Source organism: Streptomyces sp. NPDC059224 (assembly GCF_042754285.1).
GTDB lineage: Bacteria > Actinomycetota > Actinomycetes > Streptomycetales > Streptomycetaceae > Streptomyces.
Genome location: NZ_JBHZAN010000027.1, coordinates 1 through 112,499, shown reverse-complemented (window position 1 = coordinate 112,499; position 112,499 = coordinate 1). Strand labels below are relative to the sequence as shown.

General features: G+C 71.9%; 99 protein-coding genes and 2 pseudogenes. 45 read left to right on the top strand and 56 right to left on the bottom strand.

Features of this window, described 5'->3' with window-relative positions; genetic code table 11:
• Positions 1 to 416: 416 nt before the first annotated feature.
• The gene (locus ACFXI4_RS29140; RefSeq protein ID WP_384996491.1) at positions 417 to 1,571 is read right to left on the bottom strand and encodes a PP2C family protein-serine/threonine phosphatase; all 1,155 of its coding nucleotides are present in this window, start codon (positions 1,569 to 1,571) and stop codon (positions 417 to 419) included.
• 189 nt (positions 1,572 to 1,760) lie between these two features.
• Entirely contained in the window at positions 1,761 to 1,913 is a 153-nt protein-coding gene (locus ACFXI4_RS29135; protein WP_384996488.1) for a hypothetical protein, read from the bottom strand.
• Between the two features lie 265 nt (positions 1,914 to 2,178).
• Between ACFXI4_RS29135 and ACFXI4_RS29130 the strand changes: the two genes are divergently transcribed.
• The 5 genes from ACFXI4_RS29130 to ACFXI4_RS29110 all read left to right on the top strand — a co-directional run bounded on the left by ACFXI4_RS29130 (position 2,179) and on the right by ACFXI4_RS29110 (position 5,878).
• Entirely contained in the window at positions 2,179 to 3,039 is an 861-nt protein-coding gene (locus tag ACFXI4_RS29130; protein ID WP_384996485.1) for a class II fructose-bisphosphate aldolase, read from the top strand.
• Positions 3,040 to 3,041: 2 nt separating this feature from the next.
• Entirely contained in the window at positions 3,042 to 3,872 is an 831-nt protein-coding gene (locus ACFXI4_RS29125) for an HAD-IA family hydrolase (protein ID WP_384996482.1), read from the top strand.
• Between the two features lie 22 nt (positions 3,873 to 3,894).
• Positions 3,895 to 4,575 carry a dihydroxyacetone kinase subunit DhaL gene (dhaL, locus tag ACFXI4_RS29120; protein WP_384996479.1) on the top strand — a complete coding sequence of 227 codons (681 nt, stop codon included), beginning with the start codon at positions 3,895 to 3,897 and terminating at the stop codon, positions 4,573 to 4,575.
• A gap of 31 nt (positions 4,576 to 4,606) precedes the next feature.
• A complete protein-coding gene (gene dhaK / locus ACFXI4_RS29115; protein ID WP_362730649.1) occupies positions 4,607 to 5,602 on the top strand; it encodes a dihydroxyacetone kinase subunit DhaK in 996 nt (331 codons plus the stop codon).
• A gap of 102 nt (positions 5,603 to 5,704) precedes the next feature.
• Entirely contained in the window at positions 5,705 to 5,878 is a 174-nt protein-coding gene (locus ACFXI4_RS29110) for a hypothetical protein (protein ID WP_362730647.1), read from the top strand.
• 89 nt (positions 5,879 to 5,967) lie between these two features.
• Here ACFXI4_RS29110 and ACFXI4_RS29105 read toward each other — a convergent pair whose 3' ends face one another.
• On the bottom strand, positions 5,968 to 6,471 hold the full coding sequence (locus ACFXI4_RS29105) for a lamin tail domain-containing protein (protein WP_384996620.1): 504 nt from the start codon (positions 6,469 to 6,471) through the stop codon (positions 5,968 to 5,970).
• Positions 6,472 to 6,860: 389 nt separating this feature from the next.
• Between ACFXI4_RS29105 and ACFXI4_RS29100 the strand changes: the two genes are divergently transcribed.
• The gene (locus ACFXI4_RS29100; protein WP_384996474.1) at positions 6,861 to 8,081 is read left to right on the top strand and encodes a metallophosphoesterase; all 1,221 of its coding nucleotides are present in this window, start codon (positions 6,861 to 6,863) and stop codon (positions 8,079 to 8,081) included.
• 18 nt (positions 8,082 to 8,099) lie between these two features.
• Here ACFXI4_RS29100 and ACFXI4_RS29095 read toward each other — a convergent pair.
• Positions 8,100 to 8,417: pseudogene (locus ACFXI4_RS29095) on the bottom strand (AbfB domain-containing protein); the annotation flags it as partial.
• 219 nt (positions 8,418 to 8,636) lie between these two features.
• On the opposite strand from ACFXI4_RS29095, the gene ACFXI4_RS29090 reads away from it, so the two are divergent.
• From ACFXI4_RS29090 to ACFXI4_RS29080, 3 genes are all read left to right on the top strand, one after another.
• Entirely contained in the window at positions 8,637 to 10,064 is a 1,428-nt protein-coding gene (locus ACFXI4_RS29090; RefSeq protein ID WP_384996471.1) for an amidase, read from the top strand.
• A 61-nt stretch (positions 10,065 to 10,125) separates the two neighbouring features.
• Positions 10,126 to 10,344, top strand: a complete 219-nt coding sequence (locus ACFXI4_RS29085) for a hypothetical protein (RefSeq protein ID WP_362720590.1) — start codon at positions 10,126 to 10,128, stop codon at positions 10,342 to 10,344.
• A gap of 133 nt (positions 10,345 to 10,477) precedes the next feature.
• Entirely contained in the window at positions 10,478 to 11,968 is a 1,491-nt protein-coding gene (locus tag ACFXI4_RS29080; RefSeq protein WP_384996467.1) for a flotillin family protein, read from the top strand.
• Positions 11,969 to 12,025: 57 nt separating this feature from the next.
• Here ACFXI4_RS29080 and ACFXI4_RS29075 read toward each other — a convergent pair whose 3' ends face one another.
• A complete protein-coding gene (locus ACFXI4_RS29075) occupies positions 12,026 to 12,439 on the bottom strand; it encodes a MarR family winged helix-turn-helix transcriptional regulator (protein WP_384996464.1) in 414 nt (137 codons plus the stop codon).
• A gap of 62 nt (positions 12,440 to 12,501) precedes the next feature.
• Here ACFXI4_RS29075 and ACFXI4_RS29070 point away from each other — a divergent pair, with 62 nt between their 5' ends.
• Both ACFXI4_RS29070 and ACFXI4_RS29065 read left to right on the top strand, forming a co-directional pair.
• Positions 12,502 to 13,302, top strand: coding sequence for an alpha/beta hydrolase (locus ACFXI4_RS29070; RefSeq protein ID WP_362720580.1), 801 nt, complete (start codon positions 12,502 to 12,504; stop codon positions 13,300 to 13,302).
• Between the two features lie 19 nt (positions 13,303 to 13,321).
• The gene (locus tag ACFXI4_RS29065) at positions 13,322 to 13,771 is read left to right on the top strand and encodes a type II toxin-antitoxin system PemK/MazF family toxin (RefSeq protein WP_362720577.1); all 450 of its coding nucleotides are present in this window, start codon (positions 13,322 to 13,324) and stop codon (positions 13,769 to 13,771) included.
• Here the strand turns inward: ACFXI4_RS29065 and ACFXI4_RS29060 are convergent.
• Complete coding sequence (locus ACFXI4_RS29060) at positions 13,725 to 14,606, bottom strand: TIGR02452 family protein (protein ID WP_384996461.1); 882 nt, start codon at positions 14,604 to 14,606, stop codon at positions 13,725 to 13,727. The genes ACFXI4_RS29065 and ACFXI4_RS29060 overlap by 47 nt on opposite strands.
• A 279-nt stretch (positions 14,607 to 14,885) precedes the next feature.
• Here ACFXI4_RS29060 and egtA point away from each other — a divergent pair, with 279 nt between their 5' ends.
• From egtA to egtD, 4 genes are read left to right on the top strand one after another with little or no spacing between them, the layout of a single operon-like run.
• Positions 14,886 to 16,214: an ergothioneine biosynthesis glutamate--cysteine ligase EgtA gene (gene egtA / locus ACFXI4_RS29055; protein WP_384996458.1), complete on the top strand. Its 1,329-nt coding sequence runs from the start codon at positions 14,886 to 14,888 to the stop codon at positions 16,212 to 16,214.
• The gene (gene egtB / locus ACFXI4_RS29050; protein ID WP_384996455.1) at positions 16,211 to 17,539 is read left to right on the top strand and encodes an ergothioneine biosynthesis protein EgtB; all 1,329 of its coding nucleotides are present in this window, start codon (positions 16,211 to 16,213) and stop codon (positions 17,537 to 17,539) included. The genes egtA and egtB overlap by 4 nt, the downstream gene beginning before the upstream one ends.
• Positions 17,539 to 18,342 (top strand): ergothioneine biosynthesis protein EgtC, encoded by an 804-nt coding sequence (egtC, locus tag ACFXI4_RS29045; protein WP_384996452.1) that lies wholly within the window; start codon positions 17,539 to 17,541, stop codon positions 18,340 to 18,342. The genes egtB and egtC overlap by 1 nt, the downstream gene beginning before the upstream one ends.
• Positions 18,339 to 19,301, top strand: a complete 963-nt coding sequence (gene egtD, locus ACFXI4_RS29040) for an L-histidine N(alpha)-methyltransferase (protein ID WP_384996449.1) — start codon at positions 18,339 to 18,341, stop codon at positions 19,299 to 19,301. Before egtC ends, egtD begins: the two co-directional genes overlap by 4 nt.
• A 9-nt stretch (positions 19,302 to 19,310) precedes the next feature.
• Here the strand turns inward: egtD and ACFXI4_RS29035 are convergent, their stop codons facing one another.
• Positions 19,311 to 20,573: an extracellular solute-binding protein gene (locus tag ACFXI4_RS29035; protein ID WP_384996446.1), complete on the bottom strand. Its 1,263-nt coding sequence runs from the start codon at positions 20,571 to 20,573 to the stop codon at positions 19,311 to 19,313.
• A 134-nt stretch (positions 20,574 to 20,707) separates the two neighbouring features.
• Positions 20,708 to 21,199: an FBP domain-containing protein gene (locus ACFXI4_RS29030; protein ID WP_384996444.1), complete on the bottom strand. Its 492-nt coding sequence runs from the start codon at positions 21,197 to 21,199 to the stop codon at positions 20,708 to 20,710.
• A 71-nt stretch (positions 21,200 to 21,270) separates the two neighbouring features.
• Between ACFXI4_RS29030 and ACFXI4_RS29025 the strand changes: the two genes are divergently transcribed.
• From ACFXI4_RS29025 to ACFXI4_RS29015, 3 genes are read left to right on the top strand one after another with little or no spacing between them, the layout of a single operon-like run.
• Entirely contained in the window at positions 21,271 to 21,858 is a 588-nt protein-coding gene (locus ACFXI4_RS29025; RefSeq protein WP_384996441.1) for a TetR/AcrR family transcriptional regulator, read from the top strand.
• Between the two features lie 4 nt (positions 21,859 to 21,862).
• The gene (locus ACFXI4_RS29020) at positions 21,863 to 23,086 is read left to right on the top strand and encodes a GDSL-type esterase/lipase family protein (protein WP_384996439.1); all 1,224 of its coding nucleotides are present in this window, start codon (positions 21,863 to 21,865) and stop codon (positions 23,084 to 23,086) included.
• Between the two features lie 19 nt (positions 23,087 to 23,105).
• On the top strand, positions 23,106 to 23,321 hold the full coding sequence (locus ACFXI4_RS29015; protein WP_362722408.1) for a dodecin: 216 nt from the start codon (positions 23,106 to 23,108) through the stop codon (positions 23,319 to 23,321).
• A gap of 47 nt (positions 23,322 to 23,368) precedes the next feature.
• Here ACFXI4_RS29015 and ACFXI4_RS29010 read toward each other — a convergent pair whose 3' ends face one another.
• Positions 23,369 to 23,860, bottom strand: coding sequence for a hypothetical protein (locus ACFXI4_RS29010; protein WP_384996437.1), 492 nt, complete (start codon positions 23,858 to 23,860; stop codon positions 23,369 to 23,371).
• 76 nt (positions 23,861 to 23,936) lie between these two features.
• Here ACFXI4_RS29010 and ACFXI4_RS29005 point away from each other — a divergent pair, with 76 nt between their 5' ends.
• Positions 23,937 to 24,935 carry an LLM class flavin-dependent oxidoreductase gene (locus tag ACFXI4_RS29005; protein WP_384996434.1) on the top strand — a complete coding sequence of 333 codons (999 nt, stop codon included), beginning with the start codon at positions 23,937 to 23,939 and terminating at the stop codon, positions 24,933 to 24,935.
• Here the strand turns inward: ACFXI4_RS29005 and ACFXI4_RS29000 are convergent, their stop codons facing one another.
• Positions 24,936 to 27,407, bottom strand: coding sequence for an ATP-dependent Clp protease ATP-binding subunit (locus ACFXI4_RS29000; RefSeq protein WP_384996431.1), 2,472 nt, complete (start codon positions 27,405 to 27,407; stop codon positions 24,936 to 24,938).
• Positions 27,408 to 27,570: 163 nt separating this feature from the next.
• Between ACFXI4_RS29000 and ACFXI4_RS28995 the strand changes: the two genes are divergently transcribed.
• Positions 27,571 to 27,765 carry an antitoxin gene (locus tag ACFXI4_RS28995; protein WP_384996429.1) on the top strand — a complete coding sequence of 65 codons (195 nt, stop codon included), beginning with the start codon at positions 27,571 to 27,573 and terminating at the stop codon, positions 27,763 to 27,765.
• A 74-nt stretch (positions 27,766 to 27,839) separates the two neighbouring features.
• Complete coding sequence (locus ACFXI4_RS28990) at positions 27,840 to 30,173, top strand: ATP-binding cassette domain-containing protein (protein ID WP_384996426.1); 2,334 nt, start codon at positions 27,840 to 27,842, stop codon at positions 30,171 to 30,173.
• A 21-nt stretch (positions 30,174 to 30,194) separates the two neighbouring features.
• Here ACFXI4_RS28990 and ACFXI4_RS28985 read toward each other — a convergent pair.
• The 6 genes and pseudogenes from ACFXI4_RS28985 to ACFXI4_RS28960 all read right to left on the bottom strand — a co-directional run.
• Positions 30,195 to 30,311: pseudogene (locus ACFXI4_RS28985) on the bottom strand (IS481 family transposase); the annotation flags it as partial.
• Positions 30,312 to 30,402: 91 nt separating this feature from the next.
• A complete protein-coding gene (locus ACFXI4_RS28980; RefSeq protein ID WP_384996424.1) occupies positions 30,403 to 31,275 on the bottom strand; it encodes a lysophospholipid acyltransferase family protein in 873 nt (290 codons plus the stop codon).
• Positions 31,275 to 32,048 carry a GNAT family N-acetyltransferase gene (locus tag ACFXI4_RS28975; protein ID WP_384996421.1) on the bottom strand — a complete coding sequence of 258 codons (774 nt, stop codon included), beginning with the start codon at positions 32,046 to 32,048 and terminating at the stop codon, positions 31,275 to 31,277. The genes ACFXI4_RS28980 and ACFXI4_RS28975 overlap by 1 nt, the downstream gene beginning before the upstream one ends.
• 309 nt (positions 32,049 to 32,357) lie before the next feature.
• Positions 32,358 to 33,107, bottom strand: coding sequence for a succinate dehydrogenase/fumarate reductase iron-sulfur subunit (locus tag ACFXI4_RS28970; protein WP_384996419.1), 750 nt, complete (start codon positions 33,105 to 33,107; stop codon positions 32,358 to 32,360).
• Positions 33,104 to 35,053 carry a fumarate reductase/succinate dehydrogenase flavoprotein subunit gene (locus ACFXI4_RS28965; RefSeq protein ID WP_384996417.1) on the bottom strand — a complete coding sequence of 650 codons (1,950 nt, stop codon included), beginning with the start codon at positions 35,051 to 35,053 and terminating at the stop codon, positions 33,104 to 33,106. The genes ACFXI4_RS28970 and ACFXI4_RS28965 overlap by 4 nt, the downstream gene beginning before the upstream one ends.
• 2 nt (positions 35,054 to 35,055) lie before the next feature.
• Positions 35,056 to 35,727: a succinate dehydrogenase gene (locus ACFXI4_RS28960; RefSeq protein WP_362723194.1), complete on the bottom strand. Its 672-nt coding sequence runs from the start codon at positions 35,725 to 35,727 to the stop codon at positions 35,056 to 35,058.
• A gap of 119 nt (positions 35,728 to 35,846) precedes the next feature.
• Here ACFXI4_RS28960 and ACFXI4_RS28955 point away from each other — a divergent pair, with 119 nt between their 5' ends.
• Positions 35,847 to 36,731, top strand: a complete 885-nt coding sequence (locus tag ACFXI4_RS28955; RefSeq protein WP_384996414.1) for a LysR family transcriptional regulator — start codon at positions 35,847 to 35,849, stop codon at positions 36,729 to 36,731.
• A 91-nt stretch (positions 36,732 to 36,822) separates the two neighbouring features.
• Here the strand turns inward: ACFXI4_RS28955 and ACFXI4_RS28950 are convergent, their stop codons facing one another.
• From ACFXI4_RS28950 to ACFXI4_RS28940, 3 genes are all read right to left on the bottom strand, one after another.
• Positions 36,823 to 38,967, bottom strand: a complete 2,145-nt coding sequence (locus ACFXI4_RS28950; RefSeq protein WP_384996411.1) for a putative bifunctional diguanylate cyclase/phosphodiesterase — start codon at positions 38,965 to 38,967, stop codon at positions 36,823 to 36,825.
• The gene (locus tag ACFXI4_RS28945; RefSeq protein WP_384996408.1) at positions 38,964 to 39,776 is read right to left on the bottom strand and encodes an SAM-dependent methyltransferase; all 813 of its coding nucleotides are present in this window, start codon (positions 39,774 to 39,776) and stop codon (positions 38,964 to 38,966) included. The genes ACFXI4_RS28950 and ACFXI4_RS28945 overlap by 4 nt, the downstream gene beginning before the upstream one ends.
• A 369-nt stretch (positions 39,777 to 40,145) precedes the next feature.
• Positions 40,146 to 41,117 (bottom strand): SCO0930 family lipoprotein, encoded by a 972-nt coding sequence (locus ACFXI4_RS28940; RefSeq protein ID WP_384996406.1) that lies wholly within the window; start codon positions 41,115 to 41,117, stop codon positions 40,146 to 40,148.
• A gap of 742 nt (positions 41,118 to 41,859) precedes the next feature.
• Here ACFXI4_RS28940 and ACFXI4_RS28935 point away from each other — a divergent pair.
• The 3 genes from ACFXI4_RS28935 to ACFXI4_RS28925 all read left to right on the top strand — a co-directional run bounded on the left by ACFXI4_RS28935 (position 41,860) and on the right by ACFXI4_RS28925 (position 43,648).
• Positions 41,860 to 41,988 carry a hypothetical protein gene (locus ACFXI4_RS28935; RefSeq protein WP_362732327.1) on the top strand — a complete coding sequence of 43 codons (129 nt, stop codon included), beginning with the start codon at positions 41,860 to 41,862 and terminating at the stop codon, positions 41,986 to 41,988.
• A 31-nt stretch (positions 41,989 to 42,019) separates the two neighbouring features.
• Positions 42,020 to 42,784: a DUF4239 domain-containing protein gene (locus ACFXI4_RS28930; RefSeq protein ID WP_384996404.1), complete on the top strand. Its 765-nt coding sequence runs from the start codon at positions 42,020 to 42,022 to the stop codon at positions 42,782 to 42,784.
• Positions 42,785 to 42,991: 207 nt separating this feature from the next.
• On the top strand, positions 42,992 to 43,648 hold the full coding sequence (locus ACFXI4_RS28925; RefSeq protein ID WP_384996402.1) for a hypothetical protein: 657 nt from the start codon (positions 42,992 to 42,994) through the stop codon (positions 43,646 to 43,648).
• 82 nt (positions 43,649 to 43,730) lie between these two features.
• Here ACFXI4_RS28925 and ACFXI4_RS28920 read toward each other — a convergent pair whose 3' ends face one another.
• Positions 43,731 to 44,672 (bottom strand): hypothetical protein, encoded by a 942-nt coding sequence (locus ACFXI4_RS28920; RefSeq protein ID WP_384996400.1) that lies wholly within the window; start codon positions 44,670 to 44,672, stop codon positions 43,731 to 43,733.
• A 350-nt stretch (positions 44,673 to 45,022) separates the two neighbouring features.
• On the opposite strand from ACFXI4_RS28920, the gene ACFXI4_RS28915 reads away from it, so the two are divergent.
• Positions 45,023 to 45,697: a class F sortase gene (locus ACFXI4_RS28915; protein WP_384996397.1), complete on the top strand. Its 675-nt coding sequence runs from the start codon at positions 45,023 to 45,025 to the stop codon at positions 45,695 to 45,697.
• A gap of 31 nt (positions 45,698 to 45,728) precedes the next feature.
• Here ACFXI4_RS28915 and ACFXI4_RS28910 read toward each other — a convergent pair whose 3' ends face one another.
• Together ACFXI4_RS28910 and lysX are read right to left on the bottom strand one after the other, a co-directional pair.
• A complete protein-coding gene (locus tag ACFXI4_RS28910; protein ID WP_384996394.1) occupies positions 45,729 to 46,562 on the bottom strand; it encodes a polysaccharide deacetylase family protein in 834 nt (277 codons plus the stop codon).
• Between the two features lie 147 nt (positions 46,563 to 46,709).
• Positions 46,710 to 49,982, bottom strand: coding sequence for a bifunctional lysylphosphatidylglycerol synthetase/lysine--tRNA ligase LysX (lysX, locus tag ACFXI4_RS28905; protein WP_384996390.1), 3,273 nt, complete (start codon positions 49,980 to 49,982; stop codon positions 46,710 to 46,712).
• 176 nt (positions 49,983 to 50,158) lie between these two features.
• Between lysX and ACFXI4_RS28900 the strand changes: the two genes are divergently transcribed.
• Positions 50,159 to 50,614, top strand: coding sequence for a universal stress protein (locus tag ACFXI4_RS28900; RefSeq protein WP_384996388.1), 456 nt, complete (start codon positions 50,159 to 50,161; stop codon positions 50,612 to 50,614).
• Here the strand turns inward: ACFXI4_RS28900 and ACFXI4_RS28895 are convergent.
• Entirely contained in the window at positions 50,550 to 51,803 is a 1,254-nt protein-coding gene (locus tag ACFXI4_RS28895) for an MFS transporter (RefSeq protein ID WP_384996386.1), read from the bottom strand. The genes ACFXI4_RS28900 and ACFXI4_RS28895 overlap by 65 nt on opposite strands.
• Before the next feature lie 103 nt (positions 51,804 to 51,906).
• Here ACFXI4_RS28895 and ACFXI4_RS28890 point away from each other — a divergent pair, with 103 nt between their 5' ends.
• A complete protein-coding gene (locus tag ACFXI4_RS28890; RefSeq protein ID WP_384996384.1) occupies positions 51,907 to 52,857 on the top strand; it encodes a LysR family transcriptional regulator in 951 nt (316 codons plus the stop codon).
• Positions 52,858 to 52,917: 60 nt separating this feature from the next.
• Entirely contained in the window at positions 52,918 to 54,330 is a 1,413-nt protein-coding gene (locus tag ACFXI4_RS28885; RefSeq protein WP_384996382.1) for an amino acid permease, read from the top strand.
• Here the strand turns inward: ACFXI4_RS28885 and ACFXI4_RS28880 are convergent.
• Positions 54,327 to 55,142, bottom strand: coding sequence for an alpha/beta fold hydrolase (locus ACFXI4_RS28880; RefSeq protein WP_384996379.1), 816 nt, complete (start codon positions 55,140 to 55,142; stop codon positions 54,327 to 54,329). The genes ACFXI4_RS28885 and ACFXI4_RS28880 overlap by 4 nt on opposite strands.
• Before the next feature lie 98 nt (positions 55,143 to 55,240).
• On the opposite strand from ACFXI4_RS28880, the gene ACFXI4_RS28875 reads away from it, so the two are divergent.
• On the top strand, positions 55,241 to 55,714 hold the full coding sequence (locus ACFXI4_RS28875) for a MarR family winged helix-turn-helix transcriptional regulator (protein ID WP_362715378.1): 474 nt from the start codon (positions 55,241 to 55,243) through the stop codon (positions 55,712 to 55,714).
• A 42-nt stretch (positions 55,715 to 55,756) separates the two neighbouring features.
• On the opposite strand, the gene ACFXI4_RS28870 is transcribed toward ACFXI4_RS28875, so the two are convergent.
• Complete coding sequence (locus ACFXI4_RS28870) at positions 55,757 to 56,920, bottom strand: CapA family protein (RefSeq protein WP_384996376.1); 1,164 nt, start codon at positions 56,918 to 56,920, stop codon at positions 55,757 to 55,759.
• 221 nt (positions 56,921 to 57,141) lie between these two features.
• On the opposite strand from ACFXI4_RS28870, the gene ACFXI4_RS28865 reads away from it, so the two are divergent.
• The 3 genes from ACFXI4_RS28865 to ACFXI4_RS28855 all read left to right on the top strand — a co-directional run bounded on the left by ACFXI4_RS28865 (position 57,142) and on the right by ACFXI4_RS28855 (position 59,157).
• Positions 57,142 to 57,690 carry a sigma-70 family RNA polymerase sigma factor gene (locus ACFXI4_RS28865; RefSeq protein ID WP_351703654.1) on the top strand — a complete coding sequence of 183 codons (549 nt, stop codon included), beginning with the start codon at positions 57,142 to 57,144 and terminating at the stop codon, positions 57,688 to 57,690.
• A 146-nt stretch (positions 57,691 to 57,836) separates the two neighbouring features.
• Positions 57,837 to 58,352, top strand: a complete 516-nt coding sequence (locus ACFXI4_RS28860) for a hypothetical protein (protein WP_384996373.1) — start codon at positions 57,837 to 57,839, stop codon at positions 58,350 to 58,352.
• Positions 58,353 to 58,500: 148 nt separating this feature from the next.
• Entirely contained in the window at positions 58,501 to 59,157 is a 657-nt protein-coding gene (locus tag ACFXI4_RS28855) for a zf-HC2 domain-containing protein (RefSeq protein ID WP_384996370.1), read from the top strand.
• A gap of 7 nt (positions 59,158 to 59,164) precedes the next feature.
• Here the strand turns inward: ACFXI4_RS28855 and ACFXI4_RS28850 are convergent, their stop codons facing one another.
• Together ACFXI4_RS28850 and ACFXI4_RS28845 are read right to left on the bottom strand one after the other, a co-directional pair.
• Positions 59,165 to 60,028 (bottom strand): Fpg/Nei family DNA glycosylase, encoded by an 864-nt coding sequence (locus ACFXI4_RS28850; protein WP_384996368.1) that lies wholly within the window; start codon positions 60,026 to 60,028, stop codon positions 59,165 to 59,167.
• Between the two features lie 31 nt (positions 60,029 to 60,059).
• On the bottom strand, positions 60,060 to 62,150 hold the full coding sequence (locus ACFXI4_RS28845; RefSeq protein WP_384996365.1) for a SpoIIE family protein phosphatase: 2,091 nt from the start codon (positions 62,148 to 62,150) through the stop codon (positions 60,060 to 60,062).
• Positions 62,151 to 62,308: 158 nt separating this feature from the next.
• Between ACFXI4_RS28845 and ACFXI4_RS28840 the strand changes: the two genes are divergently transcribed.
• Positions 62,309 to 63,730, top strand: a complete 1,422-nt coding sequence (locus ACFXI4_RS28840) for a lipase maturation factor family protein (protein WP_384996362.1) — start codon at positions 62,309 to 62,311, stop codon at positions 63,728 to 63,730.
• On the opposite strand, the gene ACFXI4_RS28835 is transcribed toward ACFXI4_RS28840, so the two are convergent.
• From ACFXI4_RS28835 to ACFXI4_RS28800, 8 genes are read right to left on the bottom strand one after another with little or no spacing between them, the layout of a single operon-like run.
• Complete coding sequence (locus tag ACFXI4_RS28835; RefSeq protein ID WP_384996359.1) at positions 63,718 to 64,542, bottom strand: amidohydrolase family protein; 825 nt, start codon at positions 64,540 to 64,542, stop codon at positions 63,718 to 63,720. The genes ACFXI4_RS28840 and ACFXI4_RS28835 overlap by 13 nt on opposite strands.
• On the bottom strand, positions 64,539 to 64,853 hold the full coding sequence (locus tag ACFXI4_RS28830; RefSeq protein ID WP_384996356.1) for an L-rhamnose mutarotase: 315 nt from the start codon (positions 64,851 to 64,853) through the stop codon (positions 64,539 to 64,541). The genes ACFXI4_RS28835 and ACFXI4_RS28830 overlap by 4 nt, the downstream gene beginning before the upstream one ends.
• Entirely contained in the window at positions 64,850 to 65,836 is a 987-nt protein-coding gene (locus ACFXI4_RS28825; RefSeq protein ID WP_384996354.1) for an aldo/keto reductase, read from the bottom strand. Before ACFXI4_RS28825 ends, ACFXI4_RS28830 begins: the two co-directional genes overlap by 4 nt.
• Entirely contained in the window at positions 65,833 to 66,588 is a 756-nt protein-coding gene (locus tag ACFXI4_RS28820) for an SDR family NAD(P)-dependent oxidoreductase (protein ID WP_384996352.1), read from the bottom strand. Before ACFXI4_RS28820 ends, ACFXI4_RS28825 begins: the two co-directional genes overlap by 4 nt.
• Positions 66,585 to 67,934 carry an L-fuconate dehydratase gene (locus ACFXI4_RS28815; RefSeq protein WP_362717810.1) on the bottom strand — a complete coding sequence of 450 codons (1,350 nt, stop codon included), beginning with the start codon at positions 67,932 to 67,934 and terminating at the stop codon, positions 66,585 to 66,587. The genes ACFXI4_RS28820 and ACFXI4_RS28815 overlap by 4 nt, the downstream gene beginning before the upstream one ends.
• 41 nt (positions 67,935 to 67,975) lie before the next feature.
• Positions 67,976 to 69,010 (bottom strand): ABC transporter permease, encoded by a 1,035-nt coding sequence (locus tag ACFXI4_RS28810; protein WP_362717807.1) that lies wholly within the window; start codon positions 69,008 to 69,010, stop codon positions 67,976 to 67,978.
• Positions 69,003 to 70,535, bottom strand: coding sequence for a sugar ABC transporter ATP-binding protein (locus ACFXI4_RS28805; RefSeq protein WP_384996348.1), 1,533 nt, complete (start codon positions 70,533 to 70,535; stop codon positions 69,003 to 69,005). Before ACFXI4_RS28805 ends, ACFXI4_RS28810 begins: the two co-directional genes overlap by 8 nt.
• Complete coding sequence (locus ACFXI4_RS28800) at positions 70,532 to 71,602, bottom strand: sugar ABC transporter substrate-binding protein (RefSeq protein WP_384996345.1); 1,071 nt, start codon at positions 71,600 to 71,602, stop codon at positions 70,532 to 70,534. The genes ACFXI4_RS28805 and ACFXI4_RS28800 overlap by 4 nt, the downstream gene beginning before the upstream one ends.
• Positions 71,603 to 71,780: 178 nt before the next feature.
• On the opposite strand from ACFXI4_RS28800, the gene ACFXI4_RS28795 reads away from it, so the two are divergent.
• A complete protein-coding gene (locus tag ACFXI4_RS28795; RefSeq protein ID WP_362717825.1) occupies positions 71,781 to 72,482 on the top strand; it encodes a FadR/GntR family transcriptional regulator in 702 nt (233 codons plus the stop codon).
• Positions 72,483 to 72,706: 224 nt separating this feature from the next.
• A complete protein-coding gene (locus ACFXI4_RS28790) occupies positions 72,707 to 72,907 on the top strand; it encodes a hypothetical protein (protein ID WP_384996343.1) in 201 nt (66 codons plus the stop codon).
• A gap of 57 nt (positions 72,908 to 72,964) precedes the next feature.
• Here the strand turns inward: ACFXI4_RS28790 and ACFXI4_RS28785 are convergent, their stop codons facing one another.
• The 6 genes from ACFXI4_RS28785 to ACFXI4_RS28760 are packed head-to-tail and all read right to left on the bottom strand — an operon-like array spanning position 72,965 to position 82,333.
• Positions 72,965 to 75,985 carry an alpha-mannosidase gene (locus tag ACFXI4_RS28785; protein ID WP_384996340.1) on the bottom strand — a complete coding sequence of 1,007 codons (3,021 nt, stop codon included), beginning with the start codon at positions 75,983 to 75,985 and terminating at the stop codon, positions 72,965 to 72,967.
• A 28-nt stretch (positions 75,986 to 76,013) separates the two neighbouring features.
• Positions 76,014 to 78,011 carry an endo-beta-N-acetylglucosaminidase gene (locus ACFXI4_RS28780; protein WP_384996337.1) on the bottom strand — a complete coding sequence of 666 codons (1,998 nt, stop codon included), beginning with the start codon at positions 78,009 to 78,011 and terminating at the stop codon, positions 76,014 to 76,016.
• Complete coding sequence (locus ACFXI4_RS28775; protein WP_384996335.1) at positions 78,008 to 79,255, bottom strand: glycosyl hydrolase; 1,248 nt, start codon at positions 79,253 to 79,255, stop codon at positions 78,008 to 78,010. The genes ACFXI4_RS28780 and ACFXI4_RS28775 overlap by 4 nt, the downstream gene beginning before the upstream one ends.
• 25 nt (positions 79,256 to 79,280) lie before the next feature.
• Positions 79,281 to 80,147: a carbohydrate ABC transporter permease gene (locus tag ACFXI4_RS28770; protein ID WP_384996333.1), complete on the bottom strand. Its 867-nt coding sequence runs from the start codon at positions 80,145 to 80,147 to the stop codon at positions 79,281 to 79,283.
• Positions 80,144 to 81,031 (bottom strand): carbohydrate ABC transporter permease, encoded by an 888-nt coding sequence (locus ACFXI4_RS28765; protein WP_384996331.1) that lies wholly within the window; start codon positions 81,029 to 81,031, stop codon positions 80,144 to 80,146. Before ACFXI4_RS28765 ends, ACFXI4_RS28770 begins: the two co-directional genes overlap by 4 nt.
• 9 nt (positions 81,032 to 81,040) lie before the next feature.
• Positions 81,041 to 82,333: an ABC transporter substrate-binding protein gene (locus ACFXI4_RS28760; protein ID WP_384996329.1), complete on the bottom strand. Its 1,293-nt coding sequence runs from the start codon at positions 82,331 to 82,333 to the stop codon at positions 81,041 to 81,043.
• A 224-nt stretch (positions 82,334 to 82,557) separates the two neighbouring features.
• Between ACFXI4_RS28760 and ACFXI4_RS28755 the strand changes: the two genes are divergently transcribed.
• Complete coding sequence (locus ACFXI4_RS28755; protein WP_384996327.1) at positions 82,558 to 83,601, top strand: LacI family DNA-binding transcriptional regulator; 1,044 nt, start codon at positions 82,558 to 82,560, stop codon at positions 83,599 to 83,601.
• A gap of 246 nt (positions 83,602 to 83,847) precedes the next feature.
• Here the strand turns inward: ACFXI4_RS28755 and ACFXI4_RS28750 are convergent, their stop codons facing one another.
• Positions 83,848 to 86,226, bottom strand: a complete 2,379-nt coding sequence (locus tag ACFXI4_RS28750) for an alpha-L-fucosidase (protein WP_384996617.1) — start codon at positions 86,224 to 86,226, stop codon at positions 83,848 to 83,850.
• Between the two features lie 259 nt (positions 86,227 to 86,485).
• Here ACFXI4_RS28750 and ACFXI4_RS28745 point away from each other — a divergent pair, with 259 nt between their 5' ends.
• Positions 86,486 to 87,829 carry an amidase gene (locus ACFXI4_RS28745; RefSeq protein ID WP_384996325.1) on the top strand — a complete coding sequence of 448 codons (1,344 nt, stop codon included), beginning with the start codon at positions 86,486 to 86,488 and terminating at the stop codon, positions 87,827 to 87,829.
• A gap of 161 nt (positions 87,830 to 87,990) precedes the next feature.
• Here ACFXI4_RS28745 and ACFXI4_RS28740 read toward each other — a convergent pair whose 3' ends face one another.
• Complete coding sequence (locus ACFXI4_RS28740; protein WP_384996323.1) at positions 87,991 to 88,473, bottom strand: GNAT family N-acetyltransferase; 483 nt, start codon at positions 88,471 to 88,473, stop codon at positions 87,991 to 87,993.
• Between the two features lie 54 nt (positions 88,474 to 88,527).
• Complete coding sequence (locus tag ACFXI4_RS28735; protein WP_362732398.1) at positions 88,528 to 88,701, bottom strand: hypothetical protein; 174 nt, start codon at positions 88,699 to 88,701, stop codon at positions 88,528 to 88,530.
• Between the two features lie 484 nt (positions 88,702 to 89,185).
• Here ACFXI4_RS28735 and ACFXI4_RS28730 point away from each other — a divergent pair, with 484 nt between their 5' ends.
• Together ACFXI4_RS28730 and ACFXI4_RS28725 are read left to right on the top strand one after the other, a co-directional pair.
• Entirely contained in the window at positions 89,186 to 89,563 is a 378-nt protein-coding gene (locus ACFXI4_RS28730; RefSeq protein ID WP_384996321.1) for a hypothetical protein, read from the top strand.
• 25 nt (positions 89,564 to 89,588) lie between these two features.
• Complete coding sequence (locus ACFXI4_RS28725; RefSeq protein ID WP_384996318.1) at positions 89,589 to 90,344, top strand: SDR family oxidoreductase; 756 nt, start codon at positions 89,589 to 89,591, stop codon at positions 90,342 to 90,344.
• A 187-nt stretch (positions 90,345 to 90,531) separates the two neighbouring features.
• Here the strand turns inward: ACFXI4_RS28725 and ACFXI4_RS28720 are convergent, their stop codons facing one another.
• The 6 genes from ACFXI4_RS28720 to ACFXI4_RS28695 all read right to left on the bottom strand — a co-directional run bounded on the left by ACFXI4_RS28720 (position 90,532) and on the right by ACFXI4_RS28695 (position 99,400).
• Positions 90,532 to 92,025, bottom strand: coding sequence for an SDR family NAD(P)-dependent oxidoreductase (locus ACFXI4_RS28720; protein WP_384996315.1), 1,494 nt, complete (start codon positions 92,023 to 92,025; stop codon positions 90,532 to 90,534).
• Positions 92,026 to 92,128: 103 nt separating this feature from the next.
• The gene (locus tag ACFXI4_RS28715; protein ID WP_384996313.1) at positions 92,129 to 93,460 is read right to left on the bottom strand and encodes a wax ester/triacylglycerol synthase family O-acyltransferase; all 1,332 of its coding nucleotides are present in this window, start codon (positions 93,458 to 93,460) and stop codon (positions 92,129 to 92,131) included.
• A 149-nt stretch (positions 93,461 to 93,609) separates the two neighbouring features.
• The gene (locus ACFXI4_RS28710; protein WP_384996311.1) at positions 93,610 to 95,931 is read right to left on the bottom strand and encodes a GH92 family glycosyl hydrolase; all 2,322 of its coding nucleotides are present in this window, start codon (positions 95,929 to 95,931) and stop codon (positions 93,610 to 93,612) included.
• Positions 95,932 to 96,111: 180 nt separating this feature from the next.
• Positions 96,112 to 97,332, bottom strand: a complete 1,221-nt coding sequence (glgC, locus tag ACFXI4_RS28705; protein ID WP_362721848.1) for a glucose-1-phosphate adenylyltransferase — start codon at positions 97,330 to 97,332, stop codon at positions 96,112 to 96,114.
• Between the two features lie 92 nt (positions 97,333 to 97,424).
• Complete coding sequence (glgA, locus tag ACFXI4_RS28700) at positions 97,425 to 98,576, bottom strand: glycogen synthase (RefSeq protein WP_384996614.1); 1,152 nt, start codon at positions 98,574 to 98,576, stop codon at positions 97,425 to 97,427.
• Between the two features lie 38 nt (positions 98,577 to 98,614).
• Positions 98,615 to 99,400 (bottom strand): (2Fe-2S)-binding protein, encoded by a 786-nt coding sequence (locus ACFXI4_RS28695; protein ID WP_384996612.1) that lies wholly within the window; start codon positions 99,398 to 99,400, stop codon positions 98,615 to 98,617.
• Positions 99,401 to 99,613: 213 nt separating this feature from the next.
• Here ACFXI4_RS28695 and ACFXI4_RS28690 point away from each other — a divergent pair, with 213 nt between their 5' ends.
• Positions 99,614 to 100,972, top strand: a complete 1,359-nt coding sequence (locus tag ACFXI4_RS28690) for a DMT family transporter (RefSeq protein ID WP_384996309.1) — start codon at positions 99,614 to 99,616, stop codon at positions 100,970 to 100,972.
• On the opposite strand, the gene ACFXI4_RS28685 is transcribed toward ACFXI4_RS28690, so the two are convergent.
• Positions 100,962 to 102,137 carry a transglycosylase family protein gene (locus tag ACFXI4_RS28685; RefSeq protein ID WP_384996306.1) on the bottom strand — a complete coding sequence of 392 codons (1,176 nt, stop codon included), beginning with the start codon at positions 102,135 to 102,137 and terminating at the stop codon, positions 100,962 to 100,964. The genes ACFXI4_RS28690 and ACFXI4_RS28685 overlap by 11 nt on opposite strands.
• Positions 102,138 to 102,488: 351 nt before the next feature.
• Between ACFXI4_RS28685 and gndA the strand changes: the two genes are divergently transcribed.
• Entirely contained in the window at positions 102,489 to 103,928 is a 1,440-nt protein-coding gene (gene gndA / locus ACFXI4_RS28680) for an NADP-dependent phosphogluconate dehydrogenase (protein WP_384996303.1), read from the top strand.
• A gap of 415 nt (positions 103,929 to 104,343) precedes the next feature.
• On the opposite strand, the gene ACFXI4_RS28675 is transcribed toward gndA, so the two are convergent.
• From ACFXI4_RS28675 to panD, 3 genes are read right to left on the bottom strand one after another with little or no spacing between them, the layout of a single operon-like run.
• Positions 104,344 to 104,976 carry an aspartate/glutamate racemase family protein gene (locus ACFXI4_RS28675; protein ID WP_384996300.1) on the bottom strand — a complete coding sequence of 211 codons (633 nt, stop codon included), beginning with the start codon at positions 104,974 to 104,976 and terminating at the stop codon, positions 104,344 to 104,346.
• Positions 104,977 to 104,986: 10 nt separating this feature from the next.
• A complete protein-coding gene (locus tag ACFXI4_RS28670) occupies positions 104,987 to 105,331 on the bottom strand; it encodes a GNAT family N-acetyltransferase (RefSeq protein ID WP_362722711.1) in 345 nt (114 codons plus the stop codon).
• Between the two features lie 21 nt (positions 105,332 to 105,352).
• On the bottom strand, positions 105,353 to 105,772 hold the full coding sequence (gene panD, locus ACFXI4_RS28665; RefSeq protein WP_362722714.1) for an aspartate 1-decarboxylase: 420 nt from the start codon (positions 105,770 to 105,772) through the stop codon (positions 105,353 to 105,355).
• 582 nt (positions 105,773 to 106,354) lie between these two features.
• On the opposite strand from panD, the gene ACFXI4_RS28660 reads away from it, so the two are divergent.
• Positions 106,355 to 106,744, top strand: coding sequence for a hypothetical protein (locus tag ACFXI4_RS28660; protein ID WP_384996296.1), 390 nt, complete (start codon positions 106,355 to 106,357; stop codon positions 106,742 to 106,744).
• Positions 106,745 to 107,026: 282 nt separating this feature from the next.
• On the opposite strand, the gene ACFXI4_RS28655 is transcribed toward ACFXI4_RS28660, so the two are convergent.
• On the bottom strand, positions 107,027 to 108,484 hold the full coding sequence (locus ACFXI4_RS28655) for a PHB depolymerase family esterase (protein WP_384996294.1): 1,458 nt from the start codon (positions 108,482 to 108,484) through the stop codon (positions 107,027 to 107,029).
• Positions 108,485 to 108,923: 439 nt separating this feature from the next.
• Between ACFXI4_RS28655 and ACFXI4_RS28650 the strand changes: the two genes are divergently transcribed.
• Positions 108,924 to 109,751: a 3-hydroxybutyrate dehydrogenase gene (locus ACFXI4_RS28650; protein WP_384996292.1), complete on the top strand. Its 828-nt coding sequence runs from the start codon at positions 108,924 to 108,926 to the stop codon at positions 109,749 to 109,751.
• Between the two features lie 336 nt (positions 109,752 to 110,087).
• Here ACFXI4_RS28650 and ACFXI4_RS28645 read toward each other — a convergent pair whose 3' ends face one another.
• Positions 110,088 to 110,618 (bottom strand): hypothetical protein, encoded by a 531-nt coding sequence (locus tag ACFXI4_RS28645; protein WP_384996609.1) that lies wholly within the window; start codon positions 110,616 to 110,618, stop codon positions 110,088 to 110,090.
• Between the two features lie 36 nt (positions 110,619 to 110,654).
• Between ACFXI4_RS28645 and ACFXI4_RS28640 the strand changes: the two genes are divergently transcribed.
• On the top strand, positions 110,655 to 112,340 hold the full coding sequence (locus ACFXI4_RS28640; RefSeq protein ID WP_384996290.1) for a ribonuclease J: 1,686 nt from the start codon (positions 110,655 to 110,657) through the stop codon (positions 112,338 to 112,340).
• The last annotated feature ends 159 nt before the right edge of the window (positions 112,341 to 112,499 follow it).

The following is a 112,499-nucleotide window of genomic DNA, read 5'->3' as shown; positions in this document are numbered from 1 at the left end:
CGGGAGAGCGGGTCGGCTGGGTCGAGCCGTCCGGCGGCGCGCGGGTGCAGGAGGAAGGGCCGAATGGGCACGGGGCGACGGGGTGACGTCTGCTCGGGGCGTGCCGGTGATGTGGGGAAAGGAGATGAGGATATGGCGTGAGGTGCCTGTGAGTGGGCGGTGAACTTCCGGAGAGCAGATTGGCATCCGCCGCACAGGGCTGTCATGACCGCATCAGAACATCGGCTTGAACTGGTGGTCGCGAGCTAGGGTTTCGAGCTCCGCGACAACGCTTTCCGGTCGCCCCCGACCGGTCCCGCACCTGCCGGAACACCCCGGCGAAAACGGAACGGCCCGCCCGGGGAGGCGGGCCGCGGTGACGCTGTTCAGCGGCAGTGGAGGAGCAGCAGCGCCGGACCGTCAGCCGCGCCGGACGATCAGTCGCGCTGCACGACGATCATGGCCATGTCGTCGTCCCGCCGTCCCCCCGTGTACGCGCCGACGTCCGCGGCGAGCCGCTCGACCATCGATCCCGGCACCTCGTCGGCCCAGACCATGGCGCGCTCCGCGAGCGGATAGAAGTCGCCCTCGGCGTTGCGGGCCTCGCTGATCCCGTCGGTGTACAGCACCAGCCGGTCGCCGTGCTCGAACGGGAAGGTCGCCGGGACGTAGCAGGGGCGGACGCGGTCCGCGCCGTTCGAGTCGACGGCCCACGCACCGAGGCCGAGCGGGGGCGACGGCTCGGGGACCGTCAGCGACCGCACCTTCTTGCCGCGATGGCCCAGCAGGAGGGGCGGCGGATGCCCGCAGCTGATCAGATGTATCACGGGCTCGTCGTCCGGGATGTCGATGACGGCGGCGGTCACGAAGCGCTCGGCGGCGTCCTCCCCCGGCTCCGAGAACTCCGCGAGCCCCCACCGGACGGCGTCCTCGATGTAGGCGACCAGTTCCGGCAGCGGGATCCTGCGGTGCGCGGCGGCACGGAAGGCGCCCAGCACGATCGCCGTGTCGCTGATGGAGGGGAGACCCTTGCCCCGGACGTCCCCGATGAGCAGCCGCGTGACGCCGGGGATCCGGGCGGCGGCGTACAGGTCGCCGCCGATGGTCGCGTCCGCTTCCGCGCTGCGGTACCGCGAGGCCAGTGTGACGGGCCCGGCCCGGTGCGGCAGCGGCCGCAGTACGACGCTCTGTGCCGCGTCGGACACCGAGCGCGCCCGGACCAGCTCGCGCTCGCGCCGGTCCCGCATCCGGGTGAACAGGACGAAGAAGACACAGACGGCGAGGAGAGCGGCGAGCTCCACGAGGACACTCTCGGTGACCAGTGTCCGTCGCTCCAGGCCGGCGAGGACGAGCGCGAGGACCGCCAGCACCCCGATCAGCCCGGTGGCGCGGGGCCCGGTGCCGACCGCGGTGACGGCCACGGCGACGACGAGGAGGTGGGCGAGATGGATGTCCGGCGGCAGGAACACGTCGGCCACCGGAATCGCCACGACCAGCAGCAGAGGGACGACCAGCCACAGACGCCCCGGCGCGGAACGGCGCCGTTCTCGTAGGGTCTCGACCAAAGATGTCGCGATCATCGCAGCGCTCACGTGATACTCCGGTACTCGTCGTCCTGCCCCGCCAACGCGCACGACATGTCTCTCATTCCCGGACACGTCCTTGTGTGATCGCATGACTGCGTTCAGTGCCGTACGCGCACGCTGCCGTCCTCGCACGGGACCACCGCGACGCCGGCGCCGAACCGCGGCGGCGGACGGCGGCCGCCCGCGCGGGTGCCGTCACTGACAGCAGGGACTCCCGCACACCACGGTGGCCGTGGGGGTGTTGCCGGTCTCCCAGGGCATGGTGGCGGCCATGGCCTGCGGGGCGAGAGCGGCGCAGGCCGCGGCGGCCACGAACACGACGGCAACCGAGCACTTGCGCAGACGCATCCGAAGCTCCTCTGTCGACGAAGGACCGGTTCACGACGTAGTCACCGCGGACAGGGTGCCGACGCCCACCACCAGTCTCCGGCGCGGACCGCGGCCGCGCCCGGCTCCCGGTCGGACGGATGTCGGCAGATCTCCACACGGTCACCGCGACCGGCAGACCGCGGTCCGCACGAGGCCGGCCCGCGCCCGCGGTAAAAGTGGCGGCGGGTGAGGCCAGGGCGTGGAATGGAGGAGCGGGGGCGGTCGGTGGAGAGGTGGAGGCGTCGTGGGTGTGACACCGCTGACCGAGATCCTCGCCAGGCCCTTCGAGGAGCGTTACGCCGTACCGGCCATCAACGTGTTCAACGACCTCACGCTGGAGGCCGTGCTGGCGGCCGCGGTGGAGAACGCGTCGCCGCTGATCGTGCAGACCTCGGTGAAGACGGTCAGGTCCGTCGGCAGCGACGTGCTCTACGCCATGTGGACGTCGATGACCGCCGGCATCGACGTCCCCGTCACCCTGCACCTGGACCACTGCCCGGAGCGTGAGGTCATCACCGAGTGCCTGCGGCGGGGATGGAACTCGGTGCTCTTCGACGCCTCCAGGCTGCCGGTCGAGGAGAACATGCGGCAGACCGTCGAGGTCGTCGCCGAGGCCCGCGCCTTCGGCGCCGCGGTAGAGGGCGAGATCGAGTCGATCACCGGCGTGGAGGACGGGATCGGCACCGACGTCGCCGCCGAGCGGCAGGACCTGGCGGTCGCGCTGGAGTTCCTGCGGACCACGCAGGTGGACGTCTTCGCACCGGCGATCGGGAACGCGCACGGATCGTACCGGCAGGCGCCGGTGCTCGACGCGCAGCGCGTCTCCGACATCGTGGCCGCCCATCCGGTACCCATCGCGCTGCACGGCGGCAGCGGGCTCTCCGACGAACAGTTCCGCGACCTGATCTCCCGGGGGTGCGCGAAGGTCAACATCTCCACGGCCCTCAAGGAGACGTACATGAAGTCGAACCTGGCCTTCCTGCGCACTGCCGAGGAGCGGCAGAAGTGGGATCCGCCCTCGCTCTTCCGGGACGTCCGCCGGGACGTCGTCGAGCTGGCCGGTTCGCTGATGAGGCTCTTCGGCAGCGCCGGGCAGGCGAGGTAGCCGTGCCCGCGCTCGTCTTCGACTGCGACGGCGTCCTCGCCGACACCGAACGCGACGGTCATCTGCCCGCCTTCAACAGGACGTTCGAGGAGTTCGGTCTCCCGGTGCGGTGGAGCGACGAGGAGTACGCGCAGAAGGTGCGGGTCGGTGGCGGCAAGGAGCGCATGCGCACGCTGCTGACCCCGGACTTCGTCGCCGCCGCCGGCCTGCCCACCGACCCGGCCGCGCTCGACGAACGGGTGGCGGCCTGGCACCGGCGCAAGACCGAGATCTACACGGCGATCATCGGGGGCGGCAGCATTCCGCCCCGGCCCGGGGTGCGACGGGTCGCCACGGAGGCGCACGAGGCCGGGTGGGCGCTCGCGGTCGCCTCCACCTCCGCGGAGCCGTCCGTCCGCAGCGTGCTCGAACTCGCCATGGGTCCCGAGCTGGCCTCCCGCTTCGCTGTCTTCGCCGGGGACGTGGTCCAGCGGAAGAAGCCGGCCCCGGACATCTACGCCTTCGCCCTGGACCGGCTGGGCCTGCGGCCCGCGGACGCCGTCGTGATCGAGGACAGCCGCAACGGACTGCTGGCCGCGCTCGGCGCCGGGCTCACCTGCGCGGTCACGACCAGCGCCTACACGGGCCAGGAGGACTTCACCGGGGCCGCCCTGGTGGTCACCTCGCTCGGCGATCCGCCGCCGCGGGAGACCGTCGCCCGGGTGCTCAGCGATCCGTTCGGTGTCGCCCCGGGGCCGTACGTCGTGCTCGCGGACCTCGCCCGCCTGCTCACCGCCGCCGGCCCGGGACCCGGTGCCAGGGACCCCGCGCCGGCCGACCCCCGACCGCACTGACGTCACGGCAGTCAGGAGAGACATGTCAGCACCATCGCCATCGTCACCCCCGTCGCCGTCGGCGCCCGGTGGCGACCTCACCTTCGTGGTGCGGACGATCGCCCGGACCGCGGTGGACAACGAGCGGGCCTTCAGCGACCTCGACGCCGTCGCGGGGGACGGGGATTTCGGGTACTCGCTCGCCCGTGGTTTCGAGATCGTGCTCGCCGACTGGGACGACCTCGCCGCGGACGCGCCGGCCGGCTTCCTGAAGAAGGTCGCGATGGTGATCTCCAAACGGGTCGGCGGCACGTCGGGGCCGCTGTGGGGCACCGCCTTCCTGCGAGCCGCCGGCGCCGTGAAGGACCGGCCGGAACTGGACGCCGGGGACGCGGTCGGCATGCTGCGGGCCGCCGCGGAGGGCATCAAGGCGCGAGGCAGGTCGGACGTCGGCGACAAGACCCTGCTGGATGCCCTGATCCCGATGACCGACGCCCTGGAGCGGCGGCTGGCACAGGGCGAACCGGCCGCCGGCGCAGCCGAACTGGCCGCCCTGGCCGCCACGACCGCGCGCGCCGCCGCCGACGCGACGGCATCCATGCAGGCCCGCCGCGGCCGCCAGAGCTACACCGGTGAGCGCAGCATCGGCTCGCCCGACCCGGGCGCGGTGGCGATCGCGGTCATGGCGGAGCGCGTCGCCGCCGAGTGGGACGCACGCGACTGACGCGACCGGCTGGACCAGGAGGAGTCACGGCATGAAGAAGTTCGTCAACGACCCGAAGGACTACGTGGCGCAGATGCTGGAGGGGCTGGCCTTGGCCAACCCCGGCACGCTGAGGTACGTGCCCGAGTACAACCTGATCATGCGTGCCGACGCCCCGCGGGAGAACAAGGTCTCTATCGTGCAGGGCTCCGGATCCGGTCACGAGCCGGCCCACGTGATGACCGTCGGCAAGGGGATGCTCGACGCCGCTTGTCCGGGAGACGTGTTCGCCGCACCGCCCGCCGACTACGTGTACGAGACGGTCAAGCTGGTCGCCTCCCCGAAGGGTGTGCTGCTGCTGGTCAACAACTATACCGGGGACCGCATGGCGTTCGAGATGGCCGAGGAGCTGTCCCGGGCCGACGGGGTGACCGTCCGCACTCTCTTCATCGACGACGACGTGGCCGTACAGGACTCGACGTACACCGTCGGCCGGCGCGGGGTGGCCGGGAACTTCTTCGTGATGAAGGCCGTCGGGGCGGCCGCCGAGCGGGGTGCGGACCTCGACGAGGTGTACCGGATCGGCGAGAAGGTCAACTCGGTCACCCGCACCATGGGCATGGCACTCACCGCCTGCACGCCTCCGGCGAAGGGCGCACCGCTGTTCGAACTGCCGGACGACGCGGTCGAGATGGGCGTGGGCATCCACGGCGAACCGGGCCGCAGGCGGGAGAAGCTGCAGTCGGCGGACGCGATGGTGGCCGAGCTGGTCGGCGCGGTCGTGGACGACCTGCCCTTCTCCTCGGGTGACCGCGTCGCCCTGATGGTCAACGGCCTCGGCGGCACCCCGATCGGTGAGCTGTACCTGGTGTACGGCCTGGCCCACAAGCAGCTGGCCGAGCGCGGCATCGAGGTAGGGCGCAGTTACGTGGGCGAGTACTGCACCTCCCTCGACATGGCCGGCGCCTCCGTCACCCTGGTTCGGCTGGACGACGAGATCTTCGGCCTGCTCACCGACCCGGCCGAGATCCCGATCCGGGTCTTCTGACGGTTCGTCCCTCGGCCCTGACTCCTCATGGTCGGCCGGCAACGGGCTTGTGGAGGTGATGTGCGGGCATACGGGATTCACCCCATCGAGAGGAGCCCGCTCATGGCCGCCATCATCGCCGCGGTGTTGTTCTTCATCGCCTTCCTGATCAACGCGGCGGACATCAGTACCAACGACACCTTCACCTCCACGAACCTGATGCTGCTGGGCCTGACCGCCCTGGCTCTGCACGTGGCGGGAATAGGCACCGGCTGGTCCTACCGGAGGCGCCGCTGACCACGTACTCCACGACGGTGGGCCCGGCGCGCGTGGTGATGCCCGCCGGGCCCTTCCCCGCGCTCCCCGTGGGGAGCGCGGTGGACGGGTCAGTGGCGGTTGGGAGTGCTGTTGCGGTGGCCGCCGTTGCGGTGGCCGTGGCGGTGGCCCCAGCTGACCTGGTCGACGATGCGGGCATGGTCGTTGCGCAGGGTCGCGGTGTCGTTGCGGTCGTCCCAGGCGTAGCCGCGGCGGTCCTGGTAGACGTCGCGGGCGTTGTCGCGGCCCACCCCGGTGTGGACGCGGACGGTGGCCCGTCCTTCCAGACGGACGTGGCGGAAGGTGTAGCGGCGGCCGTCCCCGCCGGTCAGGGTCCAGTGGTCCAGGTTCACCGTCCGACGGGTGGCGTTGGTGATGTCCACCCACTCGTTGTTCAGGGAGCGGTTGGAGCGGTCGTCGCGTCCCGGGGAGTCGTACTGCACCTTGCTGATCACCACGTCGCCGTGCGGGCGGGCGCCCGGACGGCCGTCGGCGGCGGCGGGCAGGGCGAGCGCGCCCACGGCGGCAGCGGCCACGGCGGCGGCGGCGGTCAGACGGCGGGCGGTCACGGACATGGACACGAGGTCCCCCTCCTCGGAGCCGGCACACCCGGGGCGGGCGACGGGAACGTCGCAGGCCACCCGGGGTGCGTGGTGCGGGTCGGCGGCCGGTCGGCCGCACACCCACACCCTGCCCACCGTGCGGAGGGAAGGTGAGGGGTACGCGAAGGTCATGACAGTTCCGTCATGTTCCTATGACTCTCCCCTGCAACCTCCATGTATGCGCCGAATGCACGGTGTTGACGCCCACCCACCGCTCGATCCCCCACGGACTGCGGGCTTGCGCCCCACCCGCCGGCCCACCGCACCGACCCCCACCACCCAGGCCGTCACCCGAAAGTGAGTAACAACGGGAGCGACCGGATACAGTGCGCGAGACGGCAGCCTGGTCAGGGAGGGGAAGCGTGACCGACACCAGCAACACCCGGCCCGCCGATGCGGAAGCGCAGGCGCCGCGGCGGAGCCCGCTGCACCGCCTGATGCGCTACATCCCGCTGATCGCCCCCGTCCTGCTGTGGACCGTGCCCTGCTGGGTGCTCCTGTACGGCGGCCAGCACTGGCCGCTGCCCGTCACGCCGGCCGGCACCGCCCTGTTCGCCCTCGGCCTCATCGGTATGCCGCTCGCCATGGCGCGCGGCCACGGCCGGCGCCAGCAGGACGGGGCGGCGATCATCGGTGACACCCTGCTGGGCGTCGGCTGGGTGCTGTTCACCTGGTCCGTCCTGCTCGGCGTCCTCCTCCGGCTCGCCCTGACCGTGGCCGGTGTCGGCGAGGGCCAGGACCGAGCCCGGATCGTCACCTGGGCGGTCCTCGGCGTCACCGCCGCGCTGCTCGCCTGGGGGTACGCCGAGGCCCGCCGCGTGCCGCGCGTGCGCCGACTCGAGGTGCGGCTCCCACGACTGGGTGCCGGGTTGGACGGCATCCGCGTCGCCCTCATCACCGACACCCACTACGGCCCGCTCGACCGCGCCCGCTGGTCGGCCCGGGTCTGCGAGACGGTGAACGCCCTGGAGGCCGACCTGGTCTGCCACACCGGCGACATCGCGGACGGTACGGCCGAACGCCGCCGCGCCCAGGCCGCCCCGCTCGGTACGGTGCGGGCCACCCGGGCCCGCGTGTACGTCACCGGTAACCACGAGTACTACAGCGAGGCCCAGGGCTGGGTCGACCTGATGGACGAGCTGGGCTGGGAGCCGCTGCGCAACCGCCATCTGCTGGTCGAACGCGGAGGCGACACCCTCGTGGTCGCCGGCGTGGACGACGTCACCGCCGAAGCCTCCGGTCTGGCAGGCCACGGCGCCCATCTCGCCGGAGCCCTGGCCGGCGCCGACCGCGACCTGCCCGTCCTCCTCCTGGCCCACCAGCCGAAGTTCATCGACCGGGCGGCAGCCGAGGGCATCGACCTTCAGCTCTCCGGCCACACCCACGGCGGCCAGATCTGGCCCTTCCACCACCTGGTCCGCATCGACCAGCCCGCTCTCGCCGGCCTCAGTCACCACGGCGCCCGGACCCTGCTCTACACCAGCCGCGGCACCGGCTTCTGGGGCCCGCCGTTCCGCGTCTTCGCCCCCAGCGAGATCACCCTGCTCGTACTCCGCTCCCCGCACCTGGCCACCTCGCCTTAGCGGGGAGCGCGCCGCGGCTCAGGCCCATGCGGTCACCGGCACGAAGGAACTGTTCCGGCGGAACAGGTCCGCGCCGTCCGCGCGGAGTTGGCAGTCGTAGTGGCGGAGGCAGCAGCCGGGGCAGTTGTACGACTCGAAGCGCACCAGGGCGCTGTCCGTGCCCGTCCGGACGATGAACGTGGCGTCCCCCGCGAACAGGGACGTGCCGTCGTCGGCGTCGAATCGGGGTCAGCGGCGGCACCTGGAGCCGGTCACGACCGGGAGGCCGGGAAGGGCGGACTGCTCCTGCCAGTACCGGGCCGGGCAGTTGACGGACCGGAAGGATCGGGCCGTGTTTCCTCGGACTGCGTCTCGCGGACGCGGACACGTCCCGGCGTCCGTCATGTCGAACATGGCTCGAGAAAGCGAGCAGAAAACACGAGGGTCGACAGGCTCACGCCAAGGGGCGGACCGGTCCTGGGACATGACCGGGCGCCGGCTGTGCGAAAACTGTCCGGCGCGGCCCGACTCGACGTTACCCTCCGGTAAGTAGCACGCTACAGAAGGTGGGTTCGCATGCCGTCCGACCGTTCACCGGGTCTGGCCGAGTCCGTACGCGCCCTGGCGGCCGGCGAGATGACCTCCCGTCAGCTCGTCCAGGACTGCCTCGAGAGGATCGGGTCCACCCAGGGCTCCCTCAACGCCTTCCGGATCGTCCGCGCGTCCGCCGCGCTCGCCGAAGCCGACGCCGCCGACCGGGAGCTGGCCGCCGGGGTGCGCCGTCCACTGCTCGGGGTGCCGGTCGCGGTGAAGGACGACACGGACGTGGCCGGCGAGCCGACCGCGTTCGGCTGCCGGGGCGACTTCCCGCCCGTGGCCGAGGACGGTGAAGCGGTACGACGGCTGCGGGCGGCCGGAGCGGTGATCATCGGCAAGACCAACACCTGCGAACTGGGACAGTGGCCGTTCACCGAGGGACCGGCCTTCGGCGCGACCCGTAACCCCTGGCAGCCGGGACACACTCCGGGCGGTTCATCGGGCGGGTCGGCGGCCGCCGTCGCGGCGGGGCTCGTCCCGGCCGCGCTCGGCTCGGACGGCGCCGGGTCGGTGCGCATACCGGCCTCCTGGACCCACCTCGTCGGCATCAAGCCCCAGCGCGGCCGGATCTCGACCTGGCCGCGCGGCGAGTCCTTCCAGGGCATCACCGTCAACGGCACTCTGGCCCGCACGGTCGCCGACGCCGCCCTGCTGCTGGACGCGGCCAGCGGCAACCACCCCCAGGACCCGCACCGCCCACAGGAGTTGACGACCTCCGACGCGGTCGGCCGCGACCCGGGGCGGCTGCGTATCGCGCTGTCCCTGAAGCCGCCGTTCACCGCGCTGCCCGCCCGCCTCCAGCCGGACGTACGCGCCCGGGTCCTGGAACTCGCTGAGAAACTCGCCGCGTTGGGCCACACCGTCGAAGAGGCCGACCCGCCCTACGGCCGGATCGGACTCACCTTCGTCCCGCGCGCCACGGTCGGGATCGCCGAACGCGTCCGCGAGACGGCGCAACCCGCTCTGCTCGACAGGCGCACCCTGGAGGCGGCCCGGCTGGGCCGGCTGCTCGGCGGCGCCCCGCTGCGGGCCGCCCGGCGCGCGGAGACGGCCCTGCGCCACAGGTTCGGCGGCTTCTTCGCGTCCTACGACGCGGTCCTCGCGCCGACCACCGCGACTCCCCCGCCCCGCGTCGGCGCGCTGCTGGAGCTGGGCCAGTTCGCCACCGACCGGGCGATGATCGCCGCCTGCCCCTACGCCTGGCCGTGGAACGTGCTGGGGTGGCCGGGCGTCAATGTGCCCGCCGGATTCGTGGGCGACGGACTCCCGGTGGGCGCCCAGTTGCTCGGCCCGGCCGACAGCGAGCCGCTGCTCGTGTCCGTCGCCGCCCAGCTGGAGGCCGAACTGCGCTGGCACGAGCACTGGCCGCCGGCCCGGGCCGTGGTGACCGGCTCGCCGGCCGCATGACGGCCCCGCGACCGGCGCCCGGCGGCTTTCCCGTCGCCTGCCCCGCCCGTACCCTCTGACCATGGACGATGCGTCGATGGTCGGGCTCATGGGGCGGGTCACCGGAACGGTCGGGCCCGGACTCGTCGGCGAGGTGATCGTCCGGGTGCGCGGAGGCGCCGAGCACTTCCTCGCCTACGCCGCCGACGCCGGCACCCGGATCGAGCCGGGGACGGTGGTGACGGTGGTCGAGCACCTGCCGCCGCGAACGGTCTACGTCATGCCCGCGTACGACAGTTGAGCACGCGTAGCCCCAGGTGAGGGGCGTATGCGTCAAGATGGCAACAAGGATCCGCCAGTGTCTTCACCCCGCGCTCGCGCGAGCGCACACTCCCTTCGTTCGGTGCCGTGAGGGCACCAGGCAAAGGGGGCGAATGCCGATGGTCGTCGGCGTCGTTGCGGGTGCGGCGGTTCTCGCCGCCCTCGTGCTGATCGGTGTGTTCAAGATGATGTGGCGGGTCGCCGAGCCGAACGAGGCGCTCATCATCTCCGGTTCGAACCATCGGACCGAAGGTCTCGAAGCAGGCATGGGTTTCCGCATCGTCACGGGGCGCGGCACGCTGGTACTGCCGGGCGTGCAGGCGGTGCGCAAGCTGTCACTGGACCTGAACGAGACCGAGTTGTCGGTGGACTGCGTGACCCAGCAGGGCATTCCGCTGAAGGTACGGGGGGTGGTCATCTTCAAGGTGGGCGACGACTTCGTGTCGATCGCCAACGCGGGCCGGCGGTTCCTGGACCAGCAGAAGCTGATGTCCGAGCGGGTGCACAACGTGTTCGCCGGTCATCTGCGGTCCATCGTGGGCGGGTTGACGGTCGAGGACATGATCCGCGACCGGGACAAGCTCACCGGGCAGACCCGGGCCGCCTGTGGCACGGAGATGGAGAAGCTGGGGCTCATCGTCGACTCCCTGCAGATCCACGAGATCGAGGATCCGACCGGGTACATCAAGAACCTGGCGATGCCGCACGCCGCCGCCGTGCAGCGGGACGCGCGGATCGCGCAGGCGGAGGCCAATCGTCTCGCCACCGAGGCGGAGCAGGCCTCGTTCGCCCGGATGGCGGAGGCCACCCGGGACAGCGAGATCCTCCAGGCCGGCTACCAGGCCGAGCGCGACAAGGCGGCGGCCCAGTCCCGCCAGGCCGGTCCGCTCGCCGACGCGGCCGCCCGGCAGGAGGTCGTCGTCCAGGAGACGCGGGTCGCCGAGCTGGAGGCGCACCGGCGTGAGCAGCAGCTCCAGGCGGACGTCCGCAAGCCTGCCGACGCCAAGGCCTACGAGAAGCGCACGCTGGCCGAGGCCGAGCGGGACGCACGCATCTCGGCGGCCCAGGCCAAGGCGAAGGAGACGGAACTGGCGGCGGCGGCCGAGGCGACCCGGGTCAAGGCGGCCGCGAGCGCCGAGGCCGAGGCCACCAAGGCCCGGGGTACGGCGAGCGCCGCCGCGACCCGCGCCACCGGTGAGGCCGAGGCGGCCGCGGCACAGGCCAGGGGCCTGGCGGACGCCGAGGCGGCCAAGGCCAAGGGCCTCGCCGAGGCGGAGGCCATCAAGGCCCGTGCCGCCGCCCTGGCGGAGAACCAGGAGGCGGTGGTCGCCCAGCAACTCGCCGAGAACTGGCCGGAGATCGTGAAGGCCGGCGCTTCGGCGTTCGGCAACGTCGACAACATGGTGCTGCTCAACGGCGCCGACGGCATGGGGGAGATGTTCGCCAAGGCGCTCACGATGGGCGGCACCGGACTGGGGCTGGCCCGCCAGCTGCTGGCCTCGATGAACAAGAACGGGCAGGACCACACCGGGGCTTCGCCGGTCCTCAACGGCGTCGCGGCCCCGAAGGCGCAGAAGGTTCCGGTGGAGCAGGACGGCGAGTAGCCGCCGGCGCGACGCACGACAGGGGTGCCCCCGGCGGGTCCGGGGGCATCTCCGCGCTCACTCTTGCTCGTTGAGCCGCCGCAACAGCTCCAGCAGGGCGCTCCGCTCGGCCGCCGTCAGCCCGGCGAAGCATCCGGCGAGCACCTCGCCGGCCACCCCGTGCCCGGCCGCCAGGATGCGCTCGCCGTCCGGGGTGAGGTGGTGCTGGATGCGGCGTCCGTGGCCCGGCCGCCGTTCCACCAGACCCTGCGCGGCCAGCCGGCCCACCAGCGTGCCGAAGGCCTGCTCGCTCTGGAAGGTGGCGGCGGCCAGCTCGCGCGCCGAGGCGCCGGGCAGCCGGTCGATGGCGCGCAGCGCGTCCCACTGCGCGAGGGTGGTACCGACGGCCGAGAGCGCGCTGTCCATCGCCCGGTGCTGCCGGTACTGGGCCTGTTTCACCGCTCTTCCGAGAACGTGCAGGTCATCGTGCATGGGTCGAGTCTAACTCATGACTAAGCTTGTTTATATAAAGATGTTTAGTTAGAGTTCCCGGCATGACGACGAACCGCACCGTCCAGGTGTATCCCGACCTGCCCGTCTCTCTCACCGAGGCCGGTTCCGGCCGCCCCGTCCTCGTCCTGCACGGAGGCGGCGGCCCCGCCACCGTCGCCGGTCTCGCCGCCCGCCTCGCCGAGTCCGGCCGCGTGCTCACCCCCGTCCATCCCGGCTGGGACGGAACGCCCCGCCCCGACTGGTTCACGAGCGTGGAGGACCTCGCCGTCGCCTATCTCCACCTGCTCCAGGACTGCGAGGCGGGCGACGTCCTGGTGGTCGGCTCCTCGCTGGGCGGTCAACTCGCCGCCGAGATGGCGATACGCGACACCGGCGGGCTGATCACCGGCCTGGTCCTGGTCAACGCGGTCGGCGCGGACGTCGAAGGCGAGCAGGTCACCGACTTCTTCGCGCTGGACCCGCGCGCCCAGGCCGAGCACTCCTGGCACGACCCGGACCGCTTCTACGTCGACCCGGCCACCCTCCCCGCCGCCGAACTCGACCGCCGCCGGGCCAACATGGCGACCATGCGGTTGCTCACCGACGGCGGCCGGATGACCAGTGCGAAGCTGATGCCGAGGCTCGGACGGGTGGCACAGCCGGTACTGGTGATCTGGGGCGAGAGCGACCGCGTCGTCACCCCCGCCTACGGAGCCGCCTACGCGAAGGCCTTCCCCCAGGGCCGGTTCGAGCCGGTGCCCGGGGCCGGCCACCTTCCGCACATCGAACGTGCCGACTTCACCGCCGAGTTGATCGAGACCGAGCTGCGCCGTACCGGCACCCCGCGTGTTCTCGCAGGCTGAGGCCCCTTAGGGTGCCCTCGTGACTGCGCTTACCGACGACGAGAACATTCCCGGCCGTTACGGCCCCACCGCGACCACCGAAGCCGACCCGCGCGGGGTCGGCAGGGTGCGCACCGAATACTCCCCCGCCCACGACGGCGACCCCGATCCCGGTGAGATCGTGTGGACCTGGGTGCCCTTCGAGGAGAACGACGGCCGGGGCAAGGACCGTCCGGTCCTGGTCGTCGCCCGCGAGGCGGCCGGCACCCTGCTCGCCGTGCAGCTGTCGAGCAAGCGGCACGACAACGACCGCGAGTGGGTGGCGATCGGCAGCGGCCCCTGGGACCGGTCGGGACGTGATTCCTGGATCGACGTGGACCGAGTGCTGCGGCTGCACGAGGACGGCATGCGCCGGGAGGCCTGCGCGCTGGACCGGGGCCGCTTCAACCTCGTACGCAACCGGCTGCACGAGCGCTACGGCTGGCGGTGAGCGGCTGACCGTCGAGGGCCGAGGCTTCCCGGAACGTCTCGGTGAAGGCCGCAAGGACCGGCGATCCCGGCGTACGGTCCAGGACCCCGAACACCACGTGCTCGAAGGTCCGCGCGAACCGTCCGCCGGGTCCCAGCAGGCCGTGGAAGGCCTCCGCGACCTGCCGGGGGTCGTTCTGGAAGACCCCGCAGCCCCAGGCGCCGAGGACCATCCGCCGGTATCCGTGCGCGGCTGCCACCTCCAGGACGCGCTCGGCCCGTACCGCGAGGGCGCCCGGCAGTTCACCGGTGCGATCCGGTGCCGTACGGCGGACCACGCCCGCGTTGGGCGCCGCGGAGGTGAGGAAACCGGCGCGGCAGGGCTCCGCGAGGAGCCGGCCGCGGTCGTCGCGGAAGACCGGGACCGCCGGGGAGTGGATCACCCGGTCCGAGTAGAACGGGTCGCGGTGGGCGCGGTGGTGGTCGTAGAAGGCCCGGGCGTGCACCTGGCAGGCGTGGAGCGCGGAGGCGCGGCACAGGGCCTCCTCCTGTGCCTGGGCGCCGTTCAGATAGCCGCCGCCCGGATTGCGGGCGGAGGCGAAGTTCAGGACAGCGACCGGGGCGTCGGCCAGCCGGCGGGCGGCCTCCAGGCTGCTCTCGCCGGTCACCTCGACGACGGTCCGGGCCGGTGAGACCTCCGCAACCGGCACCGGTTCCGGGCCGTGGATCCGCGTCCCGGCCTGTGCGGCGGCGATGTCGGCGGCCAGGAGAATCTCCCGGCCGTCGGGCGTCCGGTAGCCCCCCGCCGCCACGATCCGCTCGGTCTCCCGGGCGATTCCGCGCAGGCGCGCACTCATGGCGCCACCCCCGTGGACGCCATGACCGCGGCCCGCGCGATCTCCCCCGTCGTGCTCATACAGGCATCCTGAGCGATGCTGGTAATCCGGTGCAACGGAGTTTCCCGCGCCCGAAACGGTGCCGGAACGTGCGAGGAAGCAGAGGTTACCGATCCAGAACGTCCCGATAGGTGCCCTTGTGCGAATCGGCGCGAAGGTCTTGGGTGGAACGGACGATGCCGTCCCGGACCCAACAACTGCCGGGCCGGCGGCATGGTGGAATCTCAGGAGGATCCCTACATGTCCGACTCGATATCCGACGGCGGCGACTGTACCGACGGGTCGGTGAAGACCGACTTCTCGGACGACCGCAGCGCTGTCACCGAGGCCGAGGTGGAGGCCCTCGTCAAGGGCATCTGCTTCAAGACCGGCCCGCCCCGCACGGTCGGGGTCGAAGTGGAATGGCTGGTCCACGAGCTGCGGCGACCGCGGCTCCGCGTGACACCGGAACGACTCGAAGCGGCCTACGCCGCACTGCGCACGGTACCCCTGGGGTCGGCACTCACCGTCGAACCCGGCGGCCAGCTGGAGCTGAGCTCGCCGCCCGCCGCCTCCCTGATGGAGTGCATCGGTACCGTCTCCGCCGACCTGGACGCCGTCCGTACCGTCCTCGCCCGGCAGGGCCTCGGCCTCATGGGCGCCGGTCACGAACCCTGGCACACGCCACGCCGTTTCCTGCGCGAGCCGCGCTACGACGCGATGGAGGCCTGTCTGGACCGGACCGGCCCGGCCGGCCGGCACATGATGTGCTCCTCGGCGTCCGTCCAGGTCTGCCTGGACGCCGGCCACGAGGAGCCAGGCCCGCTGGGACACGTCCGCCGCTGGTGGCTGTCCCACCAGCTGGGCCCGGTCCTGGTGGCCGCCTTCGCGAACTCCCCCCTGGCGGGAGGGCGGCCCACCGGCTGGGTCTCCACCCGGCAGCTGCTGTGGATGGAGATCGGCGCGGGCCGCGCGGGAGCGCCCCCGCTGGCCGGCGACCCGCGCGAGTCCTGGGCCCGGCACGTGCTGGACGCCCCGGTGATGTGCGTCAGGCGCGACGGCGGTCCCTGGGAGGTCCCCGAGGGGCTCACCTTCCGGGAGTGGACCCGGTCGGGATCGCCCACCGGGGCTGATCTCGCCTACCACCTCACCACGCTGTTCCCGCCGGTCCGGCCGCGCGGTCATCTGGAGCTGCGGATGATCGACGCGCAGCCCGGCGACGACGGCTGGATCGTGCCGCTGGCGGTGACGACGGCGCTGTTCGACGACGCGGAGGCCGCCGAGACCGCGTACCGGACGGTGAAGCCGCTGACCGAGCGGGCACAGCCGCGAGCGGCTCCGCACAATCCGCTGTGGATCGACGCGGCCCGCACCGGGCTCCGCGACCCGGAGCTGCACGAGGCCGCCGTCGCCTGTTTCGCGGCGGCGCTGGAGGCCCTGCCCCGGCTGGGAGCGACCCCGGAGGTCCTGGCCGCCGTGACCGAGTACTCCGACCGGTACGTCCGCCGGGGCCGCTGCCCGGCCGACGACCTGCTGGACCCCCTGCGCGGCACACCGAGCCGCGCCCACGGGAAGGACATCCCCGCATGACCGCCCCCGAGACCGACATCGACATCGAGACCCTGCGCGACCGGGCCCTGAAGTCCCTGACCACGGCCCGGGACCGCACCACGCTCCTGACCAGCTGCGTCGAGGGGCCCGACCTCACCGCCCAGCACTCCCCGCTGATGTCCCCACTGGTCTGGGACCTGGCGCACATCGGCAACCAGGAAGAGCTCTGGCTGCTGCGCAACGTCGGCGGCCGGGAGGCGATGCGCCCCGAGATCGACAGCCTCTACGACGCCTTCGAGCACCCGCGCTCCGAACGGCCCACGCTGCCGCTGCTGCCGCCCGAGGAGGCCCGGCGCTATGCGGCGGAGGTGCGCGGGCGGGTTCTGGACCTGCTGGAGGGCCCGGCGTTCGGCGGCGGCACCCGGCTGACCGAGGCGGGCTTCGCCTTCGGGATGATCGCCCAGCACGAACAGCAGCACGACGAGACGATGCTGATCACCCATCAGCTGCGCAAGGGCCCGCAGGCCCTGACCGCCCCGGACCCGGACCCGGCACCGCCGTTCACCGGCCCGGCCGAAGTACTGGTTCCCGGCGGCCCGTTCATCATGGGCACCTCCACCGAGCCGTGGGCGCTGGACAACGAACGTCCCGCGCACCGGCGGGAGGTGGCGCCCTACTGGATCGACACCACCCCGGTGACCAACGGCCGGTACCTGGAGTTCATCGAGGACGGCGGCTACGAGGACGAACGCTGGTGGACGCCCGAGGGCTGGGCGCACATCCGGCAGCACGCGATCAGCGCCCCGCACTTCTGGCACCGCGAGGGCGGCCAGTGGCTGCGCCGCCGGTTCGGGGCCACCGAGGTGGTGCCACCCGAGGAGCCGGTGCTGCACGTGTGCTGGTACGAGGCGGACGCCTACGCCCGCTGGACCGGCCGCCGGCTGCCCACCGAGGCCGAGTGGGAGAAGGCCGCCCGGCACCACCCTGGTGAGAACCGGTCCCGGCGCTACCCGTGGGGCGACGCGGAACCGGCGCCGGCGCACGCCAACCTCGGCCAGCGCCATCTGCGCCCCGCCCCGGCGGGCAGCTACCCGGAGGGCGAGTCGCCGCTGGGCGTACGGCAGTTGATCGGTGACGTCTGGGAGTGGACGGCCAGCGACTTCCTCCCCTACCCCGGCTTCACCGCCTTCCCGTACAAGGAGTACTCGGAGGTGTTCTTCGGCCCCGAGTACAAGGTGCTGCGCGGCGGTTCGTTCGCCGTGGACCCGGTGGCCTGCCGGGGGACGTTCCGCAACTGGGACTACCCGATCCGGCGGCAGATCTTCTCCGGCTTCCGCACCGCCCGTACCGCGGAGAGCGCCTGATGTGCCGCCACCTCGCCTGCCTGGGCCCCGAGGAGCCGCTCGGCCGGCTCCTCGTGGAGCCCGGACACTCCCTGTACCGCCAGTCGTGGGCGCCCCGGCGGCAGCGCTACGGGACGGTCAACGCCGATGGTTTCGGCGTCGGCTGGTACGCCGCCGGGGACCCGCAGCCGGCCCGGTACCGGCGGGCCGGGCCGATCTGGGCCGACCAGTCCTTCGCCGACCTGGCCCGCGTGGTGCGCACCGGCGCGCTGCTGGCCGCCGTACGCGACGCGACGCTGGCGGGTGCGGACGCGGAGGCCGCGGCGGCACCGTTCGCCGCGGGCCGCTGGCTGTTCAGTCACAACGGGGCGATCCCCGGCTGGCCCCAGGCCATGGCGTCCCTGGTCCCGCTGCTGCCCCCGGTGGACCTGCTGTCGATGGAGGCACGCACCGACTCGGCGTTCGTCTGGGCGCTGGTCCTGCACCGGTTGCGGTCCGGCACGCCACTGGGCCCCGCCCTTGCCGAAACGGTTCTCCAGATCGCCGAGGCGGCCCCGGCGGCCCGGCTGAACCTGCTGCTCACCGACGGCGAGACCATCGCCGCCACGGCCTGGGGCGACAGCCTCAGCCACTTCTCGGAACCCGGCCGGCGCATCGTCGTCGCCTCCGAGCCGTACGACGACGACCCGCGCTGGCAGGAGGTCCCCGACCGCACGCTGCTCGTCGCGAGCCGCCGGGGCGTCACCCTCGCCCCGGTCGGGACGCCGGTCGACGGCCCGGTGGAGGCCCCGGCATCCGCATCCCCGAAGGAGCCCTGTACGTGAGTCCCCTCCGTGTCACCCGCACCCTTCCCGAGGACGCGACGGACGCCGCACTGCGCGCCGATGTCCTGAACGGCCTCACCGCCACCCCCAAGACGCTGCCGCCCAAGTGGTTCTACGACGCCCGGGGCAGTGAACTGTTCGAGCGGATCACCGAGTTGCCCGAGTACTACCCGACCCGGGCCGAACGGGAGATCCTGCTCGCCCGGTCCGGTGAGATCGCCGCCGCGAGCGGTGCCCGCACCCTGGTGGAGCTGGGCTCCGGCTCCTCCGAGAAGACGCGTCTGCTGATCGACGCGCTCACCTCCCTGGAGGTGTACGTCCCGGTCGACGTCAGCGAGAGCGCGCTGACACAGGCCGGGCAGGCGCTCATCGAGGAGCGGCCGGAGCTGTCCGTGCACGCCCTGATCGCCGACTTCACCGGCCGGATGAGCCTGCCCGACACCCCGGGGCCGCGGCTGCTGGCGTTCCTCGGCGGCACGATCGGCAATCTGCTGCCCGCCGAGCGGGCCCGGTTCCTGGCCTCGGTGCGGGGGCTGCTCACACCCGGTGACGCGCTGCTCCTCGGCACCGACCTGGTCAAGGAAGAGGACGTGCTGGTCCGGGCGTACGACGACGCGGCGGGGGTGACGGCCGAGTTCAACAAGAACGTCCTGGCCGTCGTCGACCGGGAACTGGACGCCGACTTCGACCCGGGCGCCTTCGACCATGTCGCCCTGTGGGACGCGGACGAGGAGTGGATCGAGATGCGGCTGCGCTCCCGGGTCGCGCAGACCGTGAAGGTGCCGGCGCTCGACCTGGCCGTGGACTTCGCGGCGGGCGAGGAACTGCGCACCGAGGTCTCGGCGAAGTTCCGGCGGGACGGCGTGACCTCCGAACTGGCCGCTGCCGGACTTGAGCTGACCAACTGGTGGACCGACGCGCAGGACCGCTTCGCGCTCTCCCTGAGCGTCGCCCGCTGACCCGCCGGCTCAGCCGAGGTCCGGCGCGAGCAGTTCGGTGATCTTGCGGGAGGCACGGCGGGCCTCGGTCCCGGGGTCCGCCCCGCCGAGCACCCTGGTCATGTAGCCCTTGATCGGGTTGTCGGCCTCGACCGCCGGCCAGTCCGGGGTGTGGGGGGTCGCCCGCCCTTGCGCGGCGCCCGCCGCCATGGCGGCGACCCCCTCCGACCCGGCGACCGCGCCGGCCAGCGTGGTCTTGTTGGGCACGTAGTTCATGGTGCGGGCCAGTTCGGTGTCCCACTGGGCGCCGGCGAGGGAACCGACGACCGCGGTCGCGTCGTAGGGCCGATCCGTGTTCTGCGGCACCACGAGGTCGGAGCCGCCGGTGAAGACGGCGCCGGGGTGGTCGGCGGTGCGGCCCGGCACCGGGAAGTAACCGATCTCGTCCTTGAGTTCGGGATTCTCCTGCACGATGGACTGGGCGAGGCCGGGCACCGCGATGAGCTGGGCGACCCGGCCACCCGCGAACACCTGGGCCTGGGGCGGGTGTTCCTCGTCGGCGCCGACGGGCCCCTTGCCGAGGGCCTGGAGCCGCCGGTAGAAGTCCATCCCACGCAGCGCGGCCGGGCTGTCCAGGGTGCCCTTCCAGCCGGCGTCCGTCTCCACGGCGAGATCGCCGCCCTCGTCCCAGACGAACCCGGAGAGGGTGTACCAGTCCTGTCCGGCGAGGTAGATTCCCTGGTTCCCGTCGGAGTCGAGCTTCTCGGTGTCGGCCAGCCACTCGTCGCGGGTCCTGGGCGGCGAGGTGATGCCGGCCTTCCTGAAGAGGTCCTTGCGGTAGATGACCACGCGGTTGGCCGCGTACCAGGGGATGCCGTACTGGCGGGAGTCGTCCCGGCCTGGTTCGGCGAGGCCGGGCAGCCAGTGCTCCTTGCCCCAGTCCCGCATCGACTCCAGGGTGAGGTCGGTGAGCCGGCCGCCCTCGACGTACTGCGGGACCTGGGTGTTGCCGACCTCGATGACGTCGGGGGCGTCCGCGGAGTCGGACCTGAGTGCCGCCTGCACCTTGTCCACGATCCCGGTCCACTGCTGGACACGGATGTCGAGGCGGATGTCCTTGTGGGTGCGCTCGAAGTCCGCGGTGAACCGGCGCAGGAACTCCTGGGAGGCGCTGTTCTGCATCAGCCACACCGTGACGGTGTGCCGCCCGCCCGATCCGCCCGGCAGGACGCCACAGGCGCCGAGCAGGGCGGCGGACACACAGACGAGGGCGAGCGGGCGTCGACGTCTCACGAGGGGGTTCCTGTTCTGTCTGGCGGACAGGGGAAATGGCCCGACGTGGGGGACGAGCACGGTGGCTCGTACGGGTGTACGGGATTTTGGTATGGACCAATACGCAGGGTCAAGGCCCGCAGGGTCACCGCCCCTCAGGCCGTGACCCTGGCGACGAACGCCGCGAGGTTGGCGACGGTCCGCCGGACCTTCTCCTCCAGGGTGAGCGACTCGGGCAGACGGGAGCCGGCGCCCGCGTCCTTCCTGCCCCGCACGTACAGCGGGCAGGCGAGGTCGCTGCACAGGTAGACACCCACGGAATTGCCCTGCTGCCCGGCCTTGCCGGCCTTCGCGGCGACCATCAGCGAGACGCCTCCGGTATGGGTGGTCAGACAGATCGAGCACATGCTGCGCCGGGTCTGCCAGGAGGCGGCGCCGGAGGAGCGCAGGGCCAGGGCCACCGGGCGTCCGTCCAGCTCGACGGCCAGGTAGGCCCGGTCAGGCGCCTGGGGGTCCCGCCAGCCGAGAAAGTCCAGGTCGTCCCAGGGCCGGTCGGCCAGGTCGTGGGGGACGGTCAGCCGCTTGGCCTCGCCCTTGGTGCAGTTCACGAAGGCGGCGCGGATCTCCCGCTCGTTCAGGGGTCTCATGAGCGGCAGGCTAATTTGCCTATAGGCTTTAGGCAAATGCATTATGGTTACCGCTGGACAGGAGGAAGGTTATGGCTAGAGCAGGGCTGACCCCGGAACGGCTGACCGTGGCCGGGGCCGAGCTGGCCGACGAGGTCGGCTTCGACCAGGTGACCGTCTCGGCACTCGCCCGGCGGTTCGACGTCAAGGTCGCGAGTCTGTACTCGCACCTGAAGAACTCCCAGGAACTCCGGACCAGGATCGCCCTGTTCGCGCTGGAGGAACTCGCCGACCGGGTCGCCGACGCCCTGGCCGGACGGGCCGGCAAGGACGCCCTGGCCGCCTTCGCGGACGCCTACCGCGACTACGCCCGTGACCACCCGGGCCGCTACGACGCCGCCCGGTTCCGGCTCGATCCCGAGACGGCGGCCGCCAGTGCCGGGGTGCGGCACGCCCAGATGACACGGGCCATCCTGCGCGGCTACGACCTGACAGAACCCGACCAGACCCACGCCGTCCGGATGCTGGGCAGCGTCTTCCACGGCTACGTCAGCCTGGAACTGGCCGGGGGCTTCGAGCACAGCGCCCCGGACGCGCGGGAGTCGTGGGCCTGGATCGTGGACTCCCTGGACACCCTGCTGCGGAGCCGGGCCACCCCCACACACACCTCGACGGGCTGAGGCGATGAACGCCGAACACGACTGGATCACCACACCCGTCACCGTGGACCTGCTGCGCGGCTTCCTCGACGTGGAGACGACCGCGCTCGGCCTGCTGCCGCACCGGCTGCCCACCCGGGCGCGCCGGCAGATCCCGGACGCCCAGCTGACCCTGGCCGAGGCCCAGCCCTCCGGCGTGCGGCTGGCCTTCCGTACCCGGGCCACCACGGTCGAACTGGACACACGGCCCACCAAACGGGTGTACCGAGGGCTGCCGGCCCCGCCGGACGGCGTGTACGACCTGCTGGTCGACGGCCGCCTCACGGCCCAGGCCACGGTGACCGGCGGCAACGTGTACACGATCACCGACATGTTCACCCAGTCCGCCGAGCTGACGGAGGGGCCGGCCGGCACGGCCCGGTTCACCGGCCTGCCCGCCGGTGACAAGAGCGTCGAGATCTGGCTTCCGCACACGGAGGTCACCGAGCTGATCGTGCTGCGCACCGACGCCCCCGTCGAGCGGGCGCCGGACAGCGGGCGCAGGGTGTGGCTGCACCACGGCAGTTCCATCAGCCACGGCTCCAACGCCACGCATCCGACCGCCACCTGGCCCGCCCTGGCGGCCGCCCGGGGCGAAGTGGACCTGGTGAACCTGGGGTTCGGCGGCAGCGCGCTGCTGGACCCGTTCACCGCGCGCGCGATGCGGGACACCCCCGCGGACCTGATCAGCCTGAAGATCGGCATCAACCTCGTCAACGCCGACGCGATGCGCCTGCGCACCTTCACCCCGGCGGTGCACGGCTTCCTCGACACCCTGCGCGAGGGGCACCCGACCACACCGCTGCTGGTCGTGTCCGCCCTCCTGTGCCCGGTCCAGGAGGACACCCCGGGACCGCTCGCGCCCGACTTCGACGGCGGCACCCTGCGGTTCAGGGCGACCGGTGATCCGGCCGAAAGCGCCGCCGGGCGCCTGACGCTCAACGTCATCCGCGCCGAACTCGCCCGGATCGTCGCACAGCGCGCGGCCGACGACCCGCATCTGTACCACCTGGACGGCCGTGACCTGTACGGCGAGCGGGAGTACGCGCAGTTCCCGCTGCCCGACGAGATCCATCCCGATCCGGCGGGGCACCGGCGCATCGCCGAGAACTTCGCACGGCTCGTGTTCGGCACCGGCGGCCCCTTCGCCGCCGGTGACCCGATCGCCGACGCCTCGCGCCCGGCGTCCGGATGCGGGACCTTGGAGTGACGACGAGAGGAGCATCCCGATGCCGAACCACACCTACCGGGTCACCGAGATCGTCGGCACCTCCACCGAGGGCATCGACCAAGCCATCCGCAACGGTGTCGCACGCGCCGGCCAGACCCTGCGCAACCTGGACTGGTTCGAGGTGACGCAGGTCAGGGGCCAGATCGAGAACGGACAGATCGAGCACTACCAGGTGGGCCTGAAGGTGGGCTTCCGCATCGACGACGAGGACTGACGCCTGCCGGACCCCGGCCGCGCGGAGTTCGGGTCCGCCCGGGTGGCTCAGGTCCGCCCCTCCCCCTCCTGGGCCTGCTCCAGCGCGGCCGAGCGGTCGGCCCAGCGGGCCCGCACCACGGTGAACCCGGCCCGTTCGGCGTCGTCGCACACCAGCTCGTCGTCATCGACCAGGACCCGGACCGCACGCCGTTCGGCGAGGCGGCGCAGGATCTCCAGTTTGGTGCGCCGGGCGGGCCTGCGGTCGGCGTCGCGCCGCATGTGCACCCGGCCCTCGGGCAGCCCCTGGGCGGCCAGCCAGTCCAGGGTGTCGCGCCGGCAGCGGTCCGGCCGTCCGGTGAGATAGACGATCTCGCACTCCCGCGCGGTCGCCACGGCCAGCGCGATCCCCTCCGCGAGCGGCGCATCGTGCGGCGCGGCCGCGAAGAACGCGTCCCAGTCCCGGGGGCTGCGCTCCAGGAACCGCTGCCGGTGCGCGGTGTCGGCGAGGGTGTTGTCGATGTCGAACACGGCGATCGGACGCTTGCTGCTCTCGGCCACGCGGCAACCCTAGCCGGGCGCCGGCGGGGCTGGGCGCCGGCGGGAATCCTGGGGCCGTCGCGGTGTTGAACCCTCTGTGAACGCGCTGATCGCCCGGACCCGGTTCTCCGTCCTCGACCGCTCCCGCACCAGGGAGGGGCACACCCCCGGTGCGGCACTGCGGGACACCGTGGCGCTGGCGCGGGAGGTGGAGGCACTCGGATTCCACCGGTTCTGGGTGTCGGAGCACCACGGGGTGCCCGGGGTCGCCGGTTCGGCGCCGACCGTGCTGGCCGCCGCCGTCGCCGCCGCCACCCGCACCGTCCGCGTGGGCACCGGCGGGGTCATGCTGCCCAACCACCGGCCCCTGGTCGTGGCCGAGCAGTTCGGGGTGCTGGAGTCGCTGTTCCCCGGGCGGATCGACATGGGCCTGGGCCGGTCGGTGGGTTTCACCGACGGGGTCCGCAGGGCGCTCGGGCGCGGCAAGGACGACGCCGAGGACTTCGCGGCGCAACTCGGCGAACTGCTCGGCTGGTTCGAGGGCACTTCGCCGACCGGGGTACGGGCCCGCCCGGCCGAGGGGCTGCGGGTGCCGCCGTTCGTACTGGCCATGGGCGAGGGCGCGGAGATCGCGGCCCGCACCGGGCTGCCGATGGTCATCGGCGACCTGCGCAACCGGGAGCGGATGCTCCGGGGCATCGACCACTACCGCGACCGCTTCCGCCCCTCGCCCTGGGCGGCCGAGCCCTACGTCGTGGTCTCCGGGACCGTCGCCGTCGCCGGTACCCCCGAGGCGGCTCGCCGGCTGCTCGTCCCGGAGGCCTGGTCGATGGCGTACTCCCGCACCCACGGCACCTTCCCGCCGCTGCCCCCGGCCGAGGCGGCCGAGGGCAGGGCGATGACCGCGAAGGAGCGCGGCTTCTACGAGTCCGGACTCTCCGGGCATCTGGCCGGCACCGCGGACCAGGTCGCGGACGAGCTGGAGACGGTCCTGAAGGAGACCGCCGCCGACGAGGTCCTGGTCACCACCAGCACGTACGACCGTGCGGCCCTGCTGGACTCGTACCGGCGGCTGGCCCAGATCGTGAACGCCTGATCAGACCTCGGCCGGGTGGTCGGAGCGGATCACGATCTCACCGTCGGCCGCGTCCACCACGGCCCTGTCGCCCGCCGTCAGCTGGCCGGACAGCAGCAGGTCGGCGAGGCGGTCGTCCACCTCGCGCTGGATGGTGCGGCGCAGCGGGCGGGCGCCGAAGTCGGGTTCGTGCCCGAGGTTGGCGAGCAGCCCCGCGGCCGCGTCGGTGACTTCGAGGCCGACCTCCTGGCCGTGCAGGCGGCGCCTGGTGTGTTCCAGCAACAGGTCGACGATCTGGCGCAGTTGGGTGCGGTCAAGGCCGCGGAAGACGATGATCTCGTCGATGCGGTTGAGGAACTCCGGCCGGAAGTGCTGCTGGAGGGCCGGCATCACGGCGTCGCGGACCTTGGTGTAGTCCTCGGTACCGGCGGCCAGGATACGGTCGGCGCCGATGTTCGACGTCATGATGACGACGGTGTTCTTGAAGTTGACGGTACGGCCCTGGGCATCGGTGAGGCGGCCGTCGTCGAGGAGCTGGAGCAGGGTGTTGAAGACGTCCGGGTGCGCCTTCTCCACCTCGTCGAGGAGCAGTACGGCGTACGGCTGCCTGCGCACCGCCTCGGTGAGCTGGCCGGCCTCCTCGTGGCCGACGTACCCGGGCGGGGCGCCGACCAGCCGGGATACCGTGTGGCGTTCCTGGAACTCGCTCATGTCCAGGCGGATCATGCGGGTGTCGTCGCCGAAGAGGGCGGCGGCCAGGGCGCGGGCCAGCTCGGTCTTGCCGACACCGGTCGGGCCCAGGAAGAGGAAGCTGCCCACCGGACGGTTGGGGTCGCTCATACCGGCCCGGGCACGGCGGACCGCGCGGGCGACGGCGGTGATCGCCTCGTCCTGGCCCACGACCCGCTCGTGCAGGTGCTCCTCCAGCTTGATCAGCCGCTCCCGCTCCTCCTCGGTGAGCTGGGCGACCGGGATGCCGGTGGTGCGGGAGACGACCTCGGCGATGTCCTCGGCGGTGACCTTCGGCGCGTGCTCGTCGTCCGTGCCCTCCTGCGCCAGTTCGGCCTCGGTCTCCCTGATCCGGTCGCGGAGGTCCTTGGCGCGCTCGTACTCCTCGTCGGCGACCGCCTGGTCCTTCTCCCGGCTCAGGGCGGCGATCCGGTCCTCGATGTCCCGGGTGTCGGTGGGCGGGGTCTTCGAACGCAGCCGGACCCGGGCGGCGGCCTGGTCCATCAGGTCGATCGCCTTGTCCGGCAGGAAGCGGGAGGTGATGTACCGGTCGGAGAGCTCGGCGGCCGCGACGACCGCCTCGTCGGTGATCCGGACCTGGTGGTGGGCCTCGTAACGGTCGCGCAGTCCGCGCAGGATCTCGATGGTGTCGTCGACGCTGGGCTCACCGACCAGGATGGGCGCGAACCGGCGTTCCAGGGCCGCGTCCTTCTCGATGTGCTTGCGGTACTCGTCGATCGTGGTCGCGCCGATCAGGTGCAACTCGCCCCGGGCGAGCGCGGGCTTGAGGATGTTGCCCGCGTCCAGGGACCCCTCACCACCCCCGCCGGCACCGACCACGGTGTGCAACTCGTCCAGGAACAGCACCAGTTGATCGCTGTGCTCGCGGACCTCGTCGAGGAGCTTCTTCAGCCGCTCCTCGAACTCGCCCCGGTACTTGGTGCCGGCCACCATGCCGGCCAGGTCGAGGGAGACCAGCCGCTTGCCTTCGAGGGTCTTGGGCACGTCGCCGGTGACGATCCGCTGCGCGATGCCCTCGACGATGGCGGTCTTGCCGACACCGGGGTCGCCGATCAGGACGGGGTTGTTCTTGCCGCGCCGGGAGAGCACCTCGATGGTCTGCTCGACCTCGTCGTCCCGCCCGATCACCGGGTCCAGGCGGCCCGCCCGGGCGTCCTCGGTGAGATCACGGCCGTACTCGTCGATCGTCGGCGTGGTGCTGGGCGCCTTCCGCTCCGCCGTGCCCTCGGCCGGCATCCGGGTGGGCTCCCAGCCGCTCTCGGCGAGCGCCCGCCCGGCGGTCGACTCCGGGTTCGCCGCGAGCGCGCGCAGCAGGTGCTCGGGGCCGATGTAGGAGGCGCCCTCGGCGCGGGAGATCTGGTAGGCGTCGAGCAGAGCACGCTTGGCGGCCGGGGTGAGGGTGGTGGGCTCCGTCCTCTCCCCGCCGCCGTGGCCCGCGGTGAGCCGCTCGCGGAGCTGGTCGGGGTCCGCGCCCGACTCGGTGAGCAGCCGCCGGGTGGAGTCGTGGGTGGTGGCGGCGGCCAGCAGTTGTCTGGCGTCCAGCTCCTCGCTGCCCTCGGCGCCGGCGAGCTCGCGGGCCTCGGCCACCAGTTCGCGCGCCCGCTCGGAGAGCAGGCTCCCGATGTCGACGCGCTGCGGGCGGCGGGCCGGGGCGCCCGGTCCGGATCCGCCGAAGAACCGGGACATCAGCTCGTCGAAGTCCTCGAAGGGAGTGCGTCCGAATCCGAAACCGGGAGAAGTCATGGGGCCCGGGCCTTTCTGCGATCAGCTCTGCGGTCGGCGGGATTCCGCATGTTCCAACCTGGCACAGGCGCGCCGGACCCGCACGGGGACGCCCGCCGAGATGCGGACCGGGCCGGGGCCGGTGACGCTGGTGGGGAAGCCTCAAGCAGCGAGGAGGGCTGCCATGTCCATGCTGGACAAGCTCAAGGGGATGCTCAAGGGCCATGAGGACCAGGCCAAACAGGGCGTCGAAAAGGGCGGCGACACGATCGACCAGCGGACCGGGAACAAGTACCAGTCCCAGGTCGACATGGGCCAGCGGAAGGCCGGCGACTACATCGACCAGGAGCGGAACCGGAACGACCCTCCGCGGCCCTGAGACACCGCACGGACTAGACTCGCGGGGTTTGTCCATTCCTGCCCGGCGAGTCGTCCGTACGGAGCCTCCCCCCGATGCACATCCCCCACGATCCCTACGTCCGCGTCCGTGGCGCCCGTGAGCACAACCTCAAGGGCGTCGACGTGGACGTCCCCCGGGACGTGCTGGCCGTCTTCACCGGTGTGTCCGGCTCGGGGAAGTCGTCCCTGGCGTTCGGCACCATCTACGCCGAGGCCCAGCGACGCTACTTCGAGTCGGTCGCCCCGTACGCGCGCCGGCTGATCCACCAGGTGGGGGCGCCGAAGGTCGGTGAGATCAGCGGGCTGCCGCCGGCGGTCTCGCTCCAGCAGCGCCGCTCGGCCCCGACCTCCCGTTCCTCGGTCGGGACGCTCACCAACCTCTCCAACTCCCTGCGCATGCTCTTCTCGCGTGCCGGGGACTATCCGCCCGGCGCGGAGCGGCTCGATTCCGACGCGTTCTCCCCCAACACGGCGGTGGGTGCCTGCCCGGAGTGCCACGGCCTCGGCCGGGTCCACCGGACGACCGAGGAGTCGCTGGTCCCCGACCCGTCGCTGTCCATCCGGGAGGGCGCGATCGCCGCCTGGCCCGGAGCCTGGCAGGGCAAGAACCTGCGGGACGTCCTGGACGCGCTCGGCCACGACGTGGACCGGCCCTGGCGTGAACTGCCCGCCGGGGAACGCGAGTGGATCCTCTTCACGGACGAGCAGCCGGTGGTCACCGTGCACCCCGTCCGGGACGCCGACCGCATCCAACGGCCCTACCAGGGCACGTACATGAGCGCCCGCCGGTACGTCATGAAGACCTTCTCGGACTCCAGGAGCCCGGCGCTGCGGGCGAGGGCGGAGCGGTTCCTGACGAGTGCGCCCTGTCCGGTGTGCGGAGGCAGCAGACTGCGGCCCGAGGCACTCGCCGTGACCTTCGGGGGCCGGACGATCGCCGATCTGGCGGCCGTTCCCCTGACCGAGCTCGCCGGGCTGCTCGACGGCTCCTCGACGGAGACCGCGCGGGTGCTCACCGAGGATCTCACCGCCCGTATCGCCCCGGTCGCCGAACTCGGCCTCGGCTACCTGAGCCTGGACCGGGCGACCCCCACACTCTCCGCGGGCGAACTCCAACGCCTGCGCCTGGCGACGCAGTTGCGCTCCGGGCTCTTCGGTGTCGTCTACGTCCTGGACGAACCGTCGGCCGGTCTGCACCCGGCGGACACGGAGGCGCTGCTGACGGTGCTGGCGCGGCTGAAGCAGGCCGGGAACTCGGTGTTCGTCGTGGAGCACCACCTGGACGTGGTGCGCGGCGCCGACTGGCTGGTGGAGGTGGGCCCGGGCGCCGGCGAGCACGGCGGGCGGGTGCTGCACAGCGGGCCGGTGGCGCAGCTGGCCGGCGTCGCGGAGTCCGCCACCGCCCGCTACCTGTTCGCGGCGGAGCCCGCCCCGGCCCGCCGGCCGCGCGCTGCCGCCGGGTGGCTGCGGGTCGGTCCGGTCACCCGGCACAACCTGCGGGCGGTCACCGCCCGGTTCCCGCTCGGTGTCCTCACCGCCGTCACCGGAGTGTCCGGCTCGGGCAAGTCGACGCTGATCGGCGAGATCACCGAGGAACTGGACGGCGTCGGCCGCCTGGTCTTCGTCGACCAGAAGCCGATCGGCCGTACCCCGCGCTCCAACCTGGCCACCTACACCGGCCTGTTCGACGTCGTACGGAAGGTGTTCGCGGCCACCGACGAAGCGCGGGAGCGCGGCTTCGGCGCGGGGCGGTTCTCCTTCAACGTGGCCGGAGGGCGCTGCGAGACCTGCCAGGGCGAGGGTTTCGTCGGTGTGGAGCTGCTGTTCCTGCCCAGCACCTACGCGCCCTGCCCGGACTGCGGTGGGGCCCGCTACAACCCCGGGACGCTCGAAGTGCCTTACCGGGGGCGGAACATCGCCGAGGTGCTCGACCTGACCGTGGAGAGCGCCGCGGAATTCTTCGCGGACACCCCGGCGGTGGCGCGCAGTCTGGGAACCCTGCTCGACGTGGGGCTCGGCTATCTGCGGCTGGGCCAGCCCGCGACGGAGCTGTCCGGTGGCGAGGCCCAACGGATCAAGCTGGCCAGTGAGTTGCAGCGCGGGCGGCGCGGACACACCCTGTACCTCCTCGACGAGCCGACGACGGGCCTGCATCCGGCCGATGTCGAGGTGCTGATGCGTCAGTTGCACGGACTGGTGGACGCCGGGCACACGGTCGTGGTGGTCGAGCACGACATGGCGGTGGTGGCGGGCGCGGACTGGGTGATCGACCTGGGGCCGGGCGGCGGGGACCGGGGAGGCCGGATCGTCGCGGCGGGCCCGCCGGCCGAGGTCGCGCGGGCCGGGGGCAGTGTCACCGCGCCTTATCTGTCCCGGTCCCTGCCCTGACGCTCCCAGGCGTGGCAGACCCCGCCTCTGCCAGACGCCCGTCTCGGCCGCGACATGCGCAACCGGACGCCCCGAACAGACACGTTCGACCAGCAGCCGCCTGCCGTGAACGGTCAGCCGGGCATTATGGTGGGACACCAAGACCTCCGTGCGGTGAGGACTCGGCACCTCCACCACACCGGAGGTCTTCGCCATGTTCAAGACCCGCCGGTGTCAACAACGCTCGTGATCAATACACCTGGGGCGTCGACTTGCTCAGGCCCCGCTGGGAGGCCGGCCACGGGACGCTCCTGCCTGGGCTCACCAGGGCCGCGTGGGTCCAGGCCGGCTCATGGGTCGCCGGCTGGGCGGCGCGGGCGAGGGCGCGACGGTCCGGGTGGCTGCCGGCCGGTATCAGCGGCCGTATGTCCACCTCGGCCACCAGGCCACGGGTGGACACCACGCGCCACACGGAGGCCAGCAGGGTGTCCTCGCCGACGTAGGCGGGCACGGTGCTCGCCTCGCCCGCCTCCAGCCGGTAGTGCAGCCGCACCGGCTGCACGGGGGCGCCGGCGTCCAGGGCTGCCTGGAACACGGCCCGGCGGAACCGGCCCTGGGCCCGGCCGCACCAGGTGCTGCCCTCGGGGAAGGCGACCACCGCGGCGCCCTCCCGCAGCGCGCCGGCGATCCGGCCGACCGTGTCCGGCAGCGCGCGCAGCCGGTCCCGGTCGATGAACAGCGCCCCGGCGCCGGCCACCAGCGCGCCGGCCACCGGCCAGTCGCGGATCTCCTTCTTGGCGACCATCCGAGCGGGCCGTACGGCGGCGAGCAGCGGGATGTCCATCCAGGAGATGTGGTTGGCGACGAGGAGCACCCCGCCGGTGGCCGGGGCACGGCCGGTGGTCCGGATCCGGACCCCGGCGGCCAGGACGACCAGGCGGGAGAACCGCCGCACCCACGAGGTGGGGATCCGCCCGCCGAGCGGGAGCAGCACGACGGCGACGACGATCAGGGCCAGGACCGCGGTGAACCGCAGCACGGCGCGCGGCAGGGCCGCGAGGGACCTCGCGGACTCCACGCAGGCGCCGGGGGTGCACGGCGCGCTGGGCAGCCAGACGCTCATCAGGCCGGGACGAGCGAGAGGAAGTGCCGCAGATAGCGCGCGTTGACCCGGCGCATCGACAGCAGGACGTACATGTCGGCGACCCCGAAGTCGGGGTCGTGCGCGGGCTCGCCGCACACCCAGGCGCCGAGCCGCAGATAGCCGCGGAGCAGCGCGGGCAGTTCGGCGCGGCCCTCCGGGGCCGGGCCCTCGGGCACCCAGGGGCGCAGCGGTCGTACCCGCAGCTCCTCCGGGGCCAGGTGCTTGGCCTGCACCCGCTCCCAGGTGGCGGCCGCGAGGGCGCCGCCGTCGGCGAGCGGGACGGAGCAGCAGCCGGCCAGCCACTCGTGGCCGCGGTCCACCATGTACCGGGCTATGCCGGCCCAGATGAGGCCGATCACGGCGCCGTCGCGGTGGGCGGGGTGCACGCAGGAGCGGCCGACCTCGACCAGGTTGGGGCGGATGCCGGCGAGCGGGCCGAGGTCGAACTCGCCCTCGGAGTAGAGACGGCCGGCGACGGCGGCGCGCTCGGGCGGCAGCAGTCGGTAGGTGCCGACGACCTCGCCGGTCAGGGCTTCCCGGATCAGGAGGTGGTCGCAGAACGCGTCGAAGGCGTCCACGTCCAGACCCGGTTCCGGCCCGTCGAGCCGGGCGCCCATCTCTCCGGCGAACACCTGGTAGCGCAGTCGCTGCGCGGCGCGGACGTCGTCCTCGTCGCGGGCGAGCTGTACCAGATAGCCGGAGTCCCCGGTCGGGGCGGCGAGAGCAGGGGGTGAGGCGGGCATGGCGGGCATGGAGGTCTCCTGCGCCGAGCGGTAGCTGAGGAAATCTGCACCTGCTTTCTTCCTTGGCAGGCTGGACTCGGCGTGACGTGCGCGGGACCCGTGGATGTGCGGCTGCTGAATGCCGGGATTCGGGGGGTGACTCACCCCCGCGCGTGTCCTGATGGACGCGCTGAGGCAACGCTACCGTGACCCGGACGGGCCGTTGCGCGCCCTTGGCACCACGGTCGGTGAACGCCGAAACGGGGCCGGGGAGCACCGGCCCCGGCCCCGCTCGTCCGCGCTTGTCGGCGAACGTTCATCTACGCGCCTCCTGCGGCGCTACCGCTTCCCGGCCTTCCGGGTGGCCCGCAGCCACTCCTTGTTCATACTGGTGATGGACATGAGCGGAATGCCCTTCGGGCAGGCGGTCGCGCATTCTCCCGTCAGCGTGCAGCCGCCGAAGCCCTCGTCGTCCATCTGCGCCACCATGTCCAGCACCCGTGTCTCCCGCTCGGGTGCCCCCTGCGGCAGCACGTTCAGGTGGTTGATCTTGGCCGAGGTGAACAGCATCGCGGCCCCGTTCGGGCAGGCCGCCACGCAGGCCCCGCATCCGATGCACTCCGCGTGCTCGAAGGCGAAGTCGGCGTCGGCCTTCGGGACCGCGGTGGCGTGCGCCTCCGGCGCGGCGCCGGTCGGCGCGGTGATGTAGCCGCCGGCCTGGATGATCCGGTCGAACGCCGACCGGTCCACCACCAGGTCCTTGATCACCGGGAAGGCGGAGGCCCGCCACGGCTCGATGTCGATCGTGTCGCCGTCCTTGAAGGACCGCATGTGCAGCTGACAGGTGGTGGTGCGCTCCGGGCCGTGCGCGTCCCCGTTGATCACCAGGGAACAGGCGCCGCAGATCCCCTCACGGCAGTCGTGGTCGAAGGCGACCGGGTCCTCACCGCGCAGGATGAGTTCCTCGTTGAGGGTGTCGAGCATCTCCAGGAAGGACATGTCCGACGAGATGCCGTCCACCTCGTAGGTGGACATCGCGCCGTCGGCGTCGGCGTTCTTCTGCCGCCAGACGCGCAGGGTGAGCCTCATGCGTAGCTCCGCTGGGTGGGGTGGACGTACTCGAAGACCAGGTCTTCCCTGTGCAGCACGGGGGCGTCCCCGGTGCCGGTGAACTCCCAGGCGGCCGCGTAGGAGAACTCGTCGTCCCGGCGGGCGGCCTCGCCGTCCGGGGTCTGGGACTCCTCCCGGAAGTGGCCGCCGCAGGACTCGGCGCGGTGCAACGCGTCGAGGCACATCAGCTCGGCCAGCTCCAGGTAGTCGACGATGCGGTTGGCCTTCTCCAGGGACTGGTTGAACTCCTCGCCGGTTCCCGGCACCTTGATCCGGCGCCAGAACTCCTCCCGGATCTGCGGGATGCGCTCCAGCGCCTTGCGCAGTCCCGCGTCGGTGCGGGCCATGCCGCAGAACTCCCACATCAGTTCGCCGAGTTCACGGTGGAAGGAGTCCGGGGTGCGGTCACCGTCGACGGACAGCAGCAGGTTCAGCCGGTCCTCGGTCTCGGCGAGCACCTCCTGGACGACGGGGTGGCCGTCGGTCACCGCCTCCTGGTGGGGGTTGCGGGCCAGGTAGTCGTTGATGGTGGCCGGCAGGACGAAGTAGCCGTCGGCCAGGCCCTGCATCAGCGCGCTCGCGCCGAGCCGGTTCGCCCCGTGGTCGGAGAAGTTGGCCTCACCGACCGCGAACAGCCCGGGCACGGTGGTCTGGAGGTCGTAGTCGACCCACAGCCCGCCCATCGTGTAGTGCACGGCCGGGTAGATCCGCATCGGCACCTGGTACGGGTCCTCGTCGGTGATCCGCTGGTACATGTCGAAGAGGTTGCCGTACCTGGCCTCGACGGCCCCCCGCCCCATCCGCGCGATGGCGTCGGCGAAGTCGAGGTAGACGCCCTGCCCGCCGGGGCCGACGCCGCGTCCCTCGTCGCAGACGTTCTTCGCGGCGCGGGAGGCGATGTCGCGCGGGACCAGGTTGCCGAAGGACGGGTAGATGCGCTCCAGGTAGTAGTCGCGCTCGTCCTCGGGGATCTGGTGCGCGGGCCGGGTGTCGCCCTTGGCCTTGGGCACCCAGATGCGGCCGTCGTTGCGCAGCGACTCGCTCATCAGGGTGAGCTTGGACTGGTGGTCGCCGGTGCGCGGGATGCAGGTGGGGTGGATCTGGGTGAAGCACGGGTTGGCGAAGTACGCGCCGCGCCGGTGCGCCCGCCAGACGGCGGTGGCGTTGGAGTTCATGGCGTTCGTCGACAGGTAGAAGACGTTGCCGTAGCCGCCGCTCGCCAGGACGACGGCGTCCGCGAAGTAGGTGTCGATCTTCCCGGTGATCAGGTCGCGCGCCACGATCCCGCGGGCCCGTCCGTCGACCACGATGACGTCGAGCATCTCGGTCCGCGGGTGCATCTCCACGTTGCCGGCGGCGATCTGCCGGCTCAGCGCCTGGTAGGCGCCGAGGAGCAGCTGCTGGCCCGTCTGCCCGCGGGCGTAGAAGGTGCGGGAGACCTGGACGCCGCCGAAGGACCGGGTGTCGAGCAGGCCGCCGTACTCCCGTGCGAACGGTACGCCCTGCGCCACGCACTGGTCGATGATCTCGACGGAGATCTGCGCGAGGCGGTGGACGTTGGACTCCCGGGCCCGGAAGTCGCCGCCCTTGACGGTGTCGTAGAACAGCCGGTGGACGGAGTCGCCGTCGTTGCGGTAGTTCTTCGCCGCGTTGATCCCGCCCTGCGCGGCGATGGAGTGGGCGCGGCGCGGGGAGTCCTGGTAGCAGAACTGCACGACGTGGTAGCCCTGTTCGGCGAGCGTGGCGCCGGCGGAACCGCCCGCGAGACCGGTGCCGACGACGATCACGGTGTGCTTGCGCCGGTTGGCGGGGTTGACCAGCTTGGCCTCGAAACGGCGCTTGTCCCAGCGCTCGTGGACCGGTCCGGAGGGTGCCTTGCCGTCGGTGACGGGCTCGCCGGTGGTGTAGTTCACGTAGTCGGTCATGTTCAGCTCACCACTCCGGTCATGACTCCCACGGGTACGGCGATGAAGCCGGCCGTGAGCAGCAGTGCGAGGACGTCGGCCGTGGCCTTGAGGAAGCGGTCGCGGGTGCGGCTGCCGACGCCGAGGGTCTGGGCGGCGCTCCAGAAGCCGTGCCGGACGTGCAGCCCGAGCGCGAGCATCGCGACGATGTAGATGACGTTGCCGTACCAGGTGGAGAAGGTGTCCACGACGTTCTGGTACGGGTGGCCCTCCTGGAAGCCGCCGGAGTGCACGGTGCCGGTGGTCAGGTCCAGGATGTGCCAGACGATGAACAGGGCGAGGATGATCCCGCCCCAGCGCATGGTGCGGGTGGCGTAGGTGGCCCGGGGCTTGCCGTGCACGTACTTGGTGGGGCGCGCCCTGATGTCCCGGCGGCTGAGCTGGTACGCGGACGTGGCGTGGGCGACCACGGCGACGACCAGGGCGACCCGGATGAGCCAGAGCGTCCACTCGTAGTGCATGAAGGGTTCGCCCACGGTGCGCAGCCAGTGGGCGTAGTGGTTGAACTCGCCCGCGCCGAAGAAGATCTTCAGGTTCCCGATCACGTGCGCGACCAGGTACAGCAGCATGACCACGCCGCTGACGGCCATCACGGTCTTCTTGCCGACGGAGCTGTCCCACATCGTGCGTGCCATGGACGGCCGTCGGTCCGTCCGCGTTGCCAGAGCCATGGCGACGACGGTAGGGCCGGACCAGCCGATCGGTCCAAGACATGGTCCACCTTGATTCCATAGCCTGGAGCTATCGTTTCACCATGCAGTTCCAACAGCTTCAGTACTTCGTCGCCGTGGCGGAGACCCGGCACTTCACCCGGGCCGCCGAGCTGGTCCATGTCGCGCAGCCCTCGCTGTCCCAGCAGATCAAGGCGCTGGAGCGGGAGCTGGGGGCGGACCTGTTCCTGCGGGCCCGGGGCAACATCACGCTCACCGACGCGGGTGAGGCGCTGCTGCCGCTGGCCCGGCGGATCCTCGCGGACGCGGACACCGCCCGGCACGAGGTGCAGGAGCTCGTGCAGCTGCGCAGCGGGCGGGTACGGCTCGGGGCGACCCCGAGTCTGTGCACCGGGCTGGTGCCGGACGTGCTGCGGGCCTTCCATGACCGCTACCCCGGCATCCAGCTGCTGGTCGAGGAGAGCGGCTCCCACGACCTGGTACGGGAGCTGGCGCGCGGGGCGCTGGACCTGGCGCTGATCGTGCTGCCGCTGCCGCCGGCCTCACCCGCGCTGACCACGGTGGAGCTGCTGCGGGAGGACCTGGTGGTGGTGTCCTCACCGGAGGCGAGGGCCCCCGGGCGGGGGCGGGGCGGGGTACAGGTCTCCGACCTGGAGGGGGAACGCATGGTGATGTTCCGGCACGGGTACGACCTGCGGGAACTGACCGTCGCGGCCTGCCGCTCCGCCGGGTTCGAGCCGAGCTTCGCCGTGGAGGGCGGCGAGATGGACGCGGTGCTGGGATTCGTGCGGGCCGGGCTGGGGGTGGCCGTGGTCCCTCGGATGGTCGCCGCTCGGTCGGGACGGGGGCTGCGGGTGACTCCGTTGGCCCGGCCGGGGCTGCACCGGACCATCGCCCTGGCTCACCGCAGTGACGTGGCCCCGCCGCGGGCCGCGCGGGAGCTGCAGAGGATGCTCCTGGAGAGGTGAACGCACCCGCGCCGTCGTGGCAGATCGCTGTGAGGGGCGCCGGGGTACCCCCGGCGCCCCTCACGGCATCGCGGCCCCGGCCGTCGAAAGCTCAGCCCGTCGCGTCCACCAGGGCCAGGTCGTGCAGCCGCTCCGGGGGGCCCGGGCGGGCGTAGTACCAGCCCTGGGCCGTGTCGCAGCCCAGTATCCGCAGCTGCTCGGCCTGGGCGCCCGTCTCCACGCCCTCCACCGTGACCGCGAGGTCCAGGCTGTGGGCCAGGGAGACGATGCCCTCCACGATCTTGAGGTCGACCGGGTCCGCCGGGAACTGCTGCATGCTCTGGGTGAAGGAGCGGTCCAGCTTGAGGATGCTCACCGGCAGACGGCGGAGGTTGGCGAGGTTGGAGTAGCCCGTGCCGAAGTCGTCCAGGGCGATGTCGACGCCCATCTCGGCGAGCCGGCGCAGGGGTTTGAGGAGATCGTCGTCGGCGCCGATCAGGGCCGACTCGGTGACCTCCAGGCAGAGGGCGTCGGCGGCCACGCCCGCACGCTCCAGGATGTCCACCGTGTCCTGGACCAGTCCGGGGTGGGTGAGCTGGCACGGCGACAGGTTGACGTTGATCCGCAGCGGGCCGGCGCCGTCGTGCTCGCCGTAGCGCTCCCGCCATTCGCGGGCCTGCCGGACCGACTCCTCCAGGACCCAGCGGCCCAACGGCACGATCAGGCCGGTGTGTTCGGCGAGCGGGATGAACCGGTCCGGGCCGAGGACGCCGTGCTGCGGATGCAGCCAGCGCACCAGCGCCTCGGCGCCGCGCACGCTGCCGTCGCCCAGATGCACCAGCGGCTGGTACTCGATGAAGAACTCACCCCGGTCCAGGGCGGCCGGGAGCGCGGTGGTCAGGCCGTGCCGGGTGATGGCGCGGGCGTCGGCCTCCGGATCGGCCAGCTCGAAGCGGTTGCCGCCCGCCGACTTGGCCCGGTACATCGTGATGTCGGCGCTGCGCAGCACCTCGGCCGGGGTGCGCTCGCCCGCCGGGCCCTCCACGATGCCGATCGAGCCGCGGACCATGAGTTCGCGGCCGTCGATGCTGATCGGGGTGACGAGGGCGTTCATGATGCGGTCGGCGAGGTCGTCGACCTCGCGCTGGGTGGCCGGTCCGGTGGTCAGCGCCACGAACTCGTCGCCACCGAGCCGGGCGACCATCTCGCCGGGTGCGGTCGCGCAGGACTGCAGCCGGTCGGCGACCTCCACCAGCAGCCGGTCGCCCGCCGAGTGGCCCAGGCTGTCGTTGATGGTCTTGAAGCCGTCCAGGTCGAGGTAGCACAGCCCGAAGCGCTGGCCCTCACCGGCGGCCAGGGCCTTCTCCAGGCGCTCGAAGAACAGCGTGCGGTTGGGCAGGCCGGTGAGCGCGTCGTGGGTGGCCTCGTAGCGCAGCCGCAGGTTGAGCAGCCGGCGCTCGGTGGTGTCCTCCATGAGGGCCAGCTGGTACTGCGGTTCGCCGTCCGCGTCCCGGAGCAGGGAGACCGTCAGGTTGGTCCACAGGACCGTGCCGTCGGAGCGGTTGAACGCCTTCTCGACGTGGTAGTGCTCGCGGTCGCCCCGGACCAGTTCCTCGTAGAGCCGCCAGGTCTGGGGCGCGTCCTCGGGATGCGCCCACTCCATGACCTTGCGGCCGCGCAGTGTCTGTTCGGAGCCGCCGAACATGCGCAGCAGCGCGCCGTTGACCTGGAGGACGTTGCCCTCCAGGTCGGCGATGCAGATTCCTATCGCCGCGCCCTCGAAGACGGCCCGGAAGCGCGCCTCGCTGGCGTGCAGCGCCTGCGCGACCACGCCCTGGGCCCGCAACGCGGCCTGCGCGATGGCCTCCTGCTCGGCGAGCGTGCGCTCGCGCAGCGCCTGGGCGAACCCCGCGGCCATCGCGTGCTGGATCCGCGAGGAACGCATCCGCAGTTCGTCCTGGGGGCCGTCCCCGCCGCAGTACAGGGCGAGGTAGGCGTCGACGCAGTCGAGGGTGCGGGTGAGCGCCTCGGGGTCGGTGCAGTGCGCGTCGATCAGCGCCGCCCCCACCTGCCGGGCCTCCCCGGCCTCGAAGCCGTGCGCCAGCAGCACCTCGCTCAACCTGCGGGCCAGCGGCAGGAGTTGCTCCTCGAACTCGGGCCGGGTCAGGGACGTCGAGGTGACCGGGAAGACCGCCCGGCTCCAGATCGTCGCGAACCGGCGCAGTCTGTCCTCCGGGCCGTCCGGCTCCGCGCTCACGCCGTGATCCCCACGCCGGCGAATCCGGCGAAGGCATACGGATCCTCGTCCTCCGGCGCCGAATCCGGCCGCCAGTGCGGCATCGGCACCAGTCCGGGTTCCACCATGTCGTACCCCTCGAAGAACCTGGCGATCTCGTCGCGCGAGCGCATGATGAGCGGGTTGCGGATGTCCTTGTACACGTCCACCGCGCTCTCGGCCCGCTCGGGTGGCAGCGGGATTCCCTCGTACGAGGCATGCGTGAGGATCAGCAGGCTGCCGGGCGCGAGTGCCTCACGCAGCTGTGCCACTGTCCCGTACGGGTCGTCCGCGTCTTCCACGAAGTGCAGTATGGCAACGAGGAGCAGTGCCACTGGCCGATTCAGGTCGACAAGACGCTCCACCTGAGGGCTCGACAGGATCTCCTGGGGCTTGCGGAGGTCCGCGGCGACCACGTCCGCCTTCTCGTTGCCCACGAGTACGGCCTGGCTGTGGGCCACGGCCACCGGGTCGTGGTCGACGTACACCACCTGCGCGCCGGGGTGCGCCGCCTGCGCCACCTCGTGGACGTTGCCGAAGGTCGGAATGCCGGAGCCGATGTCCAGGAACTGCTCGATGCCGGCGCCCACCGCGAAGCGCACGGCGCGCCGCATGAAGGCACGGTTGGCCTGCATGATCTTCGGCAGACCCGGAAGGTACGTCATCGCCTTGCGGGCCGCTTCCCGGTCGACCTCGAAATTGTGCGAACCACCCAGGTAGTAGTCGTAGATACGCGAAACACTCGGCACCGAGATGTCGATGCTCCGCGGGGCCCAGGCGGGACGCTCCATGTATCTCTCCAAGGCTGAGGCGATCCGGTGTTCGAGCAGAGGCTACTGATCGCCCGCGAACTGGGCGAGCAGAACCGGAAATTGACCGTCCGTTCCCGGTCATCACCTGGGAATTCAGCGTGCGCTTTGGGGGTGTTCGGGCATTCCGCCGGAAGCGGGTGCGATGCACACCACATCCAGGCGTCCCGCACGGCTCACGCACAGGAGAGGCAGAGCACAGGAGCCCGCCCCCTCCGTGCGGTGCGGAGGGGGCGGGCGGTCGTGCGCCGTCGTGCCGTCGTCCGGGACTCTCGCCGGCCTCTGCCCTCCCTTCCGCGGTGCGCGAACGTGGACCTGGGCGGGGGCGATCAACCCTGGGGAGGTGATCCCCTACTTGCCGGGCGCGCCGACCAGCTTTCCTTCGGGCGAGACGGCGTACCACGTGCCGCCGACGCCCTGACCATTGGTGTCCCCGGCCTTCGAGTCGCCGGAGAAGGTGTAGATGGGCCAGCAGTCGACCGTCATCTGCTTCTGGCCGTTGTCGGACCGGGCGAAGCCCATCAGGCCCTTCTTCTCGATGCCCTTGGTGTCGTTGGTGGCGACCTCCGCGACGGCCGGCCACTTGGCCAGGCAGTCACCGGTGCAGTTCGAGACGGACTTGGGCCACGCCTTGTCCTTGATGAAGCGGTAGACCGTCATACCGTTCTTGTCGACGATGATGTCACCGAGCTTGGCGTCCTTGCGGACGGAAAGACCGGGCAGGTCCGCCAGGGTGGCCTTCTTGCCGTCGGGGGCCGTCGCGAACCACTTGCCGCCCACACCCTGGCCGTTCACGTCACCGGCGTTGACGTCCTTGGCGTAGCGGTACATCGGCCAGCCGCCCACGGTCAGCTGCTTGGTGCCGTCGGTGCGGGTGACCTCGCCGAGCAGCGCCTTGTCGATGCCCTCACCGGCCGAGGCGTCATCCGCGGGCACCGGCGGCCAGGTGGTGGCGCAGTCACCGTCGCAGTTCGACTTGGGGGGGTTGGCGGTGTCGGCGTCGAACCGGTAGAGGGTGAGACCGCTGCCGTCGGTCAGCACCTTGCCCAGATCGGGGTTGCTGGCAACGCTCACCTTGCCCGCGGGAGCGACCACGGCCGGAGAGCCGGAAGCCTGGCTGCCGTCCGCGCCGTAACCGTTGCCGGCGCCGGTGGAGGGGCTGGTCACACTGCCCACGTTGCCGACGCCGGCCGGGGCCGTGGCACCGACGTTCTGGGCCGCCGAGGACGGAGTGGTCACATTGTCCTGGCCGCATCCCGTCGTCAAAGCCAGCACGCCTGCGGCCGTGGCCACCAAAGAGGCGCTCCTCCAGGAGGTCTTCATCTTCAACTCCCCATAATCGCCTGGATATTGCAGCGCCTGTGCGCCGCCGCACGACACCAGGTACGGATGCCGGGGGCCGAAGTGTTCAACGGCCGCACAAATTTCTTCCCGGACACGGCGTCCTCGGCGCACGTCCCGCACGGACGTGCGCTTCGAGCCAAGTGACGGACCGTACGATTCAAACCGGTTTACGCCACCTGTCCCCCGTTCGGGCCAATCCCTCCCCACTCGGGCGTGCGACGGCACGCGACGCCTCATGATCTCGGTCGTGCATGCACCCGAAGCGACCCGACTCGCCCCCGTCCCGAAGGTGTTGGCCCTGCTGACGCTGACCTGGACCCTGGTGGGCTGCCCGGTCGGCACGGCGTCGGCCGACGCCTGCGCCTATGCCTCCACGGGCCCCGACGGCACGTGGGCGGTTGCCGTCGCCGGCGACTCCTGGCCGACTCCCCCACTCTGCCCGCCTCCCGAACCGCCACCGCCCTGCCCCACACCCACGCCCACGCCCACGCCCACGCCATCACCGCCTCCGCCCCCGAAACCGACCCCCACGCCCAAGCCCACTCCGAAGCCCACGCCCACACCGAAACCCGCCCCGAAGCCACCGCCCCCCGCGCCGCCGGCCCCGGCGGCGGCCTCGAGGCCCACGCCCGCCCCGCCACCGGCTCCCCGGCCCGAGCCGAGGCCGACGCCCACCCCGACCCCGCCGCCCAAGCCCACCCCGCGGCCCTCGCCGACCCCGGTGAGCTATCCGCCGTACCACATCCAGTCGACCGGAACGACGGCCCCGAACCGCACTTCTCCGGTCACCTACGTCCTGCTCATCGCCGTACCCGCCATCGTCGCCATCGCCGCGTTCCGCGCGCGCTGACGGCCGGCCCGCTGATTTCTGGAGGCTTCCGTTGCCGGATTGGCTTGTTCTCGTCCTCGCGATGCTCGCGGCCTGTGCCGTGGTGGTCGTCATCACCCTCGTACGGCACAAGAGGGCGGCCGATGACGAGGATCCCTCCGAGACCCCGGACGTCATCGAGTACATGACCATGTGGATCGGCGTCATCTACGCCATCGTCCTCGGTCTGGCGGTGGCCGGGGTGTGGGAGGCCCGCAGCGCCGCCCAGGACCACGTCCAGGCGGAGGCCCAGGCACTGCACGAGATCTATGAACGGGTACGGGTGTACCCGCCCGACGCCCGCGACCGGATCCGGGCGGACGTCGAGGCCTACGCCCAGCAGGTCGCCGACAGGGAGTGGAAGGAGATGGCCGACCACGGCCGTCTCACCCCGCGCGGTGCGGACCTGCTCGCGCGCATCCGTCAGGACGTCACCGACTACCAGCCGAAGACCGACTTCCAGGCGCAGGCCTACCAGCCGCTGGTGGACCAGGTCGCCGCTCTCGACCAGTCGCGCAGTGCCCGGGCCGACTCGACCGGGGCGACCATGCCGAGCGTGGTGTGGTTCGGGCTGCTGACCGGAGCCGTGGTCACCGTCGGCATGGTCTTCGCCCTGCAGATCAGGCGCACCCGCCGCGAACTGATCCTGGCGGGGCTGTTCTCCGCGACCATCGCCTTCATGCTCTTCCTGATCTGGGACTTCGACGAACCGTACAGCCGGGGCATCACCGCGACCGCGCAGCCCTTCCTGAACCTCTTCCCGCACCTCAGGGGTTGAGGGGACCCGGACTCCGGAGGCCCGGGCAGGACATCCGCGACGCGCCACGCCGCGGGTGTCCCCAGGACGGCCCACCGGCATCCCCCGTTCGCACTACTGCGTTCGCGCGCGTGTACGGACCTTCCTAGCGTTCCGAGTAGCGAGGTGCGTGTCCGGCACGAGCGGAACAGGTCCGCGGACAGCTCCTCGGGGACCGGAGGAACCAGCATGCACGCAATACGCCTCGCTTCGGCCGCGCTGCTCGGCATCGGGGCCCTCGTCCTGGGCGCGCCGGCCGCCCTCACGGACGACAAGGCCGACGGGGGCGGTGACAGCGGGCGGCAGGCCTCCTTCGGCGTCCACGTGACGCCGTCCACCGTCTCGGCCGGCGGCCGGGTCAGTCTGCGGCTGGACCGCGGCGAGAGGTGCCGGGGCGCCGCGACGATCACTTCGGACGTGTTCGACACGGTCCGGATCCCGGAGGGACGGGACACGGTGGCGGCCACGGTGGACCGGGACGCCCGCTCACGGACGTCGTACCGGGTGACGGTCGACTGCGACGGGAGGACGGGGTCGGCCGAACTCAGCATCGCGGGCAGCCAGTCGGCGGGAGATGGCCACAGCGGCACGGACGGCCAGTCCGGCGACCACACCGGGGACCGGTCGGACGAGCAGCCCGACGGCGGCGCCGACAGCGGTGTCGACGGGCGTACGGAACTCAACCCGCAGCCCCTCCCGCCCGACCGGGGCGTACGGGCCGGTGCGGGCGGCAGCGTCGACGGGTTCGATCTCCAGGAGATCGGCCTCGGCGCCGCGCTCGTCATGGGCTCGGTCGGCACCGCGTACCGCATCGCGCGCCGACGGGCCGGCGAGACCGGTGACTGATCGCCTCCCGGCCCGCCGCCCGAGCGAGCGGGTCTTCGCCCCGCTCCCGCGCGGGGGCCGGGGCGAAGACGGCCCGCACCGGTCAGAACCGCTTCTCGTGCCGACGGCGCAGCCAGAACCCGCAGCCGGCCAGCACGGCCGCACCCACCAGCCCCCCGCCGATCGCCATGTCGGCCGGGGTGGCGCCGCTGGAGACACTGCCACCGAGGCCGCCCCTGACCCCGCCGAGCACATAGAACGCGTTCTGCCGGGTCAGGGTCCGCCCCCCGTTGCAGCGGACGGTCAGGTCGTACGGGCCCGGGCGGGCATCCCGTTCGATGGTGGCGACACCGCGCGCCATGTCCCCGCCGAAAGGGAACAGCGACGTCGTCCGGAAGGCGCGGGAGCTCATGGAGCCGCTGCGGCAGCCGTTCACGGTGACGGTGAGGCGGGCGCCGCTCATGATCGCCCTGGGCTGGGCGACGATGTCGCGCACCCCTTCTCCTCCCCCGCAGTCGAAGCCGCCGTCGAACCGCCCCTCGTCCCCTCGGCCTCCGCCACCGCCTCCGCCGCCACCACCTCCGCCACCGCCGAACCCGTCGTCGCCCCGTCCGTCGAACCCGTCGCCGCCCCGGCCGCCGGAGTCATTGCCGCCCCAGCCGCCGGAGCCATTACCGCCCGAGCCGCCGGAGCCATTGCCACCCCGCCCGCCGAAGCCCTCGCAGCCCCGCCCCCCGAAGTTGCCCCGTCCGAACCCGCCTCCGCCGAAGCCGTACCCGGGAACGACGACTCCGGGGATCGCCGCGATACCGGGGACGGCCCCCACCCCGACTCCTGGGGCGACACCGACGCCGGGCGCGACGCCGACGCCCGCCCCGGGGGCGACACCGGCCCCGGGGGCGACGCCCGTCCCACCGACGACCGGGGCCTGGGTGTTGGGCGGGCCGCCGGGATTGCCCAGGCCGTCGGCGACGGCCACGGGGGCGGCGGCGCCGAGAACGGCGACCACGGTGCACGCGGCCGCCAGCGCACGTGAGTTTCGCATCTCTTCCTCCGCGGAAGGCGCCCCGGGAACCGTCCCCGGTAGATCGGCGAGAAAGCACCTCCCGCATAGACCCTCAGATGCCTTGAACACGCCCGCATGTCGAGAATGGTCCGTCCTGGTGAGAAGACACGCCGAGCGAAAAGCACACAATCGGATATTGCCGCAGGTCACAGACCGTCAGAAAAATCCTGGGAACGGCAACTCGGATGGCGCACCGGAATGCGCGCGGGCCACCCGTTCGCCCGTTGCCCCGTCGCCGCACGCGCGTGCGGGACTTAGCGTTTTCCCATGCGCGCTGCGGACCTGCGCGCTACGGATTTCGCGGCGGCCGCGTCGAGAGGGGATGGCGAATGTCTGCGTCCGAACTTTCCGAGCTGGCCGAAGAGGAGGAGCGGCGGCGCAAGCGTGCCCCCTGGGGGGTGATAGCGCTCGTTCTGCTGACCGGCCTGGCGCTCATCCGCAATGGTTCCGGGGAGTTCGACGTCGGTCCGCCGCAGCCGGCCTCGGCCGCCGCCCCGGACACCCGTAGCACGGTCCCGGACACCTTCGCCACCGCGCCCGCCTCGCTGCCGTATTCGGCGGCGAACAGGATCAGGATCCCCGCGATCCGTGTCGACGCTCCTGTGATGCCGGTGGGCCTGGACGCGGACGGCTGGGTCGCCGCGCCCCCGCCGGACGACCCGAATCTCGCCGGCTGGTTCACCGGGGGTGTCTCGCCCGGTGAGAAGGGCACGTCCGTGATCGTCGGCCATGTCGACAACACGAAGGGACCGGCGGTGTTCTACGGTCTCGGTTCGCTGAAGAAGGGCAACCGGATCGAGGTCGACCGCACCGACGGGAAGACCGCGGTGTTCGAGATCTACGGCATCGAGGTCTTCGCGAAGGCCGACTTCCCGGGCGACCGGGTCTACGGCTCCAAGGGCACACCGGAGTTGCGGGTCATCACCTGCGGCGGCGGTTTCTCGAAGCAGAACGGTTACGACGGGAACGTGGTGGTCTTCGCCCGCCTGGTCGAGGCCCGCTGACCCGGACCCGGCCGGGCGGCCCGGATCCGGTTCAGGTGCGGCGGCGCGGCGCCGTCAGGTGGTAGCCGTTGTCCAGCAGGTAGGGCAGGTACTCCCGCAGGGCCTGGACGCTCTGTGAGCGGTCGCCCCCGGCGTCGTGGGACAGCACCACGACGCCGGGGCCGGCGCCCTTCTCGATCGTGTCGACGATGGTGCGAGTGCCCGGGGTGGTCCAGTCGGTGCTGTCGACGGTCCAGGCCATGGGCTCCATGCCCATCTGGGCGCCGAGTTGGAAGGCCGCGCGGTTCCAGGCGCCGTAGGGGGCGCGGAACCACTGGGGGCGTTCGCCGTAGGTGTCCTCGATGGCGTCGCTGGTGCTCTCCATCTCGTCGCGGATCTCACGGCGGGTCAGGGTGGTCAGCAGCGGATGCGTCCACGTGTGGTTGCCCACGACATGGCCCTCGGTGGCCATCCGTGCCACCAGCTCCCGGTTCTCGACGATGCACTCCCCGCACAGGAAGAACGTCGCGTGCACGTCGTACTTGGCGAGGGTGTCCAGGATGTGCGGGGTGTAGGCCGGGTTGGGTCCGTCGTCGAAGGTGAGCATCATGCGCCGGCCGCTTCCCGGGATCCGCAGGATGGGTTGCCTGCGGACCTTGAGCTTGCGCGGCGCGGTGGGCGGCGGGCCGTATCCGGTGAGCGGCTGGAGCCGGAAGGCGGAGGACTTGAGCGCCTGCCGGGCCGGTGGTCCGGCGGCCGGGGCGACGGTGCCCGCCGTCTCCTCGCCGTCGCTCGCCAGCACGATCCCCGCGGTGCCCGCGGCACCCAGAGTGGCCGCGCCGGCGAGCAGAAGCCGGCGACGGGTGAACATCTGATCCTTCTGCATGACTCATCAGTCGCCCGGCCGGGCTTGGGCGCACCACTTAGACACCGGTGCGGCGGCACGAAAACACCCGCACGGACCAGCGCGCGGAGCTTTCGGAAAGAGATGGTCAAGTGCCCCTGGCCGGACGACTGTCGGGGAACTTGGGGCTCAGCGGCGGCGCACCAGCGGGAAGGGGAGCGTCTCCCGGATGGTCAGGCCGGTGAGGAACATGACCAGCCGGTCGACGCCGATGCCGAGACCGCCGGTGGGCGGCATCGCGTATTCGAGGGCGTCCAGGAAGTCCTCGTCCAGCTCCATCGCCTCGGGGTCCCCGCCGGCCGCGAGCAGCGACTGGGCGGTCAGCCGGCGGCGCTGTTCGACGGGGTCGGTCAGCTCGGAGTAGGCGGTGCCGAGTTCGGTCCCGAAGGCCACCAGGTCCCACCGCTCGGCGAGCCGCGGGTCGGTGCGGTGCTGCCGGGTGAGCGGGGAGACGTCGGTGGGGAAGTCCTTGTAGAAGGTGGGCAGCTCGGTCCGCTCCTCCACGAGGCGTTCGTACATCTCCAGGACGACGTCCGCGGGCCCGTCGTCGGCGGTGTACGGCACCCCGGTCCGGTCGCAGTGCCGGTGCAGCCGCAGCAGCTCGGTGCCCGGGCCGATCTCCTCCCCCAGTACCTCGGAGATCGCCCCGTACACGGTCCTGACCGGCCAGCGCCCCGAGATGTCGTACTCCCGCCCGTCCCGGCGGGCCACCGGGGAGCCGAGGGCGGCGGTCGCGGCGCCCTGGATCAGCTCGCGGGCGAGGTCGAGCATCACGTCGTAGTCGGCGTACGCCTGGTAGGCCTCCAGCATCGTGAACTCGGGGTTGTGCTTGTGGGAGACGCCCTCGTTGCGGAAGGTGCGGCCGAGTTCGAAGACCTTCTCCATCCCGCCGACGCACAGCCGTTTCAGGTACAGCTCCGGGGCGATGCGCAGATGGAGGTCGAGGTCGTAGGCGTTGATGTGGGTGGTGAACGGGCGGGCGTTGGCGCCGCCGTGGATCTGCTGGAGCATCGGCGTCTCGACCTCCAGGTAGCCGCGGTCGAGGAGGCCCTGCCGCAGTGCCTGAACGGCGGTGGAGCGGCTGCGGACGACGGCGCGGGCGGCGGGACTGGTGGCGAGGTCGAGGTAGCGGCGGCGGACCTTGGCCTCGGGGTCGGTGAGGCCCCGGTACTTGTCGGGCAGGGGACGCAGGCACTTGGCGGTGAGCTGCCAGTCGGTGACGAAGAGGGTGGACTCGCCCTTGTCGCTGAGGCCGGCCCGGCCGGTGGCGGTGATCTGGTCGCCCAGATCGGTTTCGGCGGTGAAGCGGGCCAGGGCGGGACCGGACTCGGCTCTGGTGAGGGCGAGTTGGCGGTCGCCCGACCAGTCGCGCAGGGTCACGAAGACGATGCCGCCGAAGTCGCGGACCAGCATGATCCGTCCGGCGACGGTGGCCCGCTCGCCGTCGCGGACCTCGGCGAGGGCCCGGGTGGGCCGTCCCGTCGTCACCGGGTAGGGGTCGACACCCGCCGCGCGCAGCCGGTCCAGCTTGCCGCGCCGGACGCGGAACTGGTCCGGCAGGCCGGGCTCCGGAACTCCGGGGCCGGCCTCGTCCCCTCCGTCGAGACCGGGCACCGGTGAAGACCGCTGCGCCTCGACGGGCCGCGGTCCGGTCTTCGGGCGCCCCTTTCCCCAGAGTTTGCGCAAGGAGGGTACGGAGACGAAGCCTTCGGCGATTCCGGAGGCGACGCCGATCCGGGCGAGGGAGCCGGTCTCGCCGTAGCAGATGAAACGCGGGTACCACTCGGGGCGGTACTTGGCGTTGGAGCGGTACAGGGCCTCCAGCTGCCACCAGCGGGAGAAGAACAGCAGCAGCCGGCGCCACAGGCGCAGCACCGGTCCGGCGCCGATGCGGGCGCCCTCCTCGAAGACCGAGCGGAAGACGGCGAAGTTCAACGAGACGCGGCGGACGCCCAGTTTGGGAGCGGCCGCGCACAGGTCGGCGACCATGAACTCCATGACGCCGTTCGGGGCGGCGCGGTCACGCCGCATCAGGTCCAGGGAGACGCCGTCGTCGCCCCAGGGCACGAAGGAGAGCAGGGCGAGCAGCCGGCCGTCCTCGGCGAGGGCCTCGACGAGCAGGCAGTCGCCGTCGGCGGGGTCGCCGAGCCGGTCCAGGGCCATGGAGAAGCCGCGCTCGGTCTCGGTGTCGCGCCACGCGTCGGCCTTGTCGACGACCTCCTCCATCTCCGCCTCGGTGAGGGTGGCGTGGCGGCGCACCCGGGTGGTGGCGCCGGAGCGCCGGACCCGGTTGACGGCCTGCCGGGTGACCCGCATCTCCCGGCCGCCGAGGTCGAAGTCGGCGACGTGCAGGATCGCCTCGTCGCCGAGTTGCAGGGCGCCGAGCCCGGCGCGGACGTAGGCTTTGGCGCCGTCCTCGGAGGCGCCCATCACCGCGGGCACCCAGGCGTGCCGGCGGGCCACGTCCAGCCAGGCCGCGACGGCGTGCGGCCAGGCCTCCGGGTCACCCACGGGGTCGCCGCTGGCCAGGCAGACGCCGGCCTCGACCCGGTAGGTGACGGCGGCCTTGCCGCTGGGCGAGAAGACCACGGCCTTGTCGCGCCGGGTGGCGAAGTAGCCGAGGGAGTCCCGGTCGCCGTAGGCCTTCAGGAGCGCGCGGACACGGGTCTCGTCGTCGCCGTGCAGGGCCGCTTCCAGGCGCTGCGAACGGAACAGGGTGGCGGCGGCGTTGAGCAGGGCGAGGGCGCCGAAGAGGCCGAGCAGGAAGGCGACGAACCGGGGCGGGCGGCCGCCGTAGCTGCCGCCGTCGACGAGACCGCCGCAGACCCGGTCGGCCGCCCAGGCCAGGTGCTGACCGTGCGGGAGCGAGCCGGGGAAGAGCGAGACCAGCCCCCAGCCGGCCAGGATCGCCACGACCAGTCCGGCGAGGAGGACACCGAGGGCCCGGCGTACGGCGGCCCGGCGCGAGGCGGCGTAGAACTCGCCTCTGGCCACGATCAGCAGGGCGAGGGCGAGTCCGCACACCAGCAGTGAGCTGAAGGAGTACCAGTCGAAGCCGAAGGCGACGGTCAGGATGTCCGCCAGCACCAGGAGGCCGAGATAGATCACCACCAGCCACCAGGCGACCTTCTTGCGGGCGGCGGTGGCGCCGCCCAGCAGGAACAGGAAGACGGCGTAGGCCAGGTTGGGGCTGACGGGCACGACGACGGCGTTGAGGAAGTGCACGACCGGGCGGAGCAGCGCGCGCAGCGGGGCGATGACGGAGAGCAGGGCGCACAGCAGGGCAAGGGCGCCGAAGAAGGCGCCGAAGGCCTCGGGCACCCAGGTGAGCCGTCCGCCGCGAGGCGGGCGCGGCGGCCGAGCGGTCTCCTTGCCCGGGGCGGGCTCGACGGCGGCACTCATGCTCCGACTGTAGGAAGCGCCCGCCGGACTCGCCCGTCGAGCGGCCAGAGCCCGAAGAGCGGGTGCGGGCTGGTGGGTGGTCGCTCGCGCCGTTCCCCACCGACCCGCGCCCGTGCGGCGCGCGGCGGGCCACCCTGGGCACTCACCGGACCGGTGAATTCCGATAGCCTCGGGGCGTGGCGGAACAACACCAGTTCGAGCGGGGCACGGACGGGCCCAAGGTCATCGTGGCCGGTGTGGACGGCTCGGAATCCTCGTGGCGCGCGGCCTCCTACGCCGCCGGTCTGGCCCGGCGGCAGCGCGCGCTGCTCGCCGTGGTGTACGTGCAGCCGGTCCTGGCGGCCGGGGCGGCTCTCGGGGCCCCGGTGGCGGAGACGACCGACGAGATCGCGGAGGACCTGGTCGCCCAGATCCGGGACGCGACCGAGCGGCTCAAGGGGATATTCGAGGTGCGCTGGGAGTTCCACACCTTCCGCGGCGACCCCTATGCCGGGCTGGTGAAGGCGGCCGACGAACTGAAGGCGGACGCCGTCGTGGTGGGCGCCTCCGAGCAGGCCGGCCACCGGTTCATCGGCTCGGTGGCGATCCGTCTGGTGAAGGCGGGACGGTGGCCGGTGACGGTGGTGCCGTAGCCCGGGCCGGGGCACGCGGAAGCAGTGCCGGGGTCGCGAGCAGCAGGACCCCGGCCGCGGCGATCGCGGTGCGCGTCCCGGTGAGGCCCGCCAGTACTCCCCACAGCGCGGTGAGCGTGGCGATGGAGGCCTTGGTGCCGACCGACCAGGCGGACAGGGTGCGGGCGGTCCGGTCGTCCGGGGTGTGGTCCAGGCGGTGGGTGGCGAGCACCGGGTTGAAGACTCCGGCGCAGAGTATGAGTCCCAGTTCGGTGACCATTATCAGCAGGAGTCCGGGCAGCCCCGGCCGGACGAAGGCCAGCCCGAGGGACCACACGGCGCGCAGCACGCCCGAGGTGAGCAGCACACGGCGCTGTCCGTGGCGGGCGACGAGCGGGCGGGCCAGGCGGGAGCCGACGAGGCCGCCCAGACAGGGCACGGCGAAGGCGAGGCCGTACTCCCAGGGCGCGAAGCCGAGCGGGCCGAGCATCAGGACGGCCAGCAGGGGCGCGGTGGCCATGATCAGTCCGTTGACCAGGGCCACGTTGAGGAACAGGGGCCGCAGCTCCGCACTGGTGAGGATGTGCCGCCAGCCGTCGAGCAGATCGGCGGCCCGCAGGCGTTCGGCTCCCTTGCGCCGGGGGCTCGGCTCGCCGTCACCGACGGCGCGGATGCCCAGGGCCGACAGCAGGAAGCTGACCGCGTTCGCGACCACCGTCGTGATCGGGCCGAGCACGCCGATGGCGACGCCGCCGAGCGGGGGCCCGAGGACGGTGGCGGTCCACATCGTGGACTCGAAGCGGGCGTTCGCGGTCAGCAGCCGGTCGCGCGGCACGAGCGACTTCAGGAAGGCCCCGGAGGCCGCGTTGAAGGTGATGTCCGCGGCGGCGACCACCACGGAGACGGCCGTCAGCTGAGCGATGCCGAGCCCGCCGAGCGCGTAGGCGGCGGGGACGCTCAGCAGCGCGGCGCACCGCAGGAGGTCCATCCCGGCCATGACGGGCCGCTTGCGACGGAACTCGACCCAGGGGCCGAGCGGCACCGCCACCACGGCGCCCACCGCGGGCCCGGTCGCCGCGAGCAGTGCGACCTGGGCAGCGCTCGCGTGCAGCACCAGGACCGCGATCAGCGGGAACGCGTCGAACGCGAGCCAGGTGCCGAACACGCTCACCGAATACGCGGCCCACAGCCACCCGAACCGCCGCCCCATGCACAACCTCCCGTTGACCCGGGACATGAAAACGTGCAGGTGGCCGCCGAATCAAACAACCCACCGGGTGTCCGTCACAACCATCGGTTGTACGGTGTCGGGCGTGGACCTCAGAGCCGTACGCACCTTCGTCGCCGTCGCCGACTCGGGACAGTTCCAGGAGGCCGCCGCCGTGCTGGCGGTCACCCAGCAGGCCGTCTCCAAGCGGATCGCGGCGCTGGAGAAGGAGCTGGGGGTACGGCTGTTCACCCGCACCCCCCGGGGTGCGGACCTGACCGTGGACGGCCGGACCTTCCTGCCGCACGCCCGTGAGCTGCTGCTGGCCGAGGAGCGCGCGACCGCCTCGGTACGGTCCGGGCGGCGCCCCCTGCGGGTCGACGTGGTCGGCGCGCGGCTGGCCCCGGCGGCGCTGCTGCGCGGCTTCCACGAGGCGCATCCGGAGATCGCCCTGGAGGTGGTCACGCTCTTCGACGTGGACTCGGCGCTCACCGCCCTGCGCTCCGGTGCGGCCGACGCGTCCTTCCGGGCCGTCGCCATGCCCGGCCGGCCGCTGCCCCGGGGCGTCGAGGCGGCCCGGGTGTACGACGAGCCGGTCCAGCTGCTCACCGGCCCGGGGCATGTCCTGGCCGGCCGCGACGCGGTCTCGCCCGGGGAACTGGCCGGGCACCGGATCTGGATGCCGGGCATCGTGGACGGCACCGAGTGGGCCGCCTACTACGCTTCCCTCGCCGCCGAGTTCGGCCTGACCATCGACTCGTCGGGCCCCAACTTCAGCGGGGCGGTGCAGGACGCGGTGGCCGGTTCCGGCACCCTGGCGACGCTGGTGAGCGAGCGGACCCGGCTGGTCTGGCCGGGAGGCCATGATCTGCGCCGCATCCCGCTGCTCGACCCGACCCCCGTCTATCCGCACTCCCTGCTCTGGACGGCCGCCAACCCGCACCCGGCGCTGGCCGTGCTGCGCGCCCATCTCGCCGGTGCCCGGCCGCCGCGTCCCGCGGCCCGGACCTGGGTGCCCGGCTGGGCCGAGAGCGTGCGTGGCGTCTTCCGTCCGTGACGCCCCTGAGCCATCATGATCCGCGGTCAGCCGTTCGCGATCAGCGAAGAGGTGAGGCACATGGCCAAGCTCCGTATGGGTGAAGGGATTCTCCGTCGCAAACCCATCGAACACATCGAGGAGTCCGAGACCGGCGAGGGGGCCCGGCTCGACAGATCGCTCGGGCTGTGGCAGCTGACCGCGATCGGGGTGGGCGGCATCATCGGCGCCGGCATCTTCACCCTCGCCGGCACGGTCGCCAACGAGACGGCCGGTCCGGCCGTGCTGGTCTCCTTCCTCGTCGCCGGTCTGGCGAGCGCCTGCGCGGCGCTGTCGTACGCCGAGTTCGCCGGGATGATCCCGAAGGCGGGTTCGGCGTACACGTACGGCTACGCGGTGCTCGGTGAGTTCGCGGGCTGGTTCATCGGCTGGGACCTGCTCCTGGAGTACACGGCGATCGTGGCGGTGGTCGCGATCGGCATCTCGGGATACTTCGGCTTCCTGGTCGAGGAGATGGGCGCGGAACTGCCGCGGTGGATGCTGGGCGCGCCCGGCACCGGCGCCGGCCACCGGGTCGACCTGTTCGCCGCGGTGCTCTGTCTGCTGATCGCCTGCCTGCTCAACCTCGGCATCCGCAGCGCGGCCCGGTTCGAGACGGTCGTGGTGGTGCTCAAGGTGCTGGTGGTGCTGCTGGTGATCGGCGTCGGGATGTTCCACATCGACTCGGGGAACTACCACCCCTTCTTCCCGTTCGGCGTCGGCGGGGCGTTCACGGGGGCGGCCACGGTCTTCTTCGCGGTCTTCGGATACGACGCGATGTCGACGGCTGCCGAGGAGTCCAAGGACGCGCAGCGGCACATGCCGAAGGCGATCATCTACTCACTGGCGATCTCCATGGTGCTGTACGTGGCGGCCTGTCTGGTCCTCACCGGCATGCAGGACTACAAGGACATCGACCCGGAGAGCGGCTTCTCGACGGCCTTCAAGTCGGTGGGGCTGAGCGGTCTGGCGGACGTGATCGCGGTGGGCGCGATCATCGGCATCCTCACCGTGATGTTCACCTTCATGCTGGGCGTGACCCGGGTCTGGTTCTCGATGTCCCGGGACGGGCTGCTGCCCTCCTGGTTCGCGAAGACGCACCCGGCGCGGCACGTGCCGACCCGGGTGACCTGGATCGTCGGCGCGGCCTCGGCGCTCCTCGCCGGGTTCGTGCCGATCGGCGAGGCGGCCGAACTCACCAACATCGGCATCCTGCTGGCGTTCGTGGTGGTGTGCGTGGCGGTGATCGTGCTGCGCTACCGGCAGCCGGACCTGCCGCGCGGCTTCCGCACCCCCTGGATGCCGTTCGTGCCGGCGCTGGGTGTCGTCTTCTCGGTCTGGCTGATCACGTTCCTGGCGTGGGAGACCTGGGTCCGGTTCGCGGTCTGGTTCGTGATCGGGTGCGTGATCTACTTCGGCTACTCGTACAAGAGGTCGCGGCTGGCCGGGCGTTAGAGCCCACGCAGGAAGCCGAGCAGGAGGTCGTTGAAGGCTTCGGGCCGCTCCAGGTTGGGGTAGTGGTCCGCGCCCTCGACGACCTCGGCGCGGCCGTCGGGGACCTCGCGGGCGAGGCGTTCGGCGGCGGCGAGCAGATCGGCCGGTTCCAGGCCGCCGTTGACCGTGAGGACCGGAACGTCGATCTTCCCGACCCGGGGCCAGGACTCGGTCACCCGCACATGCCAGTCCGTCTCGCCGGGCGTGTGCTTGGCGAGGGTGTGTGCGGCCATCTCCCGGAGCCGGCGCGGGATCTCCGGGTCGAGGGCACCGAGGTCACGGCGTTCGCCCCGTACACCCCGCACGAAGGCGTCGAGCCAGCCCTCGACGTCACCGGCGCCCAGGGTGCGGGCGTACTCGGCCTGGAGTTCCGTGTGCCAGGGGTCCGTGTACCGGAAGTCGCCGGTGGCGGCCCCGCAGGTGACCACCGCGCGGACCACTTCGGGGTGTTCCAGCACGGTGTCGGTGGCGATCACCCCGCCCATCGAGACGCCCACGAGGACCGCGGGCCCGGCGTCGAGATGGCGCAGCAGCCCGGCGAGGTCGTCGGCCCAGCGGAACGGTTCGGTCGCGTTGGCGGAGGACCCGTGGCCGCGGACGTCGGGGGCGATCACCCGGTACCCGGCGGCGAGAACCGGGATCTGCTCCGCCCAGAAGCGGTGGTCGGTGAACCCGGAGTGGAGCAGGACCACCGGGTCGCCGGATCCGGTGTCGAGGTAGGCGAGGTCGCCGTCCGAGGACGGGAAGAAGCGGAGGTCCGCAGCGCCATTCATGACAACCAAGGTGTCATCTTCGGAGAGTTTTGACAACTGGGTTGTCATGACGACTTTGACACCTCGGGTGTCACCGCGGCCCGGTGCATGATGGCCGGGTGAACGACATCGACAAGCCCCTCGCCCCCGACGAGCTGGGCGAGCGCATCACCGAGGTGTACGACCTCATCGGCCCGCTCTACCGGCGCGCCTTCCGCAAGATCGAGCTGGGCGAGCAGATCGAGGGGGCCTCCGTCGGCGTGCGCTCCGTACTGGACCTGCTGCTCCGGTTCGGGCCGATGACGGTCCCCCAGATGGGCCGGATCATGGCGCTGAGCCGGCAGTTCGTGCAGCGCACGGTGAACGACGCGGTGGCGCGCGACTGGGCCGAGGTCATCCCCAACCCGGCGCACCAGCGCTCCTCCCTGATCCGGCTCACGGACGCGGGCCGGACCGTGATCACCGCGATCCTCGCCCGCGAGCACGCGGTGAACCGGCAGATCGGCGGCGGTCTGACCGGTGCCGAGATCACGGCGTGCGTACGGGTGCTGAAGCAGCTGCTGCGGACGTTCGACCACGTCGACGTGGAGTGAGTACCCCACGTGCAGTGAGTGCCCGACGTGCCGTGAGTGCCGCTACTCCCCCATCACCAGCCCGTCCTTGGCGGCACCGCGGCCGAGCACCACGTCCCGGATGCCGTCGCGTACGGCCGTGTAGTCGGCGCCCTGGCCGATGGCGGCGTTCAGGTCGACGACCCGGCCGGAGTCGACGTCGTACAGCTGTGGGATGAACTCGGCCCTGGCCACCTCCCAGCGGCCGCCTGGACGGCTGGGCGGGGTGAAGGTGAAGCGGGCGAGGGTGGACTGGTTGCCGCGCGGGTCCTGGCGGCCCTGGCGGTTGTTCAGCTCGCCGGCGATCTGGTCGCCGAGGCTGTAGACGACCCAGGTGCCGTTGACCTTCTCGTACGCCTGCGGGATGTGGGCATGGGTGCCGAGGATCAGGTCGATGTCGGGGCGGCCGCCGGTGCCGGCCGCGGTGAGCCGCTTGGCGAGGGTGAGCTGCTGCTGGTCGGGGGCGTCCTGGCCGTCGGTGCCCCAGTGCACGGAGAGGACGACCACGTCGGCGCCGGCCCGCCGGGCGGCGCGGGCGTCGGCGAGGATGCGGTTCTCGTCGAGGATGTTGACCGCCCAGGGCTGCCCGGGCGACAGGACGTTGCCGTTGACGTCGAAGGTGTAGGAGAGGTGGGCGACCTTGGTGCGCCCCGCGTTGAGCAGCGTGACGCCGTCCGCCTCGGCCTGGGTGCGGGCGGTCCCGGTGTGCCGCAGGCCCGTGCGGTCCAGGTCGGTGAGGGTGCGCTGGATCCCGTCGACGCCGCCGTCGAGGGCGCGGTCGGAGGCGGTGGAACAGCTGTCGTACCCGACGGCCGCGAGGCCCTCGGCGAGCTGCGGCGGGGAGGTGACGGCGGCGGAGCCGGACTCCGCGCCCTCCGCGTCGGTCACGGTCGCCAGGTGACAGAGCGCCAGATCGGCGTGGGAGACCACGGGTTCGACGCCCGCCAGCATCGGGCGGAAGTCGTGGCCGTTGCCTCCCGCGTCGAGGTTCGCGTGGTCCAGCGCGGACTTCTGCGGCATGACGTCACCCGAGGCGACGAGGGTGAAGCCGCCGCCGGGAGCGGGCACGGAGGGTGCCGGCCGGCCGGTCGGGGCGGCGTTCTCCTGCCGTACGTGGTTCTGGCAGGCGGCTGCGGTGGCGAGGAGGGCGGTCAGGGCCAGGGCCACCTGGCGTCTGCGATTGATCATCAGGAGCACCCCAGAGTCGCAAGCCTTGTCCGATTTACAGATCAATGGGTACGAACTGAAGCGGGGTCGCAAACAACTCAGGCGTCCCGATTGACCCATCCGGGTGGGGTAATGGGGGTGACGGACCGTTCGTCGCACCGTTCGCCGACCCGATCGACCGTCCGCCGCAGATCCCGGCGCGCGCCCTGTCCCTGCGCCCGGCCCTGCGATGCCATACGGCCATGACGGCCGGAACCACCCTTCCCGACGGGACGACGACCGCCGAGCACGAGCTCGCCGCACTCCAGCGCGAGCACGGGCGCCCGCTCTTCGCGCTGCTGCTGCGGCTCAGCGACGGCGACCGGCAACGGGCCGAGGACCTCGTGCAGGAGACCCTCGTACGCGCCTGGCAGCATCCCGAGGCGCTGCGCGCCGACGACTTCGACTCCGTCCTGCCCTGGCTGCTGACGGTCGGCCGGCGCCTCGCCATCGACGCACGCCGGGCCCGGCAGGCGCGGCCGCCCGAGGTGCACGACGCCGTCCTGGAGAACACCCGGGCCATCGGCGACCACGCCGAACGCGCGGCCGCGGCGCTGGACGTGCGGGAGGCTGTGAAGACTCTCACCCCGGAACACCGTGAAGTCCTGGTGCTGGTGTATTTCCAGGGGGCGAGTGTGGCGGAGGCCGCCGAGACCCTCGGCATTCCACCCGGTACCGTGAAATCGCGGGCGTACTACGCGCTGCGTGCCCTGCGCCGGGTTCTGCCAGGTTATGCACCCGACCTGCGATGAAACCGTAAGCCAGGTCAAACCTCGGTAAAGCGCCTTGCTGAGGACCATGTTTGAGCAATCAGCTGTCTTCATCCGTGTTCCGCACCGGGAGAGGGACGGACCCGGGGTCGGGGCCACGCGCGCGCACCGGAGGAAGGCAGGACGGGATGCTGCACAGAGGTCAAGAGAGCACGGGCGGGGCCGGTAGCGGGGAACTGGCGGTCCCGATGGCCTGGTTGTACGCCGAGTACATCGCCGACGAGCTGCTGCGCACCGGCGATCTCATGCCACCGACGTCCTTCGAGTTCCGGGCCGGCCGGGACGCGCTGGCGTTGACGATCTACCTCTCCGACACGGACGGCGAACTGTCGGGCATCCGGGTCGTGTCCCAGTTGGAGAACTGGCTTTCACTGACGGCGTACGACCAGCCGTGGCAGCAGTGGGTGGGGGACCGCATGGCTCGGTTGGCCACCGAGGCGATCGAGTCGGGCGGGCCGTCCCCCGACCTGGATCTGGCCACGGAGGCCTGGCGATGGCTGGAGGAGACCGAGCTGCTCGCACCCGACCTGGACGCGGTGCCCGGCGGCGGCTCGGTGTTCGGCGAGGACGACGGACCGAAGGTGTGGACCCCCGCCTGGCGGCTCGGTCTGCCCCTCGGACATCTCGCCATCCATCTTTTTTGAATCGGCACCAATCCGCGGGCCCGGCCGCTCCGAATCCGTTGATTACGATTCTGTACGTGCCTTGAGTGAAACGCCTGCCGACTGCGTACGGGTGGGGGCAAGGAGCAATGAGTAACCCCCACCCGCACTCACGGCACGAGGATTCGGCATGAGGTCCCTGGAAAGGCATCGCGACGTCGGCGCGTACGCGCTCGGCGTGCTGGACGAGGCGGAGGCCTTCCGCTTCGAGGACCATCTCATGGAGTGCCCCAGCTGCACGGCACACGTGACCGAGTTCGGCCCCGCGGCACGGCAGTTGATGCTGTACCGCCGGGCCACGCCGCGCTTCGTCCATCCCATGGCCCAGCCGGGTCCCCGGCTGCTGGACCGGCTGCTCGCCGAGGTCGCCAGCCGGCACCGGGTCAAGCGCCGCCGGCTGCTCTACGGCCTCGCCGCCTCGGTGGTGTTCGCGGTCGTCGGCCCCGGCATCGTGGCGTACGCCGGCCACGACGCCCCGCCGGCCGTCCGGGTCACCGCGGCCACCGACGCGCAGTCGGGCGTGTGGGCGCAGGTGAGGTCGCAGGACACGGATTCCGGCAGCACGATCGAGCTCCAGGTGAAGGACACCGACGGGCCGCGCTCCTGCCGGCTGGTCGCGGTCGGCCGGGACGGCTCCGAGCAGATCGTGACCACCTGGGCCGAACGGGACCGGGACGACCGGGTCTCCACCATGACGGGCGGCTCCTCGATGCACCCCGGGGAGATCGACCGCTACGAGGTGCGCAACGCCGACGGGCAGCGCCTGGTGACCCTGGACCCGAAGTGAACGCCGGTCACTTGAGCAGCCGGGACATCCGGCGGTCCGCGAGCGGCTTGCCGCCCGTCTGGCAGGTCGGGCAGTACTGCAGCGAGGAGTCGCTGAAGGAGACCTCGCGGATGGTGTCGCCGCAGACCGGGCAGGGCTCGCCGGTCCGGCCGTGGACGCGCAGCCCGCTCCTCTTCTCCGACTTGAGCCGGCCCGCCGCCAGGCCGTGGGAGCGCTCCACCGCCTCGGTGAGGGTGGTGCGCAGCGCCTCGTACAGCCGGTGGACCTCCTCGGGCGTCAGGGACGCCGCGAGCTTGAACGGGGACATCTTCGCCGCGTGCAGGATCTCGTCGCTGTAGGCGTTGCCCACCCCGGCGATCAGGCTCTGGTCGCGCAGCGCGCCCTTGAGCTGCCGTCGTTCGCCGCCCAGCAGGGCCGCGAGCCGGGCCTCGTCGAAGCCGGCGGCGAGGGGGTCGGGACCGAGCCGCGCGATCCCGGGCACCTCTGCCGGGTCCCGGACGATGTACACGGCGAGCTTCTTCTGGGTGCCGGCCTCGGTGAGGTCGAAGCCCGCGCCCGTCTCCAGGGCCACCCGCAGGGCGAGCGGGCCCTTTCCCGGGCGGGGCGGTCCGTCCGGGAGCCGGTCCTTCCAGTGCAGCCAGCCCGCGCGGGCCAGGTGGGTGATGAAGCGCAGGCCGCCGTCGCCCTCGATGTCCAGGAGCTTGCCGTGCCGGTGCACGGCGACGACCTCGCTGCCCTCGAAGGCGCCGAGCGGAGGGTCGTACGTCTTCAGGACGCTGATGGCGACCGGCAGGACGCGCACGACCTCGTGACCGACCAGGTGCTCGGTCAGGAACTCCTTGAGCGCTTCGACCTCGGGCAGTTCGGGCATGCGTCCAGGGTGCCACCCGCGGCCCCCGCGGTCAGGCGGGCTCCGGCATCCGGAACTCGCACCAGACCGCCTTGCCGCCGCCGCGAGCCTCCACGCCCCACACGTCGGTGATCTCGTCGACCAGCAGCAGGCCCCGCCCGGACACCCCGTCCGCACCCGCCTCGCGCCGCCGCGGCAGGGCGCTGGAGGAGTCCTCGACCTCGACGCGGAGCCGGCGGCCGCCGCCGCACAGCACCCTGAGGGTGACGATCGCGGAGCCCTCGGTGTGCATCAGCGCGTTGGTGATCAGCTCGTCGGCGACCAGCTCGATCTCGTCGGCGCGGTCCCCGGCGCCCCAGGCCCGGACGGCCGCACGGATCATGTGCCGGGCCAGGGTGAGGGCCTCCGGGTCGCCGGAGGCGACGTGCTGCTGGAGCCGGCCGACGGCCTGTGCGGTGTCCGGGCCGCTGCGGCGCAGCAGCAACAGGGCCACGTCGTCGTCGCCGCCCCGGTCCTCGGCGACCTCGATCAGCCGGTCGGCGAGCCTGCGCACGTCCTCCGGCCCCTCGGCGACCTGCCGGATCAGGGACCGCATCCCGTCCCCGAGGTCGGTGCCCGGCTGCTCGACCAGCCCGTCGGTGCACAGCAGCAGTGTCTCGCCGGAGTCGAGCTCCAGGGTGGACACCGGGTACTCGAGGCTCTTGAACTCGGCGGACAGGCCGAGCGGCAGCCCGCCCTCCACGGGGACCCGCCGGCAGCTTCCGTCGGCCCCCCGGACCAACGGGTCGATGTGACCGGCGCGGACCACCTGGACGACGCCCGTGGTCAGGTCGGCCTCGGCGTACAGGCAGGTGGCGAAGCGGTCGGTGTCGAGTTCGTCCAGGAAGACGGAGGCCCGGGCCATCACGGTGGCCGGGGCGTGGCCCTCGGCGGCGTAGGCGCGCAGCACGATCCGCAGCTGGCCCATGACGGCCGCCGCGTGCGTGTCGTGCCCCTGGACGTCCCCGATGACCGCCCCGACCCGGCCGCCGGGCAGCGGGATCAGGTCGTACCAGTCGCCGCCGATGTCCCGGCCCAGGGCGCCCCCGGCGGACGCGGAGCGGTAGCGGACGGCGATGTCGGCGCCGCGCACGCTGGGGATGGTGCGCGGCAGCATCGCCTGCTGGAGCCCCTGGGCGAGGTCCTTCTCCTGCTCGTAGAGCATGGCCCGCTGCAGGCTCTGCGCGATGCTGCTGCCGAGGGCGACCAGGACGGCGCGTTCCTCCGTGGAGAAGCCGAGCCGGTCGTTGTAGAGCAGGCCCATGGCGCCGATCGGGCGGGCCTGGGCGATGAGCGGGAGATAGGCCGCCGAGGTGATGTGGAGCTCGGTGATGTGCGGCCACAGGATCGGGTAGCCCTCGGCGAACTCCTCCGGTGACTCGATGAACCGCGGGCTCAGGGTCCGCACCACCTCGCCCATCGGGTAGGGCTCGTCTATCCGGGTGATCCGGGTGCCGGGCACGAAGCTGCCCACGGGCCCCTCCGCGACCAGGCGGATCCGGCCGGCCTCGACGAGCCCCATCACCAGGCTGGTGGCGCCCAGGTTGGGGATGCCCTGGGTGTCCTTGAGGGCGTCGATGACGTCCTGCACGCTCCGGGCGTGCGCGAGGGCCGCGGTGACCACCTGGACGACGCCGGTCTGCCGGCGCAGCGCGTGGTGCTGGGCGGCCCGCAGACTGCGCGCCTCGCTGTCCTCCAGCTCCTGGGTGGCGTCCCGGACCACGCCGACGACGCGGCGCGGGCGGCCCGTCTCGTCCCGCCGGATGTAGCCCTGGGTGTGCGTCCAGCGCGGGGTGCCGTCGCGGCGGCGGATGCGGAAGTACGCTCCGTAGTTCTCGCTGCCGTCCTTGATGGCCTGGGACACCACCGCGTCCAGCCGGCTCCCCTCCGTCAGGGGTACCCGGACGGAGAGACTCTCGGGGCGCCCGTCGTACTCCTCGGGGGTCAGGTCGAACACCTCGTACGCCTGGGCGTCCATGTGGAACAGACCGGCGTCCAGGTCCCAGTCGAAGGTGCCCAAGCGGTTGAGCGCCAGGATCGGGTGGTCCGGGTGGGCGGGCCAGTCGTCCGGGAGAGACGGAGCGCTCGCTCCCCGATCAGCCATGGGGCCACCTTGCCAGGGGATCCGGACCCGGGCAATTCCTCCACTTTTGTCCACTTAACCCGCCCGGGTTATACGACCGGGGGTGCGCGGTACACAGGGTGACAGGCCCTTTCCCCAGTGCGGGGCCGCAGACCCGAGAGAGGCAGGGGCGCACGGCCGTGGACTGGTTCACCGCACCCGGGTACTGGCTGAGCCGGCTGGTCTTCCAGCGGGCGCTGGCCGGCGTGTACCTCATCGCGTTCCTGGCGGCCGCGCTCCAGTTCCGGGCCCTGCTGGGCGAGCGCGGGATACTGCCGATCCCGAGATTCGTCGGCCGGGTCCCCTTCCGGCGGGCGCCGAGCCTCTTCCACCTGCACTACTCGGACCGTTTCTTCGCGGCCTGCGCGTGGGCGGGGTGCGTGGTGTCGGCGGCACTGCTGGCCGGGCTGGACTCCCGGCTCCCGCTGTGGGCCGCGACGGCGCTGTGGCTGATCCCCTGGGCCCTGTATCTCTCGATCGTCAACGTCGGCCAGACCTGGTACGCGTTCGGCTGGGAGTCGCTGCTCCTGGAGACCGGTTTCCTCGCCGCCTTCCTCGGCAACGACGAGGTGGCCCCGCCGGTCGTCGTCCTGTTCCTGCTGCGCTGGATCCTGTTCCGGGTGGAGTTCGGGGCGGGTCTGATCAAGATGCGCGGGGACGCCTGCTGGCGCAAGCTGACCTGCCTGCACTACCACCACGAGACCCAGCCGATGCCGGGGCCGCTGAGCTGGTTCTTCCACCACCTCCCGGGGCCGGTGCACCGGGCGGAGGTGGCCGCGAACCATCTCACCCAGCTCGTGGTCCCCGTCCTGCTGTTCGCTCCGCAGCCGATCGCGACGGCAGCCGCTTCGCTGATGATCCTGACCCAGCTGTGGCTGGTGCTCTCCGGCAACTTCTCCTGGCTGAACTGGATCACCATCGTGCTGGCCCTGTCGGCGCTGCGGCTGCCGGCCGGCCGCGCCTCCGCACCCGGCGCCCCGCTCTGGTACGAGATCGTCGTCCTCGCCGTGGCGGCGCTGCTGCTCTTCCTGAGCTACCGCCCGGTGGTGAACATGGTCTCCCGCCGGCAGGTGATGAACCGCTCCTTCGACCCGCTCCATCTGGTCAACACCTACGGCGCGTTCGGCAGCGTCAGCCGGGTGCGGTACGAGGTGGTGGTCGAGGGCACGCTGGCGGAGGCGCCGCGCGAGGACGCGGAGTGGCGGGAGTACGAGTTCAAGGGCAAGCCCGGCGATCCACGGCACTGGCCCCGCCAGTTCGCGCCCTACCACCTCCGCCTGGACTGGCTGATGTGGTTCGCCGCCCTCTCCCCCGCCTACGCCGGCGAGTGGTTCGGCGGCCTGGTGGAGCGCCTCCTGGAGAACGACCGCGACACGCTGCGGCTGCTGCGCCGCTCCCCCTTCCCGCCCGACCGGCCCCCGCGCTTCGTCCGCGCCCGCCTCTTCCGCTACCGCTACACCGGCTGGCGGGAGCTGCGCGAGACGGGCGCGTGCTGGAAACGTACGTACGTAAGGGAGTTCATGCCGCCCACGCGGCTGACGAAGGCGGCTCAGAGGCCGTAGACGCGGGTGGCGGTGGTCTCGAAGACCCGGGTGCGTTCTTCGGGCCCGATCAGCCGCTCCGCCACGTCGAGGACGTCGGCGTAGGTACCGGCCAGGAGACACACCGGCCAGTCCGAGCCGAACATCAGGCGGTCCGGGCCGAAGGCGTCCAGGACGGTCTCCGCGTACGGGCGGAGGTCCTCGACCGTCCACGCGGCGGGATCGGCCTCCGTGACCATGCCGGAGAGTTTGCAGACCGTGTTGGGCAGCGCGGCCAGGGTACGTACCGCGCCGGCCCACGGGTCGAGGGCGCCGGAGGCGATCGGCGGCTTGCCCAAGTGGTCAAGTACGAAGGTGAGTTGAGGAAGGGACTCGGCGGCCTTGACCGCGGCCGGCAGCTGGTGGGCCTGTACGACCAGGTCGTAGACGAGGCCCGCGCCGGCGACCGCGGCCAGGCCCCGCCGGACGTCCGGACGCAGCAGCCACTGCGGGTCCGGCTCGCCCTGCACCTGGTGACGGATGCCCTTCAGGTAGGCACCGCCGGGGAGTTCGCGCAGGCGCGCCAGTTCGTCGGCGATCGCCGGGTCGGTCAGGTCGGTCCAGCCGACGACCCCCGCGACCAGGTCGTGGGTGCCGGCGAGGGCCAGGAACTCGGGGGTCTCCTGCGGGACGGTGACCGTCTGGACCAGGACGGTGCGGGTGACGCCGGCCGCCCGTGCCTCGAGGCCGAGGTCATCGACGGTGAAGTCCCTTCTGAGCGCGCTGCCTTCGGGAATCCAGTCCTGGTCCCGTACCGACAGGTCCCAGACGTGGTGGTGGGCGTCGACGGTCATGGCAGCTCCCATACGACGGGCAGACCGGCGTCCGAGCCTGCCTCGGAGTAGTCGTGGACGACGTCGAGCAACTCGGTCATCCGGGCCTGCCAGGCGATGTTGACCGGCAGGTTCTCCAGCTCGGCGAGGAGCGCACCGTAGTCCGCGCACTCCAGCACGTGGAAGAGGTCGGTGCCGCTGCGCCAGATGGTCCAGGAGGTGGCGCCGGCCGCGCGGATGGCGTCGGTGAGCTCGGCGGGGACCTCGCGGTGGGCGGCCTCGTACTCGGCGACGCGGTTCGGGCGGACCTTGGTGTGCAGGGCGACCCTCATGACGGCTCCTCGGTGGGGAGCGGGGCGCCGGCGGTCAGGAGTCCGCCGGCACGCAGTTCCTGCCAGAAGGCGGCGGGCACCGGAGTGGCGAACTGCCGTGCCCCGTCCGTGATCTCGGCCGCCGAGCGGGCGCCGACCAGCACGCTCGCCACGGCCGGGTGGGCGGCGCAGAAGGCGAGGGCGGCCGCGCGGAGCGTGGTGCCGTGCTGTTCGGCGAGGACTTTCAGGCGCAGGGCCCGGGCCACCAACTCCTCGGGGGCCTGTGCGTAGTTGTAGGTGGCGTCGGGCTTCGGGTCGGCCAGCAGACCGGAGTTGAAGGCACCGCCGATCACCACCGACGCGCCGCGTTCCTCGGCGGCCGGAAGCAGATCGGCCAGGGCACTCTGGTCCAGGAGGGTGTAGCGACCGGCGCACAGCACCACGTCGACGTCGGTGTCGCGGACGAACCGGGTGAGCATGGCCGTCTGGTTCATGCCGGCGCCGATGGCACCGACGACACCCTCGGAGCGCAACTTCTCCAGAGCCGGGTAGCCCTCCCGGAAGGCCTGTTCGGCGTGGTCGTCGGGGTCGTGGAGATAGACGACGTCGATCCGGTCCAGACCGAGCCGCTCCAGGCTCGCCTCCAGGGTGCGGCGGACACCGTCGGCGGTGAAGTCCCAGACCCGGCGGTGGGTGTCGGGTACGGCGAAGCCGTTGGCGAGGTCGTCGCCGTCCCCGGGGCCCGGCTCCAGCCGGCGGCCGACCTTGGTGGAGAGGGTGTAGGCGTTCCGGTCGTACCCGCGCAGCGCCTCACCGAGCCGCCGTTCGGACAGGCCGAGGCCGTAGTGCGGGGCGGTGTCGAAGTAGCGGACGCCCTGCTGCCAGGCGGCGTCGACCGTGTCGTGGGCCTGTCGGTCGGGGACCTCGGTGTAGAGGTTGCCGATGACGGCGGCGCCGAGGCCCAGCGGGCTGACCTGGACGCCGCTGCGGCCGAGGGTGCTCACTGGCCCGCCGGGCGCAGCCGCAGGCCCTGCATGCCGCCGTCGACGGCAAGCGAGGTACCGGTGGTGGCGCCGGACAGGGGGCTCGCCAAGTAGGCGATGGCGCCGGCCACCTCGGCGGCGGAGACCAGTCGGCCGGAGGGCTGGCGGGCCTCCAGGGCGGCGCGTTCGGCGGCCGGATCGGGCGCCTTGTCGAGGAGGCGGCCGATCCACGGGGTGTCCGCCGTACCGGGGTTGACACAGTTGACCCGGACGCCCTCGCGGAGATGGTCGGCGGCCATGGCGAGGGTGAGGGAGTACACGGCGCCCTTGGTGGCGCTGTAGAGCGCGCGTTGGGGCAGACCGGCGGTGGCGGCGATGGAGCAGGTGTTGACGATCGCCGCACGGTCCGAGCGGCGCAGATACGGGAGGGCGGCGCGGGCGGCGCGGACCATGCCGAGGACGTTGACGTCGAAGACTCGGTGCCATTCGTCGTCACCGTTGTCCTCGATGGTGCCCTGGGCCCCGGCACCCGCGTTGTTGACCAGCACGTCGAGGCCGCCGAGGGTCTCGGCCGCGCTCGTCACGGCCGCCCGCACGGAGGCGTCGTCCGTGACGTCGCCCTGGAAGCCGAGCAGTGGCTTCTCGACGGCGGACGGGTCGAGGTCGAGGACGGCGACCTGGGCGCCGCGCTCGGCGAGGAGTTCGGCGGTGGCCCGTCCGATCCCGGATGCGCCGCCGGTGACCAGGGCCTTCAGGCCCTCGAAGTCGGTCATGCCGCCTGTCCCTTCTGGGTGTCGGGGTCGGCGGCCCAGAAGGTGCCGCCGGGGAACGTGTACTGGGCGATGGACTCCGGTCGCATGGCGGCCGAGTAGCCCGGCGCGGTGGGCGCCGCGTAGTGACCCTGCCTGATCACCACCGGATCACGGAAGTGCTCGTGCAGGTGATCGACGTATTCGATGACCCGGTCGTCGGAGGTGCCGGCCACGGCGAGGTAGTCGAACATGGAGAGGTGCTGGACGAGTTCGCACAGGCCGACGCCGCCCGCGTGCGGGCAGACGGGCACGCCGAACTTGGCGGCGAGCAGCAGGATGGCGAGGTTCTCGTTGACGCCGGCGACCCGGGCCGCGTCGATCTGGACGATGTCGATGGCGCCGGCCTGGAGCAGTTGCTTGAAGACGATCCGGTTCTGCACGTGTTCGCCGGTGGCGACCTTCACCGGGGTGACCGCGCGGCGGACCGCGGCATGGCCGAGGATGTCGTCGGGGCTGGTGGGCTCCTCGATCCAGTACGGGTCGAACTCGGCGAGCGCCTTGGTCCACCGGATCGCCTCGTCGACGTTCCACCGCTGGTTGGCGTCGACGGCCATCCGGATGTCCGGGCCGACCACCCCGCGGGCCACCCGGCAGCGCCGGATGTCGTCCTCCAGGTCGGCGCCGACCTTCAGCTTGATCTGCCGGAAGCCGTCGGCGACCGCCTGGGCGGCGAGCCGGGTGAGCTTCTCGTCGTCGTAGCCGAGCCAGCCGGCGGAGGTGGTGTAGGCGGGGAAGCCGCGCTCGAGAAGCCGCGCCCGGCGCTCGTCGGCGCCGGCGCGGCCGCGCCGGAGGATGCCGAGGGCCTCCTCGGGGGTGAGGGCGTCGGTGAGGTAGCGGAAGTCGATCTGCCGGACGATCCACTCGGGTTCGGCGTCGGCGAGCAGCTGCCACAGCGGCTTCCCGGCCCGGCGGGCCGCCAGGTCCCACACCGCGTTGATCACCGCGCCGATCGCCATGTGCATCACCCCCTTCTCGGGGCCGAGCCAGCGCAGCTGGCTGTCGCCGATCAGGTCGCGGAAGAGGGTCGCGGGGTCGTCGCAGATCTCGTCGACGGGGCGGCCGAGCACATGGTTCCGCAGCGCGTCGATCGCGGCGACCTGGACGTCGTTGCCCCGCCCGATGGTGAACGTGAACCCGTGTCCCTCGTGCCCGTCGGCCGCGTCGGTGCGCAGCACGACATAGGCCGCCGAGTAGTCGGGGTCCGGGTTCATCGCGTCGGAGCCGTCGAGCTCGCGCGAGGTGGGGAAGCGGATGTCGTAGGTGTCGAGCGCGGTGACGCGACTGGAGGGGCCGGGGCTCGGGGTCACGGATTGCCTTTCCTTCGGGGGGAGTTCGGGACGCGGGCCGCTCAGTCCTGCGCCCGTCCCGTGGTGACACGGGCGATCATGAGAGCGACGAGGATGATGCCGCCGTAGATCGCCTGGATCCAGAACGAGGGGACCTGCGCCAGGGTGAGCAGGTTCTGTACGACACCCAGCAGGAGCACGCCGGTCAGGGCGCCGAACATGGTGCCCTTGCCGCCGTCCAGGCTGATGCCGCCGATGACCGCGGCCGCCATCACCGTGAAGATCATGTTGTTGCCCTGGTTGGCGCTGATCGCGCCGACGTAACCGGTCTGCATGATCCCGCCGACGGAGGCGAGGACACCCGCGACGACGGAGACGCCCAGCACCACCCGGTCGACGCGGATACCGGCCGCTCGGGCCGCCTCCGCGTTGCCGCCGATGGCGTACAGGGCGCGGCCGACCCGGTGGTACTTGAGGATCAGCCCGGCCACGCCGAAGGCGACGGCCGCCAGCCACACCGACAGCGGGACCCGCAGGAAGGTGGAGGTGGCCAGGGAGAAGAACGCGTCGGGCATCCCGAACAGCGTCTTGCCCTTGGTGGCGCCGACGAGCAGCCCGCGCAGGACGATCAGCATGGCGAGGGTGACGATGAAGGCGTTGAGCTTGAACTTCACCACCAGGACGCCGTTGAAGGCGCCGATCACCCCGCCCACGACGAGGACCGCGAGCAGCGCGAGCCCGGCCGGCCATCCGGTGCCCCAGCCGGACTCCGCGCTCGGCAGCACCAGCAGGGCGCCGATGGCGGGCGCGATGCCGACCACCGACTCCAGGGACAGGTCGATCTTGCCGGTGATCAGGATCAGCGACTCGGCGAGGACCACCATGGCCAGGGCCGCCGAGGCGCCCAGGATGGAGATCAGGTTGCGTTCGGTGAGGAATGAGTCGTTGACGATCGCACCGAGGATCAGGAGCACCAACAGCGCCGGGACGAGCGCGAGTTCACGGACCCTGCGGAGCAGCACGGTCTTGGCGGCGCGGGCGTCGGGGACGCGCAGGGGGCCGGCGGTCGAGGCCGACGGGGCCTTCGTGTCAGCCATGGTCCACTCCTTCGGCCGGGGAGCCGGCTCCTGCGGGCATCGAGTCCACTCCTTCTATGGAGGCGATCAGCTCGTGGTCACGCCAGCCGGCCGGGTGTTCGGCGACGACGCGGCCGTGGAAGAGGACGAGGACGCGGTCGCAGCGGCGCAGGTCGTCGAGTTCGTCGGAGACGACCAGTACGGCGGTGCCGTCCTCGCGGGCGTTGTCCATGCGGGCGAGCAGTGACTCCTTGGACTTCACGTCGACGCCCGCGGTGGGGTTGATGAGCACGAGCAGACGGGGGTCGGAGGCGAGGGCGCGGGCCATGACGACCTTCTGCGCGTTGCCGCCGGACAGGTCGGAGACGGACTGCTCGGGGCCCTCGGCGTGGATGTCGAGGCGCTCGATCAGCTCGTCGGCGAAGCGCCGCTTGCGCTCGCCCGCGACGAACCCGAAGCGGCCGAGCCGGTCCAGGACGCTCATCGTGGCGTTGTCGCCGATGCTCATCCCGAAGACCAGCCCCTGGCCGTGCCGGTCGCGCGGTACACAGCCCACACCGGCCTTGAGGGCGGCCTGCACATCGCCGAACGGGAGCCGCTCGCCGTCAAGTCGCGCGGCTCCCCCGGTCGGCGTGTACAGCCCGGCGAAGGTCTCCGCCAGCTCGATCTTGCCGCTGCCGCTGGATCCGGCGATCCCGACGACCTCGCCCCGGCGCACGGTGAGGTCGATGTCGCGGTACGACGGTGAGGTCAGCCCCCGCGCGTCCAGCACGACGGGGGACCCGTCGGCCACCGCGTCGCGGCTGTGCTCCAGTTCGGCGATCGACTCCCCCGCCATTGCCTCCACCAGGGCCCGGCGCGGGAGTTCGGCGACGGGCGCGGTGGTGATCCAGCGGGCGTCGCGGAGCACGGTGACGGTCTGGCAGACCTCGTAGACCTCCTGGAGATGGTGCGAGATGAACAGGAAGGTCACACCGGAGTCCTGGAGCGACCGCATCCGGCTGAACAGCCGCTCGATCTCGCGGTTGTCGAGCTGGGCGGTGGGCTCGTCGAGCACGATGAACCGGGCGCCGAAGCTCAGTGCCCGGGCGATCTCCACCATCTGGCGGTCCTCGACCTTGAGGTCGGCGGTGCGCGCCTCGGGGTCGACGCGGACGTCCCAGGTGTCGAGCAGCGCGGCCGCCTCGCTCCGCAGCCGCCGCCAGCTGATGAGGCCCCGGTGCAGCGGCTGCCGGTTGATGAACAGGTTCTCGGCGACCGTCAGCTCCGGTACGACCGTGGGCTTCTGGTAGACACAGGCGACCTTGCTCCGCCAGGCGTCCCGGTCGGTGAGCGGAGGCGCGGGTTCGCCGTCGAAACGGACCGTTCCCTCATCCGGGGCCTGAAGGCCGGTGAGGACGCCGACCAGGGTGGACTTGCCGGCGCCGTTGCGTCCGACGAGGGCGTGGGACTCGCCGGGCAGTACGGTGAGCCGGCCCTCGGCGAGGGCGACGGTGGGGCCGTACCGCTTGACGATGTCCCGGGCCTCAACAAGTGGCGTGCTCATTTGACCGTGTTGCCCCACAGCTTCGGGTCGTCCACGTTGTCCTTGGTGACCAGCGGCGCGGGCAGCTGGTCCTCCAGGATGCCGCTGGGCAGCTTGACGATCGTGGAGTCGTGGTCGGTCGGGCCGGGCTTGAACGTCTTCCCCTCCATCGCCGCCTTGATGTAGTACATGCCGTACTTGGCGTAGGCGTCGGCGGGCTGGGAGACGGTCGCGTCGATCTCGCCCTTGCGGATGGCGTCGAACTCCTGCGGGATGCCGTCGTTGGAGACGATCGCTATGTGCCCGCTCTGCCCGGCCGTCTTGAGCATGCCCTTGGACTTCAGGGTCTGCAGGGTCGGCGCGAGGTAGACTCCGCCGGCCTGCAGGTAGATGCCCTTGATGTCGGGGTTGGCGTTCAGGAGCGTGTCCAGCTTGGACGCGGCGGTGTCGGACTCCCACTTGGCGGGGATCTCCAGCACCTTGAGCTTCGGGTACTTCGTCTTCACGCAGGTGCGGAACGCCTCGGAGCGGTCCCGGCCGTTGACCGAGGCGAGGTCGCCCATGATCTGCACGACCTTGCCGCTGGTGACGTGCCGGCCGAGGTACTCGCAGGCCTTGGTGCCGTAGGCGACGTTGTCGGCGCGCACCACCATGGCGACCTTGCCCTTGTCGGGCGCCACGTCCACGGCGACCACCGGCACGCCCTTGCGTTCGGCCTGGTCGAGCCCCGCTTCGATGGCCGCGCTGTCCAGCGGGGCGACGACAAGCCCCTTCACACCCTGGTTCAGCTCGTTGTTGATGTCGGTGATCTGCTGCGACGGGTCGCTGTTGGAGTTCACCGTCTTCAGCGCCTCGACGCCTTCCGACGTCGCCATCTTGGGCACGTAGTCGTTGTACGACTGCCAGAACGGCGAGGTCAGCAGGGGCAGGATCACCCCGACCTTGCCGGTGCCACCGCCTCCGGCGCTGCCGCTGCCGGTGTCCTTCGTACTGCCGCACGCGGCGAGCGCGAGCGAGGCGCCGACGGCCACGGCCGTCGCGCCGATGATCCGGGACCTGTTCCGCTTCCGCAGTGTTCTGCCGGGCATCTGGCAGCTCCTCATCGAGCGTGTTCGAGCAGATGTCCGCATACTTATCAGACCACTCGACGCCTTCGACACCCTTCGGACGCGATTTTTCCGTGAAACAAGCCGTAGTGGTCGGACCACATCGCTGATTAGACTGCGGCGCACCGGCGACAGGAGGAACGGTGTGGACGAGAGCGGTGTGGACGCGGCGGCCCCGCAGAAGGGCACGGTGACGCAGCGCGCCATCGAGCGGATCAAGGAGATGATCGGCGAGGGCCGCCTGGAGCCGGGCCAGCGGCTGCCGACCGAACGGGATCTCGCCGCGCAGCTGGGCATGTCCCGCAGCTCGATGCGCGAGGCGATCCGCGCGCTGACGGTCCTGGGCGTCCTGGAGGCCCGGCACGGCTCCGGCATCTACGTCACCCAGCTGGAGGCGGGTGACCTGCTGGAGACCTTCGGCGTGGTCGCCGACCTGTCACGTGGCCCGCAGCTGGTGGAACTGCTGGAGGTACGGCGGGTCCTGGAGTCGACGGCCACGGCACTGGCCGCCGCGCGGATCACGGCCGACCAGCTGGACGAGGTGGAGAAACACCTGACGGCGATGAACGCGACGGACGACCCCGAGGAGATCCTCGCCCACGACCTCGCGTTCCACCGGGTGATCGCGGGAGCGGCGGGCAACGACACGATGGCCGCGATCCTGGAGGGCCTGTCGTCCCGGACGTTCCGGGCCCGGGTGTGGCGGGGGTACGAGGAGGAGGGGGCGTTCGCAAGGACGCGCCGGGAGCACGCCGCCATCCACCGGGCCCTCGTCGCCCGCGACCCGGAGGCGGCCAGGGCCGCGGCGGCGGCGCATGTGGGTGAGGTCGAGGAGTGGCTGCGGTTGCAGCTGGGCACCTGAGGCGGACGATCCACGGGTCCGCCGTGCCCACGGTGGCCGGAGTCCGCCATCGATCGAGGGACAAAGGGGTTACGTCGTCCTCCCGTGCACGATCCCGAACCGGATCCCGGCCTCGCGGGCCCAGGCGGTGTTCCAGTACTTCCGGAGCACCCCCAGCGCGGGCTTCGGCCCCCCGCGCGGGGACTTCGAGAAACCCCTGACCGGGGCCGCGGCCGCCGCGGAGGGTGTTCGAATCGGTCGGCTGGCTGATCCGGTTCCTGCCCGGCGGCGGCCTCGACACCATGCGCTTGCCCCAGGCGCACCACCACGCCTGCGAGGCGAGAGGCCGTGCCCGGGTCAGGGTGCTGCGCGACCGCGGTGCGCGCCCCGTCGCCGTGGCGCCGGCCGACCGGGCGGGGGTGCCGGTGCCCCCGCCGCACGCGTGACCCGACGGTCCGCGCGGGGCGAGGACGTCCGGCGGTGTTCCGCCGGTGGGGGGCGGGTCACCGCCTGCTGAAACGAAGAGTCCTCAGCTCGAACGGACGCAGGATCAGGGGCACGCCGGCCCCGTCCAGGCTCGGTGCCGGGACATCGGTCAGGGGCCGCTCCAGCAGGTCCGTCGCCGTGACGTCCGCGACTTCGAAGCCCGCCGTCAGTGTCGCGTGGGCCCGGCCGCCGTGGGCCTCGTGGAAGCGGACCACCACGTCACCGCTGCCGTCGTCGGCCAGTTTCACCGCCGTGACGACGACCGCGTCGTTGTCGACCGTGACCAGCGGAGCCACCTCCTGCCCACCCGTCACCCGGCGTTCCGGCAGGTTGATGCGCCAGCCCTCCCGGACGGCGTCCGCGATGCCCGCCCCCGGAACCAGGGCGTGCCGGAATCGGTGGACGCCCTGGTCGGTCTCGGGGTCGGGGAAGCGCGGGGCGCGCAGCAGGGAGACCCGGACCGTGGTCGTCGTACCCCGGTCGCCGTCCGTGCGGACCGCCCGGGTCACGTCGTGGCCGTACGTCGAGTCGTTGACGATCGCCACGCCCCAGCCCGGCTCGTCCAGGTGGACGAAGCGGTGGTTGCAGGCCTCGAACTTGGCCGCCTCCCATGAGGTGTTGGTGTGGGTGGGACGGTGGAAGTGACCGAACTGGGTCTCCGACGCGTAGCGTTCGGCGTGCAGGTCCAGTGGGAAGGCCAGCTTCAGGAACTTCTCCGTCTCGTGCCAGTCCACCTCGGTGTCGATCAGCAGGCGGCGCTCGCCCGGCGGCAGCGACAGCACCTGGGTGACGCGGGAGGAGCCGAAGGACCGGGTGATCCGGACCGAACGGCCGTCCGCGCCGGCCGTCAGCTCGTCGGTGCCGGTGAGGTCGGTGACCGCGTTGCGGTAGAAGGCGTCGACGTCCCAGGCGTCCCACATGTTCGGGAAGTCCGGGTGGAGCTGGAGCAGGTTGGCGGCCGTGCCCGGAGCGATGGTCTCGCGGCCCGCCGTGACGTCGTAGGCGGACACGACCAGGCCCCGGGCGTCGATCTCGATCCGGAGCAGGCCGTTGGCGAGGATCCGGCCGCCCTCGGCCCGCTCCGACACCGTCACCTCCTCGGGCGTCTCCTGCTCGCCGGCACCCCCGGCGGGGATGCCGTGGCGCGGGTGCGGCGCCGCGTTGAACAGGAGCGTCCGGTCGCCCTCCCCGGCCAGGGCGCGCTGGGCCGCGTCGATGACCGCACCGAGTTCCGCGGCGACCCGCTCGTAGGTGGCGCGGGCCTCGCGGTGCACCCAGGCGATCGACGAACCGGGCAGGATGTCGTGGAACTGGTGGAGCAGGACCGTCTTCCAGATCCGGTCCAACTCCTCGTAGGGGTAGGGGAATCCGGTGCGGACGGCGGCGGTCGCCGCCCACAGCTCGGCCTCCCTCAGGAGGTGTTCGCTGCGCCGGTTGCCCTGTTTGGTCCTGGCCTGGCTGGTGAGGGTGGCGCGGTGGAGTTCGAGGTAGAGCTCGCCGACCCAGACGGGCGGGTCGGGGTAGTCGGCCTCCGCCTTCCTGAAGAACTCCTCCGGGGTCTCCCAGACGACCGCCGGCGAGCCCTCCAGGTCCCGTACCCGGGCCGCCTTCGCGACCATCTCGCGGGTCGTGCCTCCGCCGCCGTCGCCCCAGCCGGTCGGCGCGAGGGAGTGCCGGGCCCGCCCCTTGTCCTTGAAGTTCCTTGTGGCGTGGGCGAGTTCGCTGCCCTTCATGGAGCAGTTGTAGGTGTCGACGGGCGGGAAGTGGGTGAAGATCCGGGTGCCGTCGATGCCCTCCCACCAGAAGGTGTGGTGGGGGAACTTGTTCGTCTGGGACCAGGAGATCTTCTGGGTGAGGAGCCGGGTGGCGCCCGCCGCCCGGATGATCTGCGGAAGCCCGGCGGCGAAGCCGAAGGTGTCCGGCAGCCAGGCCTCGTCGTTCTCGATCCCGAACTCGTCCAGGAAGAACCGCTTCCCGTGCACGAACTGACGGGCCATCGCCTCCGAACCGGGCATGTTGGTGTCCGACTCCACCCACATCCCGCCGGCCGGCACGAACCTGCCGTCCGTGACCGCCTTCTTCACCCGCGCCCACACCTCGGGCCGGTGCTCCTTCACCCAGGCCCACTGCTGGGCCTGGGACATGGCGAACACGAACTCGGGCTCGTCCTCGATGAGCGCGGTCATGTTGGCGGTGGTACGGGCGACCTTGCGGACCGTCTCGCGCAGCGGCCACAGCCACGCCGAGTCGATGTGCGCGTGGCCGACGGCGCTGATCCGGTGCGCGGAGGGCGCGGCGGGGACGGACAGGACGTCGGTGAGCCGGGCACGCGCCTGTTCCGCCGTGCCGTTGACGTCCTGCAGGTCGATCGTGTCCAGGGCCCGTTCGACCGCGCGCAGGATGTCCCAGCGGCGTGCGCCGTCGACGGGCAGCTCCGCCATCAGCTCGCCGAGCACCTCCAGGTCGATCACCAGCTGCCACACGGTCTCGTCGAAGACGGCGAGGTCCATCCGGGTGAGCGTGTACTGCGGCTCGTGTCCGGCGGTGTCCTTGTCGCCGAGCAGGGTGGGCCGGAAGGGGTGGTAGTCGAGGATGACGGGGTTGGAGGCGGCCTCGACGTGCAGCCGTACCTGCTCGCCGCCCGCCACCGGGGCGCCGATCCGGACCCACTGGTTGCGCGGGTTGAGACCCTTCACGGGGGTGCCGTCGGGCCGGTAGACCAGGCCCTCGCACTGGAAGCCGGGCATGTTCTCGTCGAACCCGAGGTCGAGCAGGGCCTCCACGGTCCGCCCCGCCCACTCCTCGGGCACGGTTCCGGTGACCCGGAACCAGCTGGTGCCCCACGGAGCACCCCACCGGGCGCCCACCGCGATCGGCGCGGGCTCGGCCGCGAGGCCTTCGGCGACCGGCACGGGTTCGCCGGGCGCGTGCCACACGGCGACGTCGAGCGGCACGGACTCGGGGTACACGGCGGGGCGGATGCGCTCGTCGAGGACGCGCCTGAGGCGGGCTTCCACCAAGCTGCGGTCGTCATGCATGTGGGGTGCTCCGTTTGCTCGTTACCGGTTACCAGGTGTGCGTGACGGTCACGGGGTCCGACGAGGTGTACAGCTCCCCTACCGCACGCACTTCGAACCGTGCCGTCTCCTCGCCCTGCTCCGGCTGGAGCCCGGTCAGCCAGAAGGCCCGCTGGCCGGTGGCGCCGAGGAAGCGCCGGGTGCCGTCCGGGAGCAGCCGGTGCAGGGTGTACTGCCGTACGTCCCCGGGCGCCGCGTCCCAGGCGAGGCGGAGGTCGCCGCCGGCGGCCGCGGTGATCCGCGCACCGGTGGGTAGGGCCGGCGTGGTCACCGTGTCCCGTACGGCGATCCCGCCGAGCCGCCACCGGACGGGTCCGCCGCCCGCGGTGAGCCGGACGCCGAGCGCGTGCACGGTACAGGAGAGGCCGGTGAGCGGGACCGTCACGGTGGACCAGCCGTCGCCCCCGTCCGTCGGCAGGTACGTGTACGGGGGCGCCGCGCCGGCCCCGCCGGGCTCGGCGGTGGCGACGGCCAGCTCGACGTCCACGCTCCCGGCGTCGGTCCGGTACGTCAGCTCGACCACCGTCCGGTCCGTGATCGGCAGCCGGGTCGCGTACAGGTCCAGGACAACCGGCCGCTCGAGGGCTCCGTCGACCAGTACGCTGCTGCCGCCCCGCCAGGCGGCGGAGAAGTCGAAGGTGACGGCGGGCCTGGTGCCGTCGGTCCGTACCGACCACCGCCGGGACGGCAGCCGGTCCTGGAGGCCCAGGTGGTTCCAGGCGGTGTCCGAGACGGGCTCGCCGTCCTCGTACCAGCGCAGCCCGTGACCGGTGTTGAAGACGCTCGCGAACGGCACCGCCGACACCGTCGAACGGTCGGCCACCGACACGGCCGGCGCCCGCCAGGGGTCCGAGCCGTCCGGCCGCGACGGGTCCAGGGAGCGCCCCGTCCAGAACCGGTCGTCGGCGGCGTGGAAGTCGCCGGGGGTGCGGCTCGCCGGCAGGTGGTTGCGCGTCCACTCGGGCCGGTAGAAGCCGACCGAGGTGACGTGCGCCGAGCCGCCCGGCATGATCGCGTCCCAGTTGACGGAGGTGTTGGACCCGTTGGACTCGACGTCGACTCCGGCCCACAACTCGTAGCGACTCCGCCCGAGTTGGACCGCCTTCGCACCCGAGGAGGCGAGCGTCGGGCCGCTCCAGCGGAAGTCCACGAACATGTCGTCGGCGCTCTGGAAGAAGGCCTGGTTCTGGCTGTTGAGCGCACCCTGCCAGCTGACCGTGCCGTTCACGGTCATCGCGTCGTACCAGGTGACCCGCTGGCCCCGGGCGGCGGCGAGGGACTTCAGCTCGGTCATGAAGCCGAGCATGGCGGTGCCCAGGGCGGCGTTGCCGCCGCCGGTCTCGGCGTTGACGAACCAGCCGTCGAAGCCGTAGGCGGCGGCCACCGCCACCAGCCGGTCGGCGAGCGGGTAGTGCCCGTCGGCGTCCTTCTGGACCAGGTCGCGGGTCCACTGGAGCTGGCCGCCGTAGGCGGTGGGCGGCAGGAAGATGTTGCCGAGGACGGGCACGCCGTGCCGGTGGGCGGCGTCGACGATCGGCGCGTTCGGGGCGAGGATCAGCCCCTCCCCCGCCGAGCCGCCCCAGAAGACCAGCTCGTCCAGGTAGGACCAGTGGGTGAGGGCGTAGTAGTCGGCGGTGGCCGAGCCCTGGGACGGGTTGCCGGACGTGGGCCCGAAGGACACCAGCGCCTGGACGCGGGCCTGTCCGGAGCGGGCGGTGGTGTTGGCCGGGGTCGGGGTGAAGCGGGCGGCGAGCGGCACGGAGGCGGCGTTGAAGGCGAGGTCCGGGTCGCCGGCCGCCGTCCAGCTCCTGAGGCTGCGCCAGGTGATGCCGGGGCCCGGACTGCCGGCCGGGAAGGAGTCCGGGTACCAGTACGAGGCGTACGGCGGGGTGACGGCCGCCGCCCGGGGCGCCGCCGCCGCCGGCAGCGAGCGGGCCACGGCGGCCGCGGCGGCGGCGATCAGGACGGTGCGTCTGCCGGGGTTCACGAGCGGGTGCCTCCTGGTGGGGTGGGGAGTACCTGATCGGGAGTGACGACTTCGGTGATGCCGCGCGCGGCGAGATGGTCCCGGTCGTCCGCGCGGGTGTCGAGGACGGTGGTGGGGCGGGCGCCGTCGGCGACGAGCCGGAACCAGGCGTCGAAGACCGGGCCGCCGGGCGCGCACCGGGAGCGGCGGGCCGGGTCGGAGGGCACGACGAGCGCCGTGCGGCGTGTCTTCGCCACCCTGGGCTCGGCCGCCGCCAGGGCGTGGGCCAGGTCCTTGGGCTTGCGGTCGTTGGTGAACAGGCCGAGACCGTATTCGAGTTCGGGGAAGTCGGCGAGGCTGCGGCTGACGTCGTGCGAGCACCACCAGGTGACGCCCCACAGATCGGGGCAGTCCAGTACGGCGGTGAGGGTCGCCTCGGTGAACGCCGCCGCGTGCTCGGCCGGGATCAGCGGCGCGGGCGCGCCCACCTCCTGGAGCCATACGGGCCGGTGCGGGTCCTCGGCCCAGGCCTTGCTCAGCTCCACCAGGTACGCGGCGTGCTGCTGGGTCTGCGGTGCGGTACGGCCGTGGCGCTGGGCGGTGCCGTTGAACACCCAGGAGTGCACGGCGGTGAGGTCGCCGAGCCGGGCCGAGTGCGCCGGGGTGAAGGGCTGGTCGTCCTGGTACCAGGCCGCGTCGTAGGAGGCGTGCAGATGCAGCTTGCCGGGGGCCGCCTCGGTGCAGGCGGCCAGCAGCCGGGCCAGCCAGCGCTCGGCCTCCGCCTCGGTGGCCCGGTCGGGATCGGGATGCGGTCCCGCGGCGAACTGGTTGACCTCGTTGCCGATCGTCATCCCGATGAAGTTCGGCCGGTCCGCGAGCGCCGCCGCCAGGGTACGGAGGTAGGCGGCCTCCCCCGCCACCACCTCGGGGTCGGTGAAGAGGTTGCGCCGGTGCCAGGTCCGGGTCCAGGCCGGCAGGAAGTCGAAGCTGCTCAAGTGTCCCTGCAGACCGTCCACGTTGACGTCCAGCCCGCGTTCGCCGGCCGCGTCGGCCAGGGCGAGGAGCTGCTCGACCGCGCGCGGCCGGATCAGGGTGCGGTCGGGCTGGAAGTAGGGCCACAGCGGAAAGACCCGGATGTGGTCGAGTCCGAGGGCGGCGATGGAGTCGAGGTCGGCGCGTACGGAGTCCAGGTCGAAGTCGAGCCAGTGGTGGAACCACCCTTCGCTGGGGGTGTAGTTGACGCCGAAGCGCACGGCCGGGGGCATGCGGTCTCCTTGCGGGAACGGGGGTTCAGCCCTTGACGGCGCCTTCGCCGACCCCGCGGAAGAAGTACCGCTGGAGGCAGGCGAACAGGGCGATGAGCGGGGCCACGGCGATCACGGTGCCGGCGGCGACGAGGCGTTCGTCGTTGGCGAAGGTGCCGTGCAGGTAGTTGAGGCCGATGGTGAGCGTGAACCTGGAGGGGTCGCTGAGCACGATCAGCGGCCAGAGGAAGTCGTCCCAGGCGCCCATGAACGCGAAGATCGCGACGACGGCGACGGTGCCCTTGACCGACGGCAGGGCGATCCGCAGGAACCGCTGCCAGACGTCGGCGCCGTCGACGTAGGCCGCCTCCTCGATCTCGTAGGGCAGGTTGAGGAAGGCGTTGCGCATCAGCAGCACGTTCAGGGCGGCGATGGAGCCGGGCAGCACGACGCCGATCAGGGTGTTGTTGAGGCCGAGTTCGCGCATGGTGGTGAACTGGGCGATGATGATCCCCTCCACCGGCACGAGCATCGCGATGATGAACACGAGGGTGGCGATCCGGCGGCCCCGGTAGCGCAGCCGGGCCAGGGCGTAGCCGGCGAGCGCGGAGCCGACGCAGTTGGTGACGACGCTGGCGCTCGCCACCTTCAGCGAGTTGAGGGCGTAGTCCCAGACCGGGATGGTGTCGGCGACCCGCCGGTAGTTGTGCAGGGTGGGATGCTCGGGCAGGAAGCTCGGGGGCGAGCTGAAGATGTCCTCGGTGGGGCCCTTGAGCGAGGTGGACAGCTGCCACAGGAACGGTCCGACGGTGACGGCCAGTACGAGCAGGAGCAGGGCGTAGCGAAGGACCAGTTCGCCGATCCCGATGCGGCGGCCGTGTTCGTCGGTGAGGCGGGCCCGGGTGGCGCTCATGGGCGGTCCCTCCGGTCGGCGCGCAGCACCAGCAGCATCAGCGCGACGGTGACGACGAAGACGACGACGGAGAGCGCCGAGGCGTAGCCGACCCGGCCGGTGAGCCCGGTGCCGGTGCGCTGGACGAGCATCACGAGGGTGGTGTCCTCGCCGGCCGGGCCGCCGCTCGGGCCCGCCATCAGGTACACCTCGGAGAACACCTTGAAGGCGGCGACCGAGGAGAGCGCGGCGACCAGCACCATCGTGGAGCGTACGGCGGGCACGGTGACGGAGAGGAAGCGGCGCACCGCTCCCGCGCCGTCCACGGCGGCGGCCTCGTGCAGTTCGCGGGGGACGTTGGCGAGCGCCGCCAGATAAATGATCATGTAGTAGCCGAGGCCCTTCCAGACCGTGACCGCCATCGCGCTCAGCAGGAGCAGCCACTGGTCGCTGAGGAAGCCGATCCGGCCGATCCCGACCGTCTCCAGCAGGGAGTTGACCAGACCGCGTTCGTCCAGCAGCCAGACCCAGATGAGCCCGACCACGACGATCGAGGCGACGACCGGGGTGTAGAAGGCGGACCGGAAGAAGGTGATGCCCGGGATGTTCTTCTGCACCAGCAGCGCCAGCAGCAGCGGCAGCACGACGAGGGCGGGTACGACCACGACGATGTACAGCGTGCTGTTGCGCAGGCCGGTCCAGAACATGTCGTCGTGGATCAGCTCACGGAAGTTGGCGAGACCGACGAACCGGCCCGGGATCAGCGTGCGGCGGTCCGTGAAGGAGCTGACCACCGTCGAGACGAACGGATAGAGCACGAAGGCGCCGATGACCAGCAGCCCGGGTGCGGCGAACAGCCACGGACTGGTGGGCAGTTGACGCCGCACACGGGAGACGCCGGCCATGCCCGCCCCTCAGCCCTGCTGCCGGAGCAGCTGGTCGCAGGCCTTGACAGCGTTGTCCATGGCCGCCTTGGGGCTCTCCTTGCCCTGCAGGGCCTTGGCGACCTCGTTGCGCAGCGCGGTCTTCATCTGGTCGCTGAACAGCACCGGTGTGTAGTTGACCGCGGTCTTCAGGGACTTGGCCGCGGCGATCCGCACCCGGGTCTCGTCGGTGCCGTCCTCCTTGGTGAAGTACGGGTCGTCCAGGGAGCCGGCGGTGCTGGGGAAGATGGCCACCTGCTTGGCGAAGGACATCTGGTTCTGCGCGTCGGTCACGAAGTGCGCGAAGGCGACGGAGGCCGCGGTGTGCTTGGTCCGCGAGTTGACCATCACACCCATCACGTACATGTTGACGTGCCCGGTGCTGGTGATCTGGTCGGTGATGCCGATGTTCTTGTAGAGGTTCGGCGCCTGCTTCTTGAAGTTGCCGAGGTCGAGGGCGCTGCCGGGGTTCATGGCGACGGCCCCGGTGAGGAACTTCTTGCCGGAGGACTCCGGGGTCGCGGTCAGCGCCTGCGGGTCGAGCGCCTTGGCGTCGTACAGCTCCTTGTACTTGGTGAGCAGTTCGACCCCCTTGGCGTCGTTGAAGGCGAATCCGGTGCCCTGCTTGTCCATCAGCTCGACGCCGTAGCGCCCGAAGTCCTCGATGGTGGGGACGTTGGCGAGGGTGGCGACCTTGCCGTCGCTCTTCTGCGCCATCTTCAGGGCGTCGGTGAAGAGGTCGTCGTAGGTCTTGGGCGGCTGCGCGGGGTCGAGCCCGGCCTGCTCGAACAGCGTCTTGTTGTAGAAGAGCGGTCCGGTGTTCAGGTACCAGGGGAAGGCGTACGTCCCGCTCGTCCCCGGTATCTGATGGCTGGCCCAGGCCCCGTCCAGGTACTCGGGCCGGTACTTGGCTGCGGCCTTGTCGAGGTCGAGGGCGAGGCCGGCCTTGGCGAGCGGGGCGACGAGGTCCGGGGAGACGTTGACGACGTCGGGCAGGGTGCCGCCGGCCGCGTCCGCGCTGATCTTGTCGGCATAGCCCTCGGCGGGCTGGTCGATCCACTTCACGTGGGTGTCCGGGTACTTCTTCTCGAAGTCCGCGACCAGACCCTCGAAGTACGGCTTGAAGTTCGCGCGCAGGTTCCAGGTCTGGAAGGTGATGTCGCCCTCGACCTTGCCGGAGGCGTCGGTGGAGCCACCGCCGTCCTCCCCGGAACCGCAGGCGCTCAGCGGCAGGGCGAGGACGGCGGCAGCGGCGATGGCGAGCGCTCTGCGGGAGATGCGCATGGTCCGTTGCTCCTTTGCAGCGGGGGGCCGAAGGTGTCGCGCCAGACCTTGCACGCCGTTTCCACGACGAGTCAATGGATTCGGCGGAGCTAAAGTCATTAGTGGCTCAAACCCCCTGCTCAGCAAGGCGCTACAGGCCTATTGCCGCGGATCACTAATACGCTTTAGGGTGATCCGACTCAAGCGCATTAGCGGATCACGGTCCCGACGAATGAGGAAGTGAGTTGGCGGAGAAACGCAGCCCCGCGCGGCGGCCGACGATGAAGGACATCGCGCGCCGGTCGGGAGTCTCCGAGAGCGCGGTCTCCTTCGCGCTCAACGGCCGCCCCGGGGTCTCCGAGACCACCAGGGCCCGGGTGCACCGGGTCGCCGAGCAGCTCGGCTGGCGGCCCAGCACGGCCGCCCGCGCGCTGTCCGGCGAGGGCGCGGCCACGGTCGGGTTCGTCCTCGCCCGTCCCGCGCACTCGCTGGGCGTGGACTCCTTCTTCCTCCAACTGGTCTCCGGCATCCAGGAGGTGCTCGCCGAACGCCATCTCGGCCTGCTCTTCCAGATGGCGGAGGACGTGGGCGACGAGTGCGCGGTGTACCGCCGCTGGTGGGCGGAGCACCGCGTCGACGGCATCCTGATGGTCGATCCGCGCGCCGACGATCCCCGGCCCGACCTGCTGGACGAGTTGGGCCTGCCCGCGGTGGTGATCGGCGGCGCCCCCGACGGACGCCACCCCGGGCTGTCGACGGTGTGGGCGGACGACGCGGCCGCGATGGCGTCGGTGGTGGACGAGCTGACGGCACTGGGCCACCGCAGGATCGTGCACATCGCGGGCCTGCCCGGCCTCGCCCACACCCAGCGCCGGATCCGCACGCTGCGCGCCGAGGCGGACGGCCGAGGTCTGTCCGAGGTCCGCTCGGTCACCACTGACTACTCCGACGCCGAGGGCGCGGCCGTCACCCGCCGGGTGCTGCGGGCGGCTCCGGCCCCGACGGCCCTGATCTACGACAACGACGTGATGGCGGTGGCCGGGGTCGCGGCCGCGGCCGAACTCGGCCACTCGGTCCCTGACGACGTCTCCGTGGTCTCCTGGGAGGACTCGGTCCTGTGCCGCATGGTCAAGCCGTGGCTGTCGGCGCTCTCCCGGGACAGCGCCGAGTTCGGCCGGGTGGCGGCACACGAGCTGACGGCCCTGCTGGACGGTGGCACGGCCCGGGCGGTACGGGTACCGGTTCCCCGGCTCACGGTACGGGGCAGCACGGCGGCGGCCCGCTCCTAAGGGCTGTCCCGTAATCCCTGGTGGATCAGCGCGCGGCGTCAGATGCGGTGCATCGCAAGGCGGAGGGTCGTCCTCATACTGGGCGTGTTCGGGCGAGCCCGACAACGCTGCGAGGTGCCGTAGCTGTCGTCGTGCGCCCGCCGGGGATTACGGGACAGCCCTTAGACCGCCGGCCGGAACAGCGCGGACCCGGGCGGGAGCGGGGCGGCCGCGACCCCGGAAGGCCGCGGCCGCCCTCTCCGTGCCTCAGCCCTGCCACTCCACCTTGAACACCCACACGTGCTGTCCCGCCCGCCGGGCCGGCTCGGGCACGTCGATCACCAGTGCTCCGCCGGTGACGGTCCAGGTCAGCGGCCGGTGGTGGCCGAGCATGGTCACCTTGTCGCCGGCCCTGACCGGTACCGGTGCCTCGACGGTGAGCTTGGCGCCGGGCCGGGTCAGCGAGTGGATGTAGAAGGCCTCGTCCGGGCGGACGGTGAACCGCAGGTCCTCGCCGAGCTGGGCCATGCGCGACCAGTAGGTGGTGCCGTGGATCGCCTCGCCGTTGACCGCGAGCCAGGCGCCGGTCTCCCGCAGCCGGGTCTGCATGATCTCCGGGATGGTGCCGTCGGCGCGGGGGCCGATGTCGAGCAGGAAGTTGCCGTTCTTGGAGACGATGTCGACCAGGCTGTGCACGACCTCCTCGGTGGTCATGTAGGCGTCGTCGGGGGTGGCCCGGTTGTAGCCGTAGCTGCGCGGGTCGAGGCCGCGGCTGGCCTCCCACTTGGCGACGACCGTGTCGGCGTACGTCGTGTACTCGGGCGTGGTGAAGTCGTGGAAGCCGATGCCCGAGCGGTCGTTGACGGTCACGTCGACCGGACGGGCCCGGTTCTTGGCGTGGTTGAAGTACTCGGCGAGGACGTGGACGCTGTCGTTCGCGCCGCCGATGTCGCACCAGATGATCTCCGGGTCGTAGCCGTGGACCAGTTCGAGCATCTGCGGGGCCTGGAAGTCCCGCACGTAGTCCTTGCCCGCGGTGTATCCGGTGTACGGCAGCGGGTCCAGCGTGTACGGGTTGCGCGGGGCGTGGCCCATCCAGGGGCTGTCGGGGTTGAACCACTCGGGCATGGAGAAGTACAGGCCGCGGTGGAGTTCGGGCGTGTACCGGCGGGACGCCTCGAACAGCTCCTTGACCAGGTCCCGTCTGGGGCCCATCCGCACGGCATTGCGGTCGGAGACCTTGGTGTCCCACAGCGCGAAGCCCTCGTGGTGCTTGGAGGTCAGCACGTGGTATTGGGCGCCGGCGTCCCGGAACAGCTCGACCCACGCCCGCGGGTCGAACTTCTCGGCGGTGAAGCGCGGGATGAAGTCGTCGTAGGCGAAGTCCTCGCCGTAGGTGTCCCGGTGGTAGGCGTAGGTGGGGTTGCCCGGGTCCTGCATCTGGTCCCAGTACCACTCGGCGTACTGCACTCCGACCGGCGCCCACGCGGGCACCGAGTAGACGCCCCAGTGGATGAAGATGCCGAACTTGGCCTCGTTGAACCAGTACGGCGCCCGGTGACCGGCCAACGAGGTCTCGGTGGGCTCGTAGTCGGCGGTGCCGAGCGTCAGGGTGCGGCGGCTGGAGGTCACTTGGGCGCCGCGGCCGTGCACGCTGACCGTGCCGTCCCGCTCGGTTCCGGGTGCGGTGCCGGTGCGGCTGCGGATGCCGATCCGGACGCGGGCCTGTTCGCCGGGGTCGAGGCGGCGGACGCGGGCGGGCTCGACGGTACGGGCACCGGGGACGTCGACGCGCACGGACACCGCGTCACGGGCCAGGATCGCGACGGTGCCCGCGTTGACGACGGTGGCCTCGACGCTCTGAGCGCCGGTGGCGTCCAGCAGGGAGGCGGTGGAGTGGGCGTCGCGCAGGGCCAGCGCCCGTCCCTGGGCGACGGGCTGGAGGGAGAGGGCGAAGACGTGCAGGGCGGCCTTGCCGGCCTCGGCCGGGCCGGTGACCGGCAGGGTGAGGGCGACGGCCTCGCGCTGCGGGTCGATCCACACCTCGCAGGTGCCGATCCCGACGGCGTGCTGGTCCTTGCCGCCGTCCGGCTGGTAGCGGTACGGCGCCGCCAGCGGACCGCCCACCGCGTACCAGTCGCTGCCGCTCAGACCGGCGGTGGTGGTCGTGCCGTCGGCGTAGTGGACGGTGGCCCGGCCGGCGGCGTTGCCGTAGCTGCCGGCGGTGAGGAAGACGGCCGACAGGTAGTGGCCCTTGGGGAGGTCGACGCGCTGGCCGAGGGCGACAACGTTGTTCTTGGCGCCCGCCGTCGCGGCGGGGAAGTCGAAGGGGATGCCGTCGACCTCGACCCGGCCGGCCGGGAGTTCCTCGCCCGGGAACGTGTAGCCGGAGCCGTCGAAGTCACCTCCCCGGGCGTCGGCGGTGTCGATGCCGTCGTTGTCGTAGAGGGAGTCGAGGGGTACGGGGACCGGAGCGGGGACGGGGACCCATGAGGACGCGGCCGGCGCACCGGCCGCCGCGCCCGCGCCACGGGAGTCGGCAGGCCCGGTGGCGTGGGCCGGGGTGGTCGCGGCGAGCGGCAGGGCGGCCCCTGCGGCAACGCCCGCGGCGGCCCCCAGCACCTGACGTCGTGGATAGGGAGACATGCTCATGCGCGGCTCCATTCATCGGATGTCTGATGATTGAGCGGGCCCAGAAGCCTGTCAATGGGGCATGCACGTGCAGGAATCGAGAAAGTGGTCCGATGACACGCGGGATCCGAGCATGCATCAGAGGCGGTCGCGGAGCACACCTCACCCACGGCTCCGGCGCCGCACGCTCTCGACGGAAAGGCCGCGGCGCGGCAGAGTGCCCTTTCGTACCGACGAGTATGCCCCCCTCTCTCTCGCACCTTCAGGAGCGCCCGTGACCAGCTGGGTCGGCCGGACCGCCGCCGAAATCGCCGCCGCCGTACGGGAGAAGCGGGCCACTCCCCGGGAGGTGGTGGCCGAGCACCTGGAGCGGATCGCACGGCTGGACGGACGGATCGGCGCGTTCCGTAAGGTCCGGGCCGAAGCGGCGCTCGCCGAGGCGGACGCGGTCGCCGCCCGCGCCGATCTGGACGAACTCCCGCTGGCCGGTGTCCCGTTGGCCGTGAAGGACAATCTGGCGGTGCGTGGCGAGGCGCATCTGGACGGTTCGGCGGCGACACCGGACACGCCCGCCGACGCCGACCATGCCACCGTGGCCCGGCTGCGGGCGGCGGGCGCGGTGGTCGTGGGGCTGACGAACGTGCCCGAGCTGTGCGTCTTCGGGACGACCGACGGGATCCACGGCATCTCCCGCAACCCGTGGGACACGCTGCGCAGCGCGGGCGGCTCCTCGGGCGGCAGCGCGGCCGCGGTCGCCGCCGGGCTGGCGCCGATCGCCCTCGGCAACGACGGCATGGGCTCGCTGCGCATCCCGGCGGCCAACTGCGGTCTGGTCACCATCAAGCCGGGGTTCGGGGTGGTCCCGGCCGGGATCGGCAACGGCGACTGGTTCGGCATGTCGGAGAACGGGCCGCTGGCCACCTCCGTCGAGGACGTCCGGCTGATGCTCTCGGTCCTCGCCGACCAGGAGTTCGGGAGCACCACGGACGGCACCGCGCTGACGATCGCCCTCTCGCGGCGCAGCCCGCTGGTCGGGACGACCGTGAGCAGGCCGTATACGAACGCGGTGGCGCAGGCGGCCGGACTGCTGGCGGCCGCCGGGCACCGGGTGCGGCGGGCGGAGCCGCCGTACCCGGCGTCGATCGGCGTCACCGCGCTGCGGCACTGGACGGCGGGGACGGCCGCGGACGCGGCCGATCTGGACCCGGCGCTGCTGACCCGGCGGACCCGGGTGCACGCGGCGATCGGCCGCCGGTTCCTGAACGGGGTCCGGGTGAGCGACTCCCGCGACCGGCTGCGCGCCCGGCTGACGCCGTTCTTCGCCGAGTACGACGTACTGCTCACCCCCGCGCTGGCCCGCCGCGCCCCGCGGGCGGCCCCCTGGCACGAGCGGGGCTGGCTGCGCAACGCGCTGGCCGGCTCCACCTACTCGCCGCTTACCCCGGCCTGGAACCTCACTGGCTGGCCGGCGATGTCGGTGCCGTTCGGCACGCTGCCGTCGGGCGCTCCGTGCGCGGTACAGCTGGTGGGGCGGCCGGGCTCGGAGGCGGTCCTGCTGGCCGTGGCCAGGACCCTGGAGACCCTGCGCCCCTGGCAGCGCACCGCGCCCGTCGGCTAGGGCCCGCCGGCCGCCTCCCCGGCGGTGGCGGGCATCACGGGCCGCCGCTGCGAGGACCGCGCCCGGGCCGCGCCGGTCGCCGAGCGCGCCGGTACGGTCGGCGGGGTCGCGCCGTGCGCCCCGGCCCGGGAGCGCGCGCGGCACTCGTGGCGTGACCGTGCTCAGAGCGCGCGGTACATGACGTGCAGGCCGACCGGTCCGTGCCGGGGATGGTCGAAGGCTTCCGGGACCGTGCCGATGACCGTGAAGCCGAGAGAGGTCCACAGGGCGACGGCGGGGTTGGTCTCGACGACGGCGTTGAACACCATGGACCGGTAGCCGTGCGCGCGGGCCTCGGCCAGGACGTGTTCCGCCAGGGCCCGCCCGATGCCCTGGCCCGCCCGGTCGGGGTCGACCATGAAACCGGCGTTGGCGACGCCCGCGGCGGGTCCGCCGTAGTTGGGGGTGAGGTAGGCGGAGCCGACGACGGCTCCGGTGGGGTCCTCGGCGACGTAGACACGTTTCGCCGGGCTCATCCACAGGGCGCGGGCCGCCTCCTCCGAAGTGTCGGGGTCCCAGCCGTACGTCTCGGCGGCGGCGACGATCCGGTGCCAGAAGGGCCAGATCTGCGGCCAGTCGGCCGCGGTTGCTGCTCTGATCGGCATGGGCGTGAGTCTCGCACGCCCATGCGTCGGCGATCGCGGATCACCGGCCGGCGGTCAGTCCACGCTCGGCAGGATGTGGGGCTCGGCGAGGTCCTCCTCGTAACCCGCGAGGCGGATCGGGGCGGACCGGGCCCACACGTCGAGGCTGCCGAGCTGTCCGGGCCGCCTGCCCGAGCGCTCCGTGCGTTCCTTGGGGCGCTGCTCGATATTCGTCTTCTCCGGTGTCACCGCGCACTCCTTATGTGTCGGTCACCCTCGGGGCGTGCCGGACGGTCTGCGTTCCGGTGCTTGGCGCCCGCTCGGGTCTGGATGGAAAGCAGGTTCGGACGCGGTGGCGCCGGTAACTCACAAGGGAGCGGGCCGTTGTCGACCAGCTCGTCCCGGGACGGACCGTGGGTGTGGGTGGGACCCCTTGCTGCTGCCCGTCCTCTCTAGATTAACCAAATGAGCGCAGCCCCGCTCGATAGGGAGTGCAAACAAGGTGTAACTATCGCGAGTCGCTCCGTGCTCCCCCCGCCCGCAAATACACCTTTTCGTAACATGATGCACCGTTCATGTCCCACCCGCTCGACCTGGCGACTCGAACACATGACCGAACGAGTAAGTTCCGCCGCCCTCACCGGCTGCGCAGTTCAGGTTGCGTTGGCCGGGTCGAAAACTCGACATGATCCGATGGCGCGGGACAACGGCTGTCTCGCGGAAGGACTGACGCATGGAGCTGCGCAGCGTCGAGGAGCTGATGGATCTGCTGTACGCCTGCCGTCACCAGCGCGCCCTGCGCACCGCGGCCCTGCTGCGCCGCGGCCGCCCCGCCGACAAGGAACTCCAGGTCGCGGGCCTGGTGCACGGCATCGCGGAACTCCTGGGCCACGCCGACGGCGCCGCACAGGCGGTACGGCACCTGCTCGGGGAGCGCGTCTGCCGCCTGGTGCGCGGGGACGGCGCCCCCGCCGACGACGACGTGCTGCGGCTTCGGCAGGCCGACGAGGAGAGCCGCTCCACGGGGTTCGACGCGGGCGTCCTGGAGGACTGGCGGACCGTCCTCGAACTGGTCGCCACCCGCAACTCCCGCCTCGGGGCTGTCGACTGACGGCTCGTCATGAGACGGTACGGCGATGACGTCGTACGGGCTCAGGGGCAGGGCGGCCGTCGTCACCGGCGGCACCCGCGGGATCGGGCGTGCGGTCGCCGGGGCGCTCGCGGCGGCCGGGGCGCTGGTGTGCGTGAGCGCGCGGGACACGGCCGAGGTCCGGCGTACGGCCGCGGAGCTGGGCGGGACCGGCCTGGCCGGCAGCGTCGCCGAGCCGCAGCACGCCCGGGAGCTGACCCGGCTGGCGCTGACCGAGTTCGGGCGGCTGGACATCCTCGTCAACAACGCGGCGACCAACCGCCCGTACGGCCCGCTGATGGACGCCGACCTGGGCCTGTGGCGGGAGGCGTTCGCGGTCAACGTGGAGGCACCGCTGCGGCTCACGCAGTGCGCGTGGCGCGGCTGGATGCGGGAGCACGGCGGGTCGGTGGTCAACATCTGCACGGAGGGCGCGGCCCACGTCGGCCCCGACGTGGGCACCTACGGCACCAGCAAGGCGGCCCTGCTGCACCTGACCCAGCAGCTGGCGGGCGAACTGGCACCCCGGGTCCGGGTCAACTCGGTCTCCCCGGGCCTGGTGCGCACGGAGATGGCCCGGTTCATGTGGGAACCGCGTGAGCGCGAGATCGCGGAGGGGCTGCCGATGGGCCGCATCGGGGAGCCGCAGGACGTAGCCGGGGCGGTGCTGTGGCTGTGCTCGGACGCCGCGGGATGGGTGACCGGAGCCGACCTGGTCGTCGACGGCGGAACCCGGGTACGAGCGGCACGCACGTCGGTCTAGCGCCAGTCCGGCGGATGGTGGTCCCCCTCCGAGGGAGGCATGGCAGACCCCGCGTCCGCGGCACGGTCCGCCGCACGGCCCCCAGGGGCGCGGGGAACCGCGCGACCAGTCCCCTCCCGCACGGCCCGCGCCCGCCCGACGCCCCCCGGAACCCGGTCGCAGGGCGCCGACGACGATCGAGCGGGGCTTACCACTTGCCCGGCTCGTAGTCCTTCAGGAAGACCCCGTACACGTCCTCGCCCTGCTCGCCGCGCACGACCGGGTCGTAGACCCGGGCCGCGCCGTCGATCAGGTCGAGCGGCGCGTGGAAGCCGGCCTCGGCCAGGCGCAGCTTGTCGTAGTGCGGGCGCTCGTCGGTGATCCAGCCGGTGTCCACGGAGGTCATCAGGATGCCGTCGGTCTCGAACATCTCCACCGCGCTGGTCCGGGTGACCATGTTCATGGCGGCCTTGGCCGCGTTGGTGTTCGGGTGCCCGGCGCCCTTGTAGCCGCGGCCGAAGACGCCTTCCATCGCGGAGACGTTGACGACGTACGCCCGTCCGCGCGCCGCCCGCTTCGCCGCTGCGGCCATGGCCGGCCGCAGCGCGCTGATCAGGATGAACGGCGAGGTGTAGTTGCAGAGCTGGGTCTCCAGGAGCTCGACCGGGGAGATCTGGTCGATGGTCTGCACCCAGGTGTTGGAGTCGACGACGTCCGGGACGAGACCGCCCGCGTCGATGGCGGTGCCGTCGAGGTGCCGGGCGACGCTGGCGTTGCCCGCGACCAGCGCGAGATCGGCGACCTGCTGGGCGTCGAGCCCGCTGGTGCCGAGCGGCAGCGCGGCGAGGCCGTCCACGGCACCGGAGTTGAAGGCGCCGATGACCTGGTGGGCGGGGAGTTCACCGGCGGGCAGCGGGGCGCTCTCGCCCTCGACCAGGGCCGCGTAGGCCGAGGGCAGCCGGCGTACGGTCTGGGTCGCGTTGTTGATCAGGATGTCGAGCGGGCCCGCCGCGGCGACCTGCTCCGCCAGGGCGACGGCCTGGGCCGGGTCGCGCAGGTCGATGCCGACGACCTCCAGGCGGTGCAGCCAGTCCGCGGAGTCCTCCATCGCCTTGAAGCGGCGGATGGCGTCCTTCGGGAAGCGCGTGGTGATCGTGGTGTGCGCGCCGTCCCGCAGCAGCCGCAGCGCGATGTACATGCCGATCTTGGCGCGGCCGCCGGTGAGCAGGGCTCGCTTGCCGCTCAGGTCGGCGCGGACGTCCCGCTTGGCGCGGTTCAGGGCGGCGCAGTCCGGACAGAGCTGGTGGTAGAAGTAGTCGACCTCGACGTAGCGGCTCTTGCAGGTGTAGCAGGAGCGCGGGCGCTGGAGTATCCCCGCGATCCTGCCCTCCTCGGTCCGCGAGGAGGGCAGCAGGCCCTCGGTCTCGTCGTCGATGCGCTGGGCGGAGCCGGTCGCGGTGGCCTCGGTGACCGCCTTGTCGTGCGCGGTCTTGGCGGCCCGGCGCTCCTGGCGGCGGCGCTGCTTGACCGTGCGGTAGACGCCCGCCGTGGCCCGGCGCACCGCGATGGCGTCCGGGTGGTCGACGTCCAGCTCGTCCAGCTCGTCGAGCACGCTGAGGCAGACGGCGAGCCGCTCCGGGTCGATGCCCGGGCCGTAGACCACCTGGTCCTCGGCCGTCGGGCCGTCCTGTGTCACCGTCATCGCGCTGCCGCTTCCCTGATCCACCAGCGGCGCTCCGACTCGCGCCCGCTTTCGAACAGGGGATTTTACGGAGCGCCGGGCCCTACCTCCAAACCCGACCGCATCATGGATCGCAGACCGAGATCAGCGAGTCGACCTCGTCGGTCACCGCGCGGGCCAGCACGTCGAGGTCCGGGACGGCCGCCGCGTCCGCGACGAGGCCGTAGTGGACCTGGTTGCGGTAGGTGGAGATGGCGACCGCGAGGGACTGGCCGGGCGCGAGCGGGGCCAGCGGGTAGACGGCCGTCAGCGGGTGACCGCCCAGGCGCAGGCCGAGGCCGGGCAGCGGCACGCTGGTGACCAGGATGTCGAACCAGAGCCGGGCCGCCTGGCCGACGAGCGGTCCGCCGAGCCGGTGCCCGAGGGCGGGCACGTGGTCGGCGAGCAGCGCGACGGCACCGGCGCCCCGGTTGGGGCCGGCGTCCTTGTTGCGGACCATCGCCGTGCGGACGCGGTCGAGACGGGCGAGCGGGTCGGGGTTGTCGACCGGAAGCCGTATCAGGTAGCCGGAGAGCCGGTTGCCCTGTGGGGTGGAGGTGCGCGGACGGCGCTTGGAGACCGGGATCAGCGCGCGCGGGGCGACACCCTGGGTGGGGTCGCCGCGCTCCTCCAGCCAGCGGCGCAGCGCGCCGGCGACGACGGCGATGAGCACGTCGTTGACGGTGCCGCCGACGGCCTTGCGGACCCGGTGCACATCGTCGATGTCGAGGTCGACGCCGGCGATGCTGCGGGTGCCGGTGGGCTCGGACCGCAGTGCGGCGGAGGAGCTCACCCCGAGGGCGGACAGGGCGACGGACGCGCCGATGTCCAGGGCCCGGCCGACGTCCGAGAGCGCGCCGCGCACCAGCTCGGGCACCTTGCGCATGTCCGGCAGCGCCGGCCGCGTGCGCGGCGCCTCGATCGGGCGGCGGGCACGCTCGGGCAGGTCGAGCGGGTCCATGACGCCGGCGGCCAGCTTGAGGGCGCGCAGCCCGTCGGCGAGGGCGTGGTGGAACTTGAACAGCACCGCGAAGGAGACCCCGTCCTCGCCCGGCAGCACATGCGCCTCCCACGGGGGCCGGCCGCGCTCCAGCGGGCGTTGCATCAGCCGGCCGGCGACGGCCTGGAAGTCGTCGGTCGGGGCGTGCAGCCGGACGTGGTCGAGGGGATCGAAGTCCGGGGCGCTCTCGCGGGCGGCGCCGCCGAACGCGAGCGGCTGCCAGACGTCCTTGATGCGCATGCGCAGTCCGGGCACGGCGGCGGCACGGGCCGCGAGCAGGTCGGCCGCGTGGGCGCCGGCGGTCGGCGAGTGCGCCGAGAAGACGCCCAGCGCGCCGAGGTGCATCGGATGGCGGTCGGACTCGATGTTCCAGAACGCCAGATCGAGAGGGGCCAGCAGGTCAGCAGTCGCAGTCATCACGAAGGGTGCCTCGCGTCGACGGAGGGGGAATCAGCAGTCAAACGCCGACACCTGATTACGGTCAAGTACGATCACGCTACACACAGTTAACAGCAGATTAAGCCCCGCCTCCCCGGAAAGAGGCGGGACTCATGGGAAACCTGAGGTCACCTCAGCGCCGGCGGCGCCGCCTGGGGTGACGTACCCCACTCTGACGGGCGCGGGCCGACCGTGAACGCCAGCGAGCGCAGGGTGCGCAGTGAACCGTTCGTCAGATAGGTCCGGCCGTAGCCGGATCCGTCGATCCGGGCGGTCTGCACGTACCGGTCGGCGGCCGAGGTGCCGGGCGCGGTCACCGTGAAGCCGCCGCTCGGCCAGTAGCGGCGGTCCAGGCGGACGTCGGCCCGGTCGAAGACAGGCGTCGACAGACCCCACGTGCCGTATCCCGGCTGGACGGGGAAGAGGCCGATGGACGACAGCACGTTCCAGGCGGACATGGTGCCGAGGTCGTCGTTGCCGGTCATCCCGGTCGGCCCGTCGGTGAAGAGGGTGAGGGCCGCGTGCACCACGTCGGTGGTCTTCCAGGGCTGGCCGGTGGAGAGGTAGGTGTACGGGGCGGTGAGGTCGGGCTCGTTCATGGGGTTGTAGACGGCCGCGTGGTAGTAGTCGTAGGCGTTGCCGTGCACCCACACCTCGCGCGCGGTCTTCTCCGGGTCGGCGAGGAGCTGGTCGTAGGCGAAGAAGGAGTCGAGCCGCCGGTTGGCGGCGTGCTCGCCGCCGATGAGGGAGATCACACCCGGCAGGTCCTGCGGGACCAGCCACTGGTACTGCCAGGCGGTGCCCTCGTGGAAGCCGATGCCGCGGCCCGGGTCGGGGTCGCCGGTGAAGGCGCCGGAGGCGTCACGGGCACGGAAGAAGCCGGTGGAGGGGTCGAAGACGTTGCGGTAGTTCTGGGCCCTGGTGGCATAACGGGCCGCGTCCGCGCCGTGGCCGAGGTTCCGGGCCATCTGGGCGAGCATCGCGTCGGACAGCGCGTACTCGAGGGTGACCGAGGCGCCGTGGTCGTAGTCGGAGTCGCCGACCTTGGTGTGCGGGCGGCCCTTGGCGTAGGGCGCGAAGCCGCCGGCGAGGTATTCGGCGTTGGCCTCGCGGCCGACGCCCGGGTTGGCGGCCGGGGGTACGCCGTCGGCGTTCTTCCGCAGCGCCCGGTAGGTCCGCTCCTCGTCCCCCTTGAGCAGGCCCGCCTGGTAGGCGGTGGTCAGGAACGGGGTGACGGGGTCGCCGGTCATGATGTTCGTCTCGACCGGGCCGTAGCCCCACTTGGGCAGCCAGCCGCCCTCCTCGTCGACCTTCAGCACCGACAGCGCCATGTCCCGTGCCTCGCGCGGGGCGAGCAGGGCGAGCAGCTGGGCCTGGGTGCGGTAGGTGTCCCAGAGCGACCAGTTCTGGTAGTAGGTGAACCCGGCGGGGCGGTGGATCCTCCGGTCCCAGCCGGTGTAGCGGCCGTCCGCGTCGTCGCCGACGTTGGGTGCCAGGAAGGCGCGGTACAGCGACGAGTAGAAGGTGCGGCGCAGGGTGGGGGAGCCGCCCTGGACGCGGATGCCGCCGAGCCGCCGCTCCCAGGCCTCCCGGGCCTGCCGTCGTACCGTGTCGAACGAACGGCCGCCCTCGGCCCGCAGATTGACCTCGGCGCCTCGCGCGTCGACGTACGACAGGGCGGTGGTCGCCTCGACGGTACGGTCCCGGGTGGTGTCGAAGCGGACGTAGGCGCCGTCGGCCCCGGTACGGGCCCCGGGGGTGACCGCGGTGCCGTTCCAGGTGCCGTGGGCGGTGAACGGGCGGCTGAAGCGGGTGACCGTGTACACCGTGTAGGGGGCGGTCTCCCGGCAGAAGCCATGGCCCGTGATCTTCGTACGGACGGTGTGGTCGTCGAGGATCTCGACCTCGCTGCGCACCGGCTTGTGCAGCGCCTGGCCCGCGTTGAGCAGGACGTTGGCCTTGTCGGTGGCCGGGAAGGTGTAGCGCTGGACGCCGGTGCGGGCGGTCGCGGTCAGCTCGGCGCGGACACCGGAGTCGAGGCCGACGCGGTAGTAGCCGGGGCTCGCCTGCTCGTCGGCGTGGTCGAACCCGGCCGCGTACCGGGCGTAGTCCGTCTGCGTGACGTCCCCGGTGGTGGGCAGGACGGGCAGGTCGCCGCCGATGCGGCAGCCGACGCCCGAGAGGTGGACCAGGGAGAAGCCGCGGATCCGGTGCTGCGCGTAGTCGTATCCGGTGCTGTGCCCGGTGTCCGGGGAGAGCTGCACCATGCCGAAGGGCACGGCCGCGCCGGGGAAGGTGTTGCCCTCGTTCTGGGTCCCGATGAAGGGGTTGACCAGGTCGGCGAGGTGGCCGTCGGTCGGTTCGGCTGCTCCTGCGGCGGGGGCGGTGAGCAGCGCGGACGCTGTCAGCACCCCGGCCAGGCACAGCCGTGCGCGCCGGGTCCCTCTCATGTCGGATGACCTCCGAAGCTTCGACGTCGTTGTCTGCATCGTGAGGGGGAAAGGCCGCAAAGACCGGCACCTGGGGGTTTTCACGCGCAGCGCGTCGCGGAAAGGGACGAGGCGGTACGAGACGGCCAACGAGTCGGGCCCGGCGCGGGAACGGCGCCGGGCCCGGTTTCGGGAAGGGGGCTACGAGACCGGTTGCCCCTTCCCGAGGGCGATCACCCCGCCCTTGGAGACGGTGTACAGCTCCGCGTCCCGGTCCGGGTTGACGCCGATGGTGGCGCCCGGCGGGACCTCGACGTTCTTGTCCAGGACCGCGCCCCGCACCACCGCGCCCCGGCCAACGACCACGTTGTCGTGCAGGATCGACCCCTGGACCACCGCACCGGGGTCGACGCGCACGCCCGGTGACAGCACCGACCGGGTGACCTGGCCCCGGATCAGGCAGCCGGCGCTGATGATGGACTCGCTCGCCATGCCGCCGGCGTTGAAGCGGGCCGGGGAGAGCTGGTTGGAGTGCGTGTAGATGGGCCAGCTGCGGTTGAAGAGGTTGAAGGCGGGCCGCTCGGCGATCAGGTCCATGTGCGCGTCGTAGTACGCGTCGAGGGTGCCGACGTCCCGCCAGTAGCCGCGGTCGCGGCTGGTCTCGCCGGGTATGTGGTTGGTGCCGAAGTCGTAGAGCTGCGCCTCGCCGCGGGCGGTGAGCTGAGGCAGTATCGAGCCGCCCATGTCGTGCACCGAGTCGTCGTCCTCGGCGTCCCGGTGCAGGGACTCGACGAGGGCCTTGGTGGTGAAGAGGTAGTTGCCCATGGAGGCGAAGACGCAGTCCGGGGCGTCCGGCAGCCCCGGCGGGTCGGCGGGCTTCTCCAGGAAGGTCTCGATCGTCTGCCCGTCCGAACGCGGGGTGATCACACCGAACGACGAGGACTCCACGCGCGGGATGCGGATCCCCGCGACGGTGACCCCGGCACCGCTCTCGATGTGCTGCTGGAGCATCTGCCGGGGGTCCATGCGGTAGACGTGGTCGGCACCGAACACCGCGACGTACTCGGGCTGTTCGTCATGGACCAGGTTGAGGGACTGCAGGATGGCGTCGGCGCTGCCGAGGTACCAGCGCGGGCCGAGCCGCTGCTGGGCCGGGACCGGGGTGACGTAGTTGCCGAGCAGGCTGGACATCCGCCAGGTGGTGGTGATGTGCCGGTCCAGCGAGTGCGACTTGTACTGGGTCAGTACGCAGATCCGCAGCACGTCCGCGTTGACGAGGTTGGACAGCACGAAGTCGACCAGACGGTACGTCCCGCCGAACGTGACAGCTGGTTTGGCCCGGTCGGCGGTCAGGGGCATCAGGCGTTTGCCTTCCCCACCCGCGAGCACGATCCCGAGTACCGAAGGCCCACCACGACGCATGGCCGCTCCCCTCACCCTGGTGCTCCATGCCTGCCCTCGAAGCACTCCCGCTAAGCCTGTATCCGGATCACGTCGAACAAGCGGCCTGCCAGTTACGACTGCTTGAGGATCTCCCCGTAGAGCCCGGCCGTGCGCCGGGCCACCGCGTCCCAGCCGAACTCCCCCACGGCGCGCTCCCGTCCGGCCTCGCCCATCCGCCGCGCCGTCTCCCGGTCACCGACGACGGCGTCCAGCGCCCGGGCCAGGCCCGCCTCGAAGTCGTCGTCGAGATCGACCAGCAACCCCGTCTTGCCGTCCTCGACGACCTCCGGGATGCCACCGACCCGGGACGCCACCACGGGCGTACCGCAGGCCATCGCCTCCAGGTTGACGATGCCCAGCGGTTCGTACACCGAGGGGCAGGCGAACACGGCTGCGTGGGTGAGGAGTTGGATGACGTCCGCGCGCGGCAGCATCTGCGGGATCCAGTGCACGCCTTCGCGGACCCCGCGCAGCTCCTCGAACAGCTCCCGGAACTCCCGGTCGATCTCCGGGGTGTCGGGCGCTCCGGCGCACAGCACCACCTGCACGCCGGGGTCGATGTCCCGGACGGCGCGCAGCAGATGCGGGACGCCCTTCTGGCGGGTGATGCGGCCGACGAACAGCACGTAGGGCCGCTCCGCGTCGATGCCGGTCCTGGCGAGGACGTCGGTGCCTCGGTCCGGCTGGTAGAGGGCGGTGTCGATGCCGTTGTGCACGACGTGCACCTTCGCCGAGTCCAGGGCGGGATAGCAGCCGAGGATGTCCGCGCGCATGGCCCCGGAGACCGCGATCACCGCGTCGGCGGCCTCGATCGCGCTGCGTTCGGCCCAGCTCGACAAGGCGTACCCGCCGCCGAGTTGCTCGGCCTTCCAGGGGCGCAGCGGCTCCAGGGAGTGCGCGGTCACCACGTGCGGGACGCCGTACAGCAGCTTGGCCACATGACCGGCGAGGTTGGCGTACCAGGTGTGGGAGTGCACGAGTTCGCGGCCCTCCAGGCCCGCGGCCATGGCGAGATCCACGGAGAAGGTACGCAGCGCGTCATTGGCGGTGTCCAGCGCGGACCAGGGACGGTGCCGGACGACACCCACCCCGCGGCCCTCGCCCCAGCAGTGCACCTCCAGGTCGACCAGAGGCCTCAGCTCCCTGGCGAGGAACTCGACATGAACACCCGCGCCGCCGTAGACGTCCGGAGGGTACTCCCGGGTCAGCAGTCCCACTCGCACCCGCAACCCCCTGATCTCCACGGCCGGTTGTTCCATGGTCACCCAGATGCGGCGCGCGGGGAAGAGCACGGTGGTTGTGTGAAACAACAGTCACCGCAGACCCCGCCGCCCGGTACCCGGTAGTAGAGACAGCAGCTCCGCCGCCGGAAGGCCGGGCCCGTTCCGATGCCGGTGTCGCGGAGCAGGGGGTGCCCGAAGAGCGCGTCGACGGCGGCACGGGTACGCTCCGCGGCCTCGGGGCGGCCGTCGGCACGGGCCCACCGCTCCAGCTCACGGGCGGCGCCGGCCAGCGCGGAGGCCGCGTTGCCCCACAGCAGGCCGGCGGCGATGTTGTAACGGGCCCGCACCGCCTCGGCCAGGGGTTCGAGATGGCCGTGCACGACGGCGTCCGCGAGCGTGTCCGGCCCGGCATCCCCGGGCAGCGGGCGGACCTCGGTGAGCCGGAGGTCGTCCGGGGCGCCCGCCCCGGCGTCCCAGCGGAGCAGCCCGGGGTCCAGGTCGGGGAGGCGGCCGTAGCGGGCGGCGCAGCCGAGGGCTACGGACCAGAGCCGGGCGGCCAGCCCCTGATGGGCGATGGAGGCGGCGACCCGGAGCTCGGGAGCACGAAGACGGCCGGAAACCACCCCGACACGGAAAGTCAGGACATTCCCGTAAACATCCGATGTTATTTTCTCATAAGCTTTTGCGAGGCTCGGCAGTTCGTTGATCCGCATCGCCTCCGGGTCTCCGGCCGCCGGTCGGAGTGTCCGCAGGACGAAGAAGCCGCCGAGCGGGCGGAGCGCGGCGAGATCGGGGTCCAGGTCCACGAAGAGCAGTAGTACCAGGCTTCCCAGGAACCGCGCGCCGCCGGTCTCCACCCGCCGATGCCCACCCTGGGGATGATCGGAGACCTCCCCTACTCCATCGGCAGTACGAGGCATTGGGTGCTCAGGTACGACGACGGGAAGCGATCGGACGGGCACAGTGTTGCTCATGGAAGCCGACCGTTCACCGTGCGGGACCGCCCAGCGGATCCGCCTGACGCAGAGGAGCCCTGCATGAGTTCCCTCGCGTTGTCCGTGCTGCTGTCCTTCGTGTCCGCCGTCGCCTACGCCGGCGGAGCGATCGTGCAGGAGCAGGTCGCGGTCACCTCCCCCGACGAGCGGTACGCGCCACTGCGCCGCCCGAGCTGGTGGGGGGCGATGGCACTGAACGGCCTCGGCGGCCTGCTGCATGTCGTGGCACTGGCCTACGGCCCACTCAGCCTGGTCCAGCCACTGGGCGCGCTCACCATCGTGTTCGCGCTGCCCATGGCGGCCCTGTTCGTCGGCCGCAGGGCCGGGTCGACCGCCTGGCGGGGTGCCGTCATGGCCACCGTGGGTCTGGCCGGCCTGCTCTCCCTGGTGGGCTCGTCGGACTCCCACACCCTGGACTCCGCCGGCCGGACCGGGGTCGCGCTGGTCACCGGCGCGGCGATCGTCGGGCTGATGGCCGCGGGACGGGCCGCGCACCGGCACCCGGCGGTGCGCAGCGTGCTGCTCGCCGTCGCGTCCGGCACAGCCTTCGGCATGTCCTCCGTCTTCACCAAGGTCGTGGCGATCGACTGGGACGGCGGGATCGCCGTGACCGACCTGCTCTGGCTGGCCGCGATCGCCGTCTACGCCGTCGCCGGCGTCACGATCTCCCAGGCCGCGTACCGCGGCGGTGGTCTCGCCGCGCCGCTGGCCACACTGACGGTGGTCAACCCGGTGCTGGCCGCGGCGGTCGGCATCACGATGTTCGACGAGACGTTCCGCTACGGCACGACCGGCACCCTGCTGGCGCTGGCCTGCGGTGTGGTGGCGGTGGGCGGCCTGATCCTGCTGACGACCGAACGCATCGAGAGCACGCCGCACCCCGCGGGCACCGCACCGCGGCCCGAGACCTCACCCGACCCGCTGATCGAGGCCCTCGTCGAACTGGCGGAGGCAGGCCTGGCCCAGTCCGGCCTGCCAAAGGATCCGCAGGAGCGCGACCTGACGCCGGCCGCTGTGACCAGGACGGGTCCGGCAGGGGATGGTCTCGCGGATGCGGGACTGACGGGCGCGGCACCGGCGGACGCGGCACTGGCGGTCGGCGGTGCGGCGGAGGCCGAACTGACGGATCTGACGGAAATGGCGGACCTGACCGGTCCGGCGGAAGCCGGGCCGGTGCGGGCAGGTCCCGCGAAGGCCGGGCCGGCCGAGGCGAGTCCGGCGCACACCGGGTCGGCCGGTGCGGGGCTCGCCGCGGGCGGTGCGGTGGAGAGGGAGCCGGTGGACGCCGGGAGGACGGGGCCGGGGCTGGTCGAGATGCCCCAGCAGCGCACCACGTCCGTGGCCGACGTCGTTCTCCCGGCTCCCGTACTCAACCGTCACCGGCTGCGCGTCAAAACCTGACGCCGCCGGCCCGGAGATAGGCGACCGGGTCGATGTCCGTGCCGAAACCGGGCCCCGTCCGCACCTCGAAGTGCAGATGCGGGCCCGTGGCGTTCCCGGTGGACCCCGAGCGGCCGATGCGCTGCCCCGTGGACACGTGCTGCCCGGCCCGCACGGAGATGGCCGAAAGGTGGCCGTACTGCGTGTAGCGGCCGTCGGCGTGCCGGATGACCACCTGGTAGCCGTACGAACCGCCCCACCCGGCCGTGACGACCTCCCCGGTCTCGACCGCCCGCACGGAGCTGCCGGTGGGCGCCAGGAAGTCGACGCCGGTGTGGTAGACCTTCGACCAGTGCGAGCCGGACGCGTGGTAGGGCGTGCCGATCGCGGCGTCGACGGGCGCGACGAGGGAGTGGCCGCTGTGCGTGGAGGCCTTCTCGGTCCCGCCCGCCGGCCTGGACCTGGGCTTGGTCCTGGGCTTGGTGCCGGCCGTCGACTTCTTGTTCTTGGCCGCCGGCCCGGTCTTCGCGGCCCCGGCCGCCTGGCCGGTCAGGGTCAGCCGCTGGCCCGGCAGGATCAGGTCGGGATCCGCGCCGACCGTCGCGCGGTTGGCGGCGTAGAGCCGGTGCCAGCCGCCGGTGACGTCCTGCTCCTCGGCGATCCCGGACAGCGTGTCGCCGTGCACCACCGTGTACATCTCGGCCTTGCCGGCCCGGGACTGCGGTGTGGTCTGCGGCTTTACGTCCTGTACCGAACTCTTCGCCGGGCGGGTGGCGGCACTCTCGGTGCGCACCTCGGGTGTGGCGCCGCCGCGCGTGAGCCCGGCCTGGACCGAGCAGACGGGCCACGCGCCCGGCCCCTGCCCGCCCAGGACCTTCTCGGCCACGGCTATCTGCTGGTCCTTGGTGGCGAGGTCGGCACGCGGCGCGTACCGGGTGCCGCCGTAGGCCTCCCAGGTCGACTGGGTGAACTGGAGTCCGCCGTAATAGCCGTTGCCGGTGTTGATGCCCCAGTCGCCGCTGGACTCGCAGGCGGCCACCTTGTCCCAGGTGGACACGGACGCCGCGTCGGCGCTCCCGGCCGCGGCCAGCGGCAGCGCCAGCCCGGCGCCGCCCGCCGTGACGGTGAGCGATGCGCGGTTGATCCTGTTCGGCTGGTACCGGCGGTGCCGCCCGCGTTCGGCCATGTCTGAATGCCCCCTCGCCACACGCGTCAGGAAGGCCAAAAGTAAGCGCCGCGAACAGGCCATGACAAGACAGCAATCAGCCGCCTCCCGCACCTGGCGAAACGGCTGTCACGCCGTGAAGCCGCGCGGGCCGAGGTCGACTTGACCGGCCGTCAGCCGGGGTCCCGCGCGACTCGCCGGCGAAACGGCCCGGGAGGCTACTGAGGCGTCGGCGGCTGTGGTCCGTATCTGCAAGTGCGGCCGGTCGAACGGCGAGTCAGGATGGCCTTTGGGCAATACTGGCGGGCAGAGCGGCGGCAGCATCCCTTGCACGTTCTACGGGATCGACTTGATCTTTGAGGAGCAGGCGGTATGAGCACTTCGGCGCAGATCGGCGTCACGGGTCTCGCGGTCATGGGCCGCAACCTCGCCCGGAACTTCGCGCGCAACGGCTACACGGTGGCGTTGCACAACCGCACGGTGTCAAAGACACGCGAGCTGGTGGAGAACTTCGGGGACGAGGGCGACTTCATCGCGGCCGAGACCGCCAAGGAGTTCGTGGAGGCCCTGGAGCGGCCCCGCCGGCTGGTCATCATGGTCAAGGCCGGCGGCCCGACGGACGCGGTGATCGAGGAGTTCGCACCGCTCCTGGAGCCCGGCGACATGATCATCGACGGTGGCAACGCGCACTTCGCGGACACCCGGCGCCGGGAGAAGGCGCTGCGCGAGCAGGGCATCCACTTCGTGGGCATGGGCGTGTCCGGCGGCGAGGAGGGCGCGCTGCACGGGCCGAGCATCATGCCGGGCGGCCCGAAGGAGTCGTACGAGTCGCTGGGCCCGATGCTGGAGAAGATCTCGGCGAAGGCGGCCGACGGCGCGCCGTGTGTGACGCACATCGGTCCCGACGGCGCCGGGCACTTCGTGAAGATGGTCCACAACGGCATCGAGTACGCCGACATGCAGCTGATCGGTGAGGCGTACCAGCTGCTGCGGGACGTCGCCGGGTACTCCCCCGCGCAGATCGCCGAAGTCTTCCGGACCTGGAACACGGGCCGGCTCGACTCGTACCTGATCGAGATCACGGCGGAAGTGCTGGCGCACGTGGACGCGTCGACCGGCAAGCCGTTCGTGGACGTGGTGGTGGACCAGGCCGAGCAGAAGGGCACCGGCCGCTGGACCGTCCAGATCGCGCTCGACCTGGGCGTGCCGGTGTCGGGGATCGCCGAGGCGGTCTTCGCACGCTCGCTGTCCGGCCACGCCGACCTGCGGACGGCCTCCCGGGACCTGGCCGGTCCGAAGCCGAAGGCGCTGTCCGAGGCGGAGGCGGCGGCGTTCGCCGACCGGGTGGAGCAGGCGCTGTACGCGTCGAAGATCGTGTCGTACACGCAGGGCTTCCACGAGATCCAGGCGGGCAGCGACGAGTACGACTGGAACGTCGACCTCGGTGCCGTGTCCTCGATCTGGCGGGGTGGCTGCATCATCCGGGCGGCGTTCCTGGACCGGATCCGGGCGGCCTACGACGCGCGGGCGGACCTGCCGAGCCTGCTGTCCGACGAGACGTTCGCGCGGGAGATCGCCGGGGCGCAGGACGACTGGCGTGAGGTGGTCATCGCGGCGACGCGCGAGGGCGTCGCCGTGCCCGGTTTCTCGGCGGCACTGGCGTACTACGACGCGCTGCGGGCGGAGCGGTTGCCCGCGGCGCTCACGCAGGGGCAGCGGGACTTCTTCGGGGCGCACACCTACCGGCGGGTGGACCGGGAGGGCGCGTTCCACACGCTGTGGGGCGGGGACCGTAGCGAGGTCGACGCGTAGGGGAAGTCGCCGTTGGCCGTGGGTGCGGGTGGCTGCGGGATTGCGCAGTTTCCCGCGCCCCCCTGCGGCGTGGCGGCTGGGCTCGGTGTTCGGGTGCCGGTCGGTGCGCGGATCCGCGCGGTTCCCCGCGCCCCTCATGAGGGGTCAGGTGAGGGGTGGGCCCGGTTCCGGGACGGGGGTGGGGTCCGGGTTCGGGGGGACGGGGGCTGGGGTGGGGGTCGGCGGCGGTGGCGTGGGCACGGGGCCCGGGGCCGGGGGTGGTTCCGGGGTGGGGACCGGGCTGGGATAGGGGTCCGGAGGGCTGGGGTCAGGGGGTACCGGGGCGGGCTGTGGGTTCGTCATGGCGTCCTCCGGCCAGTGGCTCGACTTCACCTCTGGGGTGTACTTCCCACCTACCCGGACGAGGCTCCCGCACTCACCCCGCCGCCCGCGCCGCCGCCGCGAGGCCGGGGCGCGGGCTGGAGAGAACCGGCACGGCGGTCGTCGTCAGCCGCTGGGCCGGGGTCATCGACGCCTGGGCCAGGACGATCACGTCGGCGTCGGTCACCGCGTCCGCGGCCGCCGCCACCAGACGGGCGCATCCCTCGGTGTCCCCCGCCTCGAAGCGGGTCCAGGCCTCCGCCACGACCTGGGCGCGGGCAGCGACCGGGCGGTCCGCGCGGCGGGCCTCGTCCTCGATCAGGGCCAGGGTGGGGGCCAGGGTGCTCTCGACCGTGGCCAGGACGGCGACACGCGGTCCGGATGTCACCGCCGCGGCCGCCATCGGGCGGTCGCCCCGGACCACCGGGACACCGACCCTGTCCGCGGCCCGTTCCGCCACCTCGCCGATCGTCGAGCAGGTGCAGAGCACGGCCCGTACGCCGTCCGTCGCCGCCTGCTCCAGGGCCGTCGCGACCGCGGGTGCCACCGCCTCGGGCCCCTCCCGGCGGGCCCGGGCGAGGAGTTCCGGTGCCACGTGGTGTCGTAGCTCCAGGCCCGGGTGGTCCTCGTCGCGCAGGGCGTCGAAGACGGGGATGTGGAGGGGGGACGTGTGGAGCAGGGCGAGCACGCGCTGTTCCTCAGAACCGGCCGGGGTGGGCGACCAGCCACTCCTTCGCAGCGCGCAGCAGCTCGGGGTCGGCCGCCGGAGCCACCTCGGGGTGACGTTCGGCCCACCTGACGACGTACGGGCAGAGCGGGGCCACCGGGGTGTCCTCGCGCTCGGCGATCGCGTACAGCTCGCGGGCGAGGGAGCCCGCGATGCCCTTCCCCTCGTGCTCCGGTTCCACGATGGTGTGGACCGGCACCAGGGCCCGGGAGGGCGACTCCAGCACGAAGTACTCGACGTGGCCGACGACTTCGTCGCCGGCGACCGCCTCCAGACGACCCGCCGCCCGGTCGTCGCGGATCTCGATGTCGCTCATGTCGCCCTCCTGGTCCGCCGGTCAGGCCGACACGGCCTGCGGGCTGCGCTCCTGGTCCGATCCGGGTACCGGCTCGGACGGGTCGGCGCCGAGCGCCACGACGCGGTTGTCGTGGTCCACGTGCACGACCCGCGGCCGAAGCGTACGCGCCTCGGCGTCGGTGACCTGAGCGTAGCTGATGATGATCACCAGGTCGCCGGGGTGGACGAGGTGCGCGGCCGCTCCGTTGATCCCTACGACGCCGGAACCCCGCTCGCCCTCGATGACGTACGTCTCCAGCCGGGCGCCGTTGCTGATGTCGACGATGTGGACCAGCTCACCGGGGAGCAGGTCGGCGGCGTCGAGGAGGTCGGCGTCGATGGTCACCGATCCCACGTAGTGCAGGTCGGCCTGGGTGACGGTGGCTCGATGGATCTTGGACTTGAACATGGTGCGCAGCACTATGGACTCCCAGAAGACGGCTCCCCGCCAGCTTTCTGCAGGTCAGGGGCATCGCCACTGTACACCGGCACTCCTGCCACCCGAAGGTTTCGAGGAACATCGATTTCGTTCGGGCAGGAGGGTTCCTCGCCTGCTCCGACGCTCGGGCCAGGCTGTTGCACCCTCGCCCGGCCAAGCACCTGCCGCGGAATGTGCGAGGACTCCTGCCGGCCAGATGCCGGCCTGCCCGACGATGCGCCGGGAACGCACTTCGTCCGGTACGGAGCCGTCCTTCGCATCGACCCGGACGGCGTTCACGCACCCGGCAGCCCGGGGCCTCATCCGGTCCCAGGACATCAGGCGGTCGAAGGGGACCTGCGAGCGGCCGATGCCAAGCCACCGCCGGTGACGGTGGCCGGGATCCGGTTGACGCCTCGCATCGGACCGACCGCCTTGCGCAGCCACATGTCGTAACCGGGCTGCCGGAGCAGGCAGGGGAACAGGCGGCGCGGGTGTGCAGGGGCGTGTCGGGATGCTCCTTCACTGACACCCTCGTTCTCGTCGCCGCAGGCAGCCCTTGGACCGCACCACCAGGAGGAATCCGTGTCATACCCGCAACCGCTCACCCCCGAGGAGAAGCTCGCCGACGCGAAGCAGCTGTTGAACCTCCCGCGTATCGTCGTGATCTGCGGCTCCACCCGCTTCATGACCGAGATGAACGAGGCCGATCTGCGGGAGACCACAGCCGGAAGGATTGTCGTCAGCCCGGGCTGTGACATGAAGTCGCCGCACGGACTCTGGTCCGATCCCGTCGAGGCCGAGGCGCTGAAGGTCCGGCTCGACGATCTGCACCGGGCGAAGATCCGGCTCGCTGACGAGGTGCTCGTAGTCGGCGACTACGTCGGAGACAGCACCCGGGCCGAAATCGGCTACGCCCGGTCGCTGGGCAAGCCCGTGCGGTTCACGCACCCCGAAGCCGACCCTGACGCCTGACCGTCTCGCAGGCTCCTCGGCCGCCGCCGACCCCACATCCTCCGCAGGCATCCCCTGGCATTGATCATCCGGGCCGGACTCGGCGGAAGCGTCCGCCCGCCGGCCTCCTCGGCCGGCCCGCCAGGCAGCTCGGCGGACCGATACCCGGGGGGCTGTACCCGGTGACCGCCTCCGCGGGTATCGCGGCCGCCGTCAGCTGGGAGGGGCCTGCGCACCGACCCGGCTGACAGCCTGCGCCTGCCGTTCCCCGCGCCGCACACGCAGGCGTGGTCCGCCGGCGGTTCAGCAGCCGGAGTCGGCGATGACGAAGTAGCCCGGAGAGGTCTCCTTGAGCGTGTGGGTGACCGCGACGTTGTACAGGCCCATGTTCTGCGCGGAGCCGTTGGCGTAGGTGTAGCCACCCGACTGATGGGCACGACCGGCCTGAACCTGCTGGTAGTTGTTGGCGGTGTAGCACGCCGGTGCGGAGCCGGTCGTGGTCGCCGTGACCGCCCCGGAGGACGCGCCGACGGCTCCCGAGGAATCGACCGCCGCGACGGTGTAGCTGTAGGAGGTGCCGGCTGACAGGCCGCTGTCCGTGTACGTGGTGCCCGTCGCGGAACCCACCTTCGAGCCGCCCCGGTAGACGTTGTACGTGGTGGCGCCGCTCACGGCGTTCCACGACAGCGAGGCGCCGGTACTGGTGGTGCCGGTGACCGTGAGGCCGGAAGGGGCCGGCAGGGAACCGGTGCCGCCGCCGCCGTCCAGGCCCCAGAACTTCGCGGTGTGGTAGCTGGAGCAGATGTAGTTGAGGTAGTACGTCCCCGTGCTGCCGCACTGGTCGGCTCCCGAACCCGGGTTCACCGCCAGGCCGTGCGCCATGCCGGAGACGGAGAACAGGGCGACCGCGGCCTTGCCGGTGGTGTCGTCGTAAATGCTCTCGGTGGTGCCGCCGGTGAGGCTCCGCGTGCTGGAGGCCGTCTGGCCGATGCCCCAGACGTCGGTCCACTGGTCGCGCAGCTCGGTGCCGTTGACGGGGGCGACGGTGGTGTCGGAGGAACCCTGCCAGATGGCCACCCGCGGCCACGGGCCCGCGTACCCCGGATAGGAGTTGCGGACCTTGTCGCCCCACTGCTTCGGGGTGAGGTTCTGACCGCTGTACTGGCAGCCGGAGGCGGCGGTCTGTGTGGTGGCGCACTGCGCGGGAAGGCCCGAGTCGACGGCTCCCCCGGCGAACACGTCCGGGTAGTCGGCGAGCAGGTCTGCGGTCATGCCGCCGCCGGCGGACAGCCCGGAGACGAAGACGCGGCCGCGGTCCGAACCGTACTGCGCCACGGCGGTGTCGACCATCTGCTTGATCGAGGCCGCCTCACCCTTGCCCCGCGTGTCCTTGGCCGAGTCGAACCAGCTGAAGCAGGACAAGCTGTTGTTGGCCGAGCCGGTCTGCGGGTACACCACGGCGAAGCCCCACTGGTCGGCGAACTTCTGCCAGCCGGAGTGCGCGTGGTAGTCGCTCGCCGACTGGGTGCACCCGTGCAGGGCGACCACCAGCGGTGCGCCGGCGGCCAGCCCGGACGGTGCGTACTCGTACATCGCCAGGTTGCCGGGGTTCGAGCCGAAGTTGGTGACCTGCTGGAGGGTGCCGGCCGCCGCGGCGCTCGACGCGACGGGGGCGACGACGCCCAGGCCCGTCGCGAGGGCGCCCAGTGCGGCGGCCAGTGCGGTCCGCCGGAACAGTCCACGCCAGGTGGAGTGAAGCATGATGCGACTCCGATGAGTGGTGGGGAGGGGGGATCGTGGGCCCGGGGCGCCGCCCTGCGGTCCCACCCCGCCCGGGCAACGCCCCGCACCCATCGCTTCGGACCGTCACCGCGGCACCCGTCCGCGGCCCGCCCGCTGTCGAACCGATCTGCTGGAGACGGACCGTACGACCGGCGGTCCCGGCCGCGACATGTGAGGGGCACCCAGGACCGCGCTGCCCGGCGTGGCTCGCGCACCCATGGTGCCGGCGACGGCGCTGTGACATGCGACGAGTCGCGCGGGCCGGAGCAACGGCACATATCAGGTGGTGCGGGCCGGCTGCGGCCGCCGGAACCCCGGCCGACCGGCTTGGGATGGCGGCGGTCCCCATCCCATGGTTCGCAGGTGTGTCGACAGCGCACATGTCTCATTGCTCTGTCGCTGCCTACCGTGTTCGGCCATGGACAGCACCAAGAGCTCCGACGAGAGCTCACCCCAGCATCCCGGGCCCGGTGACACCGCCGCGCGCGGTCCGGCGTCGACCGGATTCCTGACCGGCCGCAAGGTTCTGGTCACCGGCGCCGCGAGCGGGATCGGCCGGGCCTGCGCGGAAGGCTTCGCCGCGGCCGGTGCCGAGGTGTACGTGGTGGACCGGGCCGGTGAGACCGCCAAGGAGGTGGCCGAGTCGATCGGCGGCACCGCTGTCGTGGCCGACCTCTCCGAGGCAGAGGCCGTCGACGCGCTCCCGGACGACGCCGACATCGTGGTCAACAACGCCGGTCTGCAGCATGTCGCCCCGCTGCACGAGTTCCCCCCCGCGCGCTTCGCGCTGATCCAGCGGGTCATGGTGGAAGCGCCGTTTCGCATCCTGCGCCGCACCCTGCCCCACATGTACGCGAACGGGTGGGGCAGGATCGTCAACATCTCGTCCGTGCACGGACTCCGGGCCAGCGCCTACAAGTCCGCGTACGTCACGGCGAAGCACGCGCTGGAGGGCCTGAGCAAGGTCGTCGCCCTGGAGGGCGCCCCGTACGGTGTGACCAGCAACTGCGTCAACCCGGGCTACGTCCGCACACCGTTGGTCGAGGAGCAGATCGCCGACCAGGCACTCGCCCACGGCATCCCGGCCGCGGACGTGGTGGACCAGGTGTTCCTGGACCGCACCGCGATCAAGCGTCTGATCGAGCCCGCCGAGGTCGCCGCGGCGGCCCTGTGGCTGTGCACCGAGGACAGCGGCTACATCACCGGCAGCTCGATACCTCTCGACGGCGGCTGGACCGCTCGCTGAAGGCCCGTCGCACCGGCTCGCGGACAGGGCCGTCGACGATCCCCACCACGGCGGCGGTCCGCACGGCGGCGGTCCGCACGGCGGCGGTCCGCACGGCGGCGGTCCGCACCGCGGCCACGCGGCCGCTGTCCCGCACCACCAGCCCCGGCCCCTTCCTTCCGTCCCCGAGGCCGACCGGTCTCGGCGGTTCCGCTCCCCTTTGAATCCGCAACGGTGACCACCGTGCCCAGCGCTCACGACGCCGTGGACGACCCAGGCAGCTCCACACGACCAGCAGGTCTGCGCAAGCTCACCGGAGCGGCCGGGCAGCAGTGGCAGGAGGCGAGTTCTCCGCTGTCACGGTTGCCGCGAGCGAGGAGACGGCGGTGACCGGGCTGGCCGTCGGCGACGCCGGCCAGGACCCGGTCGTAAGCGATCCCCTTCTGCCCCCCGACGTCGGCGTCGGCGTCGGCGTCGGGCTTCCGCAAGGCCCCTTCCGGCAACCGCTCGGCCGGCGCATCGGCCCGCGCCCTGCCCGCCAGGGTGGCGATCCGGTGTTCGCGGGCGACCGTCCGCCGCCACCCGGGCTGCACGGATCCCGGTGTCCGGGGTCCGGTCGATCATGCGGAGGGCGAGCGCGGGCTTCGTGGCGCAGCCGACCTCCTCAGGACCCTCGGCCGACCGGCGGCGGCCCGCGCCTGTGATCCACGAGCGCGGGACATACCCTTCCCGGCCGATCGCCGCGTGCCCGCGCCGATGCGCGCGGCAGTGCCGGTGCGCCGTCCCGGACCGCCTCGGCGTCCCACCGCGCCCCGAGGGCGGACGGACCACGACGGACCGCGATCGACATGAGGTTCCACCTCGATACTCCGGCGGCCGGGAGCGCATGCGCGGGTCGCGCGCCTCTCCCGGTACCGTCAAGGCATGAGTCATCCGCACCCCGAACTGAAAGCCGCCCCGCCTCTGCCCGAAGGGGGGCTGCGGGTCATCGCCCTGGGCGGCCTGGGTGAGATCGGCCGCAACATGACCGTCTTCGAACACGCCGGCAAACTGCTCATCGTCGACTGCGGTGTGCTGTTCCCCGAGGAGACCCAGCCCGGCGTGGACGTGATCCTGCCGGACTTCACCTCGATCCGGGACCGGCTGGACGACGTCGTGGCCATGGTCCTCACCCATGGCCACGAGGACCACATCGGCGGCGTGCCGTACCTGCTGCGTGAGCGGTCCGACATTCCCGTCGTCGGTTCCAAGCTGACGCTGGCGTTCCTGGAGGCCAAGCTCAAGGAACACGGGATCCGGCCGCGCACGACGCGGGTGCGGGAGGGCGACCGGCGCGGCTTCGGGCCCTTCGACTGCGAGTTCGTTGCGGTCAACCACTCCATCCCCGACAGCCTCGCGGTCGCGATCCGCACCCGGGCCGGGATGGTGCTGCACACCGGTGACTTCAAGATGGACCAGTTCCCTCTCGACGACCGCATCACCGATCTGCGCGCCTTCGCCCGCCTCGGCGAGGAGGGCGTGGACCTTTTCCTCACCGACTCCACCAACGCCGAAGTACCCGGCTTCACCACCTCCGAGCGTGAGCTGAACCCGGCGATCGAGCAGGTGATGCGCACCGCGCCGCGCCGGGTCATCGTCTCCAGCTTCGCCAGCCATGTGCACCGCATCCAGCAGGTCCTGGACGCCGCCCACCAGCACGGCCGCAAGGTCGCCTTCGTCGGCCGGTCGATGGTCCGCAACATGGGCATCGCTCGTGACCTGGGATATCTGAAGGTCCCGTCCGGTCTGGTCGTGAGCACGAAGGAACTGGAGAAGCTCCCGGACCACAAGATCACTCTGGTGTGCACCGGCTCCCAGGGCGAACCGATGGCCGCGCTGTCACGGATGGCCAACCGCGACCACGTGATCCGCATCGGCGAGGGCGACACCGTCCTGCTCGCCAGCTCCCTCATCCCCGGCAACGAGAACGCCATCTACCGGGTGATCAACGGACTCACCCGTTGGGGTGCCCACGTGGTCCACAAGGGCAACGCCAAGGTGCACGTCTCCGGGCACGCCAGCGCCGGCGAACTCGTCTATTGCTACAACATCGTCAAGCCCCGCAACGTCATGCCCGTGCACGGCGAATGGCGCCACCTGCGGGCCAACGGCGACCTCGCCATCCGTACGGGTGTCAGCCCCGACCGGGTCGTCATCGCCGAGGACGGCGTCGTCGTCGACCTGGTCGACGGACGCGCGTCCATCACTGGCAAGGTCCCCGCCGGCAACGTCTACGTGGACGGCATGGAAGTCGGCGGCGCAACCGAAGCGTCCCTCAAGGACCGTCTCACCCTCGCCGCCGAAGGCGTGGTCACGGTGGTGGCGATCGTCGACGCGGACACCGGCGCCCTCGCCGAGGCCCCCGACTTCCTGGCCCGGGGGTTCGTCCACGACGACACCACCTTCGAGCCGGTCATCCCGGTCATCGAGAAGACCCTGGCCACCGCGGCCGCGGAAGGCGTCGGGGACGCGCGCCAACTCGAACAGCTCATCGCCCGCGCCGTGGCGAACTGGGCGTTCCGCACCCACCGTCGCAAGCCCCTCGTCATCCCCGTCATCATCGACGCCTGAGCCACCGGACGGCGGCACGATTCCCGGTTCCGGCCACGGTCCCGCCGGCCTCGACGCCGGGCACGGAAGTGGGGGGGGGGGGGCCGCCCCCCCCGGGGGGGGGGGGGGCGGGGGGGCGGGCGGGGGCGCGGGGGGGGGGGGGGGAGAAAAAAAAAAAAG

Excerpts from the sequence above, each read along its gene's own strand:
- ACFXI4_RS28760 (WP_384996329.1), bottom strand. The coding sequence starts at position 82,333 with ATGCGCATCTCCCGCAGAGCGCTCGCCATCGCCGCTGCCGCCGTCCTC.
- ACFXI4_RS28810 (WP_362717807.1), bottom strand. The coding sequence starts at position 69,010 with ATGGCTGACACGAAGGCCCCGTCGGCCTCGACCGCCGGCCCCCTGCGC.
- ACFXI4_RS29105 (WP_384996620.1), bottom strand. The coding sequence starts at position 6,471 with ATGTCCGTGACCGCCCGCCGTCTGACCGCCGCCGCCGCCGTGGCCGCT.
- ACFXI4_RS28960 (WP_362723194.1), bottom strand. The coding sequence starts at position 35,727 with ATGGCACGCACGATGTGGGACAGCTCCGTCGGCAAGAAGACCGTGATG.
- ACFXI4_RS28895 (WP_384996386.1), bottom strand. The coding sequence starts at position 51,803 with ATGGGGCGGCGGTTCGGGTGGCTGTGGGCCGCGTATTCGGTGAGCGTG.
- ACFXI4_RS28685 (WP_384996306.1), bottom strand. The coding sequence starts at position 102,137 with ATGGCCGAACGCGGGCGGCACCGCCGGTACCAGCCGAACAGGATCAAC.
- ACFXI4_RS28820 (WP_384996352.1), bottom strand. The coding sequence starts at position 66,588 with ATGACCGACTTCGAGGGCCTGAAGGCCCTGGTCACCGGCGGCGCATCC.
- dhaL (WP_384996479.1), top strand. The coding sequence starts at position 3,895 with ATGTCAGCACCATCGCCATCGTCACCCCCGTCGCCGTCGGCGCCCGGT.
- ACFXI4_RS28965 (WP_384996417.1), bottom strand. The coding sequence starts at position 35,053 with ATGACCGACTACGTGAACTACACCACCGGCGAGCCCGTCACCGACGGC.
- lysX (WP_384996390.1), bottom strand. The coding sequence starts at position 49,982 with ATGAGTGCCGCCGTCGAGCCCGCCCCGGGCAAGGAGACCGCTCGGCCG.
- ACFXI4_RS28910 (WP_384996394.1), bottom strand. The coding sequence starts at position 46,562 with ATGCAGAAGGATCAGATGTTCACCCGTCGCCGGCTTCTGCTCGCCGGC.
- ACFXI4_RS28945 (WP_384996408.1), bottom strand. The coding sequence starts at position 39,776 with ATGGAGCGTCCCGCCTGGGCCCCGCGGAGCATCGACATCTCGGTGCCG.
- egtB (WP_384996455.1), top strand. The coding sequence starts at position 16,211 with ATGACCGCCCCCGAGACCGACATCGACATCGAGACCCTGCGCGACCGG.
- ACFXI4_RS28775 (WP_384996335.1), bottom strand. The coding sequence starts at position 79,255 with ATGCCCCCGGCCGTGCGCTTCGGCGTCAACTACACCCCCAGCGAAGGG.
- ACFXI4_RS28970 (WP_384996419.1), bottom strand. The coding sequence starts at position 33,107 with ATGAGGCTCACCCTGCGCGTCTGGCGGCAGAAGAACGCCGACGCCGAC.
- ACFXI4_RS28955 (WP_384996414.1), top strand. The coding sequence starts at position 35,847 with ATGCAGTTCCAACAGCTTCAGTACTTCGTCGCCGTGGCGGAGACCCGG.
- ACFXI4_RS29020 (WP_384996439.1), top strand. The coding sequence starts at position 21,863 with ATGAACGCCGAACACGACTGGATCACCACACCCGTCACCGTGGACCTG.
- ACFXI4_RS28915 (WP_384996397.1), top strand. The coding sequence starts at position 45,023 with ATGTCTGCGTCCGAACTTTCCGAGCTGGCCGAAGAGGAGGAGCGGCGG.
- ACFXI4_RS29060 (WP_384996461.1), bottom strand. The coding sequence starts at position 14,606 with ATGAGTGCGCGCCTGCGCGGAATCGCCCGGGAGACCGAGCGGATCGTG.
- gndA (WP_384996303.1), top strand. The coding sequence starts at position 102,489 with ATGAGCACTTCGGCGCAGATCGGCGTCACGGGTCTCGCGGTCATGGGC.
- ACFXI4_RS29080 (WP_384996467.1), top strand. The coding sequence starts at position 10,478 with ATGCCGATGGTCGTCGGCGTCGTTGCGGGTGCGGCGGTTCTCGCCGCC.
- ACFXI4_RS28885 (WP_384996382.1), top strand. The coding sequence starts at position 52,918 with ATGGCCAAGCTCCGTATGGGTGAAGGGATTCTCCGTCGCAAACCCATC.
- ACFXI4_RS28860 (WP_384996373.1), top strand. The coding sequence starts at position 57,837 with ATGCTGCACAGAGGTCAAGAGAGCACGGGCGGGGCCGGTAGCGGGGAA.
- ACFXI4_RS29075 (WP_384996464.1), bottom strand. The coding sequence starts at position 12,439 with ATGCACGATGACCTGCACGTTCTCGGAAGAGCGGTGAAACAGGCCCAG.
- ACFXI4_RS28805 (WP_384996348.1), bottom strand. The coding sequence starts at position 70,535 with ATGAGCACGCCACTTGTTGAGGCCCGGGACATCGTCAAGCGGTACGGC.
- ACFXI4_RS28925 (WP_384996402.1), top strand. The coding sequence starts at position 42,992 with ATGCACGCAATACGCCTCGCTTCGGCCGCGCTGCTCGGCATCGGGGCC.
- ACFXI4_RS28990 (WP_384996426.1), top strand. The coding sequence starts at position 27,840 with ATGCACATCCCCCACGATCCCTACGTCCGCGTCCGTGGCGCCCGTGAG.
- ACFXI4_RS28870 (WP_384996376.1), bottom strand. The coding sequence starts at position 56,920 with ATGATCAATCGCAGACGCCAGGTGGCCCTGGCCCTGACCGCCCTCCTC.
- egtC (WP_384996452.1), top strand. The coding sequence starts at position 17,539 with ATGTGCCGCCACCTCGCCTGCCTGGGCCCCGAGGAGCCGCTCGGCCGG.
- ACFXI4_RS28865 (WP_351703654.1), top strand. The coding sequence starts at position 57,142 with ATGACGGCCGGAACCACCCTTCCCGACGGGACGACGACCGCCGAGCAC.
- ACFXI4_RS29015 (WP_362722408.1), top strand. The coding sequence starts at position 23,106 with ATGCCGAACCACACCTACCGGGTCACCGAGATCGTCGGCACCTCCACC.
- ACFXI4_RS28850 (WP_384996368.1), bottom strand. The coding sequence starts at position 60,028 with ATGCCCGAACTGCCCGAGGTCGAAGCGCTCAAGGAGTTCCTGACCGAG.
- ACFXI4_RS28770 (WP_384996333.1), bottom strand. The coding sequence starts at position 80,147 with ATGAGCGCCACCCGGGCCCGCCTCACCGACGAACACGGCCGCCGCATC.
- ACFXI4_RS28725 (WP_384996318.1), top strand. The coding sequence starts at position 89,589 with ATGACGTCGTACGGGCTCAGGGGCAGGGCGGCCGTCGTCACCGGCGGC.
- ACFXI4_RS28835 (WP_384996359.1), bottom strand. The coding sequence starts at position 64,542 with ATGACCGTCGACGCCCACCACCACGTCTGGGACCTGTCGGTACGGGAC.
- ACFXI4_RS28845 (WP_384996365.1), bottom strand. The coding sequence starts at position 62,150 with ATGGCTGATCGGGGAGCGAGCGCTCCGTCTCTCCCGGACGACTGGCCC.
- ACFXI4_RS28655 (WP_384996294.1), bottom strand. The coding sequence starts at position 108,484 with ATGCTTCACTCCACCTGGCGTGGACTGTTCCGGCGGACCGCACTGGCC.
- dhaK (WP_362730649.1), top strand. The coding sequence starts at position 4,607 with ATGAAGAAGTTCGTCAACGACCCGAAGGACTACGTGGCGCAGATGCTG.
- ACFXI4_RS29030 (WP_384996444.1), bottom strand. The coding sequence starts at position 21,199 with ATGAGACCCCTGAACGAGCGGGAGATCCGCGCCGCCTTCGTGAACTGC.
- ACFXI4_RS28740 (WP_384996323.1), bottom strand. The coding sequence starts at position 88,473 with ATGCCGATCAGAGCAGCAACCGCGGCCGACTGGCCGCAGATCTGGCCC.
- ACFXI4_RS29085 (WP_362720590.1), top strand. The coding sequence starts at position 10,126 with ATGGACGATGCGTCGATGGTCGGGCTCATGGGGCGGGTCACCGGAACG.
- ACFXI4_RS28690 (WP_384996309.1), top strand. The coding sequence starts at position 99,614 with ATGAGTTCCCTCGCGTTGTCCGTGCTGCTGTCCTTCGTGTCCGCCGTC.
- ACFXI4_RS29025 (WP_384996441.1), top strand. The coding sequence starts at position 21,271 with ATGGCTAGAGCAGGGCTGACCCCGGAACGGCTGACCGTGGCCGGGGCC.
- ACFXI4_RS28765 (WP_384996331.1), bottom strand. The coding sequence starts at position 81,031 with ATGGCCGGCGTCTCCCGTGTGCGGCGTCAACTGCCCACCAGTCCGTGG.
- ACFXI4_RS28645 (WP_384996609.1), bottom strand. The coding sequence starts at position 110,618 with ATGCGCTCCCGGCCGCCGGAGTATCGAGGTGGAACCTCATGTCGATCG.
- ACFXI4_RS28785 (WP_384996340.1), bottom strand. The coding sequence starts at position 75,985 with ATGCATGACGACCGCAGCTTGGTGGAAGCCCGCCTCAGGCGCGTCCTC.
- ACFXI4_RS29110 (WP_362730647.1), top strand. The coding sequence starts at position 5,705 with ATGGCCGCCATCATCGCCGCGGTGTTGTTCTTCATCGCCTTCCTGATC.
- ACFXI4_RS28975 (WP_384996421.1), bottom strand. The coding sequence starts at position 32,048 with ATGCCCGCCATGCCCGCCTCACCCCCTGCTCTCGCCGCCCCGACCGGG.
- ACFXI4_RS28650 (WP_384996292.1), top strand. The coding sequence starts at position 108,924 with ATGGACAGCACCAAGAGCTCCGACGAGAGCTCACCCCAGCATCCCGGG.
- ACFXI4_RS28980 (WP_384996424.1), bottom strand. The coding sequence starts at position 31,275 with ATGAGCGTCTGGCTGCCCAGCGCGCCGTGCACCCCCGGCGCCTGCGTG.
- ACFXI4_RS28855 (WP_384996370.1), top strand. The coding sequence starts at position 58,501 with ATGAGGTCCCTGGAAAGGCATCGCGACGTCGGCGCGTACGCGCTCGGC.
- ACFXI4_RS28730 (WP_384996321.1), top strand. The coding sequence starts at position 89,186 with ATGGAGCTGCGCAGCGTCGAGGAGCTGATGGATCTGCTGTACGCCTGC.
- ACFXI4_RS29000 (WP_384996431.1), bottom strand. The coding sequence starts at position 27,407 with ATGACTTCTCCCGGTTTCGGATTCGGACGCACTCCCTTCGAGGACTTC.
- ACFXI4_RS29090 (WP_384996471.1), top strand. The coding sequence starts at position 8,637 with ATGCCGTCCGACCGTTCACCGGGTCTGGCCGAGTCCGTACGCGCCCTG.
- ACFXI4_RS28940 (WP_384996406.1), bottom strand. The coding sequence starts at position 41,117 with ATGAAGACCTCCTGGAGGAGCGCCTCTTTGGTGGCCACGGCCGCAGGC.
- ACFXI4_RS28995 (WP_384996429.1), top strand. The coding sequence starts at position 27,571 with ATGTCCATGCTGGACAAGCTCAAGGGGATGCTCAAGGGCCATGAGGAC.
- egtA (WP_384996458.1), top strand. The coding sequence starts at position 14,886 with ATGTCCGACTCGATATCCGACGGCGGCGACTGTACCGACGGGTCGGTG.
- ACFXI4_RS28920 (WP_384996400.1), bottom strand. The coding sequence starts at position 44,672 with ATGCGAAACTCACGTGCGCTGGCGGCCGCGTGCACCGTGGTCGCCGTT.
- ACFXI4_RS28880 (WP_384996379.1), bottom strand. The coding sequence starts at position 55,142 with ATGAATGGCGCTGCGGACCTCCGCTTCTTCCCGTCCTCGGACGGCGAC.
- ACFXI4_RS28720 (WP_384996315.1), bottom strand. The coding sequence starts at position 92,025 with ATGACGGTGACACAGGACGGCCCGACGGCCGAGGACCAGGTGGTCTAC.
- ACFXI4_RS28670 (WP_362722711.1), bottom strand. The coding sequence starts at position 105,331 with ATGAGCGACATCGAGATCCGCGACGACCGGGCGGCGGGTCGTCTGGAG.
- ACFXI4_RS28710 (WP_384996311.1), bottom strand. The coding sequence starts at position 95,931 with ATGAGAGGGACCCGGCGCGCACGGCTGTGCCTGGCCGGGGTGCTGACA.
- glgC (WP_362721848.1), bottom strand. The coding sequence starts at position 97,332 with ATGCGTCGTGGTGGGCCTTCGGTACTCGGGATCGTGCTCGCGGGTGGG.
- ACFXI4_RS29070 (WP_362720580.1), top strand. The coding sequence starts at position 12,502 with ATGACGACGAACCGCACCGTCCAGGTGTATCCCGACCTGCCCGTCTCT.
- ACFXI4_RS29135 (WP_384996488.1), bottom strand. The coding sequence starts at position 1,913 with ATGCGTCTGCGCAAGTGCTCGGTTGCCGTCGTGTTCGTGGCCGCCGCG.
- ACFXI4_RS28750 (WP_384996617.1), bottom strand. The coding sequence starts at position 86,226 with ATGTCTCCCTATCCACGACGTCAGGTGCTGGGGGCCGCCGCGGGCGTT.
- ACFXI4_RS28830 (WP_384996356.1), bottom strand. The coding sequence starts at position 64,853 with ATGAGGGTCGCCCTGCACACCAAGGTCCGCCCGAACCGCGTCGCCGAG.
- ACFXI4_RS28800 (WP_384996345.1), bottom strand. The coding sequence starts at position 71,602 with ATGCCCGGCAGAACACTGCGGAAGCGGAACAGGTCCCGGATCATCGGC.
- ACFXI4_RS28640 (WP_384996290.1), top strand. The coding sequence starts at position 110,655 with ATGAGTCATCCGCACCCCGAACTGAAAGCCGCCCCGCCTCTGCCCGAA.
- ACFXI4_RS28715 (WP_384996313.1), bottom strand. The coding sequence starts at position 93,460 with ATGACTGCGACTGCTGACCTGCTGGCCCCTCTCGATCTGGCGTTCTGG.